Here is an 85,747-nt window from a genome sequence, read left to right on the forward strand (position 1 = left end):
CGCGCGCCCCAGGCCGACGCCACGCCGGGCTCGGGTGGTTTGAACTTGCCGATCGCTGGGGCGGGCTGAGTTTTTTTTAGGTTCTTGCCTGCGTTTGCGCATGTTTGAAGCAGCTTGCGGGGCCCGCGCCCGGTTGGCCGCGCGGGCGGCCTCCGGGCGCTTACGCGGTGTATTGCGTCCGGGGATGACGCTTCGCGCTTGCGGTGGGCGGCGGCGCGTTGCCTCCGGTGTCTGACACCCTGTCCGTGGGTCCCTCGGGGATCTGGACGGGTGGCGAAAAGTGCGCCGGTGTCTGACACCCTTGGGGCACATCCGCGGCATGACTGCAGTCTCCGCAGGGTGTCAGACACCTTGTCCGCGTGACTTGGGCGGATGGGTTGGCGGCCGCTGCCATAAAATGCGCTCCATGAACTCGCCCGAACTCATTCCCGAACCCGCCGATCTCGACCGTCGTTTCGGCGCGCTGTCGCGCCTCTATGGTCCTGACGCGCCCTCCCGCATCCGCAATGCCCACGTTGCCGTCGCCGGCCTGGGCGGGGTTGGCTCGTGGACCGTCGAAGCGCTGGCGCGGTGTGGGGTGGGGGCGTTGACGTTGATCGATCTGGATCACATTGCCGAGTCCAACGTCAATCGGCAGATCCATGCGTTGAGTTCGACGCTGGGGCAGTCGAAGGTGGATGCGATGGCTGAGCGGGTGCTGGCGATCAATCCGGAATGCCGGATCACGCGGGTGGATGACTTTGTCTCGCCGGAGAACGTGGGTGAGGTGTTGCCGGGGCCTTATACGGTCATCATCGACTGCACCGATCAGGCGGCCGCGAAGATCGCGATGATTCTCCACGCGCGCAAGCTGGGCGTGCCGATGCTGCTGTGTGGCGGCGCGGGCGGGAAGACGGATCCGTTGGCGTTGCGGGCGGGGGATCTGTCGGGGGCGGTCAATGATGCGCTGCTGTCCAAGCTGCGCAACAAGCTGCGGCGAGAGCATGGGTTTCCGCGGGCGTCGGACAAGAACGGCAAGGCGCTCAAGCGGGTGCCGAAGATGGGCGTGCATGCGTTGTGGTTTGACCAGCCTGCGATCTTGCCGGATGCGTGGACCCGGCCGGTCGAGGGCGAGGACGACATGGGCGCGTCGGGGATGACGCTGGCGCCGCAAGGTTTGTCGTGCGCGGGCTATGGGTCGGTGGTTACCGTGACGGCTGCCATGGGCATGGCGGCGGCGAACGAGGCGTTGCGGCTGGCGGTTTGAGGGCCGCCGGGGCGGCGGCGCCTCAATTTCTGAGCGCTGCGGTGCGTCAACGGACTGGCGTCTTGTGGTCGCCGCGCCCAGCGCCCGTAAATCAAAGCGCCACGAACACGACGCCATCCTCAATACGCACGGGATAGGTCGCGATGTTCTCCCGCAGTGGCGAGCACAGGGCGCGGCCGTCGCGCACGTCGAAGCGGCCCTGGTGCAGCGGGCATTCGATTTCGTGGCCGGTCAGGAAGCCGTCGCACAGCCTGGCATTGCCGTGCGTACAAAGGTTGTCGGTGGCGTAGACCTGGCCTTCGACGCCGTATAGCGCGATTTCTTTTCCGCCTGCCTCTACGGCGATGACGTCTTCTTCGGGGACTTCATCGCGTTCAATCGCCTTTGTCCATTGCACAGTCATTGTTCGTCTCCGGGTCAGATGGGATAGATCAGCGAGTTGGGGATCAGCTCGCTGTCGAAGATGCACAGCCGCGATTCGAATTTGAGACCGTCGGGGGTCTGGCGGATCACGTCGAGGTAGCGGCCTACGTTGAAGACGGTGGTGAGCTGGCTGGGCTTGGTGCGGAAGATGGCGTAGTTGGCTTCGGACTCGATTCGGTCGTCCTGCGCCAGCAGCACGCGCGGGGCGCCGACGACGTGGCGCTGGTAATAGGGGTCGTGGAAGATGGTTTCGGTGGCGCCGTAGATGCGGTCCTTCAGCATGCCGCGGCTCTCGAACGCCATGGTCGCCAGCGGAAATCCGCGTTCGTAGTTTTCGCGCGGCAGCACTTTGTAGATGCAGTCTTCCGTGAAGAAGTCGGGCCACTTTTCCCATTCGCCGGCGTCCAGGGCGGCGGCGTAGTCGGTGTACAGGCGGGTGAGTTGGTAGTAGCGCGGAAAGTCCAGCATGTCACGCCTCCATCACGCGGCGCCAGTACGCGTACATGCCGCGTATCAGCGTTTCGGTGACCATGTGGTCGGTGTTTTCGGCGGTCTTGCCGCCCAGTTCGGCGACGGTGCGGTGCCAGGGCTTTTGTTCAAAGCCGGATTGCGAGAATTCGATGACTTCGCCGTCGTCGGCGGACACGAAGCCGGCGGGGCCGAAGAGGTTGGCCTGGCGCAGGCGGCGCTGGGTCATTTCGGGGGTGTCGTCGGCAAAGCCGAAATGGGTCCAGACGAAGTCAAAGGCGTCGTGGCCGACGGGCTGGATGTGACGGGTGGACAGCGAATTCACCTGCTGCTGGATGATGACGCTGGGGAACAGCGTCATGAGCACGGCGGTGGGGCCGTTCCACCAGGGTTCCTGCACGATGTCCAGAAAGCGGTCGTCGTTCAGCGACATCTGTTCCTTGAAGCTGGACACGCCGCTGGTGACGGTGCTTTTGCCACCTTGGCCGCGCGTGGAGATCATGGCGGCGTGGCGGAAATGGCGGTCCATCTTCAGTTCGGACCGGTTGTCCGCGCGCCATAGGCCGAAGGTGACGAACCAGGTGTGCAGGAGGCCGGGGTGATAGGGGTCTTTGATGTTCTCCTGCATCAGCTTCCAGTTGCCGGGAATGCGCTGGCGGCTGTAGCCGTGGATCACCAGTTCGCGGCCGTCGAAGACGCGGTCGAAGTAATGCGCGATGTCGGGGCCCAGATAGTCTTCCAGCGGTTCGACGTCGTGGTCGAAGGACGCGAAGACGACGCCGTTGCGGCAGGCGACCGCAAGTTTCGTCAGGCCGTGTTCTTCGGGCTTGAAGTCGGGCGGCATGCCGCCGTTGATCTTGCCGTCCTGCTTGACGCCGCGGCGGAAGGGCACGCCGATCAGGTTGCCCTGCAGGTCGTAGTTCCATTGGTGGTACGGACAGACGAACTCGGTGCGGTTGCCGGCGCGTTCGCGGCAGAACTGCACGCCGCGATGGGCGCAGACGTTTTCCACGACGCGCACTTCGCCGTCGTTGTCGCGCAGCAGGATGACGGACCGCTCGCCCACGACAGTGCGTTTGAAGTCGCCGGGATTCGGGATTTCGGCCGTGAGGCCCACGTAGCTCCAGTGGCCGCGGTAGAAGAAGCGCTCCAGTTCGCGCTGGTGCAGCGCGGCGTCGGTGTAGACGCCGAACGGAATGCGATGAGAACCGTCGCCTTGCCAGGGCGGGACGAATTGGACGGGGTGTTCGGGGGCGTTCATGGACAGCCCCTGCGACAGGACGTGGCGATGCGATGCGTGCGGACGCGCATGATTTGTCTCCATTTTTCAGCTGGCCGCGTGGCGGCCGGGCAGCGCCTTGCGCGGCTTGGGCGCAGGCGGTTTTTTTGCATCTTCGGGCAGGGCGCCAAATTAATAAATAGAATCTGGCTTATTACATAAATCACCAGAATCAATATTGGTGGAGACAGCCGCATGAACCTGAAAGACGTGGATCTGAATCTGCTCGTCGTCTTCAATGAATTGCACAAGCATGGCCGGGTGTCGGCGGCGGCGGAAAGTCTGGGGATTTCGCAGCCGGGCGTCAGCAATGCGCTGAGCCGGTTGCGCAAGCTGCTGGGCGACGAATTGTTCCTGCGGACCTCCCGCGGCATGGTGCCGACGCCGTATGCCGAGAGCCTGGCCCAGCCGATTGCCGATGCGCTTGCCGCGCTGCAAGGGACGCTGAACGCGCGGGTGGCATTCGATCCCGCGCGCAGCGAGCGTTCGTTTGTGATCGGGGTGAACGACGTGGGCGAGACGTACTTTCTGCCGCGTCTGATGCGGGCGCTGGATCAGGTGGCGCCGGGCGTGACCATCCGCACGGTGCGCACGACGTCGATCGACGTGCGAGACGAAATGGAGCGGGGCCGCATGGATCTGGCCATGGGCTTTCTGCCCGGGCTGAAGGGCGGGTTCTTTCAACGCCGGCTGTTTCGCCAGCCCTATGTGTGCATCTTCCGGCAGGACCATCCGCTGGCGCGATCGGGCGTGTCGGCCCGGCAGTTTCGCGCGGCCGAGCATGTGGCGATCGTGTCCGAGGGCACGGGCCACGGCGTGGTGGACGAGGTGATTGCGCGCGCGGGCATCCGCCGCCGGCTGCGGCTGACGGTGCCGCACTTCATGGCGGTGGGCCCGGTGCTGCAGGCTACCGACATGATCGCGGTGGTGCCGCAGCGCTTTGCCGACTGCGCGTGCGGCCCGTTCGGTCTGGCCGCCGCGCCCTGTCCGGTGAAGATTCCGGAGTCCGTCATCAACGTGTTCTGGCACGCCCGCAACCACCGCGAAGCCGCCAACCAGTGGCTCCGGCAGGTGGTGGTGGACGTGTTTGCGGATTGAGTCCGCGTCTTCAGAACTGCATCTGCGCCGACAGCGCGACGCTGCGTGGACTGCCGAGGTAGTAGCTGTTGAGCCAGTAGTCCCGGCCGGTGACGTTGTTGACGTTCAGGCGCAGCGTGAGCGGCCGCCCGGAGACCTGGGCCGCATAGCGCAGGCCGACGTCGAACGTGGTGTAGGACGGCAGGCGGCTGACGTTGGTGGCGGACGACCACTGCTTGCCGACGTGGTAGACGCCGCCCGTGACGCTGAGGCCGGGCGCGAAGGGCAGGGCGTATTCGGAGTAGAGCTTGGCCATGAACTTGGGCACGTTCAAGGGATCCTTGCCGTCGTTGGCGCCGCCTTCGACGCGGGCATGCAGCCAGGTGGCGCCGCCCACGACCGTCCATGCGGGCGTGACCTTCCCGATGGCCGAGACCTCCGCGCCGCGGTGGCGCTGCACGCCGTCCTGGCCGTAGACGTTGGAATCGTTGGTGTATTCGTAGGCCTTCTCGATGTCGAACAGCGCGCCGCTCACGAGCACGCCGCCGACCTCGGCCTTCAGGCCCAATTCCTTCTGCTTGCTGCGCATAGGCGCCATGACCTGCAGCGCGTTCGCGGCGTCTTCGGGCGCCACGCCGCCTTGTTCCAGACCTTCGATGTAGGTGGCGTACGCCGTCATCCACGGCACGGGCGTGAAGATCAGCGACGCGTTGGGCGAGTTCCTGCCGCGGTCATAGTCGGGCTGGCTGAGGCTGCCGTCGGCGTTGCGGTCGGTCGTCTGGATGGTGCTGCGGTTGATGCCGACCAGCGCGGACCATTGATCGTTCAAGCGCACCAGATCGCCGATCATGAAGTTGTCGTTGCGGATGCGGCTGGAGAAGTACATCGACTTGGCCGGCGTCGTGGCCCAGTCCGGTTCCGGCACGTGCGTGGGCGAATCCAGGCTGTACGGGCCCTGGTAGCCGGTGCTGGGGAACCACGTGTTCTGCCATTGCCGGTCGGTGTAGCCGTAGTACCCCATCGTGATCTTGTGATCGACCGGGCCCGTGGCGAACGAGATGTCGGCCAGCGCCTGCCATGCCTCGGATTCCGTGCGCGTGGGGCCGACCTTCTGGCGCAGCTGGAAGTATTCGCCGGCGGAGCGCACGGAATTCATCGTGTGGTATTGCACCGGCCGGTCCTGGTATTCGCGCAGGTGGGCCACGCGCAGCGTCAGGTGGTCGCTGGCCTCATACGTGGCCCGGGCCATCCACTTGCGCGTTTCGGTTTCGTCGCGGACCCACGGCTGGCTCCAGTTCTTCTTCGTGTCCAGCGTGGGGCGGGACACGCCGTCGCGGAAGAACCAGTAGGAGTTGGGCGCGTCCATCTTGTAGTCGCCGTAAGACGCGCCCAGCTCCAGCTTGAAGCGGTCGGTGACGTTGAAGTCGAACGCGGCGCTGGCCAGGCTGCGGTCGATCTTCTGATCGTCGACGGCGGTGTCGCCGTCCTGGCGCACCAGGTTGACGCGGTAGCCGACCTTGCCATTGCTGTCGACCGGGCCGCCGAAGTCGCCGTGCACGTAATACTGGCCGCCGCCGTAGTTGCCGACCGTGACGCTGTTCAGGCGCTCCTGCGTGGGGCGCTTGTAGACGTAGTTCACCATCCCGCCGGGCGAGGCCGCGCCGAACAGGAAGCCCGACAGCCCGCTCAGGATTTCGACCCGTTCCTTGTCTTCGATGGATGCCGCAAAGCCGAAGGAGCGGCGCAGGCCTTCTTCGGCGCGATCGTAGCTGTTGAACCCTCGGATCTTCACCATGGGCGCCCAGCCGCTGATCTGGGGCGTCTGCGTCATGGCGGATGGGCTGATCTTGTAGACGTCGTCGGGTGACTGCGCCTGCACGTTCTGCAGCAGTTCGCGCGGCACGACGTTGATGGCGAAGGGCGCGCGCTGCAGGTCCATGCCGCCCAGGGCGCCGACCGACTGCACGAGCGAGGCGCGGTAGCCGTCGCTGGCCAAGCCGTCCTGCTGCAGGGCGGCGTTGGTGGAGCCGGTCACCGTGACGCCGGGCAGCGTCACTACGCCCGGTGCCGAGGGGCTGGGGCGCAGGGTGTACTCGCCGCCGCCGCGGTGGACTGCCTCGAGGCCGGTGCCGACCAGCAGGGCGCCGAATCCACCCGCCACGGAATGGCGGCCGCGCAGGCCGGGGCTGTTGCGGCCGGCGGTCATGGCGGCGTCGACCGACACCTGGATGCCGGCCTGGGCCGCGAACTGGGTGATGACGCGGCTCAGCGCGCCGGGCGCGATGTCGAAGTCGCGGCTGGCCGAGGCGGCCGGCGCGGACTGCGCGTGCACGGGCGAGGTCGCGGAGACGGCAATGCCCAGGAGGGCCGCGGAAATCGCCAGCGACAGCGCGGTGCGGCGGGTAAGGGACGAGGAGTGCATGGAAAGCCTTTCGTGGGGGAAAGAAGAGGGTCTTCACCCCGTATGCCAAACGTGGCATCCGAAAAGGGAACCTCGGTCCTGAAATTTTTTTGCGCCGCGTGGCGTCAGCGCGGCACCACCGTCACCCACCACGGCATGGGCGCCTGGATGCGCACGGGCAGCGTGGCGGCCAGCGCGCTCAGCACCCGGTCCGTGTCGGGCAGCGCATAGGCGCCCACGATGCGCAGGTCGGCCACCTCGGGGGCACAGGCCAGATAGCCGCGCCGGTAGCGGGACAGCTCGGCGATGAAGTCCGCCAGGCGCATGTTCTCGGCGATCAGCAGCCCGCGCGACCAGGATTCGCGCGCCGGTTCGGCGGGCTCGGGGGGCGCGGCGGCCGCCCGGGTGACGCGGGACTGCTGGCCGGCGTGCACGATCAGGGTCGCGGCGCCGGCGGCTTTGGGGCGCACTTCCACCGCGCCCTCGAAGACGGCGACCCGGCTGGCGTCGTCCTCCTGGTAGACCGCGTAGCGCGTGCCGAGCGCGCGCAGCCGCGCCTCGGCGGTGTCGACCACGAAGGGCCGCGCGGGGGACTGCGTGTCCGGCGCGGTGCTGACCAGGATCTCTCCGGCCACCAGCACCACGCGGCGCAACTGCGGTCCGTAGTCCACGTCGACCGCGCTGCCGGTGTTGAGCCACAAGGTGCCGCCGTCGGCCAACTGGATCTGGCGGCGTTCGCCCACGCTGGTGTGATGGGCGGCGGTCCAGGCGCGCCAAGGCGTGGTCTGGGATGCGGCCCAGACGCCCAGGCCGGTGCCGCAGAGCGCCGTCAGCATCTTCAGGGCGCTGCGGCGCTGCGAGCGTTTTGCCGCGGCGGCGTCCAGCATGCGATGCGCGGTGGGCTTGTCCACGCTCGGCAGGTCGTCGAACTTGCCGCTGATGGCCTCCACGCGGTGCCAGGCGGCCTGATGCATGGGATCGGCGTCATGCCACTGGCGCCAGCGCTGGCGCTCGCCGGGCGGCACCGCGGGGGCGCGCAGCACGGCGAACCACTCGGCGGCCTCCTGCAGCACCTTGAAGCTGGGCGCGCTGGGTGCGGGCGTCATGGTGCGGTGGCCGCCAGGCTGGAAGTCAGGCAGTGCAGCATCGCCTGCGCCATGTACTTCTTGACCATGCGTTCGGACACCGCCAGGCGCGCGGCGATCTCGACGTAGCCCAGGCCCTCCAGGTGCGCCAGCAGAAAGGCCGTGCGGGCCTTGGGATTGAGCTGGTTCAACAGCGCGTCCAGTTCGGACAGCGCGTCCATCAGCAGGGCGCGGTCTTCGGGCGAGGGATGGAGGGTGTCGGCGACGGTGGCCAGCGTGTCGCGGTAGGCGCGTTCCAGATCCTGCCGCCGCCAATGGTTGATGACCAGGCCGCGGGCAATGGTGGTCAGGAACGCGCGCGGTTCGCAGATGGGTTCCTGGTTGCGGAACAGGCGCACGAACGTGTCGTGTGCGATGTCGGCGGCGTCGAAGGTGTTGCCCAGGCGGCGCCGCAACCATTCCTGCAGCCAGCCGTGGTGGTCGCAATACAGGGATTCGATGCAGGCGGGCGCCCCGGGGCGGGAGGAAGACACGATGAAGCCGCTGACATGATGCCAATAAGAATCAGTCGCAATTATTCTTCAGCGGCGCGGCTTTTGCAATGCGCGTTCGCCCCGAGCAGATGTCAGGCGTCGCGGAATGTCACCGTGAACCATCCGCGCAGCGCATTCGACAATCGGATTTCGTCGGCAGCATGCAGGTCCGCCAGCGTCAGGACGCGTTCCTTCGCCTTGCCCGCGTCGAGCAGTTGCGCGCGCTGCACGCCCGGCAGGCAGCCGCTGTCCACGGGCGGGGTGTACCAGACGTCGCCCAGGCGCAGGTATACGTTGCTGCGGCTGCCTTCGCAGAGTTCGCCGCGTTCGTTCAGATAGACCAGATCGAAGATGTGCGGATGCGAAGGCAGCCATTCGATCGTCTTGGTGTACCAGGGGCGGTGCGTGGTCTTGTAGCGCAGCAGCGGTTCGGAGGAGCGCAGCGCCTCGGGCGCCAGCATGACTTCCTGGTGGGCGGGCAGGGGCGGCAGCACGGCGGTCTGGATGTGGCGGCTGCCGTCGCGCGCGACCAGGAGGCGCAGGCGGTGGGGGCCGGCGGAGCCCAGGGACATGACGGCGACGAGGATGTCGCCTTCGACATCGCGGCCGCCCCAGACATAGCCCAGCGCCTTGCATGACGCTTCGAGGCGGTGGAGGTGGCGCGCCAGCAGCGGCACGTTGCCCGAGGCTTCAACCAGGATGGTCTCGATCAATTCAGGTTGCATGGGACTCTCCTGAAATAAGGCGCGGGGCCGGCTGAGTGGGGCCGCGCCAGGCCGGGCTGCGCGGGCCGCGCTCTATGCTACTACCGGCCGTGGGGTTTGCGCCGTCAGGCGCGCAGGATGCGGGCCTTCCAGTGGCATTCCTGCCATTCGCTGGCCGGGTCCGAATCGTAGACGATGCCGCCGCCCACGCTGTAGACGCCGTGGCCCTGCTGGTCCAGGACCAGCGTGCGGATCGCGACGTTGAGCGAGAAGTCGCCATCCGGGGCCAGCCAGCCGATGCTGCCGCAATACAGGCCGCGCGGGGCGGTTTCCATCTGGCGGATGCGGCGCATGGCCGCGACTTTCGGCGCGCCGGTGATCGACCCGCAGGGAAAGAGGGCATGCAGCACGTCCGACAGCGTGGCGTGCGGCGCGGTGGCCGACACGGTGGACGTCATGGTCCAGACCGTGGGGTATCGCTCCAACGAAAACAGCGCGTCGACCTTCACCGAACCCGGCTCGGCCAGCCGTCCGAGGTCGTTGCGCAGCAGGTCCACGATCATCAGGTTCTCGGCGCGGTTCTTGTCGCTGGCCAGCAATTCCCGGCCCAGGCGTTCGTCCTCGGCCGGGTCGGCATGGCGCGGTGCGGTGCCTTTCATGGGCCGGGTCGTCAGCCGGGCGCCCTCGCGCCGCACGAACAGTTCGGGCGAAAACGACAGCACCGTGCGATCCCCGTCCTGGATGTAGGCTGCGTGCGCGACCGGATTGCGCGCTGCGATGCGGCGGTACAGCGTGGCCGGATCGCCCTGGAAGCCGACGTCGAGCGGCTGCGTGAAATTGACCTGATACAGCTCGCCTTCCCGGATCAGGCCGCGAATGGCGTCGATCTGGCGCACGTAGGCGGGCTCGGTCATGCGCGGTGCGGGCAGGCTGATGGACGCCGTGGGCGCGTCGGCATCCGGCGCGTCCCACGGCGCTTCGTCGATCTTGCGGTCGAACACCAGCGCGGTCAGACGGGGGCGCCCGTCGTCGCGCGGCGGCGTCCACGGCCCGGCCGGCGCGGGCCGGGTGGCCTCGGGCAGCAGCCATTCGCCCAGCTCGTAGTCCAGCAGCAGGGCAATCCAGCGGCCTTCGCGCTGCGCGGCGTCGATGGCGGCCAGCGCCGGGGCGACCTCGGCCGCGGCGCGCGCTTCGATCCGGTCGCAAAACCCGTCGAGGCGCAGCGCGCGACCGGCAAGCCGGTCTTCAAAACGGCAATCCATGGTGCGTTACCGCTGTTGTTGCGCAAGGAACTCCGTCAGGACCCGGCCGGTGTGGGAATGGTCGGCCAGCGTCATCACGTGCTCGGGCGAGCCTTCGCCCACCAGTTGCCCGCCGCCCGTGCCACCTTCGGGACCCAGGTCCAGCAGCCAGTCGGCTTCGGCGATGACGTCCAGGTTGTGTTCGATGACCACGACCGTGTTGCCGGCTTCGACCAGGCGGTGCAGCACGTGGATCAGCTTTTCGACGTCGGCCATCGACAGCCCCACCGTGGGCTCGTCCAGCACGTACAGCGTGTGCGGGATGCGCGAGGCGCGGCCGGTCTTGATCAGGCCGTCGGTCAGGCGGGCCTTGGACAGCTCGGTCACGAGCTTGATGCGCTGCGCCTCGCCGCCCGACAGCGTCGGCGACGGCTGGCCCAGCGTCAGGTATCCCAGCCCCACGTCCTGCATCAGTTGCAGCGGACGATGGATCTTGGGATGGGCGGCGAAGTAGCCGATGGCGTCGTCCACTTCCATGGACAGCAGTTCGCCGGCGTTCTTGCCGCGCATCTGCACGCTGAGCGTGTCGTTGTTGAAGCGCGCGCCGTTGCACGCGTCGCACGGTACCTTCACGTCGGGCAGGAAGTTCATCTCGATGGTGCGCATGCCCTGGCCTTCGCAGATCGGGCAGCGGCCATCGCCGGTATTGAACGAGAAGCGCGCCGCGGTCCAGCCGCGCATGCGGGCCTCGCGGGTGTCGGCGAACTGTTTGCGCACGTCGTCCCAGAAGCCCACGTAGGTGGCCGGGCACGAGCGCGGCGTCTTGCCGATGGGCGTCTGGTCCACTTCCAGCACGCGGTCGATGGCTTCCCAGCCCGTGATGCTTTCGCAGCCCGCCCAGCCCGGCGCCTTGCCTTGCGAGACGGCCTGCGTCAGGTTGTCCAGCAGCACTTCGCGCGCCAAGGTCGATTTGCCGGAGCCGGACACCCCGGTCACCACGCTCAGGCGGCCCACCGGAATGCGCGCGTCCACGCTGCGCAGGTTGTGCAGGCGTGCGCCGCGGATCTCGATCATGGGCGTGTCGGCCTCGACGGGACGGCGGCCCTGCAGCGGATGCGCCAACGGCGTCTTCAGGTAGCGGCCGGTCACGGATTCGGGCGCGTCGATCACGTCCTGCACCGTGCCTTGCGCCACGACGCGGCCGCCGCGGATGCCCGCGCCCGGCCCGATGTCGATGACGTGCGAGGCGCGGCGAATGGTGTCGTCGTCGTGCTCGACCACCACCAGCGTGTTGCCGTTGCCTTCCAGCCGCGCCAGCGCGTCCAGCAGGATGCGGTTGTCGCGCGGGTGCAGGCCGATGGTGGGTTCGTCCAGCACGTAGCAGACGCCCTGCAGGTTGGAGCCCAGTTGCGCGGCCAGCCGGATGCGCTGCGCCTCGCCGCCGGACAGCGTGGGCGCGGCGCGGTCCAGCGCCAGGTAGTTCAGGCCCACTTCCTGCATGAAGTTCAGGCGGCCGCGGATCTCGGCCAGGATGTCGCGGGCAATTTCGCCTTCGCGGCCGCGCGCCACCAGTCCGGTAAAGAAGGTGTGTGCGTCCGACACCGGCAGCGAGGCCAGTTCGGCAATCGACTTGTCGCGCCAGCGCACGGCGCGCGCCACGCGGTTCAGCCGCTGGCCATCGCATTGCGTGCAGGTCTTGGCCTCGCCTTCGTACCACGCGTTCCAGGCAGTTTCCTCGCCGGTCTGCTCTTCGTCAAAGCCCTGCAATTGCAGGCCCGTGCCGTAGCAGCCCGTGCACCAGCCGTGCTTGGAGTTGTACGAGAACAGGCGCGGATCGGGTTCGGGGAAGCTGGTGCCGCAGGACGGGCACGCGCGCTTGACCGAGAAATGCTGCTGCTGCAGTTCGCTGTTCAGCGCCTCGTGCAGCTTGTTGACGGGCCACACGACCGACATCACGCCCTGGCCGTTTTCCAGCGCGCTCTTGACGGCGGCGCGCAGGTCGGCCTCGTTGGCCGGGTCCACCACCACGTCTGCCACCGGCAGTTCGATGGTGTGTTCCTTGTAGCGGTCCAGGCGCGGCCACGGCGCCACGGGAATGAATTCGCCGTCAACGCGCAGATGGGAATGGCCCTTTGAGCCCGCCCACTTGGCCAGATCCGTGTAATAGCCCTTGCGTGCGGTGACCAGCGGCGCCAGCAGGCCGATGTGCTCGCCCTTGTGCTCGCGCAACAGGCGCGCCACGATCTGGTCCGTGTTCTGGGGTTCAACCGCGACATTGCAGTCCGGGCAGTATTGCGTGCCCAGTTTCACGTACAGCAACCGCAGGAAGTGATGGATTTCCGTCATCGTGGCCACGGTGGACTTGCGGCCGCCGCGGCTGGTGCGCTGTTCGATCGCCACGGTGGGCGGGATGCCGAAGATGGCGTCCACGTCCGGCTTGCCGGCCGGCTGCACGATGGCGCGCGCGTAGGCGTTCAGCGATTCCAGATAACGGCGCTGGCCCTCGTTGAACAGGATGTCGAAGGCCAGCGTGGACTTGCCCGACCCCGACACGCCCGTGATGACGGTGAACTTGTCGTGGGGGATCTCGACGCTGATGTTCTTCAGGTTGTGTTCGCGCGCGTTGCGGATCTCGATGGCCATGCTGCCCTGGCGGCGTTCGCGCACCAGGGATTGCAGCGGCGTGCCCTCGCCCGCGCCGTACTCGGCCTGCGGCTCGGCGATGCGCGCGGTCAGGCCGGCCTGTTCGGCCTCCTGCGCGTCGGCATCGCTGCTGACGATGACGTCGGCCTTGCCGCCTGCGACGGTATCGACAGGCAGGATGCAGACTTCATAGTCGCGCAGGGCGGCGCCTGTGTGCGACTTGGGGTTGTCCATCAGATCCTGCGGCGTGCCGGTGCCGAGCACCAGGCCGCCGGCGTCGCCGCCTTCGGGACCCAGGTCGATCAGCCAATCCGCGGCGCGGATCACGTCCAGGTTGTGTTCGATGACCAGCAGCGTGTGGCCGGCGGCCAGCAGCTTGCGGAACGCGCGCATCAGGCGCGCGACGTCGTCGAAGTGCAGGCCGGTGGTGGGTTCGTCGAACAGGAACAGGCTGCCCTTCTTGGCGACCTTGGCGGTGGAGATGCCGCTGCGCGCGGCCTCAGCCAGATGGCCCGCCAGTTTCAGGCGCTGCGCCTCGCCGCCCGACAGGGTCGGCACCGGTTGCCCCAGCCGCACGTATTCCAGGCCCACGTCGGCCAGCGGCGCAAGACCGGTCTGCACGTCGCGCAGGCCCTTGAAGAAGTCCAGGGCCTCGCTGACCGTCATTTCCAGTACCTCGTCGATCGAGGCGCTCTTGCCCAGGTGTTCGACGCGCACTTCCAGGACTTCGGGGCGGAAGCGCTTGCCGTCGCAATCGGGGCAGCGCAGGTACACGTCGGACAGGAACTGCATTTCGACGTGTTCGAAGCCGGTGCCGCCGCAGGTCGGGCAGCGGCCGTCGCCGCCGTTGAAGCTGAATGTGCCCGCCGTGTAGGCGCGCTCACGCGCCAGCGGGGCCTGGGCAAACAGCTTGCGGATCGCGTCGAACGCGCCGACGTAGCTGGCCGGGTTGGAGCGCGCGGTCTTGCCGATGGGGGTCTGGTCCACCATGACGACGTCGGCGATCTGCTCGGCGCCGAGCAGACGGTCGAAGGCGCCCGGCGCTTCCGACGGCTTGCCCTTCTGCTTGAGCAGCGCGGGGTAGAGCACGTCCTGCACCAGCGTGGATTTGCCCGAACCGGACACGCCCGTCACGCAGACCAGGCGGCCCAGCGGCAGCTCGACCGAGACGTTCTTCAGGTTGTGCGCATTGACGCCTTCCAGCAGCAGGCGCGGCGTGTTGGCCGCCACCGGCATCGGACGCGGCGCTTCCACACGCAGGCGGCCGCCGAGATAATCGCCGGTCAGCGAGGGCGCGGCGCGCAGTTGATCAGGCGTGCCGTCGAAGACGATGCGGCCGCCCCGTTCGCCGGGACCGGGGCCGATGTCGATGATGCGGTCCGCGGCCACCATGACCTGCGGATCGTGTTCCACGACCACCAGCGTGTTGCCGGCGTTGCGCAGGCGGTGCATGACTTCGACGACGCGGTGCATGTCGCGCGGGTGCAGGCCGATGGAGGGCTCGTCCAGCACGAACAGCGTGTTCACCAGCGAAGTGCCCAGCGCGGTGGTCAGGTTGATCCGCTGGACCTCGCCGCCCGACAGCGTGCGGCTCTGGCGGTCCAGCGTCAGGTAGCCCAGGCCCACGTCGCACAGGAATTTCAGGCGCGCGCGCACTTCGGTCATCAGCAGGTCGGTGGCGGCGTCCAGCGCGCCCGAGAACGACAGCGTGTCGAAGAACTTACGCACCCGCTCGATCGGCAGCAGCATCACGTCGTGCAGCGACAGGCCGTCCAGACCGTTGAGCTGCTCGCGGCTCCAGGTGGTGCCGACCGGCATGAAGCGCTTGTAGCGGCCGTCTTCGGGCGGCAGCACGGCGTCGGCTTCATCCTTGTTGCCCAGGCGCCAGAGCAGGGCGTCGGGCTTCAGTCGCGCGCCGTTGCAGCTGGGGCAGGGCGTGTAGCTGCGGTACTTGGACAGCAGCACGCGCACGTGCATCTTGTACGACTTGGTTTCCAGCCAGTCGAAGAAGCGCTGCACGCCGTACCACTGGTGCTTCCAGGCGTCGTTGCCGCCCTTCCAGTCGGGCGTGCCGTACAGCACCCAGCGCTTGTGTTCATCGCTCATGTCCTTCCAGGGCACGCCCAGCGGCACGCCCGCGCGGGGGGCGTACTTTTGCAGGTCGTCCTGGCATTCCTTGTAGGACGGCGTGGTCCACGGCTTGATGGCGCCTTCGAGCAGGGTCTTTTTTTCGTCGGGGATGACCAGGCCGAAATCGATGCCGATCACGCGGCCGAAGCCGCGGCAGGCCTCGCAGGCGCCCAGCGGCGAATTGAACGAGAAGCTGCTGGGCAGCGGGTCGGTGTATTCGATGTCGCAATCGGCGCAGTGCAGCCGGTCGCTGTACTTCCAGACATGCGCGTTGCCGCCGTCGGCGTCCATGACGTAGACGGCGATGTGGCCGGCGCCCATGCGCAGCGCCGTGTCCAGCGCTTCCATGATGCGTTCGCGCTCGGTGCCGGCGAAGCGGAAGCGATCCTGGATGACGTGCAGGATGCGGCGTTCTTCAGTGGCGGCCTTGGCGGTCTTCGTGGCCTTGGCCTTCTTGGCGCCCTTGGCGGGCGCGGCGGCGCGGGGCACGGCGGTTTCCTCGGCGTGCACGCGGGTGTAGCCCTGCTGCTCAAGGAAGCCGCGCACTTCGTCTTCGGTGAAGTTGGCCGGCACGGCGATCGGGAAGGTCACCACCAGGCGCGGGTCGCCCGCGGCGGCAGCGCGCTCGGCCAGCGAGTGATAGACGGATTCCGGCGTGTCGCGCCGCACCAGCTTGCCGCAGCCGCGGCAATAGAGCTTGGCGCCGCGCGCGAACAGCAGTTTCAGGTGATCGTTCAGTTCGGTCATCGTGCCGACCGTGCTGCGCGAGCTGCGCACCGGATTGGTCTGGTCGATGGCGATAGCGGGCAGAATGCCCTCGATGCGGTCCACCTGCGGCTTGTCCATGCGGTCCAGGAACTGGCGCGCATAGGGCGAGAACGTTTCCACGTAGCGCCGTTGGCCCTCGGCATAAAGGGTGTCGAAGGCCAGCGAACTTTTACCGGACCCCGACACCCCGGTGACGACGACCAGTTCGCCGGTGGCGATGGTCAGATCCAGGTTCTTGAGATTGTTCTGGCGGGCGCCAACGATGCGGATATGGGAGCTCATGGACGGTATCGTAGCCTGACGAAGGGAGCATGCCGGCGCGGCGATCCATCGCTGGTTCCGGGCGCGTCGATATGGAATAATTGACTATATTGTGAGGCGCATGTCCATATTGTGGACAAACCGCCTCGGTAGCTGTACAAATAAACAGTATCGCAGATTCGTCTGATATTCGCGCTTGCCGCGTTGCGGATCTGGCCTGGGCTATCGCATGTATTTGGGGACATGAGTGCAGGAATCCAAGGTCGCGGGCGCGGCAGCGTTCGGAAAATTCATGGCGGTGCTGCAGGCGGTGGCCGATGCGCCGCAGCCGCCGACGGCCGCCATGCTTGCCCGAGACTGCGGATATCCCCGTCCTACCGTCTACCGCATCCTGGCGGCGCTGGCCGAACAGGGGATGGTCACAGAATCCAGCGGCGCGTATCGCCTGGGGCCGCGCCTGATGTCGCTCGCCAGCAAGGCATGGTCCCAGTTCGATCTGCGCGCCGCGCTGGCGCCCGAACTGCAGGCGCTGCGCGACCAGACTGGCGAAACCGTCCATCTGGCCGTGCCCGCGGGCCACGAGATGATCTACATCGACAAACTGGAAAGCCCCGGCCCCGTGCGCATGGTGTCGCGCGTGGGGGCGTCCGTCGCGCTGCATTCCAGTGCCGTCGGCAAGGCCTATCTGGCCGCGCTGGACGAGCCCGCGCGCGAGCGCCTGCTGCACGCGCTGCCGATGCCGGCCCGGTTGCCCGCCACGCTGACCAGTCTGCCTGCGCTGCGCGAGGCGCTGGGCGTGGCGGCTCAGCGAGGCTACGCTGTCGACACCGAGGAAAACGAACCCGGCATCGTCTGCTACGGCGTCGCGCTGTGCGACGGGGCAGGGCGTCCCGTCGCGGGCGTCAGCGTCAGCACGCTGCTGTTCCGCCGCCGCGGCGATCCGCAGTCCGCCTATATCGAACCCTTGCTGCGGCTGCGTGATGCCGCCGCGGCCAAACTCGCCGTCCTGCCGGTAACGTCCGGCGGCGCCTGATCGTCAGCCCCAGAGGAAATCCATGACCGCAACCGCTGCTCCCATCGCCTCCAAGCTTGCCGCCCTGTTGGCCGCCCGCGTCGTGCCCGTCCTGCGCTACACCGACGCGGCCGCCGCGGCCTATGCCGCCGAAGTCGCGGTGTCGGCCGGCTGCTCCACGCTGGAACTGACCTGGACCATTCCGAACGTCACAGATCTGGTGCGCGCGCTGCGCGACAAGCACGGCGCCAGCCTGCTGCTGGGCGTGGGCACCGTGCTGGACGAGTCGCAAGCGCGCGAGGCGCTGGTGGCGGGCGCCGATTTCCTGGTGTCGCCCGCCCTGGCCCACGAGATCGTGGACATGGCCCACGCCGCCGACGCGCTGTGCATGCTGGGCGCCTTCACCCCGACCGAGGTCCTGGCCGCGCGCCGCGCCGGCGTGGACGTGGTGAAGGTGTTCCCGGCGGACACCGGCGGCCCCAAGCACCTGGCTGCGCTGAAGTCGGTGTACCCGGACACGATCTTCTGCCCCACGGGCGGCATCACGCAGGAAAACATGGGTACGTATTTCGCGGCCGGCGCCGGCCTGGTCGGCATCGGCAGCAACCTCTACGACAAGGCCGCCTTCGCGTCGCGCGACACCGCCGCGCTGGTGGCGCAGATCACCCGGACCCGCGAGGCCGCTCATGGCTGACTTCGACATCGTCGCGCTGGGCGAGCCGCTGGTCGAGCTGAACCAGACGCACGAAGGCCAGCGGCAATACCTGCAGGGTTTCGGCGGCGACACCTCCAACGCGGTGATCGCAGCCGCCCGCCAGGGCGCGCGCTGCGCGTATCTGACCCGGGTCGGCAACGACGCCTTCGGCAAGCAGTTTCTGGACCTGTGGCAGAACGAGGGCGTCGACACGTCCGGAGTGGAGGTCGACGATGACGCGCACACCGGCCTGTACTTCGTGCAGCACGGACCTGACGGCCATGCTTTCAGCTATCTGCGGCGCGGCTCGGCCGCCAGCCTGATGACGCCGGCCAGCCTGGACGCGGGCCTGATCGAACGCACGCGTTTCCTGCACGTGTCGGGCATCAGCATGGCTATCAGCACCACCGCGTGCGATACGGTCTTCGCCGCCATCGAGCGCGCGCATGCCGCTGGCGCGCAGGTCAGCCTGGATTCCAATCTGCGGTTGCGCCTGTGGCCCGTGGACCGCGCCCGTGCCATCCTGCGCGAAGCCATGCGCACGGCGGACGTGTTTCTGCCCAGCATGGACGACATGCAGCACCTGACCGGCAACGACGACCCGGAGCGCACGCTGGACTGGATTCGCGACGGCGGCGCGCCGGGCGTGGTGGTTCTGAAGCTTGGCAAAGACGGCTCCATCATCGACGACGGCCGCACGCGCGCGGCGATGCCGGCGCTGCGGGTGCAGGCGGTGGACGCGACCGGCGCGGGCGACTGCTTTGGCGGCAGCCTGCTGGCGCGGCGTTGCCAGGGCGATGCCTGGGAAGACGCCGTGCGTTATGCCAATGCGGCGGCGGCGCTGTCCACGCTGGGCTACGGCGCGGTCGATCCGCTGCCGCGGGCGGAGCAGGTGTGGGAACGGCTGAAGGAAACGTCGGGCTGAGCGCGGCAGGGCGGCGGTGCAGCGGGCTGAGACGGACCGCGATCCAGCCATATTGCGCCGCGCCTTGGCGCCTTGGCGTATCCGCCGCCGATTTGTCCCTGGTTGTTTCAGGCGGTGCGTAAGCCCCGGTTGGCACCCTTGAAATCCGCCCATTGGCGTCCGATTTGGATTTCAGGCTAAAATGCCAAGTTATCCGAATTTTTTCCGCCAGTCCGGTTTCCGGTTGTGCGGGCCACTTTCCGCAAATTCAACAGGAGAATCAACATGGCTGAACGCAAACGCGTGCGTCGTAACACCCTGGAACGCCGTTGCTTGGGCAAGGCTTTCAAGCGCTTGTTCGTCAAGTCGCCCAAGGGCGTGTTCAAGATGCTGGAAAAGATCAAGCGCGTCTAAATGATGCGTTCGGCCGGCAGGTCTCGGACCTGCTTGGCCTGATCAAAGAAAAACCGCAAGGCGCGAGCCCTGCGGTTTTTTTTCGTCAGGCCTGCGGGGCCCCGAGCTTGGGCCGGATGAAATCCATGAACGCGCGGGTCTTGGCCGGCTGGATGCTGGAAGGGAAAACCACATAGATCGAGATCGGATCCACCGACCAGCCCGGCAACACGCGCCGCAGCGAGTTGCGCTGGATGATCGGTTCCAGCGCCAGGCAATGCGGCATGCGCGTGATGGCCAGGTCCAGGCCGGCCAGCGTTCCCGCGATGCTCATGTTGTTGGCGGCCAGATGTCCGTGCACGGCCACGCGCTGCGAAATCGCGCCGTTATTCAGCGTCCAGTACGAATGGGCTTCGTCGATGGTCGTGCGCAGGCACTGGTGCTGCGACAGATCGGCCGGCGTCTGCGGCTCGCCATGACGCGCAATATAGCTGTCGGACGCGTACAGATGCGTTTCCAGCGAAACCAGCTCGTGCACCACGGCGCCCTCGATGGCGCGATGCGGCGTGCCGTTGCCATTGCCGTTGTCGGCGGAGGCGCCCGGATAGTCGGCTTCGCGGCCGAACCGCAGCACGATGTCGAACGGCGTGCCCTGTGCGTCGGAGGCCGTCATCATGCTCAGGTCAAATTCGCATTCCACTTCGGGATAGCGATCGGTGAAATCGCTGATGGTCTCGGGCAGCAGCCAGATGGCCAGGCTGTACGGCATGGAGACGCGCAGATTGCCCGACGGACCGCCCGACAATGACAGCAGTTGCTCGTGCGCCAGCCGGGCTTCGTCGATGAGGCCCTGGCACCGGCGCATGTAGGCCGCGCCCGCGTCGGTCAGATCCAGCCGACGCGTGTTGCGGTTGATGAGCCGCAGCCCGATCGCGCGTTCCAGTTCGTTGATCCGGCGCGACAGCGTCGACGTCGGCATGTCCAGCGCGCGCGCGGCCTGGCTGAAGCTCTTGCGCTTGGCAACCTCCACGAACAAGGCGATGTCATTGAGCTGGACGGTCGAGGCTTCCATAGGCGTTCCGAATTGGGCCGCCCGAGTTTACGCCACGATGCCCTGCGGCCAATGCCCCGCGCAGCGCACGGCATCAAAAAAAACCGCACGGTTTGTCAGATTTGATTGCAAATTCCAAAGCCGTGGAATCGGTTCCCCGAGGCATATCCCCTACACTTCAGGCGAAATCATAAGAACCAAGACCGCAGCGGTTTCTGGAAGATCGCAAGGGGCACAGCAGGCATGACCGATACGCCGATTTTTTTCACCGTTCTGACGCCGACCTACAACCGGGCAGGAACCCTGCACCGCGTCTACGAATCGCTCTGCCAGCAGACTTTCCGGGATTTTGAATGGGTGGTGGTGGACGACGGCTCCACCGACAACACGCACGAGTCCATCCTGCATTGGCAATCGCTGGCGGATTTTCCGATCCGCTATGTCTGGCAGAACAATCAGCACAAGAAGACCGCCTTCAATCGTGGCGTGCGCGAGGCGCGCGGCCAGATGATCGTGGGCCTGGATAGCGACGACGAAATGCCGCCGGACGCGCTGGCCATTTTCCATGAGGCCTGGAACGCAATTCCGCCCGCACGCCGCGACTCGTATTTCGCCATTACCGGGCTGTGCGCGCGGCCCGACGGCACCATCGTCGGCGACCGTTATCCGCAGGACGTGTTCGACAGCACCGCCGTCGACGTGTATTTCCGCTACCGCATCAAGGGCGAGAAATTCGGCTGTATGCGCACGGATATCCTGCGCAAATACCCGTTTCCCGAGGACGTGGCGGGCTTCGTGCCCGAAAGCCTGGTGTGGTGGGCGGTGGCGCGTGCGGGCTATCTCAGCCGCTTCATCAACCGCGTAGTGCGCACCTATCACGACACGCCCGGTGGCCTGAGCCAGGGCGCGGTGTCCGTCAGCAACAACGCCCAGGGCTTGTACCTGCTGGCCTGGGACATGTTGCAGCATCACCTGGAATTCTTCCGCTACCGCCCGCGCGAATTCATGATGGCGGCGGCGCGCTACACGCGTTTTCGCCTGCACCTGAAGCATTCCGGCGTGCCGACGGCCGTGCAGGCCTACCGGCTGACCCATCCGGTCGCGACGTTTCTCGTGGCCGTCATGTACCCGCTGGGGTATGCGCTGTACCGCCGCGATCGGCGTCGCGGCGTGGCCTGACCCAGCCGGCCGACCCGGCAGCCTGCGTCACGCAGGCGCGCCGTGCCCCAGTCCCAGATAGACCTCCACGACGCGCGGATCCTGCGCCACCTCGGCCGCCGGACCTTCCAGCGTCACCGTTCCGGTTTCCAGCACATAGGCGTAATCGGCCACCTGCAGCGCGGCGCGCGCGTTCTGTTCGATCAAGAGGATGGACACGCCCATCTCGCGCAGCCGCGCGACGATGCGGAACACTTCGCGCACGATGCGCGGCGCCAGCCCCAGGCTGGGTTCGTCCAGCATCAGCAGGCGGGGTTTGGCCATCAGCGCGCGGCCGACGGCCAGCATCTGGCGCTCGCCGCCGGATAGCGTGCCGGCCAATTGCGCGCGCCGTTCTTGCAGCCGGGGAAACAGTTCAAAGACCTCGGCCAGCGTCTGGTCCTGGTCGCGCAGGCCACGGCGATAGCGGTCGAAGGCGCCTAGCATGAGGTTGTCCTCGACCGTCATTTCCGCGAAAAGCTCGCGTTTTTCGGGCACCAGGTTCATGCCCGCGGCGACCATCTCCTCGATCTCGGCGTGCTCCTGCGCCTTACCGCCGAAGGTGATGCCGCCCTGCGATGGCAGCACGCCCATGATGGCCGACAGCAGCGTGGTCTTGCCCGCGCCGTTGGGACCGATCACGGTCACGATCTGGCCTTCGCCCACTTCCAGGCTGACGCCGGAGACCGCCTCGACCTTGTCGTAGGCCACGCGCAGGTCGCGCACTTGCAGCAGTTTCGCGCTCATTCTTCCACTCCGCCCAGATACGCTTCAAGCACCGCGGGATTCTGCTGGATCTCGGACGGCAGGCCTTCGGCGATCTTTTCGCCGAAGTCCATGACGACGACGCGATCCACCAGCCCCATCACGAAATCCATGTCGTGTTCGACAAGCAGGATGGCCATGCCTTCGGCGCGCAGGCGCTTGAGCAGCTCGGCCAGCTCGCATTTCTCTTGATAGCGCAGGCCGGCCGCGGGTTCGTCCAGCAGCAGGATGCACGGGTCGGACGCCAGCGCGCGCGCGATCTCCAGAATGCGCTGCTGGCCCAGCGCCAGCGAGCCCGCCTCGTCATGCAGATGCTTGCCCAGCCCCACGCGCTCGACCTGACGCGCGGCTTCGGCCAGCAGGCGCGCCTCTTCGGGCCGGTCCAGCCGCCAGGCGGCCGGCAGCACGCCGCGATGCCCGCGCAGGTGCGCGCCGATGGCCACGTTTTCCAGCACGCTCATGCGGCCCAGCAGCCGCACGTGCTGGAACGTGCGCGACAGACCCAGGCGCGCGATCTTGCGCGCGCCCACGCCGGCAACCGGCTGGCCCAGCAGCGTGACCTGTCCCGACGTCGGCGTATCCACGCCCGAGATCTGGTTGAACATCGTGCTCTTGCCCGCGCCATTGGGGCCGATCAGCGCCAGCACTTCGCCCGCGCGGATCTCCAGGTTCATGGCGTTGTTGGCCACCAGGCCGCCGAACTTGCGCGTCACGTCCACGGCTTTCAGCACCACCTCGCCGCGCGGCGGCATGGTGCGCCGGGGCAGCGGTTCGGCCGTCATGTCGACATGACGCGGCTTGCGCTTGACCGGCACCCAGCGCGTCAGCACCGGCCACAGGCCGCTGCGGGCGCGGTGCAACAGCAGCACCATGCCGAAGCCGAAGACGATCACTTCGAAGTTGCCGGTCTGGCCCAGCACCTTGGGCAGAAGGTCCTGCAGCCATTGCTTGAGCACCGTGAAGACGCCCGCGCCGACCAGCGCGCCCCACACCTGTCCGGCGCCGCCGATGACGGTCATGAACAGGTATTCGATGCCCATCTGCAGGCCGAAGGGGTTGGGGTTCACGAAGCGCTGCATGTGCGCGTACAGCCACCCCGACGCGCACGCCTGCAGTGCCGCGATGACGAAGATCACCATGCGCGAGCGCGCCGTGTCCACGCCCATGGATTCGGCCATTACGCGCCCGCCCTTGAGCGCGCGGATGGCGCGGCCTTCGCGCGAGTCCAGCAGGTTCTGCGTGGACCACACGGCGACCAGCAGGAAAGCCCAGATCAGGTAGTAGATGTTGCCGCCCTGGTTGAGCGTCCAGCCGAACAGGCTGATGGCCGGAATGTCCGGGATGCCGGTGTGGCCGCCCAGCCCTTCGACCGAGCCGAAGACGAAGTACAGCGACAGCCCCCAGGCGATGGTGCCCAGCGGCAGGAAGTGGCCGGACAGCTTGAGCGTGATCGCGCCCAGCAGGTAGGCCAGCGCCAGCGTCAGCGCCAGGCCGGCCAGCAGCGTGAGCCAGGGCGACGCGCCCAGCCAGCCAAGCCACGACGGCAGCGTGTCCGCGCGCGTGGTCAGCAGCGCCGTGGTGTAGGCGCCCACGCCCACGAAGGCGGCCTGCCCGAAGCTGGTCAGGCCGCCGACGCCGGTCAGCAGCACCAGACCCAGCGCCACCAGCGCATACAGGCCGATGTAGTTCAACAGCGTGACGTAGAAAGGCGGCAGCACCAGGGGGCCGAGCGCCAGCAGGGCCAAAAAGGCGAGGAGGATGTGGCGCGGGGTCATTCGTCTTCTTCCTCGACGTGATGGCTGTTGAGTGAACGCCAGAGCAGCACGGGGATGATCAGCGTGAACACGATGATTTCCTTGTAGGCGCTGGCCCAGAACGACGAGAAGGCTTCGATCAGCCCGACCAGCACGGCGCCCGCCGCGGCGAGCGGATAGCTCACCAGCCCGCCGATGATCGCGCCCACAAAGCCTTTCAGGCTGACCATGAAGCCCGAATCGAAATACATGGTGGTGATGGGCGCGATCAGGATGCCCGACACGGTGCCGATCAACGCGGCCAGAAAGAACGTGGCCTTGCCCGCGAACACGGGCGAGATGCCCATCAGGCGCGCGCCGATACGGTTGAACGCCGCGGCGCGCAGCGCCTTGCCGTACATCGAGCGTTCAAAGAACTGGTACAGCACGACGATCAGCACCACCGACACCGCCACCACCCACAGCGCCTGGCTGTTCACGTTGATCGGACCGAGCGTCATGCTGGCGTCGCTGAACGGCGCGGTGCGCGCGCCTTCCGCGCCGAACGCCAGCAGGCCCAGGCCGACCAGCGCCAGGTGGACCGCGATCGAGACGATCAGCAGCACCAGTGTCGAGGCCGATGCGATCGGCTGATAGAACAGGCGATAGAGCTGCGGACCCATCGGCACCAGCAACAGCAGCGTCAGCAGCGCCTGCACCGCCATCGGCAGTTGCGCGAGCGGCAGGCGGTACAGCAGTAGCGCCAGCGCCAGCGGATAGATCACCTTGGCCGCCATGCGCCAGTGGGTGCGGCCGCGCGCGGGGCGCTTGCGGCGCGCCATCAGATCGGCGATGACCTCGGCCAGCGCGAACGCGAGCAGCAGCCAGACCAGCAGGATGGGCTTGCCGGCCTGCATGGCGGCCATGGTGAGCGCGCCAAAGGCGACGAACTCGCCCTGCGGGATGAACAGGACGCGGGTGACGGTGAAGACGAGCAGGATGGACAACGCCAGGAGCGCGTAGATGGCGCCATTGGTGATGCCGTCCTGCCCGAGTATCAAGGCAATCTGAGCATTCATGCGAAATTCCGAAAAGCTGATTTCCCCCCCGAAGCGCTGCGCGCTTTCCCCCAGGGGCATGCCTGCGGACCGGCGGAGCCGGATCCGCGGCATCCCGATGGGACGCGCGGAGCCTGCTTCCTGGCGACGCCCCGCAGCGCATGTGAGCGTGGGGGGGAAATCTTTTTACTTGACCAGGGTCCAGTTGCCGTCCTTGACGGTGATGAGCTCGCGGCCGCGTTCGTCAAAGCCGCTGTGGTCGGCGGCGCTCATGTTGTAGACGCCTTGCGTGCCCACCAGCTCCTTGGTCTGTTCCAGCGCGTCGCGCAGGGCGCTGCGGAACTCCTTGGTGCCCGGCTTGCCGGCCTTCTCGGCGATCGGCACGGCCTTTTCCAGCAGCAGGCCGGCGTCATAGACGTTGGCGCCGAAGGTGGCGGGCTTGGAGCCGTTCAGCTTTTCGTAGGCGGCGATGTACTCGGTGGCCACCTTCTTGGACGGGTTGCTGTCCGGCATTTCCGGCAGCACCAGCATCAGGCTGGCGGCCAGCACCGTGCCTTCAACCTTCTTGCCGCCCAGCTTCAGGAAGTCGGGCAGCGCGGCGCCGTGGGTCTGGTAGAACTTGCCCTTGTAGCCCTGATCGAACAGCGTCGTCTGCGGCAGCACGCTGGCAGCGCCAGGGGCGGCGACCAGCACGGCGTCGGGCTTGGCGGCCAGGATCTTCAGCGCCTGGCCGGTGACCGAGCTGTCAAAGCGCAGGTAGCGTTCGTTGGCGGCGATCTTGATGCCCTTTTCCGCGGCCAGGCCCGAGAACACCTTGTACCAATTCTCGCCATAGGGATCGTTCAGGCCGATGAAGCCGACCGTCTTGATGCCGGTCTTGGCCATGTGGTCCACCAGCGCGCGCGCGATGATGTCGTCGTTCTGCGTGGTCTTGAACACCCACTTCTTCTGGTCGTTCATCGGCAACACCACCGCGGCGGTGCCCACCGGCGCCAGCATCGGCACGCCGGCCTCGGCCGCGAACTGGATCACGCCCATGGCGTTGGGCGAGCCCGACGGCCCGATCAGCGCATCCACGTTCTGCTCCGAGATCAGCTTCTTGAAGGCCGTGACCGAGTTCGTGGAATCGCTGGCGTCGTCCAGCGAGATGTATTCCACGGTCAGGTCGCCGATCTTCTTGGGCAGCAGCGGCACCGTGTTCTTCTGCGGAATCCCGACCAGCGCGGTGGGGCCGGTGGACGAGGTGACCACGCCGACCTTGACTTGCGCCAGGGCGGGCAGGGCGAACAGGGCGGCGACGGCGGCGGCAGCGGCCAGGGGGAGTTTCTTCGACAGCATGGCAAAACCTCCGGGGTAGGGAGCAGAGTGGGAGTGCGGCTGGAAAGCGGAGAAAACGGGAACTGCGGGAATACTTGTTGCTTAAACTTTCTTACGTTCAAGGATCAGCACTGTAGACCCGGGTCCCGGTGCTTACCTATCCGTCAAAACCCGAAGCGCGGGGCGGTCAGATGGTGATGGAGCTGACGCTGGCGCCGCCGCAGACGAACAGCGTCTGGCCGGTGACGAAGCTGTTGGCGGGATCCGCGAAGAACATCACGGCGCGCGCCACGTCGTCCGAGCGGCCCAGGCGCTTGACCGGAATGCCCTCGGCAAGCTGGCGTTCGCGTTCGCTGCCGGCCTCGATCACCTCGTAGAACATGTCGGTCTGGATCGGGCCCGGCGCCACCACGTTGACGGTGATGCCGTATGGCGCCAGTTCCAGCGACCAGGTGCGGGCCATGCCCACCATGCCGGCCTTGGTGGCCGAATAGGCGGTGCGCTTGGGCAGGCCCAGCGCGCCGCGCGACGACATCATCACGATGCGGCCGAACTTGCGTTCCTGCATGCCTGGCAGCGCGGCCTGCACCAGGCTGATGGCGGCGCCCAGATGGATCTGCGTCAGACCATGCAATTCTTCCTGCGTGACCTGCGGCAGCAGATTCGGCCAGATCACGCCGGCGTTGTGGATAACGTGGCTGATCGGAAATTGGGCGGCGGCTTCGGCGCCCGCCTGCGCGGTCGCGGTGGCGTCCAGCAGGTCGACCTGCACGTTGTGCAGGCGCGGATGCGAGAAGTCAGCGGCGCGGCGCGCCATCGAGATCACCTCGTAGCCCGCGTCCAGCATGCTGCGGCAGATTTCCGCCCCGATGCCGGCGCTGCCGCCGGTCACGATGGCCACATGGGTTTGCGTCATGGTTCCCCCTTGATTTATTGGTATGGTCCGGCAGCGATCAGGCCGTGGGCGCCAGCGCCAGCACGCGCAGCGGACTGCCCGAGCCGCTGCGGATCTTGAGCGGCGCCGAGAAGATCACCGCGCCGGTGGCCGGCAGCTGGTCCAGGTTGGTCAGGCACTGCAGGCCGTAGCGGTTGTTGCCGTGCATGTAGTAGTGGCAGGGGTAGGGCGGATCCAGGTGCTGGGCTTGCCCCGCGTCCGTGCCCACCGACTCTGTGCCGAACCCGTGCACGTCGCGCTCCTTGATGAGCCAGGGCACGACCTCGGCATCCGGGCCGGGCGAATGCGCGCCGTCGGCCTGCATGTTCAGGTAGTCGGCGGGCTTGGCGCGCTTGGACCAGTCGGTGCGCATTAGCACCCACGACCTTGCGGGGATGCGGCCGTGCTGTTCTTCCCATTTCTTGACGAAGTCGATGGTCAGCAAAAAGTCCGGATTGCCGGCCGCTTCGGCGGAACAGTCGATCACGCAGGCGCTGGCGATGAAGGCGTCGATGGGAATCGTGTCCACCGTGTTGTCCGGCTGGTCCTTGCCCGTGACCCAGTGCGCGGGGGCGTCGAAGTGCGTGCCGGTGTGTTCCGAGCACGAGAAGTTGTTCCAGTACCAGGCCGGCCCGCGCTCGTCATAGCGCGAAATCTCCTCGATCCGGAACGGCCACGCCTGGCCGAATTCGGGCGGCAGCACGATGGTCGGAAACTCCGGCGTCAGCGTCTCGGTCAGGTCCACCAGGCGGATGCGGCCGGAGACCAGCTCGGTCATGAATTGGGCAAGAATGGGTTGACTCACGGTGCTCTCCTGTTGGTGCTTGTTGGGGGACGACGCGTGGGGCAGGCGGTCAGCCGCCCGCGCCCAGATCCCGTTCCAGTCCCTTCGGGTTCTCGGCCAGCCGCGTGCGGAATTCCTGCGCAACGTCGCCCACGTACACGTCTTCGATACCGTCCTTCAGCGCGCGCACAATCGCGGCGGCGATCGCAGCCGGCGCCACGCGCGGCGGCGGCGTGCGCTGTTCCCATTCGTGATCGACCGGGCCGGGAAACACGTTCACCACCCGCACGCCCGCGCCACGCATTTCGGCGCGCAGGCATTGCGCCAGCGATAGCGCGGCAGCCTTGGACGCGGACCACATGCCGCGCGATGGCAAGTTCATGTGCGCGTAGATTGACAGTACGTTGACCCACGCGGCGGCGTTGTTCACGCCGTCGGCGGCGCGGCCGCACAGCGCGGGGCCGAAGCTCTGCGCCAGCCGCATCAGGCCCAGTACGTTGACGTCCATCGCGTCGCGCGCGGTGTTCACGTCCTTGCGGCTAAGCAGTCCGCCTTCGCGCTCCAGGTCCGCCGTGTTCACCAGGATCTCGACTTTGCCGCCAATCGACGCGGCCACACGCTCGACGGAATCGGTGTCGGTCACGTCCAGCGTCACCGCCTGCACGCGCGGATCGGCCGCCAGCGCGTCAAACGCGGCGTCGCGTTTCCACGCCTGCGGATCGCCCAGAAAGATCATCGGGCTGCCCGCGTCCAGCAGCGCGCGCGCCACGGCCTGACCGACGGCCGACTTGCCGTCCGTGACCAGCACGCGGCGGAATTTCGGATCGCACGAGGTCTCGCGCAGTGTCTTGTCGTCTTCCATGTTCGGCGTATTCCTTTCGGGCAGGGCGATCATCACGGCCTGGCCGCTGCGGTCCAGTTTCAACGCGAGGCGCACACGCGCGCCATCGGCGCAATCCTGGTGGACGTGCGCCACGACGGACGGACCGGCGTCCATCCGCACCGTGCCCACGCGCCAGGGCAGGCGTTCGCGGAAATACAGGTCGTTGCTGTGATGGAGCGTGGTGCTGACCAGCAGCACGCCGTTCGGATCGGCGGGCCGCCACGGCAGGTGTTCCGACAGGCAATGGCCGCAAACTTCGCGCGGCGGGTACTGCACCGTGCCGCACTCGGCGCAGGTCTGCAGATCGAAGCGCCCTTCGGCGGCGGCAGCGGTCAGCCCCAGCGCGCTGCGGCTGCGCGAGCCCGGCGGCAGCGTGGGCTGCCGGGTGCGCGCGACGGGATTCTTGCGAGGCGGCTTGGCCAGCGGCTCGGTCATGCGTCGCTCCTTGCCAGAATCGCCGCGGCCGTGCACAGCCCGCGGTCGTAATTGATCATGCCGAAGCCGCTCACCATGCCCAGCTTCGCATCGCTGACCTGCGTGCCGCCGGCCGTGCCGGTCAACTGGCGCAGCGCCTCGACCATGCCCAGATAGCCGCCGGCTGCGCCGGCCTGGCCGACCGACAACTGGCCGCCATTGGTGTTGAACGGAAAGCTGCCGTCCACGGTAAAGGTGTTGTCCCGCACGAATTGCGGCGCGGCGCCTTTTTTGCAGAAGCCCAGGTCTTCCATCTGCATCAGGTTGATGACGGGATAGTCGTCGTAGGCCTGCAGGAAATCCATGTCGGCCGGCGCGGCGTTGGCCTGCCCGTACAACTCGTCCACGTCCATGGTCCAGCCTCCCCGCGTCTGGATCGGATCGTCGATCCAGGCGTTGTGGCGCTCGATGGTCGACAGGATGCGCGCGTAAGGCAGCTTCAGCGCGCGGGCGCGGTCCTCGCTCATGACCAGGAATGCGTCGGCCCCGGCGCACGGCATGACGCAGTCGAACAGGTGGATCGGCTCGGTGATGACGCGCGCGTCCAGATACTGCGCCAGCGTCAGCGGCTTTTTCATCAGCGCGTGCGGATAGCGCAGGGCGTTGTCGCGCTGGGCCACGCAGAGCTTGCCGAAGTCTTCGCGCGTGGCGCCCGTCTCGCGCATGTAGTTGGCGGTCAGCAGGGCAAAGCTGGCGTTCGGGCCGCCCGCGCCGTACGGGTAGACGGCGTCCTGCGCAAAGCGCGAGAACTGGCTGACCGTGTTGCGGAACGAGTCCACGTGGTTCGTGTCGCCGGCCAGGCAGGCCACGACGTTGGCATCGCCCGCCTGCACGGCGCGCGCCGCACGACGCAGCGCGGCCACGCCGCTCGCGCCGCCCATCGGAATATGATCGAGCCAGCGCGGCGTCATGCCCAGATGCTGGACCAGACCGACCGCGGTGTCGGGCGCGAGCGTGAAGCTGGACACGCACAGGCCGTCGACGTCGGTCTTGGCCAACCCGGACTGCCGGATCAGCGCGCCCAGCGCGCGGCCCAGCCACCAGTGCGCGGCGTGCGTGGAATAGCGTTCGTACGGAATCGTGACGGGCAGGGCCGCCACCACGCCGTCGTAGCCCAGGCGGCTCATCGGTGGGCCCCTTCGGCCGGACGCTTCTTCAGATGGCAGGTGTCCACGCAGCGCGCCGTGCCCGGCAGGCCGGGCGCCAGCGCCTTCATTTCGCCGCGCTGGATCTTGTTGGTGGTGGTGAGCGGCAGGCTGTCCACGAACGCGACATAGCCGGGCGCCTTGTAGTAGGCCAGCTGCGACAGCGACCATTGCACGATGCTGCGTGCGGCCTCGGCCATCGCATCCGCGTCGGCGGGTGCGGCCTCGGGCACCACGCACGCCAGCACTTCGTCGCCGCGCACCGGGTCCGGCACGGCGGCCACCGCCACGGCCTTGACCAGCGGATGCTGCATCAGCACGCTCTCCACTTCCACGGCCGAGATGTTCTCGCCGCTGCGGCGGATCACGTTCTTCTTGCGGTCCACGAAGCGCAGCGCGCCGTCGGCCTCGCGGCGCACGATGTCGCCGGTGTGGAACCAGCCGCCTTCCCAGGCTTCGTCGGTGGCGGCCTTGTCCTTCAGGTAGCCGGCAAAGAAGCCATAGCGCGGATCTTCCCCTGCGTGGCGCACCAGCAGTTCGCCGGGTTCGCCGATGGCGGCCGGTTCGCCCGCGTCGGTCACGATGCGCACCTCCACGTCAGCTTCCTCGCTGCCGAAGCTGCTGGTGCCGACGTGGCGCGGTTCCTGATTGGCGATGATGACGGCGCCCGCGCCGGTCTCGGTCATGGCCCAGGCTTCCAGCAGCGGAAAGCCGAAGCGCGCCTCGAAGGGCGCATGCAGCTTGCGGTCCACGCCCGCGCCGAAGCCGAAGCGGATGGCCGGCTGCAGATCCTGCGGGGTGGGCTCGGCCTTCATCAGAATGGCGGGCATGACGCCCAGATAGTGCAGTACGGTGGCGCGCGATTCGCGCACGCTGTCCCACCACGAGCGCGGGTGGAAGCGGTCCAGCGGAATCAGGCAGCTGCCCGTCAGCACCATCGCCATCGCCGAATACGCCATGGCGTTCATGTGCACCAGCGGCAGCGGCGTCAGCATGCGTTCCTGTCCCGGCCGCAACGCGGCAAGCCCGCCAATGCGTGCGTACCAGCCGCCCGCGTGCAGGAAATAGCGGTTGGGCAGGATGCAGCCTTTCGGCCGGCCGGTCGTGCCGGACGTGTAGAGCAGCGCGCACTCGGTCAGTTCCGACAGCGCCGTGCCTTGCAATGGCGCCGCGAACGGCGCGGCGGGCGGCGCATCGTCCGGCCCCATCACGCGCAGCTCGCGGCCCGCGCGTTGCGCGGCGGCCAGCAGGTCCGCGTGGCGCCCAGGCAGGGCGACCGCCAGCGCGATCTCGGAGTGGCCAGCCAGGTACTCCAGTTCGGCGGCGCGCAGGTCCGGGTTGATCGGCACGACCGACACCCCCAGCGCGTTCAGCGCGAACCAGTGCAGGAAGAAGGCGGGCCGGTTCTCCAGCAGTAGGCCCGCGCGGTGTCCATGGCCGTAGCCCGCGGCGGCATATGCGGCGCGCAGCGTCTCAATGGCGTCGGCCGCTGCGGCGTAGGTCAGTTCCCCCGCAGCGATGCCATAGGCCGCGGCGGTTTCGGGCAGGATGCACAGGAACGGCTGGCCGCCGTGGCGGGAGGCGGTGTTGGCAAATGCCTGGTGGACGGTGGCGGTCACGGTCCGCTCCTACATGAACAGTTGGATGTTGCCGAAGGCCGCGTCGCAGTTGACGAGGTCCACGCGCTTGAGCCGGATGCGCAGCGCGCCTTCCTGCTCCACCAGGTGATGCGTCGCCCAGCCCGCATACAGCGTCTGCGCGTCCTGCCGCGTCTCGACGTAATGGAAGGCGGTGCGCACGACGTGACGCCCCTCAGATGGCGCGGCCTCCGGGTGGTCATGTTCGACCGCGGGCGCCTGCAGCAGATGATGGCAGCGGCTCTTGGGCTGCTGCGAAAACGTGCGCTGGCCCGCCAGCCGCTCCACACGCACGCGCAGTAGCAGCTTGTCTTCATACATCAGCGACGCATGCAGCTTCGCATCGGTCTGGCCGTGCGCCAGCGGCATCCAGTAGTAGCCGTCCTCGGTGTACAGGTCCAGCCAGTCCTCGAAGCGCAGCTCATCCAGCAGGCGCGCCTCGGCGTAGACAAAATCGATCAACTCGCGGTCACTTGCGCTCATACCGACTCCGGCCCGGTCATGTAGCGGCCCCATGCGCGATATTGGTTGCGCATCTGCCATTCGTTGGTGCCATTGGTGACGACGTTCTTCTGGTCCGCTTCGCCGGGCGCGTAGAGCCGCCCCACGTTCACCCAGTCCCGCGCACGCGAATGCAGGCCGTCCTGCGCGCGTTCGTACATTTCGAGGTCGTCGTGGCCGACCACGGACGTCGGCGCATTGATGAGCCGGTTGTACATGAGGGTGCGTTCCAGCAGCAGGTCCGGCGCGCCCACCAGGCGGAAGGTCCAGGACTCCACCAGCGTACGGTCGGCGGCAATCGGCTTGAAGATCCGCAGCGTCTGGATCGGACCCTTGACCATGATGTTGGGGAAGTAGACGGTGTTGTGGCGCACGTCGCCCAGGATCTGCTTGGCGCGGTCCTCGCCATAAGCCTCGACCATCGACTCCCAGTAGCCGGGAATGCCGGAGTACGACGCGTGGATCGAGTCCGACACGCCCGTATGCCCGTGGCCGTTTTCCCAGACGCGGATCCCCATGTTCTCGAAGAACTCGTACGGCGAGATGAACGGCGCGAACAGTTCCACCGCCATCGGCTTGGGCGTGCCTTCAGGCGCCTGTTCCCAGACCTTGACCGCCGTGCCCGCCGACGATTCGTGCGCAACCATTGGATGGCAGGTGTCGGTCTGGTTGTCGACCAGCATCTTCCAGTTGCAGCGGTGCATGTAGCGCAGCACGCCGCCGGCGACCTCAAGGCGGCCTTCGGGCGACCGGTCCACCATGTTGTCCAGCGTGGAAAGCGAGTCGCCGAAGAATTCCTCGAACGACTGGCCCTCGGGATTCAGGCGGCAGAACACAAAGCCGCGATGGTTGCGCACGTCCTTGACGGCGGCCATGCCCTGGCTGGCTTCGCAGTTTTCGAGGCCGGTATTCTCGTAGCCCTTTTTCAGCGGGATCGACAGCAGGCTGCCGTCGGTCTTGAAAGTCCAGGCGTGATAAGGGCAGCGAAAGAACTTGCCCGTGTTGCCGCAGGCCTCGCCCGCGACCATGGTGCCCTTGTGCGGGCAGCGGTTGTGCAGCACGCGCACCGTCTTGTCGCTGTGGCGCACCATCACCACGGGCTGGTTGCCGACGGTGGTGGTGACGTAGTCGCCCGAATTGGGCACCTGGCTGTCGTGGCCGACGAAGACCCAGGTGTTGGCGTACAGGCGCTCCATTTCCAGGTCGAACAGTTCCTGGTCAATGAAAAGGTCCTTGTGCACCTCGGTGTCGCGGAGCAGCGCGCGGATGGCGTCGGGATTGTCGCGGTATTTGGCCATGATGGCTTCCTCGTCGGGCTTACAGGTCCAGCACCAGGCGCGCGGACTTGGCGCGCGAGATGCAGATCTGGATGATCTTGCCGCTGGCCTTTTCGGTATCGGACAGGTAGTAGTCGCGGTGATCGGGCTCGCCTTCCAGCACGGTGGCTTGGCAGACGCCGCATTCGCCGCGCTTGCAGTCGTACATCGGGTCGCAGCCTTCGTCTTCCATGACCTCGACGATGGTCTTGTCGGCGGGAATCGTCAGCACGCGGCCGGACTGGCGCAGTTCGACCTCGAAGGCCTGGTCGCCGGCCTGCGCGGCGGCCGTGGTGAAGAGTTCGAAATGGATGTGGGCGTCGGGCCAGTGGCGCGCGTGCGCGCCCTGGATGACGGCGTCGATCAGGCCCTTCGGGCCACAGACATACAGGTGCTGGCGCGGGTTGGACGCGGCAAGCAGCGCCTGCAGATCGAACCGGCTGGACGGATCGTCGTCGGCGTGCAGCGTCAGGTCGTCGCCCGCCAGCGCCTGCAGTTCAGGCAGGAACGCAAGCTGGTCCTTGCTGCGGCCGCAGTAGTGCAGATGGAAGGCGCGGCCGGCTGACTTGAGCGCGGCGGCCATGGACGCGATGGGCGTGATGCCGATGCCGCCTGCGATCAGCACGACCGGCTCATCGCCCGCGGGGGATTCATGCAGCGGAAAGTCGTTCTTGGGGCCTTCCACGGTCAGGACGTCGCCCTCGGCCAGCGCGTGCATGTGGCGCGATCCGCCCTGACTGGGGTCTTCCAGCCGCACGCCCAGGCGATATTCCGCCGGCTCGGCAAAGCGGCCGGCTTCGGGCGCCAACTGCACCAGCGAATAGCAGCGCGGATCGCGCAGGCCCGGCACCGTCACCTTCAGGTGCGCGCCGGGGCCAAACGCGGGCAACGTGCCGCCGTCTTCGCGCGCCAGCCGGAACGAGCGGATCAGCGGTGATTCCTGCCGGACTTCCCGGACGATCAGTTTGAGTGTCTGCACGATGTCTGTCTCTTTCTGGTGTCGGCCTCAGGCGGCCAGTTTTTCCGCGATCTGGCGTTCCATGGGCTCGCACTTCACGTTGGCGAGCGCGGTGTCGCGCAGCGCGCGCAGCGCGTCGGCGGCATCGGGGCGGCCAACCAGCTGGTCCGCAGCCGCGATGAGCTGCCGGTATTTGCCGCCGCCGCGCACATGGGTGTCGCTGTAGCCCTTGACCAGGCGGCGGCAGTTGACGGTTTCGACGGCCAACGCGTAGTCGCGCGGGGCCAGCCGCGCCACCAGCGCCAGCCACGATTCCAGCGATTCGCTTTCGATCTGATGACGCAGCGTGCTGCGGCGGAAGCGCCGCATGCCGGCCAGCGTGTACAGCATCAGGAATCCGCCCAGCGTGCCGCTGCGCAGGCGGCGGCCCTTGCCGAGCCGGCGTTCGACGAAGCCGCCGAAGGCCTTGGAGTTTTCCAGCCAGCGGCCCAGCCGCACCGGCAACGTGCCGCAGATTTCTTCCAGCCGGGGATGCATGAATTCGGTCGTGTCGACGAGCTGGCCGGCGCGCGCGCCGACTTCCGTGCGCACGCGGTCAAAGCGCGTGCCGCGGGTCTTGAGGTCCGCCACGCGGATCACGTCGTCGTAGGCCATGGCGGTGGCCACGTAACGCGCCGCGGCGCAGGTCAGCGCCCATTGGTGCGCGTCGCCGCCGTGCTGCGCATCCAGGTCGCGGATGGCCTTCATGCGGCGCAGGTAGTCTTCGGCGTAGGGCAGATCCTGGAATTCGATCTGGCGGCGCACGCCGGCGGTCAGCATGGGCTGGGCACAGGCGGGGAAATCGCGCCGGATGGCGTCCAGCAACGCCTGCGCGCGCGGGCTGGCGGCGCGCTCGGGTACGTCCGGAACAGGGCGCGTCAGGTCGATGGCGGCAGGCTGCCCGGGCGCCGAGTTGGCCGACTCGAAACCCAGCGCAAAGGCGCGCAGGCTGGCGTCCACGCCCAGGCCCGCGCGGCGCACGGTGGCCTCGAAGTCGTCACGAGTGAAGGGCAGGGCGCCGCTGCCGGCCACCGCGCCAAACAGGCTGGCGCTGATGACGCTGCCGGCGCGGTCGGCCAGGTCCTGCAGATCAAAGCACAGGAAGCGCCGCGCCGCCGCGCGGCCGGCTTCCAGCACCTTGTTGGGATCGGCGATGCCGTTGCCGGGCGCGGACTTCTCGCTGACGGCAAAACTGCGGTGCGACGACGCGATCAACACCGTGCGGTCGGGCGTCACGAGGCCGCGCTGGATGGCCCGGCCGCCTTCCATCAGTTCGGCCGCCACCACCAGGTCCACGTCGCCCGGCGTGGGCATCAGCGCCAGCGCGGGTTGGCGGCCGGCGCGCTGCACATCGGCCTCGGGCAGCAGTTCCAGGTAGTAGATCGTGGCGCCGGTGCGCTGCGCCACGCCGGGCACCGAGGTGGTCTGCGCCCACCAGCCGGCGTGCTCGGCCATGTCGACGATCCAGTCGGCCAGCACGCCGCCGCCCTGGCCGCCCATGGCCAGGATCGCGATCTTGATGGGGTTGCCTTGCTGCATCACCGCCGCGTTCATGTTGCTGGGTTCCTCAAAGCGCGCTTTGCGCCAGACGCGCCGCGCGGCGCCGTTGCAGGAAGCCGATCACCGCGCCGCGCATGCGCGCCAGGAAGCGGTCGGCGCCGGTCGGGTTGTGGATGATGTCGGCACGGTAGAACGACGGACACAGCACGGCCGCGTGCGCGACCTCGCCGCAGTTGCCGCAGCCCACGCAGCTGCTTTCCACGTGCGCGACCGGGTCTTCCTTGAGCGGATCGCCGCTGTCCTTGACCGTCAATGACGGACACCCGGACAGCCGGATACAGGCGTGATCGCCGGTACAGACGTCGGGATCCACGCCAAAGCGTTCCTTCACGACCCGCTTGCCTTCCTTGACCGCCTTGTTGAACAGGGGTTTGACGCGCCGCTGCTTGTTCAGCATGCATTCGGACTGCGCGATGATGACCTTCGGGCCCTTGATGTCGGTGGTCAGCGCCTCTTCGATGGTGGCGCGCACCTTGGCCACGTCGTAGGTGCGGTCCAGCGTGCGCACCCACTTCACGCCCACCCCGCGCACGGCCTGGTCGATCGGGTTGTTGGTCGAGCGATCGGGGTTGTCGGCGCGCGAGGACAGGATGTCCTGTCCGCCGGTAGCCGACGCGTAGAAGTTGTCCACGATGACGATGACGCCGTCGTACTTGTTGAACACCGCGTTGCCAATGCCCGACGCCAGCCCGTTATGCCAGAAGCCGCCGTCGCCCATGATCGAGATGGGCCGCTTGGCGGCCGGCACGTTGAAGGCGGCCGCGCTGGAAGCGCCCAGGCCGTAGCCCATCGTCGTGGCGCCCAGGTTGAAGGGCGGCAGGATGGAAAAGAGATGGCAGCCGATGTCGCACGAAATGTGGTGCTGGCCCAGCGTTTCCTGCGCCAGCGTCAGCGCGGAAAAGATGGGCCGCTCCGGACAGCCCGTACAGAAGCCCGCGGGCCGCGGCGGCACAACGGCCGCCAGGCCTTCGACGTGCTTGTGGAAGGTGATGGGCTGCTCGGCGGGGCGCGGCGGCTTGGGGCGCGAGACCTCGGTGATGGTGAGCTGGGGCTCGGGCTGCACTTCTGCCTGCGCATCCACCGCTACCGCCGGATGCGTCTGCAGCGATTCCGGCCGGTTGCGCTTGAGGAATTCCCGCAGGCCGTCGCGCATGACCTGGGTCGTGTATTCGCCCGCCATCGGCAGCACGTCCTTGCCGGACAACTGCGTGCTCACACCGGCGCGGCGCAGCACTGCGTGCAGGTTCTGCTCGATGTAGTCCGGTTGCCCTTCTTCCAGCAGCAGCACGGCGCGCTTGCCGCGGCAAAAATCGATGACCTCGTCCTCAATGACGGGGTAGGTCACGTTCATCACGTACAGCGGGATGCGGCTGTTGCCGAAGTTGTCGGCCAGGCCCAGCAATTGCAGCGCGCGGATCACGCCGTTGTACAGACCGCCTTGCAGGATCAGGCCGATGTCGTCCTGGTCGCCGTCAAAGTGCTCGTTGAGCTGGTTTTCCTTGATGTAGCGGATGGCGGCCGGCCAGCGCTCCTTGATCTTTTCCTGCTCGTGCAGGAACGAGGCCGGCGGCAGCACGATGCGGCTGGTGTCGCGCGCCGGGCTTTCCAGCGCCTTTGCCAGGCTGAACGCCGGGCGCTTGTTTTCCTTGGCGATGAAGCGGCCATGCACATGACAGCCGCGGATGCGCAATTGCAGCATCACAGGCGTCTTGCTGGCTTCCGAAAGCGCAAAGCCGTCTTCCACCGCCTTGACCATGCTTTCCAGGTTAGGGCGCGGATCCAGCAGCCAGATCTGCGACTTCATGGCGAACGCGTGCGAGCGTTCCTGCATGATCGACGAGCCTTCGCCGTAGTCTTCGCCCACGATGACGAGCGCGCCGCCGGTGACGCCACCCGAGGCCAGGTTGGCCAGCGCGTCGGAGGCGACGTTGGTGCCCACCGTGGATTTCCAAGTCACGGCGCCACGGATCGGGTACATGACGGAGGCGGCCAGCGTGGCTGCGGCGGTGGCTTCCGAGGCGCTCGCCTCGAAGTGCACGCCCAGTTCCTGCAGGATGTCGTTGGCGTCGGCCAGCACGTCCATCAGATGCGAGATCGGCGAGCCCTGATAGCCGGCCACGTAACCCACGCCGGATTGCAGCAGCGCCTTCGTGACGGCAAGAATCCCTTCGCCGCGAAATTCCTCGCCCGCGCCGATGCGCAGTTGCTGGACTTCTTTCTTGAAAGACCTTTCCGCCATCTTGGATCCCTTTCGCGGACCCCGTCGGGATCCTTAATCCGTGCTGCCGTGCAGCATCGTCTTGCCACGAAAACATCGCCTGAAAAATACTTTAGGAGTCAACGTTTTAGCTGTCAATAAAAAAGATGAAATTTCATGGAAATTAAAAAATATCACGCAAAAACAAGGGTGTATATACTGGTTGTTCTCTAGGTTTTTGACGGATTGAGGGCGCTGCAATGGTGCAAAAACGGGTTGCGATTTGGGGTATACCCTGTGCTGCGCAACAGCATTGCGGTACATCATGGCGCACGGCTGCGCCGTCGTGGTGCAATGCGCTTTTCGGCAACGGGGCAGGCCTTCGAAATGGGTGCGTGGGAGCAAACCAACATGCAGGCAGATAAGCCACGCGGCACGCGCGCCGCCGCAACGGGCCCGCGGTTCGTCGACGGCTACCTGGCCTATCTGCTTGCGCAGGCCAGTCAGCGCATCTCGGCGGAATTCCATCAACAGGTCAAAGCCGCAGGCCTGTCCGTAACCGAATGGCGCGTGCTCGCCAGCTTGCAAGGCAGCGCCGGCGAAACCATCGGCAGCCTGGCCGTGCTGGCCATCACCAAGCAGCCCACGCTCAGCAAGGTCGTGCAGCGCATGGAGGCCGACGGTCTGGTGGCCCGCACGGGCGTGCGAGCCGACCGCCGCCAGACGCGGGTTTGCATCACGGCCAAGGGCTCCAACCTCATCGGCGGCCTGTGCGATCAGGCTTTGCAGCACCAGAAGGCGGTGCTGGCGCCCTTCGGCGAAGAAAAGGCCGCGCTGCTGATCGACATGCTGGACGTGCTGATGACCGAACACGTTCCCCTGGAACTTCCCATCGACCCGGACGAATAACGCCGTCCGTTGCAAGCGCGCACTCGAACGTCGTTTGGTCCGATTATTTTGTTACATGCTTATGCGTCCCCGGTTGTCGTTCCCCAGTGAAAACAATCGCCGGTACGCGCAAACCCTGAATTGACGCGGGTCTTGTGGGTAGGCACACTCGCGCCGGTATTCAGACTACTGTCAGGAGTTGACACTTATGCGCCGCACTTTGATTGCTATCGCGATCGCCGCCGCCGTGGCAGTGCCCTCGATCGGGCAAGCCAAGACCTTCCGCTGGGCCGCCCAGGGCGACATCCTCACGTTCGATCCGCACTCGCAGAACGAAGGCATGACGATCGCCGCCAACAGCTACATCTACGAGCCCCTGGTCGACTACGACAAGTCCTTCAAGGTGTCGCCGCGCCTGGCCACCGAATGGGAGCAGGTGTCGCCCACGCTGTACCGCTTCAAGCTGCGCCCCAACGTCAAGTTCCATGACGGCGCCGCGTTCACGGCGGACGACGTCGTGTTCTCGATCCACCGCGCCATGGCGCCCACGTCGAACTACAAGGCCTACACCACCGGCATCAAGGAAGCGCGCAAGATCGACGACCTGACCGTCGAGATCGAAACCTCGGCGCCCAACCCCGTGCTGCTGCGCCAGCTGACCAACGTGTTCATCATGAACAAGGCCTGGTCCGAAAAGAACAACATCGCCAAGCCGCAGGACTTCGTCAACAAGGAAGAAACCTACGGCGCGCGCAACACCAACGGCACCGGTCCCTACAAGCTCAAGAGCCGCGAAGTCGACGTGCGCACGGTCTTCGAGGAAAACAAGGACTGGTGGAACAAGGCCGGCAAGGTCGGCAACGTGACCGAAGTCGTCTTCACGCCGATCAAGCAAAACGCCACGCGCACCGCCGCGCTGTTGTCCGGCGAGATCGACTTCGTGCTGGATCCGGCCGCGCAAGACCTGGACCGCCTGCGCCAGTCGCAGAAGGTCGTCGAGGGCAACGAATACCGCACCATCTACCTGGGCCTGGACCAGAAGCGTCCGGAGCTGCAGTACTCCAACATCAAGGGCAAGAACCCCTTCCAGGACGTGCGCGTGCGCGAAGCGCTGTACCGCGCCATCGACGTGGACGCCATCAAGCGCGCCGTGATGCGCGGCCTGTCGGCGCCCACCGGCACGATGATCGCGCCGCAGGTGCATGGCTGGGCCGAGTCCGTGCACAAGCGCGTGCCCTACGACCCCGAAAAGGCCCGCGCCCTGCTCAAAGAAGCCGGCTACGACGGCACGCTGAACTTCACGCTGGACTGCCCGAACAACCGCTACATCAACGACGAAGCCATCTGTCAGGCCGTCGTCGGCATGTGGGCCAAGGTCGGCGTCAAGGCCACCATGAACGCCATGCCGCGCTCCACGTACTTCCCGAAGGTGCAGTCGTTCGACACCAGCGCCTACCTGTTCGGGTGGGGCGTGCCCACGTTCGACGCCATGTACACGCTGCAGAACCTGATCCGCACCAAGGGTGAGGGCGCCGACGGCATGTACAACCTGGGCAACTACAGCAACAAGGAACTCGACGTCATCATCGATCGGATCAAGACCGAGACCGATGAGAAGAAGCGCGACGCCGACATCATCACCGTGCTGGAAGGGCACGCCAAGGACTTCGGGCATATCCCGCTGCACGACCAGGTCATCCCCTGGGCCATGCGCAAGAACGTCACGGTCATCCACCGTGCCGACAACCGCCTCGTTGCCGATTGGGTCAAGGTTGACTGATCCAGGCTAACCAGACGGCGGGACCTACCCGGTTCCGCCGTCTTGCTTTTTTCCGCCTATGTTCGCTTTCATACTGCGTCGCCTGTTGCAGGCCGTAGCGGTGATGCTCACCGTCGCGCTACTGGCCTTTGTGCTTTTCCAATACGTCGGCGACCCCGTCACCATCATGCTGGGGCAGGACGCCACCGATGCCGAGCGCATCGAGCTGCGTGAACGCCTGGGCCTGAACGAGCCCGCCATCGTTCAATTCGGCCATTTCGTGGCCAACGCCGTGCAGGGCAATTTCGGCATCTCCCTGCGCCAGAGCGAACCCGTTTCCACCCTGCTGAAGTCCCGTTTGCCCGCCACCCTCGAGCTGTCCATGGTGGCCGCGTTGCTGGCGCTCGTCGTGGGCGTGCCGCTGGGCGTGTACACGGCGCTCAAGCGCAACAGCCTGGTTTCCCAGATGCTGCTGGCCGGCTCGCTGCTGGGCGTGTCGCTGCCGACCTTCCTGATCGGCATCCTGCTGATCCTGGTGTTCTCGGTGCAACTGGGCTGGCTGCCCAGCTATGGGCGCGGCGATACCGTCAGCCTGGGCTGGTGGACGTCGGGCCTGTTCACCGCCACGGGCTGGAAGCACCTCATCCTGCCGTCCATCACGCTGTCGCTCTTCCAGATGACGCTGGTGCTGCGGCTGGTGCGCTCCGAAATGCTGGAGGTCCTGCGCTCGGACTACATCAAGTTCGCGCGCGCCCGGGGTCTGAAGCGCCGCGCCATCCACTTTGGCCACGCGCTCAAGAACACGATGGTGCCCGTCATCACCATCACCGGCCTGCAGTTGGGCGGCATCATCGCCTTTGCCATCGTGACCGAGACCGTGTTCCAGTGGCCGGGCATGGGCCTGCTCTTCATCCAGGCGGTCCAATTCGCCGACGTGCCGGTGATGGCCGCGTACCTGTGCCTGATCGCGCTGGTGTTCGTGGTCATCAACCTGATCGTCGATCTTCTGTATTTCGTCGTGGACCCGCGGCTGCGTTCCGGGCTGACTCGCGGGGGGGCTCACTGATGCGCGCCGTACTTAAACGCTGGTGGGACAGCGACATTGCCTGGGCCTGGCGCCGGGCGCCCGTGGCCATCGTCGCCACGCTGCTGCTTGCAGCCCTGTTGATCGGTTCCTTCGGAGCCGGCTGGGTCGCGCCGCACAACCCGTTCGACCTGACCAAGGTCGAACTGCTGGACGCGCTGCTGCCGCCGGCCTGGGAACCCAACGGGCAGGCCACGTACCTGCTGGGCACCGACAGTCAGGGCCGCGATCTGTATTCGGCCATCCTGTACGGCACGCGCGTGTCGCTGTTGATCGGCCTGGCCTCGGTGCTGCTGTCGATGGTGATCGGCATCGTGCTGGGCTTGATCTCCGGTTATGCCGGCGGCCGCATCGACGCGTTCATCATGCGTGTTGCCGACGTGCAGCTCTCGTTCCCCGCCATCCTGATCGCGCTCCTGATCGACGGCGTGGCGCGGGCGGCAGTGCCGCGCGAGCTGCACGAGATCATCGCTTTTCCGGTGCTGATCGGCGCTATCGCGCTGGCCGGCTGGCCGCAGTACGCGCGCACGGTGCGCGGCTCGACGCTGGTGGAAAAGAACCGTGAATACGTGCAGGCCGCCCGCGTGATCGGCGTGGCCTCGCCCGTCATCATGTTCCGCCACGTGCTGCCCAACGTGCTGGGTCCGGTGCTGGTGCTGGCCACGGTCCACCTGGCCACCGCCATCATCACCGAGGCGACGCTGTCGTTCCTGGGGGTGGGGGTGCCGCCGACCGCGCCGTCGCTGGGCACGCTGATCCGGATCGGCAACGATTTCCTGTTTTCCGGAGAGTGGTGGATCACCATTTTCCCGGGCGCGGCGCTGGTGCTGCTTGTGCTGTCGGTCAACCTGCTGGGTGACTGGCTGCGCGACGCACTGAACCCGCGGCTGAACTGAGGTAAACCATGAGCGCATTACTTGAAGTCCGCAACCTGCGCGTGGAGTTTCCCACGCGCCGCGGCACGCTACGCGCCCTGGACGACGTGTCCTTTTCCATCCAGGCTGGCGAAGTCCTGGGCGTGGTGGGCGAATCCGGCGCCGGCAAGTCGCTGACCGGCGCCTCCATCATCGGCCTGCTCGAACCCCCGGGCCGCATCGCGGCCGGCGAGATCCTGCTGGCCGGCCGTCGCATCGACAACCTGCCCGACGAACAGATGCGCCGCGTGCGCGGCCGCGAGATCGGCGCGGTGTTCCAGGACCCGCTGACGTCGCTGAATCCGCTGTACACGGTGGGCCGGCAACTGGCTGAAACCATCGTCACCCACCTGGACATGACCTGGTCGCAGGCGCGCAACCGCGCGGTCGAGCTGCTGGCGTCCACCGGCATTCCCGCCGCGCGCGAGCGCATCGACCACTACCCGCACCAGTTCTCCGGCGGCATGCGCCAGCGCGTCGTGATTGCGCTGGCCCTGGCCGCCGAGCCGAAACTGGTGGTGGCCGACGAACCCACCACCGCGCTGGACGTGTCGATCCAGGCGCAGATCATCGAACTGCTCAAACGCCTGTGCCGCGAAAACGGCACGGCGGTCATGTTGATCACGCACGACATGGGCGTCATCGCCGAGACCGCCGACCGCGTGGCGGTGATGTACGCCGGCCGCGTGGCCGAGATCGGGCCGGTGGCCGACGTGATCCACAAACCGCGCCATCCCTATACGTCGGGACTGATGGGGTCCATTCCCACGCTGGAAGGCCACACCGAACGGCTGGTGCAGATCGACGGCAGCATGCCGCGCCTGAACGCCATCCCGCCGGGCTGTGCGTTCAATCCCCGCTGCGGCCAGCGCCTGCCGCGCTGCGCGCACGACCGCCCGGAGTTGATGCCCGCGGGCACGTCGCGCGCGGCCTGTTGGCTGCATGACAAAGGCAATACGTTGGAGGTGGCCGCATGAGCACGCCCTTGGTTCAAGTAAAGGACGCGGCGCGCTGGTTTGACGTATCGCCGCCCTGGCTGGAGCGCACGCTGGCGCGCAAGCCCAAAGTGATGCTGCGTGCGGTGGACGGCGTGTCGTTCGACATCGCCCGCGGCGAAACGCTGGCACTGGTGGGTGAATCCGGCTGTGGAAAATCCACGGTCGCGCGCATGCTGGTCGGGCTGTATGGCCTGACGCGCGGCGACATCCACTTCGACGGCCAGCCGCTGTCGCGCATGTCCGAACCCGGCGGGCGCGCCTTGCGCAAGCGCCTGCAGATGATCTTCCAGGATCCCTATGCCAGCCTGAATCCGCGCTGGCGCGTGGGCCGCATCATCGCCGAGCCGATGCTGACGCATACGCAGATGTCGCCCGCGGACCGCGTGGCGCGCGTGGGCGAACTGCTGCGGCAAGTGGGCCTGGATCCCGCGGACCAGAGCCGCTATCCGCACCAGTTCTCGGGCGGGCAGCGTCAGCGCATCTCGATCGCGCGCGCGCTGGCGGTCAATCCGGAATTCCTGGTGTGCGACGAGCCCACCTCGGCGCTGGACGTGTCCGTGCAGGCGCAGGTGCTGAACCTGATGAAGGACCTGCAGCGCAAGCTGGGGTTGACGTATCTGTTCATCTCGCACAACCTGGCCGTCGTGCACCATGTGGCGGATCGCGTGGGCGTGATGTACCTGGGCCGCATGGTGGAAGTGGCGCCGCGTGACGAACTCTTCGCGCGGCCGCGGCATCCTTACACGCGGATGCTGCTCGAGGCGATTCCGGACATCAACGGCGCGGGCAAGCCGCGCACGGCGGTGGCGGGCGAGGTGCCCAATCCCCTGAATCCCCCGTCCGGCTGCACCTTTCATCCGCGCTGCCCGCACGCCAACGACCGTTGCAAGGCCGAAGCGCCGGTCGCGAAGCTGGCGGGGGTGTCGATCGTGGCCTGCCACGCGGTCGAGGAAGGCCGGATCACCGTGTGATTCTGTAGACGCCGTGGACCGGGCGCCTGCCCGGGCCGCGGCGCGCCGCTCAATGGCGGTGGTTGTGGTTGTGGACGTCGTCGTACGGCGTGTCGTCGTCTTCGTCGTCCGCGCCGTCGTCTTCTTCGTCTTCCTCGTCGGGATCCGGTTGCGGTTCCTCGGTCAGGGCAAAGGGCAGCACGTCTTCCAGGTTGTCGGACCAGGCGGATTCTTCACCGTCGTGGTCCAGCTTGATGAATCGCTCGCCGTCGTTCAGCGAGATCTGGATCGCCCAAAGGTACAGACAGTCGTAGGTGTCGTCATCGGACTGCGGCAAGCCGCCGCGGTTGCCGAGCAGGCGCGCGCCCGGCCCGCCCATCTGCACGTGGGTCTGTTCCTCGTCCGTCTCGGCCTTCTCGTCCATTGGGACGCCGTAGGTCACCCATTCGGTGCCTTCATCGCCCAGCACCACTTCCGCCAGCACGGGTTTGCCCAGATAGGCGCTGAGTGCATCCGCGGTCTTGGCCAGCATGTCCAGTTCGGGTGCGCTGAAATGGGTCAAGGAAGCGGGAGGAGTGGCAGAGGCGGACATGAAGGTTCCTGGGCGCGATGAGGCCGCGACGGCACGGCAGATACGTCAGGCGCTATTGTCGCGCGAACCGCGCTGCGGTGCATCGGGCGCTTGGATTACGAAGAAACGCGGGCGGTGTTCAGATGGCGTGCCGGGGCGGCAACATATCAGTGACGTATACAGCGGGTCGGACGGAGCCTACACTGGCCTGCTTTTCGTCTTTCTGCCTTCCCGTTTCATCCATGCGCTCCGACGCCCCGCAGCTCCCCCTCCGATTTTTCCTGTTTCCGCTTCTGGCCGCCCTGATCTGGTCGGTCAACATGATCGTCACCAAGATGGCCGCGGGCGTTATCGCGCCGGCGGCCATCGGCTTTTATCGCTGGGCGCTGGCGGGCATCGTCCTGACCCCGTTTGCGCTGCCCGGTGTCTGGGCGCAACGCCGCCAGGTGCTGGCGCACCTGCCGAAATTCGCCGTGCTGGGCGGACTGGGCATGGCGCTGTACCAAGGCCTGGCGTACGTGGCGGCCGCGTCCACCACCGCCACCAATATGGGCTTCATCACCGCGATGATCCCGCTCATGACCATCGCCGTCATGGCGGTCATCATGCGCGAGCGCCCCACGGCCATGGCGGTGCTGGGCAGCCTGGTGTCGCTGGCCGGGCTGGCGCTGCTGATCGGCGAGGGCGACCCGGCCCGGCTGCTGTCCGTGGGCGCCAACCACGGCGACGTGCTGATGGGGCTGGGCGCGCTGGCCTATGCGCTCTATGGCGTGCTGCTGCGGCGCTGGGCGCTGCCCGTGGGGCCGTGGCAGTCGCTGTACGTGCAGGTCGCGTTCGGCATTCTGTTCCAGCTTCCCGCCTTTCTGATGGCGGCGCCGTCGCCGCTCAATGCCGCCAACGTGCCGCTGGTGCTGTATGCGGCGGTGTTTCCGTCGCTGTTTGCGCCGTATCTGTGGATGCAGGGCGTGCGCCACCTGGGCCCCAATCGCGCCAGCATCTTCCTGAACGTCATGCCGGTGTTCACCGTGGCCATCGCGGCGCTGTTCCTCGATGAAAAGCCGCATCTGTTTCATATCGCGGGCGGTGCGCTGGCGCTGGCCGGCGTGATGCTGGCGCAAATGCGTACGCCGGGTCTGCCGGGCCGGGCCGAGAAGGCCAACTGAAGGCGGGCAAAGGCCCGGATCAACGCGAGATGGGGCCGGATCACGGCTGCCGCACGCCGGTCAGGGATCCGGCCTACAATCAACGGTTTCTCAGCTATATCTCACCTACGAGCCCATGGCCCAATACGTCTACACCATGAACCGCGTCGGCAAGATCGTGCCGCCCAAGCGGCAGATCCTGCGCGATATCTCCCTTTCGTTTTTTCCTGGCGCCAAGATCGGCGTGCTGGGCCTGAACGGCTCGGGCAAGTCGACGCTGCTGAAGATCATGGCGGGCGTCGACCGCGAGATCGAAGGCGAAGCCGTGCCCATGCCGGGCCTGAACATCGGCTACCTGCCGCAGGAACCGCAGCTCAACCCCGAGCACACGGTCCGCCAGGCGGTTGAAGAAGGCCTGGGCGCCGTCGTCACCGCCAAGAAGCGCCTGGACGAGGTCTACGCCGCGTACGCCGAACCCGACGCCGACTTCGACGCGCTGGCCGCTGAACAGGCCGAACTCGAAGCCATCATCGCCGCCGCCGCCTCCAGCGGCGCGGACGACATCGAACACCAGATGGAAATCGCCGCCGACGCGCTGCGCCTGCCGCCCTGGGATGCCACCGTCGGCAACCTGTCCGGTGGTGAAAAGCGCCGCGTGGCCCTGTGCCGCCTGCTGCTGTCCAAGCCCGACATGCTGCTGCTCGACGAACCCACCAACCACCTGGACGCCGAAAGCGTGGAGTGGCTGGAGCAGTTCCTGCACAAGTTCCCCGGCACCGTCGTCGGCGTGACCCACGATCGCTACTTCCTGGACAACGCGGCCGAATGGATCCTGGAACTGGACCGCGGCTACGGCATTCCCTGGAAGGGCAACTACAGCTCGTGGCTGGAACAGAAGGAAGACCGCCTCAAGCAGGAAGAGTCCTCCGAATCGGCGCGCCAGAAGACCATCAAGAAGGAACTGGAGTGGGTGCGCCAGAACCCGAAGGGCCGCCAAGCCAAGGCCAAGGCGCGTCTGGCCCGTTTCGAGGAACTGTCCTCGTACGAATACCAGAAGCGCAACGAAACCCAGGAAATCTTCATTCCGGTGGGCGAGCGCCTGGGCAACGAGGTCATCGAATTCAACAACGTCAGCAAAGCCTACGGCGACCGTCTGCTGATCGATAACCTCAGCTTCAAGGTGCCGCCGGGCGCGATCGTCGGCATCATCGGCGCGAACGGCGCCGGTAAGTCCACGCTGTTCCGCATGATCGCCGGCCGCGAGCAGCCGGATTCGGGCGAAGTCAAGATCGGCCAGACCGTGAAGCTCGCCTTCGTCGACCAGTCGCGCGACGCGCTGGAAGACAAGAAGACGGTGTTCGACGCCGTGTCCGATGGCGCCGACATCCTGACCGTCGGCAAGTTCGAGATGTCGTCGCGCGCCTACCTGGGCCGCTTCAACTTCAAGGGCGGCGACCAGAACAAGGTCGTGGGCCAGCTCTCGGGCGGCGAACGCGGCCGCCTGCACATGGCCAAGACGCTGATCGCCGGCGGCAACGTCCTGCTGCTTGACGAACCGTCCAACGACCTCGACGTCGAAACCCTGCGCGCCCTGGAAGATGCGCTGCTCGAGTTCCCCGGCAGCGTCATGGTCATCAGCCACGATCGCTGGTTCCTTGACCGTATCGCCACGCACATCATGGCCTTCGAAGGCGATTCGCAGGTCGTGTTCTTCGACGGCAACTATCAGGAATACGAAGCCGACAAGAAGCGCCGCCTGGGCGAAGAGGGCGCCAAGCCCAAGCGTCTGCGGTACAAGGCATTGAAGTAAACAACCGATTCCTCTGGTGTCCGACACCAGCCGAATGCCAAGAATCCCGGCCCAGCGCCGGGATTCTTTTTTGGTGTCAGACACCCGATTCAGTCCTACATTTTGCGGGGGTGTCAGACACCCGAATCAGTCCTACATTTTGCAGTGGTGTCAGACACCAGAATCAGTCCTACGTTTGGATCCTCTGAGATGTCAGACATCGGCCCGCGCGACATCACCGCCCCACAGCGTTATGCTGACCCCTTGCCCCCAGGAGTCCCCCACCATGCTGCTGTCCGCCTCCGATTCCACCCTGTTGATTGTCGACATGCAGGGCCGCCTGATGCCTGTCATCCACGAAGGCGACGCCGTGCTGAACGCCGCGCACAAGCTGGCGCAGGCGGCGCGGTTGCTCGATGTACCTGTCGTGGCCACCGAGCACCACAGCAAGATGCTGGGCGTCACCGTGGACCCGTTGCGCGAGCTGGTGCAGGCCACGTTCCAGAAGATGCACTTTTCGTCAGCGCGCGAACCAGGTTTCGACGACTGGCTGCCCGCCTCGCGCAAGACGGTGCTGGTGGCCGGCTGCGAGGCGCATATCTGCGTGCTGCAAACCGTGATCGGTCTGGTGCACCTTGGCTACAAGACGGTGCTTGTCGCGGATGCGGCCGGATCGCGCAAGCCGTCGGACCATCATGCCGCGCTGCGCCGCGCGCGCGCTCATGGCGCGGAGATCGTCACGACAGAGATGGCGATTTTCGAGTGGATGGAGACGTGCGAGCACCCGCGCTTCCGCGACGTGTTACGTCTGGTCAAATAGCCGCCGGCCCTTGCAACATCGTTCCCAGGGGAGTGCAAAAGTTCGCTCTCCCTTTGACACAATTCCTGGGTAAACCTAACACCGTGTCCCCGGATAATTTGCGATCCTGAAAGCTCTAAACCCCTAAAGGTCCGCTCGCTCGCATTTTGATTCTCCGGTGCGGCCCCGGGTAAAAGAATAGGAGCTACATCATGAAAATCGCATCGCTTTCCAAGATCTGTGCCGCTGTGGCGCTGGCTGCCACCATGGCGGGTTGTTCATCGTGGGATGGCATGAGCCATCGCCAGAAGAGCACCGTGGGGGGCGCCGCACTCGGCGGCGTCGCGGGTGCGGTGATCACTAACGGCGGCGTGCTCGGCACGGTCGGCGGCGCGGCGATCGGCGGTGTGATCGGCGACCAGGTCGGCAAGCGTTAAGCCTTCCTCGTCCCAAAAAGCAACGCCCGGCAATGCCGGGCGTTTTTTATGCGCAACGCGCGCCGGCAAGGCCGGCGCACAGCAGAGACGTCACGTCTCGTTTTGCGGCATTTCGATCTTCACTTCCAACACTTCCAGCGTGTCCTGGCGTTCCAGGTGCACCTTGATGTCTTCAGGATTGATCTTCACGTACTTGGAGATGACCGCGATCAGTTCCTGCTGAAGCTGCGGCAGGTAATCGGGCGAATCCCCGCGGCCACGCTCGTGGGCAAGGATGATCTGCAACCGTTCTTTGGCGACGGACGCGGAGGTCTTCTTTTGACCGAGCAGAAACGACAGGAAGGACATCGCTTACTTGCCTCCGAACAGGCGTTTCAGGAAACCCGGCTTTTCGTAGTCGGTAAAGCGCAGGGCCTTGTCTTCGCCAAGGTAACGGCTGACGACGTCCTTGTAGGCTTCCGAGACGTCGGTGTCTTTCAGGTGGATGGCCGGCAGGCCCTGGTTCGACGCCTGCAGCACGGCTTCCGATTCGGGAATCACGCCGATGAGCTTGATGCGCAGGATGTCTTCAATGTCGGTCAGCGACAGCATCTCGCCGTCGGACACGCGCTTGGGGTTGTAGCGGGTCAGCAGCAGGTATTCCTTGACCGGCTCGTCGCCCTCGACGGCGCGCTTGGACTTGGCGGCCAGGATGCCCAGGATGCGGTCCGAGTCACGCACCGACGAGACTTCCGGGTTGGTCACCACCAGCGCGTCATCCGCAAAATACGCGGCCATCAGCGCGCCGGTTTCGATGCCGGCGGGCGAATCGCAGACGATGTAGTCGAAACCCATTTCCTTCAGGTCATTGATGACCTTTTCCACGCCTTCCTGCGTCAGCGCATCCTTGTCGCGCGTTTGCGAGGCGGGCAGGATGAAAAGGTTTTCAAGCTGCTTGTCCTTGATGAGCGCTTGCTTGAGGGTCGCTTCGCCCTGGATCACATTGACGAAGTCATACACCACGCGACGCTCGCAACCCATGATGAGGTCGAGGTTGCGCAGGCCGACGTCGAAGTCGATGACAGCGGTCTTGTGGCCCCGCATCGCGAGGCCCGCGGAAAAACTGGCGCTCGTCGTGGTTTTGCCCACGCCGCCTTTGCCGGAAGTCACCACAACAATGCGTGTCATGACGATCAAACCCTTATGTTCGAATAAATCGCGTTATCGTAAAGCAAAAAGCCCGTGTAAGGCTTCTTACAGGATGTGTTGAGATTTGAGCGGGCCGCGGCCGCGCCGCCGTCTCGCAGGATGCCGCGCCCCGGGCGCGGCATCAGGCCTTCAGCGCTTCGATGCGCAGCGTGTCGCCATCCAGGCGGACCAGCGCAGGCTGGTTCTGCAGCGTGCCATCGAGCTTGTCTTCGACCACGCGGTAGACGCCCGCGACGGCCAGCAATTCCGCATCCAGATGCGTCGTGAAGATGCGTGCCGACGTGTCGCCGCGCGCGCCGGCCATGGCCTTGCCGCGCAACGGACCGTAAACGTGCACGTTGCCGTCGGCGATGACTTCGGCGCCCTGGCTGACCATGCCGATCACCACCAGATCCGTATGCCGTGCGTAAACGCGCTGGCCCGAGCGCAGCGGCCGCGTGACCACCAGCGCCGACGACGAGTGCGGGGCGGCGGCCGTCGGGCTGGGCGCGGACGTGGTGCTGCTGGCCGCGCGGGCGGGCAGGGGATCGGCGTCGGCCGCGGGCTTTTCGGCCTGCGCTTCGGCCTTTGCATCGGCAACGTCAGCGGCCGCCGTCTTGTCCTGCGCCGCGGTATCGGCGGCAGACGTCTGCGCGGCAAGCGCCGACGTGTCGGTGGGTGCGGGCGCGATCTCGACGGCGGCGGCCGGCACGGACGGCACGGGCGTCGCGACGTCGTTCGGCGGCGCGGTGTCCACCACGGGGGCGGGTCGCGCGGCAGGCGTGGACAGTTCGACCGGGGTCAGGCCGGCATCGCGCGCGGCTTGCAGATTGGCGCCTTCGGCCACCACGCCGATCGGAGGCAGGTTGTGGCCGCGCAGCGACGCGACCAGCGCCGGCCAGTCGATCGTTTCCTCGACCCGGCTGGCGTCGATGACGACGGGCTCGTTTTCAAAGAAGCTGCCGGCATCCGCCATGCGCTTGGCCAGCGCTGCGTTCAGGCGTTCGGGATCGGCGCTATGCAAAACCACCCGGATGGCATACAGGGTGGCGCTCTTGAAGTCCAGGGCTAGGGATTCAGTGTTCATCTTGATTGTGGCTGGCGGTCCGGGCGGCGGAAAACGGCGCGCGCAACCGGCTGCGGGATGTCGGGGATGATAACCCGCCGGGGGCGGCCTGCGCCGGGCGCAGGGCGAAAGAAAAAGGCGCCACAAGGCGCCTTTTCCCGGTATTGCGCACGCGGGCGCGTCAGCCTTGCACCCACGAATCGCGCAGGGTCACGATGCGGTTCAGCACCGGCGCGTCGGGCGTCGAGTCCTTCAGGTCAGCCGTGAAGTAGCCCAGGCGCTCGAACTGCCAGGTCGCGCCCGGCGTGGCCACCGTGCCCGGTTCCAGCCAGGCCGTGACGGTCTGCTTGGAGTTGGGGTTCAGGCAGGCCAGGAAGTCCTTGTCGCCGCCGTCCGGACGCGGATCCGCGAACAGGCGGTCGTACAGGTGAATCTGCGCGGGCACCGCGTGCGCCGCGCTGACCCAGGTGATGTTGCCTTTGACCTTGACGCTGTCAGCGCCCGGGGTGCCGCTCTTGGTGTCCGGCAGGTATTCGGCCTGCACTTCGACGACCTCGCCGGCCTCGTTCTTGGTGAAGCCGGTGCAGCGCACGACATAGCCGTACTTCAGACGCACCGTGTTGCCCGGGAACAGGCGGAAATACTTCTTGGGCGCTTCCTCGCGGAAGTCGTCGCGCTCGATCCACAACTCGCGCGACAGCGGGAACTCGCGCACCCCGGCTTCGGGGTCGTGCGGATTGCGCGGCGCGGTGCAGGTCTCGGTCTGGCCTTCCGGGTAGTTGGTGATGACCAGCTTGATCGGGTCCAGCACGGCGACCGAGCGGGCGGCGATGGGGTCCAGGTCGTCGCGCACGGCCTGTTCAAGCAGGCTGTAGTCGATGCGCGAATCGGACTTGGAGACGGCGGTGCGGTCGCAGAACAGGCGGATCGACGCGGGCGTGTAGCCGCGGCGGCGCAGGCCGAAAATGGTGGGCATGCGCGGGTCGTCCCAGCCGTCCACATGGCCTTCCTTCACCAACTGCAGCAGCTTGCGCTTGCTGGTGACGACGTAGCTCAGGTTCAGGCGGGCAAATTCGTACTGGTGCGGCAGCGGCAGGGCCAGCTTGCCCAGTTCGGCCAGGCGCGCCAGGATCCAGTCGTAGAACGGGCGCTGATCTTCGAATTCAAGCGTGCAGACGCTGTGCGTGATGCCTTCCAGCGCGTCTTCCACCGGGTGCGCCCAGCTGTACATCGGGTAGATGCACCACTGGTCGCCGGTGCGATGGTGCGTGGCGTGGCGGACGCGATACATGACCGGATCGCGCAGGTTGATGTTGGGCGACGCCATGTTGATCTTGGCGCGCAGCACCAGGCTGCCGTCCGGATGCTTGCCGTCGCGCATTTCGCGCAGCAGCGCGATGGACTCGGCGGCCGGGCGGTTGCGCCAGGGCGAATCCGTGCCGGGTTCGGTCAGCGTGCCGCGGTTGGCGCGGATTTCTTCCGCGCTCTGTTCGTCGACGTAGGCGTGGCCGGCTTCGACCAGGGCTTCGGCAAACTCATACATATAGCCGAAGTAGTCGCTGGCGAAGTACAGGTTCTCGCGGCCGTCGGCCTTCCAGTCAAAGCCCAGCCAGTGGACGGCCTCGATGATGGCGTCGACGTATTCCTGGTCTTCTTTCTCGGGGTTGGTGTCGTCGAAACGCAGGTGACAGACGCCGCCGAAGTCGCGCGCCAGGCCGAAGTTCACGCAGATGCTCTTGGCGTGGCCGATGTGCAGGTAGCCGTTGGGCTCCGGCGGAAAACGCGTGCGGATGCGCGCCGGGTCCGCGTCTCCCTGCTGCTGCATGGCCGCCGGACCAGGCTTGCCCGCCCAGCGCTTGCCCTGGAAGCGGTTGGCTTCGAGGTCGTCTTGGACGATGTTGAGCAGGAAGTTTGATGCGGCGGGGGTCGGCGTCGGGGCGGTGGTCATTCTTGAAAGAATAGGAAAAAGCAGCGACAAAGCGTCAATTTTGCCACGTTCCGCAGCGCGGCCATTTTTGCCACGCCTTCAACCGGTTTCGATCGGCCCCCATAGTCATGTAACTGGCTCTACACTACGGGCCATTATGGATATCTCGACCCTATCCCTGGCCCGGGCGCAGTTTGTGGCCAGCCTTAGCTTCCTGGCGCTTTTCCTAGCCGTCTCTCTGGCGCTGGCCTGGGTGCTGCTGTTCTTCAAGATCCGGGCCCGGTGGTCCAGCCACGGTGGCTGGACGGCGGCCTACCGCTTCTGGGTCCGCATCTTTGCGCTGTCCTTCGTGTTGACGCTGGCCGCCAGCGTGCCCGTCCTGATCCAGATCGGCAGCCTGTGGGCGGGCCTGATGGACAAGATCGGCAACGTGGCCGGTCCGCTGCTGGGCTACGGCATCCTGTCCGTCTTCATCCTCAAGTCCTGTTTCCTGGGCGTCATGCTGTTCGGCCAGCGCCGCGTGTCCGATGGCGCGCACACGCTGGCCGTCCTGATGGTGGCGGCCGGGCAGCTCGTCGCCGTCTTCTGGGTGCTTGCCCTGCAATCGTGGATGCAGACGCCGGACGGCGCGCTGCTGGTCGACGGCCGCTACCAGGTCTATGACTGGTACAAGGTCGTGCTCAATCCCTCGGTCGGCTGGCGCATGGCCGTGGTCATGGTCGGCGCGGCGCTGGCCGCCTCGTTCCTCATGATGGGCGTGACCGCGCTGCAGGCGTTGCGGCGGCCGCTGGGCGAGGGCGAGCGCAGCGCGTTCAAGACGGCGCTCGTGGTGGCCGTGGTGGCCGCGTTCCTGCAGGTACCCGTGGCGACCGGCGCGGGTCAGATGATGGCCAAGCTGCAACCGGCCAAGGCCGCGGCCGCGGCGGGCTTCTGGGAAAGCGGCCCCGTGCCGCAACTGGTGCTGTTCGGCTGGCCCGACGCGCGCGGGCACGTCAACGAAGGCGACCTCACGATCAATAACGCCGGCGGCATGTGGCTGCATCGCAATGCGGACGGCACCTACCAGGGCCTGGACAAATATTCGGGCATGCTGCCGCCGGTGGCGCTGACCTTCTGGTCGCTGCGCGTGGCCGTCGGCCTGGGGCTGCTGATGCTGGCCGTGGCGTGCGTGACCTTCCTGTGGACGTTCCGGCGCGGCATGGACCCGTCGGTCCTCCCGCCGTGGTGGCAGCGGGTCCTGTGCGGCATGATGTTCTCCGGCGGCATCGCCGTCGTGGCCGGCTGGTGGGTCTCCATCATCGGGCTGCAACCCTTTGTCGTGAACGGCACCGTCACGCAATCCGAAGTCCTGGGCTCCGTGCCCTCCAGCACCGTGCTGTACGGGCTGGCCGGCTACGGACTGCTGTACGCGCTGCTGCTGGCCGCGTTCGCCGGCATGCTGTTCCATGCGGCGCGCTACGGCGTCGTGCCTGTGCGCAAGCTGAGCGGAGGTGCGCCATGATCGCCATGCTGGCTGCGTCGCAAGGCCTGAGCCCCGACGATCCTTCGTTCTGGATGCCGCTCGCCTTCATGGCGCTGCTGTTTGTCGTGATTGCCGCGGGCATGGTCCTGGACGGCTTCGACCTCGGCGTGGGCATCCTGCTGCAGATCGCGCCGGAACACGAGCGCGGCCGCATGATGAGCCTGCTCAGCCCGTGGCGCGACGCCAACGAGTTCTGGCTGCTGCTGGGCATGGGGCTGTTTGCGGCGGCGTTCCCGTTCGCTTGGGGCGCCGTGATGGGCAAACTTTATGGGCCGCTGACGTTCATGGTGCTGGGCGTGGTGCTGCGCAGCGTCGCCTTCGAATTCCGCATCCGCGCCCGCAACGAAATGAAGCCGCGCTGGATCTTCGCATTCTGGATCGGCTCGGTCATCACCGCGTTCGGCCAGGGCACGCTGCTTGGCCGCATCGCCACGGGCTACCAGTCCGACGCGGGTTATGGCTGGTTTGCGATGTTCGTGGGCCTGTGTGCGGTGGCCGCGTACGTGCTGCTGGGCGCGTCGTGGCTGGTCATGCGCGTCGAGGGAGACCTGCAGCGCCGCGCGGCCAACTGGGCGCGCCACGCCATCCGCTGGACGGCCGTGGGCATGGTGTCGATCGCGGTCACGCTGGGCCTGGCCAACGCCGGCATCTTCTACAAGTGGAGCAACATTGCCCACCTGAGCCTTGCGGCGTCGGTGTGGGTGCTGATGCTGGCCGGCTTCGTGGCCGCGGAAATGCTGCTGGCGCGGCTGCCGGGCCGCGCCGACCGCTTCAGCTGGCTGCCTTTTGTGCTGACGGTGGCGCTGTTCCTGCTGATGCTGAGCGGGCTGGCGTACAGCCTGTTCCCGTACCTGATCCTGGACGACATGACGCTGTGGGACGGCGCGGGCGCGCTGGGCTCGATGCGGCTCGTGATGGCGGGCGCCGTCGTGGGGATTCCGGTGGTGCTGGTGTTCAACATCCTGGCGTACCGGTCGGTCTTCGGCAAGGAGCGCCGCCCCGTGCCGCTGCTGCCGCCGCCGTCGTACTAAGCGATTCAAGGCGGGGCGGATTGCCGGACCGGCATTCCGCCCGGGCTTCTGGTGCTACCCGGGCGCTACAGCACCGGCCGCGCCACCCGCTGCAGGATTTCTTCGCCGTAGGCTTCCAGCTTGCGGGCCCCCACGCCGTTGATGTGGCTCAGTTCGTCCATGGACTCGGGCTGCGCCAGCGCGATCTCGCGCAGCGTGGCGTCGTGGAAGATCACGTAGGCAGGTACGCCGTGGCTCTTGGCGACTTCGCCGCGCCAGGCGCGCAGTGCCTCGAACACCGGCTGCAGTTCGGCCGGCAGGTCGATCGCCGCCGCCTTGGGCCGTCCGCTGCCCGTCTTGCCGGAACGCGGCTTCTTTTCGGATTCGCGCCGCAGCATGAGCTGGTGCTCGCCCTTGAGCACCGCGCGGCTGCCTTCGGTCAGGGCCAGCGTGCCGAAGCCTTCGTTGTCCACGGTCAGCAGGCCCTGCGCCAACAGCTGGCGCAGCACACCACGCCACGCGGTGTCGGAGAGGTCGGCGCCCACGCCGAACACGCTGAGCGACTCGTGGCCATGCTGCTTGGTGCGGTCGGTGACCTTGCCGCGCAGGATGTCGATAATGTGGCCGGCGCCGTAGCGCTGGCCGCGTTCTTTCCAGAGCCGGTACACGGCTGACAGCACCTTCTGCGCCGCCACCGTGCCGTCCCACGCCTGCGGCGGGTCCAGACAGACGTCGCAATTGCCGCAGGCGGTGATCTGCTGCCCAAAGTAAGCCAGCAGCCGCACGCGCCGGCATTCCACCGTTTCGCACAGGCCCAGCATGGCGTCGAGCTGCTGGCCCAGGCGCCGGCGATAGGATTCGTCGCCGGGCGATTCGTCGATCATGCGGCGCTGCTGCACCACGTCTTGCAGGCCATAGGCCAGCCATGCCGTGGCGGGCAGGCCGTCGCGGCCGGCGCGGCCGGTTTCCTGGTAGTAGCCTTCGACGGACTTGGGCAGGTCGATGTGGGCCACGAAGCGCACGTCGGGCTTGTCGATGCCCATGCCGAACGCAATGGTGGCAACCATGACCACGCCGTCCTCGCGCAGGAAACGGGACTGGTTGGCCGCCCGGATCTGGGGGCTGAGGCCCGCGTGATACGGCATCGCATCGATGCCCTGATTGCACAGGAATTCGGCCGTTTCTTCGACCCGGGCGCGCGACAGGCAGTACACCACGCCGGATTCGCCTTCGTGCTCGGTGCGGATCATGTCCAGCAACTGCTTGCGCACCTCGTTTTTTTCGACGATGCGGTAGCGGATGTTGGGACGGTCGAAGCTGGAGACGAAATGGCGCGCTTCATCCAGGGACAGGCGCTGCGCGATCTCGGTGCGGGTGACGGCGGTGGCGGTGGCCGTGAGCGCGATGCGCGGCACGTCGGGCCAGCGCTCGTGGAGCATGGACAGGCCCAGGTATTCGGGCCGGAAGTCATGACCCCACTGCGATACGCAGTGCGCTTCGTCGATGGCGAACAGGGCGATGCGGCCGCGGTCCAGCAATTGCAGGCAGCGGTCGGTCAGCAGGCGTTCGGGGGCGACGTAGAGCAGGTCGAGCTCGCCATCCAGAAAAGCCTGTTCAACTTCGCGCGCCACCCGCCAATCCTGCGTGGAATTCAGGAACGCCGCGCGCACGCCCAGTTCGGTCAGCGCGTCGACCTGGTCCTGCATCAGCGCGATCAGGGGCGACACGACGATGCCGGTGCCTTCACGCACCAGCGAGGGGATCTGGTAACAGAGCGACTTGCCGCCGCCCGTGGGCATGAGAACGAGCGCGTCGCCGCCGCCGATCACCTGTTCGACAATGGCTTGCTGGTCGCCGCGGAAGGATTCGTAACCAAAAACGCGCTGCAACACGCCGAGGGCGCGCGCGTCAGACATGGGGGTAGGCCGGAAGCATCATGGCAGCGATTTTAAGCCCCAAATCCCGGCCGCCCGTTCCGGAGGGAGATTTTGGCCACGCTATCCGGCACTTACCAGCTGAGCCAGGTGCCGCGCATGAAGGTGTCGACGGGCATGCTCAGGTTGGCGCGCCAGCCGTAGTCGCCCGTCACGATGTCGCGGTCGGCGCCGACGGCCAGCTTGACCTTCGGAGCCACGAACATGCTGTGGGACAGGCCCACGCGCTGCTCGGCCAGGACGGAGCCTTCGCGCAGCCCGGAATACGTGCCGCTCAGCGTGCCCCAGCCGGACAACGGGACGCCTGCCGACACGGTATTGCGCGTCTGGGCCGTGGACGCGACGCCGTCGGAATAGGTGGACAGGTCGCCGTAGCCTGCGCCGATCTGCTCGTTGGTGTAGCCCAGCGTCACCGTGTCGGCCACGTCGATGCTGTAGCCGAAGCGGTAGCGGTAGCCGCTGGCCGCATCGAAGGTGCTTTGCGTGGCGCCGGCCCGGAAGGTGCCGAATTCGCCGGCGTTGTACGTGGTGCCCACGCCGCGGGTGGTCAGGGACGGGGCGCTCTGCATCTGGCCTTCGACCGTCACCACGGGCGTCAGCCCGTAGCGCACGCTGCCGCTGCCGACGGACGCGCCGTAGTCCACGGCGCCGGACTTGGCGGCCGGGTCCATCAGGTTCAGTTTGCCCACCGATGATGAGTAGCCGAAGCTGCCCTCGGGCAACGTGGCGCCGCTGCCGCCCCAGTTGGCGATCTGCAGTCCGCCCACCGGCGCGCCGCTGCCCCACGCGGGCGCATTCGGATTGACGTTGCCCACGGTGAGGGAAGGGCCGACGGTGTTGTTGTAGACCCAGTTGCGGCTGCCGCCATAGCGCAGGCCATCCAGTCCGCCGACGGACGAGAACCAGGGGCGCGAGGGGCGGGAAACCCCGGAAATCACCACCACGGGTATTTTCGGGAGATCGCCGTCTTCCAGTGCAAACGAGTAGTCCGGGGGGGTGTCGACGGCGGAAGCCGGCGTTGCCAGGGGATCGCAGGACAGCGGGACCGTCGGCGCGTTGCCCGTCAGGCCCATGCCGGTGCCGGGGATGAAGCCTTCGGCAGGGTCGTCAGCGCCATCGCGCACCGTAGTGTCCATGCCGGGTTCCGTCGCGTGCAGGTCGCACGGCGTCGGGTCGAGCGGCACGGCCCGATCTTCCAGCGACGGGGCGGGGCGCACCGGCAGCGATTGAACCGGCGAGAGCACGCCGATGCCGCGCGCCACGCGCGTGACGTCGCCCGCCGGGGGCGGCGTCCAAGTAAAAGGGGACACGTCGGGCTCGTCACCAAAAGCGGGCGCCAGCGGCCAGGCCAGGCCCGCCGTCAGCGCCGCGTGCAACAGCCCTCTGCGCCAGGGGTTAGCTGTGGCGGCCATGGGGACAGTGTAGGGAGCACCCTGCCGGGCATCTGTAAACGATCTTTAGGAAAGTCCACGAAGGGCGGCAGGCGAAGCGACATTCTAGGGCCAGTTCGGGGGCGAGGGGACCCCCGTTGCAAAAAGCCCGACACATCATCCGTACATCGTGCAACGGGTATATTTCAGATGATTTCCCGCCCCTTGCGGGCGACGGCGACGCGCCGCACTATGACGCCCATGGACAATTCCCACACCAAGCTGCTGGTCGTCGACGACGATCCGGCGCTGCGCCAATTGCTGGCCGACTACCTGAACCGGCATGGCTACGACACTTTGCTTGCCCCGGACGCGACCGACCTTTCCTCGCGCATTACCCGTTACGCGCCCGATCTGCTGGTGCTCGACCGCATGCTGCCCGGCGGCGACGGCGCCGATGCCTGCCGCCGCCTGCGCGAGCAGGGCGAGGACATTCCCGTCATCCTGCTGACCGCGCGCGACGAAGCCGTGGACCGCATCATCGGCCTGGAGGCCGGCGCCGACGACTACGTCGGCAAGCCTTTCGATCCCCGCGAACTGCTGGCCCGCATCGAGGCCGTGCTGCGCCGCAAGCGCGGCCCGTCCGCGCTCACCAAGGACGCGCCGGTCTCGTTCGGCCCGTTCGTGTTCGATCCGTCCACGCGTCAGCTGTCCCGCGACGGCACCGTCGTCAAGCTGACGGGCGGCGAGATCAACCTGCTTGAAGCCCTGGTGCGCAACGCCGGCAAGCCGCTGTCGCGCGAACGCCTGCTGGCGCTGGCCCGCGACGACGACGCCGGCGAGCGCAACGACCGCGCGATCGACATCGCAATCCTGCGCCTGCGCCGCGTCATCGAAGACGATCCCAAGCAGCCGCGCTGGATTCAGACCGTCTGGGGCATCGGCTACCGGTTCTCGCCCTGATGCGCTTTTCCCCCGGCATTCTGGTGCCCCGCTCGCTGCGGGCGCGGCTGATCCTGCTGATCCTGGGATCCGTCCTGCTGACGCAGGCCGCCACGTTGGTGACCGTGTCGTACTTCCGGCACAAGTTCATGGAAGACGTGGCCATCGGCTACATCGTCACCACCATCCGCACGCTACGGGCCGCCGTGTCCCAGGTGCCGGCCGAAGACCGCGCCGATTTTGTGCGGGCCGCGTCGCAGAACCAGTGGCGGTTGTGGTCGCGTGTGCTGCCCGCCGAAGCCAAGCTTCAGCGCTTCAACGGCCGCCGGCCGCCACCGCCACGCGCCGCGCCGCGCCCGCCGCCTCCGCCGCCGTCGTCCTCCCAGGATGCCCAATTTCATGGACCTCCGCCCCCCCCGCCGCCCGAAGTCCGCGACGACGAGCGCGACACGCACGCCGCCCAGGCCGACGGGCGCGGCGACGCGCAGCGCACCGGCGACGGGGCCCGCGACCGCGAGGAGTCCAACCGCCGCTACAAGCCCGAGCCCGACGACATCCGCCGCGATCTGCGCGTGCTGGTCCAGCAACTCAACGAACGCCTGAACGATGGCACGCGCGTGGCGTTGTCGCGCGGCCCCACGCCGGAAATCTTCATTTCGCTGGCGCCCAACCCGGCCACCGAAGACGCGCCGCGGCTGCGCGAGTGGCTGGTCATTCCGCTGGAACGGCTGGACCCGCCCGTGGCCACGCCCTTCATCGCCGCCTGGCTTGGTGGTCTGGGCCTCCTGCTGCTCCTGGCCGTGGGCTTTTCATGGCACATCACGCGGCCGATCACGCGCCTTGCCGATGCCGCGGACCAGTTGGCCGCCGGCCAGCCGCAACGCGTGGAGCCCTCGGGGCCGCATGAAACCCGCGTGCTGGGCGAACGCTTCAACGCCATGCTGGACGCGTTGTCCGAGTCCGACTCGGTGCGGCGCACCCTGCTTTCCGGCCTGCCGCATGACTTGAAGGGGCCGCTGTCGCGCATGTGGCTGCGCGTTGAAATGGCCGACGATTCCACGCTGAAGGAAGGCCTGCGCACCGACCTGCGCGACATGCAGCACATGGTGGATCAGTTCATCGGCTTCGTGCGCGGCACCGATCCGGCGGCCTACCGCTATGCGCCCATCGTGCTGGCCGAATGGCTGACCGAGCGCGTGGGCGCCTGGCAGGGCGCCGGCACCGCCATCGGCCTGGACACCGCCCAGGATGCCAGCGGAGCGGTGGTGCAGGCCGACGCCGTGGCGTTGGGCCGTCTGCTGGACAACCTGATCGGCAACGCGCTGAACCACGGCGCGCCGCCGGTGGACATCGCGCTGCGCCGTGAAGAAGGGCACGCGGTGCTGGACGTGGCCGACCACGGCCCGGGCATCGTGCCCGAACGCCGCCTGGAGGCCTTGCGGCCTTTCAGCCGGCTGGACGACGCGCGCACCCGCACGGGCAGCGTGGGCCTGGGCCTGGCCCTGGCCGAGGCCATCGCGCGGGCGCACGGCGGATCACTGGAACTGCGCGAGGCCGAATCCGGCGGCCTGTGCGTGCGCGTGCGCCTGCCGCTGTCCCAGGCTGGCTGAGCGCAGGCCGCCTGATCGCAGGCCGCCTGATCGCAGGCCGCCTGCCCGGCGTGTCCTCGGGGCGGCCCCGGGGCGGGCCGGGCTACGGTACGATTCATCCTGCTTCGTCCTTTGCCCGTACCCCGCACCATGGCCATCCAGTCCGATTCGCTTTCCTCCCGTCCCGACGCCCCCCGCATCGTGGCGCCGCAGCCGGTGTCGCCCAACGAGGAGTCGATCGAACGCGCGTTGCGGCCCAAGGCATTACAGGAGTACGTCGGGCAGCAGCGCGCCCGCGAACAGCTCGAGATCTTCATCGCCGCGGCCAAAAAGCGCGGCGAGGCCCTGGATCACGTCCTGCTCTTCGGCCCGCCGGGCCTGGGCAAGACCACGCTCGCGCACATCATCGCCCACGAAATGGGCGTGCAGTTGCGCCAGACTTCAGGCCCGGTCCTTGAACGCCCGGGCGACCTGGCCGCGCTGCTGACCAACCTGGAAAAGAACGACGTCCTCTTCATCGACGAAATCCATCGCCTGTCGCCCGTCGTCGAGGAAATCCTCTACCCGGCGCTGGAAGACTTCCAGATCGACATCCTGATCGGCGAAGGCCCGGCCGCGCGCAGCGTGAAGCTGGATCTGCAGCCCTTCACGCTGGTAGGCGCCACGACGCGCGCCGGCATGCTGACCAATCCGCTGCGCGACCGCTTCGGCATCGTCTCGCGGCTCGAGTTCTACAACGCTGCCGATCTCGGCCACATCGTGACGCGCAGCGCGGGCTTGTTGAACGCCGTCATCACGCCGGACGGCGCGGCCGAGGTGGCGCGCCGCGCGCGCGGCACGCCGCGTATCGCCAACCGTCTGCTGCGCCGGGTGCGCGACTACGCCGAGGTCAAGGCGGGCGGCACGATCGACGCCGACGTCGCGGGCCGCGCGCTTGCCATGCTGGAAGTCGATCCGCAAGGGCTGGACCTGATGGACAGGAAGCTGCTCGAAGCCATCGTCCACAAGTTTGATGGCGGTCCGGTCGGCGTGGACAGCCTGGCCGCGGCCATTGGCGAAGAGCGCGACACGATCGAGGACGTCATCGAGCCGTACCTCATCCAGCACGGCTACCTGCAGCGTACGCCGCGCGGGCGCACCGCCACGCTGACCACGTGGCGCCACCTGGGCCTGGCGCCGCCTGCGGGCACAGCTACCGGCGGCTCCGGCGACCTCTTCGGCAAATAATCCGCGCCACGCGCCGTCATGCCAACGGGCGGCGCGCAAACCGCGCGACGGGTTTATGATCCGAGGGTTTCGTTTCCCCCTCGCGATCTAAGGACCTTATTCCATGCAGCCCGAATTGCCCTCCTATGATGACGTCGTGCGCGCCAGCGAGCGCCTGGCCGGCAACGCACACCGCACGCCCGTCCTGACCTCGGCCACCGCGGATGCCATCGCCGGCGCGTCGCTGTTCTTCAAGTGCGAGAACTTCCAGCGCATGGGCGCGTTCAAGTTCCGGGGCGGCTACAACGCCATCGCGCGCCTCACGCCCGAGCAGCGTGCCGCCGGCGTGGTGACGTTCTCGTCGGGCAATCACGCGCAGGCCATCGCGCTGGCCTCGAAGCTGCAAGGCGTTCAGGCCACGATCATCATGCCGCTGGACGCGCCCGCGGCCAAGCGCGCGGCCACGGAAGGCTACGGCGGCAAGATCGTCACGTACGACCGCTACACCGAAGACCGCGAGACCATCGCCCGCCGCATCCAGGCCGAAACCGGCGCTACGCTGATCCCGCCGTACGACCACGAGGACGTGATCGCGGGGCAGGGCACCGCCGCCAAGGAGCTGTTCGAGGAAGTCGGCGAACTGGACTACCTGTTCGTGTGCCTGGGCGGCGGCGGCCTGCTGTCGGGCTCGGCCCTGTCCGCGTTCGCGCTCAGCCCGCGCTGCCTGGTGTACGGCGTGGAGCCCGAAGCCGGCAACGACGGGCAGCAGTCCTTGCGCAAGGGTGAAATTGTCCGAATCCCCGCGCCCAAGACGCTGGCCGATGGCGCCGCCACCACGCACCTGGGCAACATCACGTTCCCCCTCATCCAGAAGTACGTGCGCGACATCGTCACGGTGACGGATGAACAGCTCGTCACGACCATGAAGTTCTTTGCCGAGCGCATGAAGATGGTCGTGGAACCCACGGGCTGCCTGGCCGCGGCGGCCGTCATGCAGAACGTGGTGCCGGTGCGCGGGGCCCGGGTCGGCGTCATCATCAGCGGCGGCAACGTCGACCTTCCGGTCTACGCCCGGCTGCTGGCGGGCTGACGCGCATCAAGCGGCGCGCGCGGCGTGCGCCCTGCGCGCGCTTGCGCCTGCCGACCTGGCAAGGCAGAATCGAACCTCGATCCTGACGAACCGGAGGCTACGCCATGCGTATCCTTGTCATTGGCGGCACGGGCTTCATCGGCCGCCACTTGGTAGCACGGCTTTGCGCGGACCCGCATCAGATCGTCGTGCCCACGCGGCTCATTGCACGCGGACGCGACCTGCAATTACTTCCCACCGTCACGCTGCTTCAGGCGGACATCCATGATGACGCCGCGCTCGACGGCATGGTCCGGGGCTGCGATGCCGTCGTGAATCTGGTGGGCATCCTGCATGGCAATCTGGGCCGGCCATATGGGTCGGACTTCGCGCGGGCCCACGTGCATCTGCCGCAGCGCATTGCGCAGGCCTGCGTGCGCCACGGCGTGCGTCGCCTGCTGCACGTCAGCGCGCTGGGCGCTGATTCCAGCGGCGACAGCATGTACCAGCGCTCCAAGGGCGACGGCGAGGCCGCCATCAAGGCGGCCTACCAAGACCGCGGCGATATCGGCTGGACCATCTTCCGCCCGTCGGTGCTTTTCGGCCCCGACGACAACTTCACCAATATGTTCGCGTCGCTGGCGCGCTGGCTGCCGGTGCTACCACTGGCGGGCGCCAATGCGCGCATGCAGCCCATCTATGTGGGCGACGTGGTGACCGCCATGACGACGGCGCTGGCCGACTCGCATACCTGCGGCAAGACCTACGAACTGGGTGGACCGCAGGTCTACACGCTGGGCGAGATCGCGCGGCTATGCGCCGCCTGGAGCGGGCACCCACGTCCCGTCATCAGCATCCCGATGGGGGTGGGTCGCATGCAGGCCCGGCTGTTCGAATGCATGCCGGGCACGCCGCTGATGTCGCGCGACAATCTGGATTCCCTGCGCCGCGACAACGTATGCGGCGGGCCGATCGCCCCCGAGCTGCATGTGGTGCCCACGGGGCTGGAAGCCGTGGCGCCGCGCTACCTGCAGCACGGCAAGACGGCCTAGCGCGATTACTCAGCGCACCAGCGCCTTCAGCGCCTGCTTGATGCCGTCGGACACGCCCACGCCCTCGGGCAGCGTCTTCAGCGCCGACAGCGATTCCTTCTCGGAGTAGCCCAGCGCCAGCAGGGCATTCAAGATGTCGGACTGGTTGTCGTGCGTGACGTGCGCCGCGGCGCCGATGTCCGCGCCCAGCTTGCCGCGCATCTCCAGCAGCAGGCGTTCCGCGGTCTTCTTGCCAATGCCCGGCACGCGGGTCAGACGGCCCGACTCCTGCAGCGTGATGGCCTGCGCCAGATCCGCGACCGACAAACCCGACAGCACCGACAGCGCGGTTCGCGCCCCGATCCCGCTGACCTTGATGAGCTCGCGGAACGCGCTGCGCTCGCCTGCCGACGCAAAGCCATACAGGATGTGCGCGTCTTCGCGCACGGTCAGGTGCGTGTAGAGCGTGACGCGCGCACCCGTGTCGGGCAGCGAATACAGCGTGCTCATGGGCACGTCGATGTCGTACCCGATTCCGCCCACGTCCACGCAGATCGTGGGAGGCAGTTTTTCGATCAGGGTTCCGGTGATTCTTCCGATCATGGTGAGAGGCCTGGCAATGGTGGAGCCGCGCAATGCGCGGCAGATGCGGGGATTCTATACGTGCGGGCGCGCGAGCGGGCGGGGCCGCGTAGGCGTGATGTGACGCAGCGAAAAAGGGAAAGCGGGGATCAGCCGATCAGCCGGCCGTTGCGGATGCGGGTCTTGCCGCCCATGCGCAGCGCGCTGCCCAGGCGTTCCAGCTTGTCCTGCAGCGGACCCACGTGCGCGTGGCAGATCGCGCAGGCCAGCGCGTCGGCCGAGTCGGGGGCGGGCACGCCGTCCAGCGCCAAGAGATGCTGCACCATCATCTGCACCTGCTCTTTCGCCGCGCGGCCGGTGCCGACCACGGCTTTCTTGATCTGCAGGGCGGTGTATTCGTGCACGTCGAGCGAACTGTCGGCCAGCGCGCACAGCGCCGCGCCGCGCGCCTGCCCGAGCAGCAGGGTGGAAGCGGGATTGGTGTTCAGGAAGACGATTTCCAGCGCGGCCACGTCGGGTTGCGTGTCGCGGGCCACCTGGCGCAGATTGTCCAGGATGACCTTCAGGCGTTCGGACAGCGTCAGCGCCGGCGGGACCACGATGGTCCCGCTGGCCACGTAACGCAGCCGCGAGCCTTCGGCATCGATCACACCGAAGCCGGTGCGGCGCAGGCCGGGATCGATGCCGAGGACGCGCATCAGTGGCGGAAGTGGCGGGTGCCGGTCAGCACCATGGCGATGCCGTGCTCGTCGGCGGCGGCGATGACTTCGTCATCGCGCACGCTGCCGCCCGGCTGGATCACGCAGGTCGCGCCCGCCGCCACCACGACGTCCAGGCCGTCGCGGAACGGGAAGAACGCGTCGGACGCCACGGCCGAGCCCTTCAGGGTCAGGCCGGCGTTTTCCGCCTTGATCGAGGCGATGCGGGCCGAGTCGATGCGGCTCATTTGGCCGGCGCCCACGCCCAGGGTCATGCCGCCGCCCACGAACACGATGGCGTTGGACTTGACGTACTTGGCGACCTTCCAGGCGAACGACAGGTCGTTCATTTCCTGTTCGGTGGGCTGGCGCTTGGTGACGACCTTCAGGGCGTCGCGCGGCACGTTGTAGGCGTCCGGCGTCTGCACCAGCCAGCCGCCGCCCACGCGCTTGATGTCGAAGGCGTTCTGGCCCGTGCCCATCGGCACTTCCAGCACGCGCACGTTCTTCTTGGCGGCCAGGATGGCCAGCGCGGCGCCGTCGTAGGCCGGGGCCAGCAGCACTTCCAGGAATTGCGCGCTGACGGCTTCGGCGGTCGCGGCGTCAACCGGGCGGTTGAAGGCGATGATGCCGCCAAAGGCCGACGTCGGGTCGGTCTTGAAGGCTTGCTGGTACGCGCCCAGCGTGTCGCTGGCCACGGCCACGCCGCACGGATTGGCGTGCTTGACGATGACGCAGGCGGGCGCCTCGAAGCTGCGCGCGCATTCCCACGCCGCGTCGGCGTCGGCGATGTTGTTGTAGGACAGTTCCTTGCCCTGCAGCTGGCGGTAGTTGCCCAGCAGGCCCGCCGGACGCTGCGCGTCGACGTAGAAGGCGGCGCTTTGATGCGGGTTTTCGCCGTAGCGCAGGGCTTGTTCCTGCTTGACCTGCAGCGTCAGCGTGCCGGGCCATTCGTTGCGGGCGGGCACGGCTTCCTGCACGGGTTCGGCTTCGGTCAGGCTGGTCAGGTAGGCGGCGATGGCGCCGTCATACGAGGCCGTGTGGGCGTAGACCTTGGCGGCCAGCGCCAGGCGCAGGCCGTAGGAGGTCGAGCCGCCCTTGTCCATTTCGGCCAGGACACGCGAGTAGTCGACCGGGTCGATCACGACCGTCACGCCGCCGGCTTCGGTGCCGTGGTTCTTGGCGGCAGCGCGCAGCATGGCGGGGCCGCCGATGTCGATGTTCTCGACGGCGTCGGCAAACGTGCAGTCGGGCTTGGCGACCGTCTCACGGAACGGGTACAGGTTGACCACCAGCATGTCGATGCGATCGATGCCAGCCGCCTTGATCGTGTCCATGTGCTCGGCGCTGTCGCGGCGGGCCAGCAGGCCGCCGTGGATCTTCGGGTGCAGCGTCTTCACGCGGCCGTCCAGGATCTCGGGCGAGCCGGTGTGGGCGGCCACTTCGGTGACGGTCAGGCCGGAATCGGCAAGCAGCTTGGCGGTGCCGCCGGTCGACAGCAGGCGCACGCCACGCGCGGCCAGGGCGCGGGCAAATTCAACGATGCCGGTCTTGTCGGACACCGAAAGCAGGGCGGTTTCGATTTTCATGATGGGACGGAGTGGGGCGGGGACGCCTTTCTCGTTCTGGTCGGATGGGAAATCTGGAGGGGGCGGCGGCGCCAAGCATGCGCCGCCCGCGCGGGGGAAAGCTAAACCTGGATATTGTGCGCCAGCAACTTCTTGCGCAGGGTGTTGCGGGTGATGCCCAGCATCTCGGATGCCCGGGACTGGTTGCCGCCCGACCGCTCCAACGCTACTTCAAGCACCGGGCGCTCCACGCAGCGCATGACCATGTCCCACATATCGTGGGGCTCGGACTCGCCCAAGTCTTCGAAATAGCGCTCCAGGCTGGCGCGCACGCATTCTTCCAGGACATCTTTCTTGCTCATTTGAGTACAGATATTTTTATGTTGGTGTTTAGGCGGTCATGCCGCCAATAGGGCTTCTGCGGCCGGCGCCGGGGTAGGGGCGCCGTCGCGTGAGAGCGTGTCGAACCAGTCCGCCACCGCCCGCCATTGGTCGCGGGTGTTGTCGATCAGGTTCATGCCGGCGCAGAACGAATCCGCGCCCGGCAGGCCGTCCACATACCAGCCTATGTGCTTGCGCGCGGTGCGTACGCCGGTGTGCTCGCCATAGAAACGGTAGTGGTCGTCGAGATGTTCGAGCAGCAGCTCGCGCATTTCCCTATAAGAGGGAGGGGCCAGTGTTTCGCCCGTGCGCAGGTAGTGGTCGATTTCGCGGAAGATCCACGGACGGCCCTGGGCCGCCCGGCCAATCATTACCGCGTCGGCGCCAGTGTAATCCAGGACATGCCGGGCTTTGGCGGGCGAGTCGATATCTCCGTTCGCAATCACGGGGATGCCGATTTCGGCCTTGACGGCGCGGATGGTGTCATATTCCGCCTCGCCCGTATAGAGGTCGGCCCGCGTGCGGCCGTGCAGCGTGAGGGCGGCAATGCCGGCGTTTTCGGCCAGCTTCGCGACGCGCAAAGCATTGCGGCTGTTGCGATCCCACCCGGTGCGGGTCTTCAGGGTGACGGGCACGCCAAGTGGCGCGCAGGCGGCGACCACCGCGTCCAGGATGCGGACGATCAGGTCTTCATGGCGCAACAGTGCCGAGCCCGACGCCACGTTGCACACCTTCTTGACCGGACATCCCATGTTGATGTCGATGATCCGGGCGCCCTTGTTGGCGTTGAAGGCGGCGGCCTCGGCCATCATGGCGGGGTCCGCCCCGGCGATCTGCACCGAAATGGGGGCGATCTCGCCATCGTGGTTCAGGCGGCGCGAGGTCTTGACGCTGTCCCAGAGTTTCGGGTTGCTGGCGGCCATCTCGGACACCGCGTAACCCGCCCCCAGCTTCTTGCAAAGCTGGCGGAAAGGACGATCCGTCACGCCCGCCATGGGCGCGACAAGAACGTTGTTGGGAAGGGTCCACTGGCCTATGCGCATGCTCACATTTTAACCGGCTCGATCGAACCCCCATTTTTGGGGCGCGAGGGCCTGGTAACAAACAGGGAATAAAAGAGGGCGATCCCGCCCCTATGCGGGGCCGGATCGAAGGGAGGTCAGGCGCGGAATCCCTGGAGCAGGTGCTGCGCGAGCGGGGCGCGCAGCGGGGAGGCAAGGTCCATCCCCAAGAGCGCGGCGCCGCAGGCGTGTTCGACGGGCGCGAGGCCGGTGGCGAAGATGCGCGGCATGAAATCGGTGAGCCCGGCGGTGATGAAACGATCCAGATGGCGCGCGCTGGCGAATTCGGCGAGCGCGGGGCCGGGGTTTGAGCCGGCGTTGGCAGCGCGACTCGCCAGCCAGCCCGCCAGGGTCTGCGCCAGCCGCGCGGCGTCGCGCAGGCCCAGGTTCAGACCCTGCCCCGCCACCGGGTGCAAGGTCTGGGCCGCGTTGCCGATGGCCGCCACGCGGCCGTGCACCTGTGCGCGGCGGGCGGACAGCGCCAGCGGGAAAACGTGGCGGGGCGCATGGCTGGACAGGCGGCCCAGGCGTTCGCCGAAGGCCTGCGTCAGTGCGTGGGAAAACGCGGCGTTGTCCAGCGCCGCCAATTCGGCCGCGCGGTCCGGCGCGCTGCACCAGACGACCGAATAGGCTTCCGGCGTCTGCGGGTGCGGCAGCAGCGCCAGCGGGCCCTCGGACGTGAACCGTTCCCAGGCCCAGCCGCGCCGGGGCAGGGTGGCCTGCGCGGTGGTCAGCACGGCGTGCTGGTCGTAGTCGCGCCGCACGTCCGAGGCGCCGGCGCCGTCGGATTGCACCGCAACGCCGCAAAGGATTTCTGTTTCGCCCTGCTGGATACGCACGCCGTCGGCATCCTGCAGGCCAATCTGCGCCGGCGGACCGGCCAGCACGGTGACGCCGGACGCCGCGACGCATTCGTCCAGCTTGGCGTACAGCCCGGAATAGGCCACCACGCTGCCCAGCTGGGGCACGTTGAAATCGGTGTGCTGGATCAGCGTGCGGCCCAACCGGCCGCGCTGCGACACATGGATGTTGCGGATGTCGGCCGAGCGCTCGGGCCAGGCATGCAGCGACTCCAGTAGCACCCGGCTGCCGTGGTTCATGGCGAGCACGCGTGGATCTGCGGCCGGGATGGCTGCGGCCGGCGTGACGGGGACCGGTGCGCTGCCCGCGAGCAGGGCGATGCGCGCCGGGTCCGGCGCCACGCGGGCCAGCATCAGGGCCAATACGCGGCCCACGGGGCCGGCGCCAAGAATCGCAATGTCGTAGGCGGAGGAAGTCATGCCCGGATTTTACTCGTCCACTACAATCGCGGCAGCCGCCGCAGCCCGGCGCCACGGCTCCCTTACCGGTTGATTGACATGACGCAGGCTCAGGCTTCCTCTTCGCTTTCCGCCGTTTCCGCACGCCGCCCCCGCAGCAAGGTTGTGGTGGGGCTGCTGGCCTGCCTGCTTGGCGCCTTCGGGGCGCACTGGTGGTATCTGGGCCGGCGCCACGCGTGGGTGGTCACCGCGTTCGCCGCCGTGTGCCTGTTCTGCGCATTCCGCTTCTACCCAGTCTGGTACGACAACCCCGCGTTCTTCCTGCTCTTCATCCCGATGATCGACGGCTTCATAGAAAGCGCCGTCTACTCGCTGATGCCGGACGAGAAATTCGATCGGCTCTGCAATCCGGGCTTGGGCAAGGTGTCGTCGACAGGTTGGGGCCCGGTGCTGGTGGCGATCCTGGCCTGCCTGGTCGGCGCCATCGTCACCATGTTCGCCATCGCCATGGTCGTGGTCTACGTGTGGGTGGCCATGGGCTGGCTCGACGGCTACGTGCTGTAAGTCGCTTGCCCCGCCGCGCTATTCGCGCATCAGCGCCTCGATCTCGGTGGCCTGCACCGGGACCCCTCGGGTAATCAGTTCGCAGCCCTCGTCCGTGACCAGCGCGTCGTCCTCGGTGCGGATGCCGATATTCCAGTAGACCTCAGGCACGTCGTCCGCCGGGCGCACATAGATGCCCGGCTCGATCGTCAGCATCATCCCGGTTTCCAGCGTGCGCCACGGCCGCTCCGCGCCGGTTGCCGCGCCGGGCTGGCGGTAGTCGCCCACGTCGTGGACGTCCAGCCCCAGCCAGTGGCCGGTCCGGTGCATGTAGAAGCGGCTGTAGTCGCCTGATTCCAGCACGCCGTCCAGCGACCCCTTCAACAGTTTCAGATCGAGCATGCCTTGCGCCAGGACGCGCAGGGCGGCCTCGTGCGCGTCGTTGAAGGTGCGGCCCGGTGCCGTGGCCTGGGCCGCAGCATCCTGCGCCGCCACCGTCAGGTCGTACAGCGCGCGTTGCGGGCCGCTGTAGCGGCCGTTCGCCGGAAACGTGCGCGTGATGTCGCTGGCGTAGCTGTCGACCTCGCAGCCCGCATCGACCAGCACCAGATCGCCGTCGCGCAGCACCGCCTCGCCGGCCGGATAGTGCAGCACACAGGCGTTGGCCCCGGCGGCGACGATGCTGTTGTACGCCACCGACTGCGCGCCATGCCGGCGGAATTCATAGAGCAGCTCGGCTTCGATTTCGTATTCGCGCATGCCCGGCCGCGCAACGCGCATGGCCCGCGCGTGCGCGCCCGCCGATATCTTGGCCGCGCGCCGCATCGCCGCGATCTCCGAGGCGTCCTTGATCAGCCGCATGTCGGCCAACAGCGGACGCACGTCCTGCTGCCGCGTCGGTGGCGTGTGCCCGCCGCGGCTCTTTTCCTGGGCCGCGGCCAGCCAGCGGCGCAGGCGGCCATCCGTGCGCTTGTCGCCGGCCAGCGGCGCGTACAGCGTGGGGTGGTCCAGCATCAGCGCGGGCACCAGCTCGTCCAGCGCGTCGATGGGGTGGGCGTCGTCAAAGCCGAAGTAGGCCGCGGCAGCCTCGGGGCCGAAACGCTTGCCTTCCCAGAGTTCATGCTCGACATGGCGCGGCCGGCAGAACAGCACGGCCCGGTCCGTGGCGCCGGCAACCAGGACCAGCCACGCGTCCGGTTCGGTAAAGCCGGTCAGGTAAAAAAAGTCGCTGTCGTGCCGGTAGGGGTACTCCGCGTCACGGTTGCGGATGGCTTCCTGCGCCGTCGCCAGGATCGCGATGCCGCCACCGTCTGCGCGCATGCGCTCCATCAGGCGCTGGCGCCGCGCGGCGAAAGGGGCGATGTCGTCGGGAGGCAGGCTCATGGCGGGCGGGTCGGGGCGGGCACCCCGGCAAGGGCGAAAGATGGGGCCTACTTTACCCGCCATCCCGCGAATGCAACACCCCGGCGCGCGAATCCGCGAGGGCGGTGCGGTGATGACTGGACGGCGCGCGAACCGCTGCTACAATCGCCGCTCTGTCATTGGGGAGTAGCCATCCTTTTCCCCTAAAGGAGTCAGCGTCAACAGACTTGGTGGTTCAGTGCTGCGGAGCAGCCGCTAGAACCCCATGGCGCTGACGGCACCCACGTCCGGCTTGCCGCCGCGTGGATCAGCCAGGCGAGACCTTTGGCCGCGTAGCGTTCACCCTTGGCCGGGCGAGCCGCTGCGTCGCGCCAATGGTATCTGCTCGTCCGGCCGCATTCCCATGTTGCTCACCCTGTTTCTGTTCTTCCTGTCCGCGGCAGTGATCTACGTCGCGTGCGAGTTCTTCGTCAACGGCGTCGAATGGGTCGGTCACCGCTTCCAGTTGGGCGCGACCGCCACCGGCACCGTGCTGGCGGCCTTCGGCACCGCGCTGCCGGAAAGCGCCGTCACCTTCATGGCCGTTGTCTTCGGCGATACCCCAGAACAAAAGGACATCGGCGTCGGCGCCGCAATGGGCGGTCCTCTCGTGCTGGCCACGCTGGCCTACGCCGTAGTCGGCCTGGCCCTGTGGCGCGCGCGCCGCGGCCAACCCGCGCAGGCAGACTGTATCAACGCGGACCAGCGCCGGCTGGCCCGCGACCAGGCCTGGTTCATGGGCATCTTCATCTTCAAGGTGGGCCTGGGGCTGCTGGCCTTCGCCTGGAAGCCGTGGCTGGGCTTCGTGTTTCTGGCCACCTACGCGCTCTACATCAAGCGCGAGCTGAGCAACGACGAGGAATGCCTGGACTGCGAGGACCTCGAGCCGCTCAAGCTGCGACCCCGCGACGAGAACCCGACCATGTTCTGGGCCGCCACGCAGACCATCATGGCGCTGGTGGTGATCGCCGGCGCCTCGCACGTCTTCGTGAACCAGATTGAACTGCTCGGCATTGCGATGGGCGCGTCGCCGCACGTGGCCGCGCTGCTGCTGGCGCCGGTGGCTACCGAATTGCCGGAAATCATGAACGCGCTGATCTGGGTGCGCCAGGGCAAGGAGCGTCTGGCGCTCGCCAACATCTCGGGCGCCATGATGATCCAGGCCACCATCCCCAGCGCGCTCGGCATCTTCATGACGCCGTGGGTGCTGGATGCGCCCCTGCTGGCCGCAGGTCTCTTCACCATGGTGTCCATCGGCCTGTTGTGGATGCGCTTCCGCCGCGCGGCCATGAGCGTGCCGGCGCTGTCGGCGGTGGGCGGACTGTATGCGCTGTTCGCCGGCTATCTGGGCTGGCACTTCTACGCCTGAGCGCAGTTGCCGGGCAGGCCTCTCCGTGCCTGTCCGGCTTTGCTTCATTTGTGTGTCAAAAGTGCGTCAGACCCTTGTCCATCAGTACAAACCCGCGTAAACTCGCCGTGTTTTCCATCCCAGGAGTTGTCTTCGTGAATACCGATTCCGGCGAAAGTTGTCGATCTTGCATCGACGTCGCTGTCTGACAGGATCCACGCAGAACTCCGTCTGCCGCATCCTGTCATTCAGGTTGCGGTGTATCCCAAGCGCCAGGCATCAGCCCGGCCCATAGTGCAGGCCTACGGTCTGCCGGGACTCCCCCCGACATAAACCGCCAGAACCGCCGCTAGTCGCAGCGCCAGCGTTCGTGCACGTTCGTCGTGCCCGCCGCAAGGGCGTTGTCCGGCTGCGCTCGTGTTCGCGATCACGCTCCGCCTTCTTGTCATGGAGGTCGTTATGCGTTTCTTCGACTTGTTCCTGCGCCGCGCTGGCGTGGACCGTGCCACCGCCCTGGGCCGCCGTCGCGGCACGTCCCGGCTGACGGTGATCTGTCCTCGCGGTGAGCTCGGCGCCCTGCGCAAGCAGATCTGCCTGGACTTCAGCGCCGCCGGCCTGGATGTCGCGCAAGTGCAGATCGATCAAGGCCAGGAGCCGGATCTCGCATCGGCTTGCATCACCGTCAATTGCCCCCCGGAGCTGCGGGCGGAACTGATGACGCAAGCGCGCCGTCTGAGCGCCAACCCTGCTGTCCGTCACGTGCATTTCGGCGCGCAGGCCGCATTGGCCTGATCGCGCCTTTTCTTTCAACCCAGGAGAAATCATGCCCAGCGCCTTAGACCCAGAGCCTCGATTGCGCCCTGTGCGCGGCTCCGGCATGCCTATCTGACCCGTCATCTCCCTGCGAGCCGACTGGCCGGATAGACATCCCGGTCCGTACGGAACCCGCAGCCTGGAATCCCCGGCCCAGCACGCGCCCTGCGCGCCCCGGCGCCCGGTCCTGATTCCACCGCCCGCTCCCTTTCCGTTTTCCGCACCCGGCGCGCCATAGACGCGATCCGGACACCGGCAACATTGCTCCGGCGCCTGCGCACGCCCGTCAGTGGCGGTCTCACGGCATTTCCTCGGAAACGCCGCGGCCCGCTGCTGCCCGCGCGCGGCCGCCGCCGGCAGGGTAGTCCGTGTCTCCCGCAACAACTTTAATAAATGCGGAGCACTCCCATGTTTGCTTTCCTGAAGTCCTTTTTTTCTTCCGCTGCGCGTCTGCGCCGCACCGGCCGGCACTTTCGCCGCGCCCCCATTCTCGAGCAAGGCGGGGATCAGGCCGCGGCTTCGTCCGAAGCCGCGCGCCGCGCCAGCCAGCGTATGGTCGAGACGTCCCGGCTCGGTTTCGATTCGCTGTTCGAGCGGTTCGGCAGCGGCTGGGGCGGCCTGTCCGACGCCCAGGCGCTGGCCGCGCGCGAACGCCACGGCGCCAACGAGGTCGACCACGAAAAGCCGCTGTCCTGGCCAGCGCACCTGTGGCTGTCGTACCGCAATCCGTTCAATCTGCTGCTGACCGCGCTGGCCGTGCTGTCGTGGCTGACCGACGTGCGCATGGCCGCGCCCGAGGAACAGTCCTGGACGGCGGTTGCGATCATCGGCTCGATGGTGGTGATCTCGACGGTGCTGCGCTTCGTGCAGGAGCAGCGCTCCAACCGCGCCGCCGAAGCCCTGAAGGCAATGGTGCGCAACACCGCGACGGTGCTGCGCAGCGATGCCGGCCCGCCGGCCGCCGGGTCGCCGGCCGCCGGAGCGCCAGCTTCGGGATCGCCGGACGCGGGCAATGGCCGGCGCTTCTTCGGCGCCGCCCTGCATGCCACCGGCTCGCACCAGTGCGAAGTGCCGCTGGCCGACCTGGTGCCCGGCGACGTGGTGCTGCTGTCCGCGGGCGACATGGTCCCCGCCGATTGCCGCATCCTCAACGCCAAGGACCTTTTCGTTGCGCAGGCCGCGCTGACGGGCGAATCGCTGCCCGTCGAAAAGCACATGTCCCCGCGTGAGCAATCGGCCAATGCCCTCGAGCTCGAAAACATCGCCTTCATGGGCACCAACGTGGTCAGCGGAGCGGGCAGCGCGCTGGTGGTGGCCACCGGCTCGGACACGTACTTCGGCCAGTTGGCAGGCCGCGTCACGCAGACCTCGCGCGCGCCCACGCAGTTCCAGCAGGGCATCAACCGCGTGAGCTGGATCCTGATCCGCTTCATGCTCGTCATGGCGCCGGTGGTGATGTTGATCAACGGCTTCACCAAGGGCGACTGGCTCGAAGCGCTGCTGTTCGCGCTGGCCATCGCGGTGGGACTGACGCCCGAAATGCTGCCCATGATCGTCACCGCGACGCTCGCCAAGGGCGCCGTGCGCATGTCGCGCCGCAAGGTCGTGGTCAAGCGCCTGGATGCGATTCAGAACCTGGGCGCCATGAACGTGCTGTGCACCGACAAGACCGGCACGCTGACGCAGGATCGCATCGTGCTCGAGCGCCATACCGACGTGTATGGCGCGGCCAGCGACGACGTGCTGGCGTACGCGTATCTGAACAGCTACTACCAGACGGGCCTGAAGAACCTGCTGGACGTGGCGGTGCTGGAGCATGCCGAGGTCGCGCGCAGCCTGGATCTGGCGGGCCGTTACCGCAAGATCGACGAGATCCCGTTCGACTTCTCGCGCCGCCGCATGTCCGTTGTGGTGAACGAGACCGAGAACGGCCGCGACCACCACGAACTGATCTGCAAGGGGGCGCTCGAGGAAATGCTCTCGGCCTGCACGCGGCTGCGCGTGGGCAACGAGGTGCATCCGCTGACCGACGCCCGCCGCGCCGATATCCGCCGCGTGACCGCCGGTCTGAACCGAGACGGTCTTCGCGTCATTGCAGTGGGCGTGAAGGAACTGCCGCCCACGCAGCAGGCTTACGGCGTCGCGGACGAATCCGATCTCGTGCTGGTCGGGTACATCGCGTTTCTGGATCCACCCAAGGAGTCGACGGGACCCGCGCTGGCCGCGCTGAAGGACTCGGGCATCGAGGTCAAGGTGCTGACCGGCGACGTTGAACTGGTCACGCGCAAGGTCTGCCGCGAAGTGGGACTGGACGTGCGCAAGGTGTACCTGGGCGCCGAGATCGAGGCGATGGACGACGAGGAGCTTGCCGCCGCCGTGCGCGAGGCCAACGTGTTCGCCCGCCTGTCGCCCATCCACAAGGAACGCATCGTGCGCAGCCTGCGCGCGCAGGGCAACACGGTGGGGTTCATGGGGGATGGCATCAATGACGCGCCGGCGCTGCGGGCGGCGGACGTGGGCATTTCGGTGGATTCGGCGGTGGATATCTCGAAAGAGGCTGCCGACATCATCCTGCTGGAAAAGAGCCTGATGGTGCTGGAGGACGGCGTGATCGAAGGCCGCAAGACCTTCTGCAACATGCTCAAGTACCTGAAGATGACGGCCAGCTCGAACTTCGGCAACGTGTTTTCAGTGCTGGTCGCAAGCGCCTTCCTGCCGTTTCTGCCGATGCTGCCGATCCACCTGCTGCTGCAGAACCTGATGTACGACATTTCGCAGACGGCGATCCCGTTCGACAACGTCGACGAAGAACTGCTGAAGCAGCCGCAGCGCTGGGACCCGGACGGCCTGGGCCGCTTCATGGTGTTCTTCGGCCCGATCAGCTCGATCTTCGATATCGCCACCTATGCCGTCATGTGGTACGTGTTCCAGGCCAATGCGCCCGAGCACCAGACGCTCTTTCAGTCCGGCTGGTTTGTCGAAGGCCTGTTGTCGCAGACGCTGATCGTGCATATGATCCGCACGCGCCGGATTCCCTTCCTGCAAAGCCGCGCCTCGTGGCCGCTGATGGGTATGACGCTGATGGTGATCGCGCTGGGCCTTGTGCTGCCGTTCTCGCCGTTGGCGGAATACTTCCAGCTGCAGGCGCTGCCCTGGAGCTATTTCCCCTGGCTCGTCGGCATCCTGCTCGGGTATTGCGTGCTGACGCAGGCGCTGAAGGGTTTCTGGGTGCGCCGCTACGGCTGGCAGTAGGCTGATGCAACCGGCGGCGGGCTCAACCCGCCGCCAACGCAAGGAAAGATCATGAGAATTGCATTTTGCGCCGCCTTGTCGGCGGCCGGCCTGATTCCGCCCTGTACCGCGCTGGCCGCGGATGCCGGGGCCGGACTGCAACTATATGGCGTGGTGGACGCGGGCGTTGCCGTGACCCGGGTGTCGGGGCAGGGCAGTCACAGCGGCCTGCTGAACGGCGGGCTGACCGACTCGCTCTGGGGGCTGCAGGGGACGGAAGACCTTGGCGGCGGTTGGGCCGCCAACTTTCAAATGGAAAGCGGCTTTGACCCGTCCAGCGGCACCGCGGCCGACGGCAGCCGCCTCTTCAACTATGGCGCCTGGGTCGGCCTGGCCCATGCGGACTATGGCGACTTGCGGTTCGGCCGCCAGTACACCGTTGGTCAGACCTACGGCGACGCGCTGGAGATCGCCTCCTGGAAAGACATGGGCATGGGCGCCACCTTCAAGGCGTCCGACAACTACCAGTTCAGCAACATGGTGAACTGGTATTCGCCGCAGTGGCGCGGGTTCCAGGCCGGGGTCGGATACGCCTTCGACGCGGATGGGCAGGACAACTTCCGCACCAACCAGAACACTCGGGCAATCAGTGTGGGCCTGAAGTATGAGGACGGCCCGCTGCTGGCCGTGGCGACTTGGGAACAACTGCGCCTGGCCGACCCGCCCGCGGCGGCCGAGGGGCGTCCGCAGGCGATGCAGCTGGGCGCCTCGTACGACTTTGAGGTGGCCAAGGTGTCGGTGGCCTGGTCGCGCCAGCGCAACGGTTACGTGGGACTGGACGGCGGCGACCCGGATGGCCTGGGCGTCGGGCTGGGCCCGGCGGCCTTCGTGCAGGGCGGCACGGTCGATGCCTGGCTGGTCGGGGTCAGCGTGCCTGCCGGGCCGGGTGCGGTGCTGGTGCAATGGTCCCTGGCCAAACCCGACTGGCGTTGGGCCAATGGCATGACGGCGCGCAATGCGCAGGTCGCGACGCTGGGCTATACCTACGACCTGTCCCCACGCACGACTCTCTACGCCTTCGCCGGCTACGCGTCGAACTACACGCTGGACAACCAGTTCGACCCCGGAAACGCCCACACCACGCGCATCGGCACGGGCGTGTCGCACCGCTTCTGACGCATGCCGCCCCCGGCGGCGCCCGGCAGCGGACAACGGCGGGGTCTACTACAATCGCCTGAGATCGGCGCCCGGCGCGCCGGTCCTTGTCTTCGCGTCGTTTCTCGGATGGCCCGCATGGATAGTCTCGAATGGCTCGTACCCTGGGAGTTCTCTCCCACGCTGGTGGCTTCCTTCCTGGTGGCCATCGTGCTGTTCGTACGCGGCCAGCGGGTCCACCACGTCACGCGTGCGCGCAGCATTCTGTTCTGGACGGGGATGGTCCTGCTGTACCTGTCGCTGCACACCCGCCTCGACTATTACGCCGAGCGCATGTTCTTCATCCATCGCATCCAGCATCTGGTCCTGCATCATCTGGGACCGCTGCTCGTCATGGCGGCCTTCCCCGGACAGGTGATGCGGGCGGGCCTGCCGATGCGGTGGCGCGTGCGGCTGCGCGACTTCCTGCGCACGGGTACGGGCCGCGCCACGGTGGCCGTGCTGACCAACAAGATTTTCGTGCCGGCCCTCTTCGTGTTCCTCGTGCTGGTCTGGCTGATCCCGTCGGTGCAGTTTTATTCGATGCTGGATTGGCGCCTGTACCGGCTCATGAACTGGTCGGTGGTGATCAGCGGCTTCATGTACTGGAACCTGATTCTGGACCGTCGTCCAGCGCCCCCGGCGGCCATGTCGCCGGGCGGTCGGGTGATCTCGCCCGTGGCGACCATGCTGCCGCAGATGGTCGCAGGCGCCGTCATCGCCTTCACGGAAAGCGACATCTACCCGCTCTTCGAGCTGTGCGGCCGGGCCATCGCCATGTCGGCGCAGACCGATCAGACGATCGGCGGGCTGACGATGTGGATCCCCGCCGCGCTGGTGGAAGTGATCGGCCTGATGGTGGCATTGGGAACGCTGATGCGTCTTTCCGCCAAGGGGCGGCTGCGCAAGGCGGATCGCGATGCGCGCGCGCGCGCCAAGTCCGGCGCGGCGCTATCGTCGTAAGCCCGGCCGGGAATGCCGCGCTGATTGGCGCATTCCCGTCAGGCCGTGCGGGTCATTCCGGCAGCAGGCCGTGATACTTCTTGCCCAGCGCCACGGTGGCCTGGAACATGCCGGCCTTGTTGCCGCAGTCGTAGCGCACGCCGTCGAAGCGATGCGCATAGACCTCGCGCTCGCGCATCAGCGAGGCGATGCCGTCGGTCAACTGGATCTCGTTGCCCGCGCCCATCTTGGTCGAGCGCAGATGGTCGAAGATCGCAGCTTCCAGTACATAGCGGCCCACAACAGCCAGCGTCGACGGTGCGGCCTTCGGGTCCGGCTTTTCGACGATGTGCGTGACGCGCTCGGTGCGGCTGTCCGCCGGCGTCTCGCCGGTATGGGTGGCCACGATGCCGTACTTGCGCGTGTCGGCGCGCGGCACGTCCTGCACGCCCAGCACGCTGGCGTTGCGCGCCACGGCCACATCCACCAGTTGCTTCATGGCAGGCGTATTGGCGTCGATCAGGTCGTCGGCCAGCAGAACGGCAAAGGGTTCGTCACCCACGGCGGGCGCGGCCGACAGCACGGCGTGGCCCAGGCCCAATGGGGCCGACTGGCGGATATAGAGGCAATTGACGTGCGCGGGTAGAATGCCCCGCACCATTGCCAGGAGTTCATGCTTGCCCTTGCTTTCCAGGTCGGTTTCCAGCTCGGGTGCAGAATCGAAATGGTCCTCGATGGCGCGCTTGTTGCGGCCGGTCACGAATATGAGATCAGTGATGCCGGCGGCGACGGCCTCTTCCACTGCGTATTGAATCAGGGGCTTGTCGACCACGGGCAGCATTTCCTTGGGCATCGCCTTGGTGGCGGGCAGGAAGCGTGTACCCATGCCGGCGACAGGGAAAACGGCTTTACGGACGGGACGCATTGATACCTCGTTGAGGATTCGATGAAACATTTTAAGCTCATCGCTATCATAGGCTTATGAACCGCAGGAACATGCCATCCATTTGCTCGATTGCGAAACGGGGCGCGATCGCTAGCCTTTGCGCGGCGCTCGCCATTCCCGTTGCTCCCGTCACCGCGTGGGCGCAGCCGGTCGGGTTGCCTTCCATGGGCGCCGCCTCGTCGTCCGACCTGTCGCCCATGCTGGAGCGCACGCTGGGCGAAGCCATCATGTCCCAGGGGCGCCGCGACCCCACTTACATCGACGACTCCGAACTCAGCCAATACCTCACGACGATGGGGCGCAAGCTGGCGCAATTTGCGCCGGGCGGCGTGCCCGAGGTCGAGATGTTCGGCGTGCGCGATCCCGAAATCAACGCATTCGCGATGCCGGGCGGCTTCATTGGAATCAACACGGGCCTGATCGTGTCGTCGGCCAGCGAGTCCGAACTTGCGGCCGTGGTCGCCCACGAAATCGGCCACGTCGTGCAGCGCCACATTGCGCGCGGCATGACCCAGCAGAATCAGAACGGCATGCTCATGCTGGCCAGCCTGGCGGGCGCGTTGCTTGCGGCGCTGGCGGGCGGCGGCGGCAATCTTTCCATGGGCGTGGCCGCCTTCGGCCAGGCGGCGGCCATCAACCGGCAATTGGGCTTTTCCCGCGACGCCGAACGCGAGGCCGATCGCGCCGGCCTGCAGATGCTCACCAAGGCCGGCTACGACGCCGCCGGCATGTCGCAGATGTTTGCGCGGCTGATGAACGCTTCGCGCCTGAACGAAGGCGCGGGCGGCGGCTCGTGGGCCAGTACCCACCCGCTGTCGATCGAGCGCATGTCCGACGTGCAGAACCGCACCCGCGCGCTGCCGGCAACGCGCCATCTGGACAGCGACGACTTCTGGTACATCCGCGCCAAGATGCGCGTGGTGCAGGGCCGCGATACCGTGGGCTTGCGCACCGCCGGGCAGCAATTGCAGGACGAGGCCCAGGCGCTCTCGGGCGTGCGGCAGTCTGCCGCCTATTACGGACTGTCCCTGCAGAACTATCAGCGCAACAATCTTGCGGAAGCGGAACGCTATTGGAATCTGGCGTCCGCCGATGGGCGCAGTTCGCCCCAATTGGCGAAGCTGGGCGTGGACATCGCGCTGGCGCGCAAGGATTTCCCGCAGGCGCTGTCACTGGCCCAGGCGGGCACCAAGCGCTATCCGGACCACCGGGCGCTGGGCATCGCGTACGCGCAGGCGCTGCAGGGCAATGGGCGGCACGCCGAGGCGCAGGACTACCTGCGCGCCAAGATCAAGCAGTGGGGCAGCGACGAGCCCAGCCTTTACCAGATGCTGGCGCAAAGCGAAGAGCGCAACGGCAAGCCCGTACAGGCGCGCCGCGACCTGGCGCGTTACTACGTAATGACAGGCGCCTATGCGGCCGCGGAATCGCAACTGCAACAGGCGCGCGGCCTGTCCAAGGACTTCTACGAGCAGTCGCAGATCGACGTGCAGATCAAGGAAGTGAAGGACAAGCTGGCCGAAGAGCGCCAGCTGCTCGAGCGCTTCAAGTCGGGCTGACGGGCGCTTAGAGACCCGTTTCGAAGAACCGCCCCAGCCGCTGCGGCAGCCAGTTCAGATGCCCCGGAAAGCTGCCTGTCGGAAAGCCCGCGTGCCCGCCGTCGGAAGGCTGGTGCAGCAGGATGCCCGGCGCACACTCGTCAGGTTTCGGCAGCGAAGCGGCAGGAATGAAGGGGTCGTTGCGCGCGTTCAGCACCAGCGTCGGCACGGCGATCTTGGGCAACCACGGCTTGCTGGAGGCGCGCGTCCAGTAGTCCAGCGCATTGCGAAAACCGTGCATCGGCGCGGTATAGGTGTCGTCGAACTCGCGCAGGTCGTGCGCGTGCGCGATCCGCATGACGTCGATGGAACCCGGAAACCGGTGCGCCTTTTCCAGGACCTTGTGCTTGAGCGTCTTCAGAAAGTGCGCCGTATACACGCGCCGGTTGAAGATGCCGGTGGATAGCGTCTTGCCGCAGGCGACCAGATCCAGCGGCGCCGACACGCCGGCGCAGGCGGTCAGCCACGTGGTGTCTTCCTGGTGTTCCCCCAGGTACTTCAGCAGCGCGTTGCCGCCCAGCGATACGCCGACGGCATGCCAGCGCGCGTGGGGAATGCGCTGGCGCACGGTGTTGAGCAGAAATCCGACCTCGGCCGAGTCACCCGAGTAATACGCGCGGGCCAGCCGGTTGGGCACGCCAGAGCAACCCCGGAAATGCGCGATGACCACGATCCACCCGCGCGCCCGGAAATAATGCGCGACGGACTGCGCATAGCGGCTGTTGCTGCCGCCTTCCAGGCCGTGGAACAGGATCAGGGCAGGGGTGTCGGGCGTTTGCGGCAGCGACTTCCAGTCTGCGTCCGTCATCCAGCGCGCCGCGGCGGTCTTGCCATTGCCGACCGGACGTTGGCCGCTCACCGGCGCGCCATCGGCGGCCTTGTGCGGAAACAGACCAGGGCCTGTCCAGTCGAAGTCGACGAAGTCCGTATCGGGCGTGTCGACGCGATCGCGCACGAACGCGATGCGGTGATACTGCGCGAACAGGGCGGCGTAGACCGTCTGGCTGTCGCCCCCGGGAAGCCAGGGGGGTACAGGGCAGGGCGTTGTATCAAGACGAGCAGCGGCCAACTGGGAATCCACCGCGTTCAATGAAGCATGTCGGGCACGTCGTGCAGGTCGAGCACCCCGGCTTCGGAGGGCGCCTGCGAGGCATGGTGCATGACCATGCGCCAGCCCGTGGGGCCCTTGTGGTAGATGTTGGTGGCATAGCAGTTGGCGAACTGCGTGCCCTCACGCGTGCGCACCGCGACCTGTTCCACCAGGACATGCACCGCGCACATCATGCTGAGCATGACAAGCGGGCGCAGTGGACGCACATGCAACGGACCGTTGGCCAGCACCTGTTGCCAGGACTCGTGCACCGCGGAATGGCCGACGACGCGCAGCCCTCCCGGATGGATGCATACGACTTCCTCGTCGTCGGCCCAGACCTGCATCAGGCGGACGGCGTCCGCCTGCTCAAGGGCTTCGTAGAACGCGTGTTCTGCTTCTTCGGGCGTGGCGAACATGGCTGCTGAAACGGTTAAGCGTGTTATGGGGCGGTGCCGCTCAATGGTGGCCGTGCAACACCGTGCCGGCCTTCAGGCGGTACTCGGCGCCACAGTAGGCGCAGCTTGCGGAACCGGTGCGGGCCACGTCCAGGAAGACGCGGGGGTGCATGCTCCAGAGCGGAGCCTTGGGGCCGGGACAGAACACGGGAAGGTCTTCGGCGCCGACCTCGATGACTTCGTTAGCGCGGGAGCCGGCGGCCGGGGCAGCAGCGGTCATGGATATTCCTGAAAAAAAACCGATAGACGGCAGGTTGAAACAATGATGCGGTCTTGCTGGGCAAAAGCGCGCCAATCAGAATTGAGAATCAGACTTTACTTAGCCAGTGATGGTACTTCGGGTTGCGGCCATTCACCACGTCAAAAAACGCGTTCTGCAATAGTTCGGTGACTGGGCCGCGCCGGCCCGAGCCGATCTGGCGGTTGTCGACCTCGCGGATGGGCGTGACTTCAGCGGCCGTGCCGGTGAAGAAGGCCTCGTCCGCGATGTAGACGTCGTCGCGCGTGAGCCGCTTGGTGACCACACGCAGGCCGAGGTCGGCCGCCAGGGCGTGTATGGTCGAGCGGGTAATGCCGGTCAGGGCGGAAGCGATCTCGGGTTCGCAGAGCACCCCGTCCTTGACCAGAAAAAGATTTTCGCCGGAGCCTTCGGCCACGAA

General features: G+C 66.9%; 74 protein-coding genes and 1 riboswitch. Of the genes, 31 read left to right on the forward strand and 43 right to left on the reverse strand.

Annotation, left to right across the window (positions count from 1 at the left end; genetic code table 11):
- Positions 1-397: 397 nt before the first annotated feature.
- Entirely contained in the window at positions 398-1,246 is an 849-nt protein-coding gene (locus B2W22_RS16455; RefSeq protein WP_370647843.1) for a tRNA threonylcarbamoyladenosine dehydratase, read from the forward strand.
- Positions 1,247-1,337: 91 nt separating this feature from the next.
- Here the strand turns inward: B2W22_RS16455 and B2W22_RS16460 are convergent, their stop codons facing one another.
- Genes B2W22_RS16460 through B2W22_RS16470 form a run of 3 tightly spaced genes read right to left on the reverse strand, consistent with a single transcriptional unit; the run spans position 1,338 to position 3,398 of the window.
- Positions 1,338-1,649, reverse strand: a complete 312-nt coding sequence (locus B2W22_RS16460; RefSeq protein WP_175138836.1) for a non-heme iron oxygenase ferredoxin subunit — start codon at positions 1,647-1,649, stop codon at positions 1,338-1,340.
- Positions 1,650-1,663: 14 nt separating this feature from the next.
- A complete protein-coding gene (locus tag B2W22_RS16465) occupies positions 1,664-2,137 on the reverse strand; it encodes an aromatic-ring-hydroxylating dioxygenase subunit beta (protein WP_175123243.1) in 474 nt (157 codons plus the stop codon).
- 1 nt (position 2,138) lies between these two features.
- Positions 2,139-3,398: an aromatic ring-hydroxylating dioxygenase subunit alpha gene (locus B2W22_RS16470; protein ID WP_286938800.1), complete on the reverse strand. Its 1,260-nt coding sequence runs from the start codon at positions 3,396-3,398 to the stop codon at positions 2,139-2,141.
- 213 nt (positions 3,399-3,611) lie between these two features.
- Here B2W22_RS16470 and B2W22_RS16475 point away from each other — a divergent pair, with 213 nt between their 5' ends.
- Positions 3,612-4,514: a LysR family transcriptional regulator gene (locus B2W22_RS16475; RefSeq protein ID WP_191577759.1), complete on the forward strand. Its 903-nt coding sequence runs from the start codon at positions 3,612-3,614 to the stop codon at positions 4,512-4,514.
- Positions 4,515-4,524: 10 nt separating this feature from the next.
- Here the strand turns inward: B2W22_RS16475 and B2W22_RS16480 are convergent, their stop codons facing one another.
- From B2W22_RS16480 to uvrA, 6 genes are all read right to left on the reverse strand, one after another.
- Positions 4,525-6,915, reverse strand: coding sequence for a TonB-dependent receptor (locus B2W22_RS16480; protein ID WP_286938802.1), 2,391 nt, complete (start codon positions 6,913-6,915; stop codon positions 4,525-4,527).
- 104 nt (positions 6,916-7,019) lie between these two features.
- Positions 7,020-8,000 (reverse strand): FecR domain-containing protein, encoded by a 981-nt coding sequence (locus B2W22_RS16485; RefSeq protein WP_286938803.1) that lies wholly within the window; start codon positions 7,998-8,000, stop codon positions 7,020-7,022.
- Complete coding sequence (locus B2W22_RS16490; RefSeq protein ID WP_175123236.1) at positions 7,997-8,512, reverse strand: sigma-70 family RNA polymerase sigma factor; 516 nt, start codon at positions 8,510-8,512, stop codon at positions 7,997-7,999. Before B2W22_RS16490 ends, B2W22_RS16485 begins: the two co-directional genes overlap by 4 nt.
- 92 nt (positions 8,513-8,604) lie before the next feature.
- Positions 8,605-9,237: an aminotransferase class IV family protein gene (locus B2W22_RS16495; RefSeq protein ID WP_286938807.1), complete on the reverse strand. Its 633-nt coding sequence runs from the start codon at positions 9,235-9,237 to the stop codon at positions 8,605-8,607.
- A gap of 104 nt (positions 9,238-9,341) precedes the next feature.
- Positions 9,342-10,478, reverse strand: a complete 1,137-nt coding sequence (locus tag B2W22_RS16500; RefSeq protein WP_286938809.1) for an aminodeoxychorismate synthase component I — start codon at positions 10,476-10,478, stop codon at positions 9,342-9,344.
- 6 nt (positions 10,479-10,484) lie between these two features.
- On the reverse strand, positions 10,485-16,280 hold the full coding sequence (gene uvrA / locus B2W22_RS16505) for an excinuclease ABC subunit UvrA (protein WP_286938810.1): 5,796 nt from the start codon (positions 16,278-16,280) through the stop codon (positions 10,485-10,487).
- A gap of 226 nt (positions 16,281-16,506) precedes the next feature.
- Between uvrA and B2W22_RS16510 the strand changes: the two genes are divergently transcribed.
- The 4 genes from B2W22_RS16510 to B2W22_RS16525 all read left to right on the forward strand — a co-directional run bounded on the left by B2W22_RS16510 (position 16,507) and on the right by B2W22_RS16525 (position 19,283).
- Entirely contained in the window at positions 16,507-17,292 is a 786-nt protein-coding gene (locus tag B2W22_RS16510) for an IclR family transcriptional regulator (RefSeq protein WP_286938812.1), read from the forward strand.
- A gap of 22 nt (positions 17,293-17,314) precedes the next feature.
- Positions 17,315-17,965 carry a bifunctional 4-hydroxy-2-oxoglutarate aldolase/2-dehydro-3-deoxy-phosphogluconate aldolase gene (locus tag B2W22_RS16515; protein WP_286938814.1) on the forward strand — a complete coding sequence of 217 codons (651 nt, stop codon included), beginning with the start codon at positions 17,315-17,317 and terminating at the stop codon, positions 17,963-17,965.
- A complete protein-coding gene (locus B2W22_RS16520) occupies positions 17,958-18,890 on the forward strand; it encodes a sugar kinase (protein WP_286938815.1) in 933 nt (310 codons plus the stop codon). Before B2W22_RS16515 ends, B2W22_RS16520 begins: the two co-directional genes overlap by 8 nt.
- Positions 18,891-19,154: 264 nt before the next feature.
- Positions 19,155-19,283, forward strand: coding sequence for a hypothetical protein (locus B2W22_RS16525; RefSeq protein WP_006226408.1), 129 nt, complete (start codon positions 19,155-19,157; stop codon positions 19,281-19,283).
- A gap of 85 nt (positions 19,284-19,368) precedes the next feature.
- Here B2W22_RS16525 and B2W22_RS16530 read toward each other — a convergent pair whose 3' ends face one another.
- Complete coding sequence (locus tag B2W22_RS16530) at positions 19,369-20,334, reverse strand: LysR family transcriptional regulator (RefSeq protein ID WP_175123229.1); 966 nt, start codon at positions 20,332-20,334, stop codon at positions 19,369-19,371.
- Positions 20,335-20,556: 222 nt separating this feature from the next.
- Here B2W22_RS16530 and B2W22_RS16535 point away from each other — a divergent pair, with 222 nt between their 5' ends.
- On the forward strand, positions 20,557-21,492 hold the full coding sequence (locus tag B2W22_RS16535; RefSeq protein WP_175123228.1) for a glycosyltransferase family 2 protein: 936 nt from the start codon (positions 20,557-20,559) through the stop codon (positions 21,490-21,492).
- A gap of 27 nt (positions 21,493-21,519) precedes the next feature.
- On the opposite strand, the gene B2W22_RS16540 is transcribed toward B2W22_RS16535, so the two are convergent.
- The 14 genes from B2W22_RS16540 to B2W22_RS16605 all read right to left on the reverse strand — a co-directional run bounded on the left by B2W22_RS16540 (position 21,520) and on the right by B2W22_RS16605 (position 38,853).
- Complete coding sequence (locus B2W22_RS16540; protein WP_175138827.1) at positions 21,520-22,257, reverse strand: ABC transporter ATP-binding protein; 738 nt, start codon at positions 22,255-22,257, stop codon at positions 21,520-21,522.
- On the reverse strand, positions 22,254-24,050 hold the full coding sequence (locus tag B2W22_RS16545; protein WP_286938817.1) for a branched-chain amino acid ABC transporter ATP-binding protein/permease: 1,797 nt from the start codon (positions 24,048-24,050) through the stop codon (positions 22,254-22,256). The genes B2W22_RS16540 and B2W22_RS16545 overlap by 4 nt, the downstream gene beginning before the upstream one ends.
- Positions 24,047-25,087 (reverse strand): branched-chain amino acid ABC transporter permease, encoded by a 1,041-nt coding sequence (locus B2W22_RS16550; RefSeq protein ID WP_175138825.1) that lies wholly within the window; start codon positions 25,085-25,087, stop codon positions 24,047-24,049. Before B2W22_RS16550 ends, B2W22_RS16545 begins: the two co-directional genes overlap by 4 nt.
- Positions 25,088-25,252: 165 nt before the next feature.
- Complete coding sequence (locus tag B2W22_RS16555) at positions 25,253-26,404, reverse strand: ABC transporter substrate-binding protein (RefSeq protein WP_239215412.1); 1,152 nt, start codon at positions 26,402-26,404, stop codon at positions 25,253-25,255.
- Between the two features lie 166 nt (positions 26,405-26,570).
- Positions 26,571-27,299 (reverse strand): SDR family NAD(P)-dependent oxidoreductase, encoded by a 729-nt coding sequence (locus B2W22_RS16560; protein WP_286938820.1) that lies wholly within the window; start codon positions 27,297-27,299, stop codon positions 26,571-26,573.
- Between the two features lie 37 nt (positions 27,300-27,336).
- The gene (locus B2W22_RS16565; protein WP_152383539.1) at positions 27,337-28,122 is read right to left on the reverse strand and encodes a cyclase family protein; all 786 of its coding nucleotides are present in this window, start codon (positions 28,120-28,122) and stop codon (positions 27,337-27,339) included.
- A 49-nt stretch (positions 28,123-28,171) separates the two neighbouring features.
- Positions 28,172-29,419 (reverse strand): SDR family NAD(P)-dependent oxidoreductase, encoded by a 1,248-nt coding sequence (locus tag B2W22_RS16570; protein WP_286938823.1) that lies wholly within the window; start codon positions 29,417-29,419, stop codon positions 28,172-28,174.
- The gene (locus B2W22_RS16575) at positions 29,416-30,585 is read right to left on the reverse strand and encodes a thiolase family protein (protein WP_286938825.1); all 1,170 of its coding nucleotides are present in this window, start codon (positions 30,583-30,585) and stop codon (positions 29,416-29,418) included. Before B2W22_RS16575 ends, B2W22_RS16570 begins: the two co-directional genes overlap by 4 nt.
- Complete coding sequence (locus B2W22_RS16580) at positions 30,582-32,222, reverse strand: AMP-binding protein (RefSeq protein WP_286938827.1); 1,641 nt, start codon at positions 32,220-32,222, stop codon at positions 30,582-30,584. Before B2W22_RS16580 ends, B2W22_RS16575 begins: the two co-directional genes overlap by 4 nt.
- 9 nt (positions 32,223-32,231) lie before the next feature.
- Entirely contained in the window at positions 32,232-32,723 is a 492-nt protein-coding gene (locus B2W22_RS16585) for an aromatic-ring-hydroxylating dioxygenase subunit beta (protein ID WP_286938829.1), read from the reverse strand.
- On the reverse strand, positions 32,720-34,039 hold the full coding sequence (locus B2W22_RS16590; protein WP_239215405.1) for an aromatic ring-hydroxylating dioxygenase subunit alpha: 1,320 nt from the start codon (positions 34,037-34,039) through the stop codon (positions 32,720-32,722). Before B2W22_RS16590 ends, B2W22_RS16585 begins: the two co-directional genes overlap by 4 nt.
- 19 nt (positions 34,040-34,058) lie before the next feature.
- Entirely contained in the window at positions 34,059-35,036 is a 978-nt protein-coding gene (locus B2W22_RS16595; RefSeq protein WP_239215403.1) for a PDR/VanB family oxidoreductase, read from the reverse strand.
- Positions 35,037-35,063: 27 nt separating this feature from the next.
- The gene (locus B2W22_RS16600) at positions 35,064-36,608 is read right to left on the reverse strand and encodes an indolepyruvate oxidoreductase subunit beta family protein (RefSeq protein WP_286938832.1); all 1,545 of its coding nucleotides are present in this window, start codon (positions 36,606-36,608) and stop codon (positions 35,064-35,066) included.
- A 13-nt stretch (positions 36,609-36,621) separates the two neighbouring features.
- Complete coding sequence (locus tag B2W22_RS16605; protein WP_286938833.1) at positions 36,622-38,853, reverse strand: indolepyruvate ferredoxin oxidoreductase subunit alpha; 2,232 nt, start codon at positions 38,851-38,853, stop codon at positions 36,622-36,624.
- A 369-nt stretch (positions 38,854-39,222) separates the two neighbouring features.
- Between B2W22_RS16605 and B2W22_RS16610 the strand changes: the two genes are divergently transcribed.
- From B2W22_RS16610 to B2W22_RS16635, 6 genes are all read left to right on the forward strand, one after another.
- The gene (locus tag B2W22_RS16610; protein WP_056569521.1) at positions 39,223-39,720 is read left to right on the forward strand and encodes a MarR family winged helix-turn-helix transcriptional regulator; all 498 of its coding nucleotides are present in this window, start codon (positions 39,223-39,225) and stop codon (positions 39,718-39,720) included.
- A 187-nt stretch (positions 39,721-39,907) separates the two neighbouring features.
- Positions 39,908-41,479, forward strand: coding sequence for an ABC transporter substrate-binding protein (locus tag B2W22_RS16615; protein ID WP_175138817.1), 1,572 nt, complete (start codon positions 39,908-39,910; stop codon positions 41,477-41,479).
- A 58-nt stretch (positions 41,480-41,537) separates the two neighbouring features.
- Complete coding sequence (locus tag B2W22_RS16620) at positions 41,538-42,524, forward strand: ABC transporter permease (protein WP_105237526.1); 987 nt, start codon at positions 41,538-41,540, stop codon at positions 42,522-42,524.
- The gene (locus tag B2W22_RS16625) at positions 42,524-43,438 is read left to right on the forward strand and encodes an ABC transporter permease (RefSeq protein ID WP_175123213.1); all 915 of its coding nucleotides are present in this window, start codon (positions 42,524-42,526) and stop codon (positions 43,436-43,438) included. Before B2W22_RS16620 ends, B2W22_RS16625 begins: the two co-directional genes overlap by 1 nt.
- Before the next feature lie 8 nt (positions 43,439-43,446).
- The gene (locus tag B2W22_RS16630) at positions 43,447-44,433 is read left to right on the forward strand and encodes an ABC transporter ATP-binding protein (RefSeq protein WP_056568892.1); all 987 of its coding nucleotides are present in this window, start codon (positions 43,447-43,449) and stop codon (positions 44,431-44,433) included.
- Complete coding sequence (locus B2W22_RS16635) at positions 44,430-45,425, forward strand: ABC transporter ATP-binding protein (protein ID WP_175138815.1); 996 nt, start codon at positions 44,430-44,432, stop codon at positions 45,423-45,425. Before B2W22_RS16630 ends, B2W22_RS16635 begins: the two co-directional genes overlap by 4 nt.
- A 49-nt stretch (positions 45,426-45,474) precedes the next feature.
- Here B2W22_RS16635 and B2W22_RS16640 read toward each other — a convergent pair whose 3' ends face one another.
- Positions 45,475-45,996 (reverse strand): hypothetical protein, encoded by a 522-nt coding sequence (locus tag B2W22_RS16640; protein WP_175138814.1) that lies wholly within the window; start codon positions 45,994-45,996, stop codon positions 45,475-45,477.
- 221 nt (positions 45,997-46,217) lie between these two features.
- Between B2W22_RS16640 and B2W22_RS16645 the strand changes: the two genes are divergently transcribed.
- The 4 genes from B2W22_RS16645 (at position 46,218) to B2W22_RS16660 (ending at position 50,142) form a co-directional block, all read left to right on the forward strand.
- Positions 46,218-47,138, forward strand: coding sequence for a DMT family transporter (locus tag B2W22_RS16645; protein WP_175138813.1), 921 nt, complete (start codon positions 46,218-46,220; stop codon positions 47,136-47,138).
- Positions 47,139-47,253: 115 nt separating this feature from the next.
- Positions 47,254-48,927 carry an energy-dependent translational throttle protein EttA gene (gene ettA, locus B2W22_RS16650; protein WP_175123208.1) on the forward strand — a complete coding sequence of 558 codons (1,674 nt, stop codon included), beginning with the start codon at positions 47,254-47,256 and terminating at the stop codon, positions 48,925-48,927.
- A gap of 265 nt (positions 48,928-49,192) precedes the next feature.
- Positions 49,193-49,726, forward strand: a complete 534-nt coding sequence (locus B2W22_RS16655; RefSeq protein WP_239215398.1) for an isochorismatase family protein — start codon at positions 49,193-49,195, stop codon at positions 49,724-49,726.
- Positions 49,727-49,917: 191 nt separating this feature from the next.
- Positions 49,918-50,142 (forward strand): glycine zipper 2TM domain-containing protein, encoded by a 225-nt coding sequence (locus B2W22_RS16660; RefSeq protein WP_056321146.1) that lies wholly within the window; start codon positions 49,918-49,920, stop codon positions 50,140-50,142.
- A gap of 90 nt (positions 50,143-50,232) precedes the next feature.
- Here B2W22_RS16660 and minE read toward each other — a convergent pair whose 3' ends face one another.
- The 4 genes from minE to B2W22_RS16680 all read right to left on the reverse strand — a co-directional run bounded on the left by minE (position 50,233) and on the right by B2W22_RS16680 (position 54,323).
- On the reverse strand, positions 50,233-50,490 hold the full coding sequence (gene minE / locus B2W22_RS16665; protein WP_006217654.1) for a cell division topological specificity factor MinE: 258 nt from the start codon (positions 50,488-50,490) through the stop codon (positions 50,233-50,235).
- A 3-nt stretch (positions 50,491-50,493) separates the two neighbouring features.
- Entirely contained in the window at positions 50,494-51,309 is an 816-nt protein-coding gene (gene minD, locus B2W22_RS16670; protein ID WP_008158705.1) for a septum site-determining protein MinD, read from the reverse strand.
- A gap of 142 nt (positions 51,310-51,451) precedes the next feature.
- Complete coding sequence (minC, locus tag B2W22_RS16675) at positions 51,452-52,396, reverse strand: septum site-determining protein MinC (RefSeq protein WP_175137184.1); 945 nt, start codon at positions 52,394-52,396, stop codon at positions 51,452-51,454.
- Between the two features lie 160 nt (positions 52,397-52,556).
- Positions 52,557-54,323: a glutamine--tRNA ligase/YqeY domain fusion protein gene (locus tag B2W22_RS16680; protein ID WP_286938839.1), complete on the reverse strand. Its 1,767-nt coding sequence runs from the start codon at positions 54,321-54,323 to the stop codon at positions 52,557-52,559.
- A gap of 136 nt (positions 54,324-54,459) precedes the next feature.
- On the opposite strand from B2W22_RS16680, the gene B2W22_RS16685 reads away from it, so the two are divergent.
- Positions 54,460-55,803, forward strand: a complete 1,344-nt coding sequence (locus B2W22_RS16685; protein WP_286938841.1) for a cytochrome ubiquinol oxidase subunit I — start codon at positions 54,460-54,462, stop codon at positions 55,801-55,803.
- Positions 55,800-56,855 (forward strand): cytochrome d ubiquinol oxidase subunit II, encoded by a 1,056-nt coding sequence (locus tag B2W22_RS16690; RefSeq protein WP_286938843.1) that lies wholly within the window; start codon positions 55,800-55,802, stop codon positions 56,853-56,855. Before B2W22_RS16685 ends, B2W22_RS16690 begins: the two co-directional genes overlap by 4 nt.
- Positions 56,856-56,920: 65 nt before the next feature.
- On the opposite strand, the gene recQ is transcribed toward B2W22_RS16690, so the two are convergent.
- Both recQ and B2W22_RS16700 read right to left on the reverse strand, forming a co-directional pair.
- Positions 56,921-58,750, reverse strand: coding sequence for a DNA helicase RecQ (recQ, locus tag B2W22_RS16695; RefSeq protein WP_175123203.1), 1,830 nt, complete (start codon positions 58,748-58,750; stop codon positions 56,921-56,923).
- Positions 58,751-58,842: 92 nt separating this feature from the next.
- Positions 58,843-60,180, reverse strand: a complete 1,338-nt coding sequence (locus B2W22_RS16700; RefSeq protein ID WP_414631973.1) for a fimbrial protein — start codon at positions 60,178-60,180, stop codon at positions 58,843-58,845.
- Between the two features lie 219 nt (positions 60,181-60,399).
- On the opposite strand from B2W22_RS16700, the gene B2W22_RS16705 reads away from it, so the two are divergent.
- From B2W22_RS16705 to B2W22_RS16725, 5 genes are all read left to right on the forward strand, one after another.
- Positions 60,400-61,101, forward strand: coding sequence for a response regulator (locus B2W22_RS16705; protein ID WP_008158717.1), 702 nt, complete (start codon positions 60,400-60,402; stop codon positions 61,099-61,101).
- Positions 61,101-62,690 (forward strand): sensor histidine kinase, encoded by a 1,590-nt coding sequence (locus tag B2W22_RS16710; RefSeq protein WP_286938845.1) that lies wholly within the window; start codon positions 61,101-61,103, stop codon positions 62,688-62,690. The genes B2W22_RS16705 and B2W22_RS16710 overlap by 1 nt, the downstream gene beginning before the upstream one ends.
- 129 nt (positions 62,691-62,819) lie before the next feature.
- The gene (gene ruvB / locus B2W22_RS16715) at positions 62,820-63,896 is read left to right on the forward strand and encodes a Holliday junction branch migration DNA helicase RuvB (protein ID WP_175123201.1); all 1,077 of its coding nucleotides are present in this window, start codon (positions 62,820-62,822) and stop codon (positions 63,894-63,896) included.
- Positions 63,897-63,999: 103 nt separating this feature from the next.
- Positions 64,000-64,965: a threo-3-hydroxy-L-aspartate ammonia-lyase gene (locus B2W22_RS16720; protein ID WP_175184110.1), complete on the forward strand. Its 966-nt coding sequence runs from the start codon at positions 64,000-64,002 to the stop codon at positions 64,963-64,965.
- A gap of 104 nt (positions 64,966-65,069) precedes the next feature.
- Positions 65,070-65,996: a complex I NDUFA9 subunit family protein gene (locus B2W22_RS16725; protein ID WP_175123199.1), complete on the forward strand. Its 927-nt coding sequence runs from the start codon at positions 65,070-65,072 to the stop codon at positions 65,994-65,996.
- Between the two features lie 9 nt (positions 65,997-66,005).
- Here the strand turns inward: B2W22_RS16725 and ruvA are convergent, their stop codons facing one another.
- The 6 genes from ruvA to B2W22_RS16755 form a co-directional block, all read right to left on the reverse strand.
- Positions 66,006-66,578, reverse strand: coding sequence for a Holliday junction branch migration protein RuvA (gene ruvA, locus B2W22_RS16730; RefSeq protein WP_175137187.1), 573 nt, complete (start codon positions 66,576-66,578; stop codon positions 66,006-66,008).
- A 128-nt stretch (positions 66,579-66,706) separates the two neighbouring features.
- Positions 66,707-67,255 carry a crossover junction endodeoxyribonuclease RuvC gene (ruvC, locus tag B2W22_RS16735; RefSeq protein WP_142050713.1) on the reverse strand — a complete coding sequence of 183 codons (549 nt, stop codon included), beginning with the start codon at positions 67,253-67,255 and terminating at the stop codon, positions 66,707-66,709.
- Entirely contained in the window at positions 67,255-68,844 is a 1,590-nt protein-coding gene (purH, locus tag B2W22_RS16740) for a bifunctional phosphoribosylaminoimidazolecarboxamide formyltransferase/IMP cyclohydrolase (protein ID WP_175123197.1), read from the reverse strand. Before purH ends, ruvC begins: the two co-directional genes overlap by 1 nt.
- Positions 68,845-68,945: 101 nt before the next feature.
- Positions 68,946-69,185: a helix-turn-helix domain-containing protein gene (locus tag B2W22_RS16745; RefSeq protein ID WP_006217670.1), complete on the reverse strand. Its 240-nt coding sequence runs from the start codon at positions 69,183-69,185 to the stop codon at positions 68,946-68,948.
- A 36-nt stretch (positions 69,186-69,221) separates the two neighbouring features.
- On the reverse strand, positions 69,222-70,247 hold the full coding sequence (gene dusB / locus B2W22_RS16750; RefSeq protein WP_279974858.1) for a tRNA dihydrouridine synthase DusB: 1,026 nt from the start codon (positions 70,245-70,247) through the stop codon (positions 69,222-69,224).
- A gap of 116 nt (positions 70,248-70,363) precedes the next feature.
- Positions 70,364-71,545 (reverse strand): UbiH/UbiF/VisC/COQ6 family ubiquinone biosynthesis hydroxylase, encoded by a 1,182-nt coding sequence (locus tag B2W22_RS16755; RefSeq protein ID WP_175123196.1) that lies wholly within the window; start codon positions 71,543-71,545, stop codon positions 70,364-70,366.
- A gap of 78 nt (positions 71,546-71,623) precedes the next feature.
- Between B2W22_RS16755 and B2W22_RS16760 the strand changes: the two genes are divergently transcribed.
- The gene (locus tag B2W22_RS16760; protein WP_286938850.1) at positions 71,624-72,088 is read left to right on the forward strand and encodes an NINE protein; all 465 of its coding nucleotides are present in this window, start codon (positions 71,624-71,626) and stop codon (positions 72,086-72,088) included.
- A gap of 18 nt (positions 72,089-72,106) precedes the next feature.
- Here B2W22_RS16760 and B2W22_RS16765 read toward each other — a convergent pair whose 3' ends face one another.
- A complete protein-coding gene (locus B2W22_RS16765; protein WP_175184112.1) occupies positions 72,107-73,450 on the reverse strand; it encodes an aminopeptidase P N-terminal domain-containing protein in 1,344 nt (447 codons plus the stop codon).
- Between the two features lie 147 nt (positions 73,451-73,597).
- A riboswitch (yybP-ykoY riboswitch) is annotated at positions 73,598-73,789 on the forward strand.
- A gap of 43 nt (positions 73,790-73,832) precedes the next feature.
- Between B2W22_RS16765 and B2W22_RS16770 the strand changes: the two genes are divergently transcribed.
- The 5 genes from B2W22_RS16770 to B2W22_RS16790 all read left to right on the forward strand — a co-directional run bounded on the left by B2W22_RS16770 (position 73,833) and on the right by B2W22_RS16790 (position 81,017).
- A complete protein-coding gene (locus tag B2W22_RS16770) occupies positions 73,833-74,837 on the forward strand; it encodes a sodium:calcium antiporter (protein WP_175123193.1) in 1,005 nt (334 codons plus the stop codon).
- 438 nt (positions 74,838-75,275) lie between these two features.
- Positions 75,276-75,608 (forward strand): hypothetical protein, encoded by a 333-nt coding sequence (locus B2W22_RS16775; RefSeq protein ID WP_175123192.1) that lies wholly within the window; start codon positions 75,276-75,278, stop codon positions 75,606-75,608.
- Positions 75,609-76,037: 429 nt separating this feature from the next.
- Complete coding sequence (gene mgtA / locus B2W22_RS16780; RefSeq protein ID WP_286938852.1) at positions 76,038-78,881, forward strand: magnesium-translocating P-type ATPase; 2,844 nt, start codon at positions 76,038-76,040, stop codon at positions 78,879-78,881.
- Between the two features lie 51 nt (positions 78,882-78,932).
- Positions 78,933-80,036 (forward strand): porin, encoded by a 1,104-nt coding sequence (locus tag B2W22_RS16785; RefSeq protein WP_286938853.1) that lies wholly within the window; start codon positions 78,933-78,935, stop codon positions 80,034-80,036.
- A gap of 108 nt (positions 80,037-80,144) precedes the next feature.
- Positions 80,145-81,017: a cytochrome c oxidase assembly protein gene (locus B2W22_RS16790; protein ID WP_175123189.1), complete on the forward strand. Its 873-nt coding sequence runs from the start codon at positions 80,145-80,147 to the stop codon at positions 81,015-81,017.
- A 52-nt stretch (positions 81,018-81,069) separates the two neighbouring features.
- Here the strand turns inward: B2W22_RS16790 and galU are convergent, their stop codons facing one another.
- Positions 81,070-81,921 carry a UTP--glucose-1-phosphate uridylyltransferase GalU gene (galU, locus tag B2W22_RS16795; protein WP_286938854.1) on the reverse strand — a complete coding sequence of 284 codons (852 nt, stop codon included), beginning with the start codon at positions 81,919-81,921 and terminating at the stop codon, positions 81,070-81,072.
- A 56-nt stretch (positions 81,922-81,977) separates the two neighbouring features.
- Here galU and B2W22_RS16800 point away from each other — a divergent pair, with 56 nt between their 5' ends.
- Positions 81,978-83,501: a M48 family metalloprotease gene (locus tag B2W22_RS16800; protein ID WP_175123187.1), complete on the forward strand. Its 1,524-nt coding sequence runs from the start codon at positions 81,978-81,980 to the stop codon at positions 83,499-83,501.
- A 7-nt stretch (positions 83,502-83,508) separates the two neighbouring features.
- On the opposite strand, the gene B2W22_RS16805 is transcribed toward B2W22_RS16800, so the two are convergent.
- The 4 genes from B2W22_RS16805 to B2W22_RS16820 all read right to left on the reverse strand — a co-directional run.
- On the reverse strand, positions 83,509-84,609 hold the full coding sequence (locus B2W22_RS16805) for a YheT family hydrolase (protein ID WP_056568815.1): 1,101 nt from the start codon (positions 84,607-84,609) through the stop codon (positions 83,509-83,511).
- 17 nt (positions 84,610-84,626) lie between these two features.
- Positions 84,627-85,049 carry a YybH family protein gene (locus B2W22_RS16810; protein WP_175123185.1) on the reverse strand — a complete coding sequence of 141 codons (423 nt, stop codon included), beginning with the start codon at positions 85,047-85,049 and terminating at the stop codon, positions 84,627-84,629.
- Positions 85,050-85,089: 40 nt separating this feature from the next.
- Positions 85,090-85,308: a zinc-finger domain-containing protein gene (locus tag B2W22_RS16815; RefSeq protein WP_175123184.1), complete on the reverse strand. Its 219-nt coding sequence runs from the start codon at positions 85,306-85,308 to the stop codon at positions 85,090-85,092.
- 88 nt (positions 85,309-85,396) lie between these two features.
- On the reverse strand, positions 85,397-85,747 hold a 351-nt coding region (locus tag B2W22_RS16820), incomplete at its 5' end, for an aminotransferase class IV (protein ID WP_286938856.1).

The sequence above is a fragment of the Achromobacter sp. UBA4530 genome, from assembly GCF_002388205.1.
Lineage (GTDB): Bacteria > Pseudomonadota > Gammaproteobacteria > Burkholderiales > Burkholderiaceae_B > Achromobacter > Achromobacter animicus.

Bases quoted from the DNA above. Each gene is read 5' to 3' on its own strand.
- B2W22_RS16725 (WP_175123199.1), top strand. From the start codon at position 65,070: ATGCGTATCCTTGTCATTGGCGGCACGGGCTTCATCGGCCGCCACTTG.
- B2W22_RS16815 (WP_175123184.1), bottom strand. From the start codon at position 85,308: ATGACCGCTGCTGCCCCGGCCGCCGGCTCCCGCGCTAACGAAGTCATC.
- minE (WP_006217654.1), bottom strand. From the start codon at position 50,490: ATGTCCTTCCTGTCGTTTCTGCTCGGTCAAAAGAAGACCTCCGCGTCC.
- B2W22_RS16685 (WP_286938841.1), top strand. From the start codon at position 54,460: ATGGATATCTCGACCCTATCCCTGGCCCGGGCGCAGTTTGTGGCCAGC.
- B2W22_RS16470 (WP_286938800.1), bottom strand. From the start codon at position 3,398: ATGAACGCCCCCGAACACCCCGTCCAATTCGTCCCGCCCTGGCAAGGC.
- B2W22_RS16680 (WP_286938839.1), bottom strand. From the start codon at position 54,323: ATGACCACCGCCCCGACGCCGACCCCCGCCGCATCAAACTTCCTGCTC.
- B2W22_RS16775 (WP_175123192.1), top strand. From the start codon at position 75,276: ATGCGTTTCTTCGACTTGTTCCTGCGCCGCGCTGGCGTGGACCGTGCC.
- B2W22_RS16690 (WP_286938843.1), top strand. From the start codon at position 55,800: ATGATCGCCATGCTGGCTGCGTCGCAAGGCCTGAGCCCCGACGATCCT.
- B2W22_RS16700 (WP_414631973.1), bottom strand. From the start codon at position 60,180: ATGGCCGCCACAGCTAACCCCTGGCGCAGAGGGCTGTTGCACGCGGCG.
- B2W22_RS16550 (WP_175138825.1), bottom strand. From the start codon at position 25,087: ATGAATGCTCAGATTGCCTTGATACTCGGGCAGGACGGCATCACCAAT.
- B2W22_RS16645 (WP_175138813.1), top strand. From the start codon at position 46,218: ATGCGCTCCGACGCCCCGCAGCTCCCCCTCCGATTTTTCCTGTTTCCG.
- ruvB (WP_175123201.1), top strand. From the start codon at position 62,820: ATGGCCATCCAGTCCGATTCGCTTTCCTCCCGTCCCGACGCCCCCCGC.
- B2W22_RS16555 (WP_239215412.1), bottom strand. From the start codon at position 26,404: ATGCTGTCGAAGAAACTCCCCCTGGCCGCTGCCGCCGCCGTCGCCGCC.
- minD (WP_008158705.1), bottom strand. From the start codon at position 51,309: ATGACACGCATTGTTGTGGTGACTTCCGGCAAAGGCGGCGTGGGCAAA.
- B2W22_RS16455 (WP_370647843.1), top strand. From the start codon at position 398: ATGCGCTCCATGAACTCGCCCGAACTCATTCCCGAACCCGCCGATCTC.
- B2W22_RS16590 (WP_239215405.1), bottom strand. From the start codon at position 34,039: ATGGCCAAATACCGCGACAATCCCGACGCCATCCGCGCGCTGCTCCGC.
- B2W22_RS16640 (WP_175138814.1), bottom strand. From the start codon at position 45,996: ATGTCCGCCTCTGCCACTCCTCCCGCTTCCTTGACCCATTTCAGCGCA.
- ruvA (WP_175137187.1), bottom strand. From the start codon at position 66,578: ATGATCGGAAGAATCACCGGAACCCTGATCGAAAAACTGCCTCCCACG.
- B2W22_RS16515 (WP_286938814.1), top strand. From the start codon at position 17,315: ATGACCGCAACCGCTGCTCCCATCGCCTCCAAGCTTGCCGCCCTGTTG.
- B2W22_RS16720 (WP_175184110.1), top strand. From the start codon at position 64,000: ATGCAGCCCGAATTGCCCTCCTATGATGACGTCGTGCGCGCCAGCGAG.
- B2W22_RS16545 (WP_286938817.1), bottom strand. From the start codon at position 24,050: ATGACCCCGCGCCACATCCTCCTCGCCTTTTTGGCCCTGCTGGCGCTC.
- B2W22_RS16655 (WP_239215398.1), top strand. From the start codon at position 49,193: ATGCTGCTGTCCGCCTCCGATTCCACCCTGTTGATTGTCGACATGCAG.
- B2W22_RS16610 (WP_056569521.1), top strand. From the start codon at position 39,223: ATGCAGGCAGATAAGCCACGCGGCACGCGCGCCGCCGCAACGGGCCCG.
- B2W22_RS16465 (WP_175123243.1), bottom strand. From the start codon at position 2,137: ATGCTGGACTTTCCGCGCTACTACCAACTCACCCGCCTGTACACCGAC.
- B2W22_RS16755 (WP_175123196.1), bottom strand. From the start codon at position 71,545: ATGACTTCCTCCGCCTACGACATTGCGATTCTTGGCGCCGGCCCCGTG.
- B2W22_RS16635 (WP_175138815.1), top strand. From the start codon at position 44,430: ATGAGCACGCCCTTGGTTCAAGTAAAGGACGCGGCGCGCTGGTTTGAC.
- B2W22_RS16480 (WP_286938802.1), bottom strand. From the start codon at position 6,915: ATGCACTCCTCGTCCCTTACCCGCCGCACCGCGCTGTCGCTGGCGATT.
- B2W22_RS16535 (WP_175123228.1), top strand. From the start codon at position 20,557: ATGACCGATACGCCGATTTTTTTCACCGTTCTGACGCCGACCTACAAC.
- purH (WP_175123197.1), bottom strand. From the start codon at position 68,844: ATGAAAATCGAAACCGCCCTGCTTTCGGTGTCCGACAAGACCGGCATC.
- B2W22_RS16540 (WP_175138827.1), bottom strand. From the start codon at position 22,257: ATGAGCGCGAAACTGCTGCAAGTGCGCGACCTGCGCGTGGCCTACGAC.
- B2W22_RS16705 (WP_008158717.1), top strand. From the start codon at position 60,400: ATGGACAATTCCCACACCAAGCTGCTGGTCGTCGACGACGATCCGGCG.
- B2W22_RS16760 (WP_286938850.1), top strand. From the start codon at position 71,624: ATGACGCAGGCTCAGGCTTCCTCTTCGCTTTCCGCCGTTTCCGCACGC.
- minC (WP_175137184.1), bottom strand. From the start codon at position 52,396: ATGAACACTGAATCCCTAGCCCTGGACTTCAAGAGCGCCACCCTGTAT.
- B2W22_RS16495 (WP_286938807.1), bottom strand. From the start codon at position 9,237: ATGCAACCTGAATTGATCGAGACCATCCTGGTTGAAGCCTCGGGCAAC.
- B2W22_RS16585 (WP_286938829.1), bottom strand. From the start codon at position 32,723: ATGAGCGCAAGTGACCGCGAGTTGATCGATTTTGTCTACGCCGAGGCG.
- B2W22_RS16745 (WP_006217670.1), bottom strand. From the start codon at position 69,185: ATGAGCAAGAAAGATGTCCTGGAAGAATGCGTGCGCGCCAGCCTGGAG.
- dusB (WP_279974858.1), bottom strand. From the start codon at position 70,247: ATGCGCATAGGCCAGTGGACCCTTCCCAACAACGTTCTTGTCGCGCCC.
- B2W22_RS16785 (WP_286938853.1), top strand. From the start codon at position 78,933: ATGAGAATTGCATTTTGCGCCGCCTTGTCGGCGGCCGGCCTGATTCCG.
- B2W22_RS16770 (WP_175123193.1), top strand. From the start codon at position 73,833: ATGTTGCTCACCCTGTTTCTGTTCTTCCTGTCCGCGGCAGTGATCTAC.
- B2W22_RS16575 (WP_286938825.1), bottom strand. From the start codon at position 30,585: ATGAGCCGCCTGGGCTACGACGGCGTGGTGGCGGCCCTGCCCGTCACG.
- B2W22_RS16790 (WP_175123189.1), top strand. From the start codon at position 80,145: ATGGCCCGCATGGATAGTCTCGAATGGCTCGTACCCTGGGAGTTCTCT.
- B2W22_RS16500 (WP_286938809.1), bottom strand. From the start codon at position 10,478: ATGGATTGCCGTTTTGAAGACCGGCTTGCCGGTCGCGCGCTGCGCCTC.
- uvrA (WP_286938810.1), bottom strand. From the start codon at position 16,280: ATGAGCTCCCATATCCGCATCGTTGGCGCCCGCCAGAACAATCTCAAG.
- galU (WP_286938854.1), bottom strand. From the start codon at position 81,921: ATGCGTCCCGTCCGTAAAGCCGTTTTCCCTGTCGCCGGCATGGGTACA.
- B2W22_RS16660 (WP_056321146.1), top strand. From the start codon at position 49,918: ATGAAAATCGCATCGCTTTCCAAGATCTGTGCCGCTGTGGCGCTGGCT.
- B2W22_RS16625 (WP_175123213.1), top strand. From the start codon at position 42,524: ATGCGCGCCGTACTTAAACGCTGGTGGGACAGCGACATTGCCTGGGCC.
- B2W22_RS16530 (WP_175123229.1), bottom strand. From the start codon at position 20,334: ATGGAAGCCTCGACCGTCCAGCTCAATGACATCGCCTTGTTCGTGGAG.
- B2W22_RS16600 (WP_286938832.1), bottom strand. From the start codon at position 36,608: ATGAACGCGGCGGTGATGCAGCAAGGCAACCCCATCAAGATCGCGATC.
- B2W22_RS16615 (WP_175138817.1), top strand. From the start codon at position 39,908: ATGCGCCGCACTTTGATTGCTATCGCGATCGCCGCCGCCGTGGCAGTG.
- B2W22_RS16485 (WP_286938803.1), bottom strand. From the start codon at position 8,000: ATGACGCCCGCACCCAGCGCGCCCAGCTTCAAGGTGCTGCAGGAGGCC.
- ruvC (WP_142050713.1), bottom strand. From the start codon at position 67,255: ATGCGCGTCCTCGGCATCGATCCCGGCCTGCGCCGCACCGGCTTCGGT.
- B2W22_RS16710 (WP_286938845.1), top strand. From the start codon at position 61,101: ATGCGCTTTTCCCCCGGCATTCTGGTGCCCCGCTCGCTGCGGGCGCGG.
- B2W22_RS16800 (WP_175123187.1), top strand. From the start codon at position 81,978: ATGAACCGCAGGAACATGCCATCCATTTGCTCGATTGCGAAACGGGGC.
- mgtA (WP_286938852.1), top strand. From the start codon at position 76,038: ATGTTTGCTTTCCTGAAGTCCTTTTTTTCTTCCGCTGCGCGTCTGCGC.
- B2W22_RS16765 (WP_175184112.1), bottom strand. From the start codon at position 73,450: ATGAGCCTGCCTCCCGACGACATCGCCCCTTTCGCCGCGCGGCGCCAG.
- B2W22_RS16560 (WP_286938820.1), bottom strand. From the start codon at position 27,299: ATGACGCAAACCCATGTGGCCATCGTGACCGGCGGCAGCGCCGGCATC.
- B2W22_RS16460 (WP_175138836.1), bottom strand. From the start codon at position 1,649: ATGACTGTGCAATGGACAAAGGCGATTGAACGCGATGAAGTCCCCGAA.
- B2W22_RS16475 (WP_191577759.1), top strand. From the start codon at position 3,612: ATGAACCTGAAAGACGTGGATCTGAATCTGCTCGTCGTCTTCAATGAA.
- B2W22_RS16630 (WP_056568892.1), top strand. From the start codon at position 43,447: ATGAGCGCATTACTTGAAGTCCGCAACCTGCGCGTGGAGTTTCCCACG.
- B2W22_RS16520 (WP_286938815.1), top strand. From the start codon at position 17,958: ATGGCTGACTTCGACATCGTCGCGCTGGGCGAGCCGCTGGTCGAGCTG.
- B2W22_RS16605 (WP_286938833.1), bottom strand. From the start codon at position 38,853: ATGGCGGAAAGGTCTTTCAAGAAAGAAGTCCAGCAACTGCGCATCGGC.
- B2W22_RS16525 (WP_006226408.1), top strand. From the start codon at position 19,155: ATGGCTGAACGCAAACGCGTGCGTCGTAACACCCTGGAACGCCGTTGC.
- ettA (WP_175123208.1), top strand. From the start codon at position 47,254: ATGGCCCAATACGTCTACACCATGAACCGCGTCGGCAAGATCGTGCCG.
- B2W22_RS16570 (WP_286938823.1), bottom strand. From the start codon at position 29,419: ATGACCGAGCCGCTGGCCAAGCCGCCTCGCAAGAATCCCGTCGCGCGC.
- recQ (WP_175123203.1), bottom strand. From the start codon at position 58,750: ATGTCTGACGCGCGCGCCCTCGGCGTGTTGCAGCGCGTTTTTGGTTAC.
- B2W22_RS16810 (WP_175123185.1), bottom strand. From the start codon at position 85,049: ATGTTCGCCACGCCCGAAGAAGCAGAACACGCGTTCTACGAAGCCCTT.
- B2W22_RS16620 (WP_105237526.1), top strand. From the start codon at position 41,538: ATGTTCGCTTTCATACTGCGTCGCCTGTTGCAGGCCGTAGCGGTGATG.